At 64.7% G+C, this 114,294-nt stretch carries 108 protein-coding genes and 1 tRNA gene (2 of these 109 cut by a window edge); 31 read left to right on the top strand and 78 right to left on the bottom strand.

From position 1 onward, the window contains the following. The 5 genes in view from QYR03_RS02460 to gndA are tightly spaced (at most 60 nt apart) and all read right to left on the bottom strand, a layout consistent with a single transcriptional unit that may run on beyond the window. A protein-coding gene (locus QYR03_RS02460; RefSeq protein ID WP_301712955.1) for a 3-methyladenine DNA glycosylase crosses the window boundary here: on the bottom strand, positions 1-127 show its 5' end (the start). 737 nt of this gene lie to the left of the window's left edge; only the first 127 of its 864 coding nucleotides appear in the window; the start codon lies at positions 125-127; its stop codon lies beyond the left edge, outside the window. A 7-nt stretch (positions 128-134) separates the two neighbouring features. Then, positions 135-1,187, bottom strand: coding sequence for a hemolysin family protein (locus tag QYR03_RS02455; RefSeq protein WP_259851461.1), 1,053 nt, complete (start codon positions 1,185-1,187; stop codon positions 135-137). After that, positions 1,184-2,566 carry a hemolysin family protein gene (locus QYR03_RS02450; RefSeq protein ID WP_259851462.1) on the bottom strand — a complete coding sequence of 461 codons (1,383 nt, stop codon included), beginning with the start codon at positions 2,564-2,566 and terminating at the stop codon, positions 1,184-1,186. Before QYR03_RS02450 ends, QYR03_RS02455 begins: the two co-directional genes overlap by 4 nt. A gap of 6 nt (positions 2,567-2,572) precedes the next feature. Further along, a complete protein-coding gene (locus QYR03_RS02445) occupies positions 2,573-3,892 on the bottom strand; it encodes a DEAD/DEAH box helicase (RefSeq protein WP_301712956.1) in 1,320 nt (439 codons plus the stop codon). Between the two features lie 60 nt (positions 3,893-3,952). Further along, a complete protein-coding gene (gene gndA, locus QYR03_RS02440; RefSeq protein ID WP_301978978.1) occupies positions 3,953-5,371 on the bottom strand; it encodes an NADP-dependent phosphogluconate dehydrogenase in 1,419 nt (472 codons plus the stop codon). A 200-nt stretch (positions 5,372-5,571) separates the two neighbouring features. Between gndA and QYR03_RS02435 the strand changes: the two genes are divergently transcribed. Then, positions 5,572-6,006: a PaaI family thioesterase gene (locus QYR03_RS02435; protein ID WP_301712958.1), complete on the top strand. Its 435-nt coding sequence runs from the start codon at positions 5,572-5,574 to the stop codon at positions 6,004-6,006. A 34-nt stretch (positions 6,007-6,040) separates the two neighbouring features. Here QYR03_RS02435 and QYR03_RS02430 read toward each other — a convergent pair whose 3' ends face one another. Beyond that, positions 6,041-7,114, bottom strand: a complete 1,074-nt coding sequence (locus QYR03_RS02430) for a magnesium and cobalt transport protein CorA (RefSeq protein WP_259851466.1) — start codon at positions 7,112-7,114, stop codon at positions 6,041-6,043. 161 nt (positions 7,115-7,275) lie between these two features. Beyond that, on the bottom strand, positions 7,276-8,676 hold the full coding sequence (locus QYR03_RS02425; RefSeq protein WP_259851467.1) for an NAD(P)/FAD-dependent oxidoreductase: 1,401 nt from the start codon (positions 8,674-8,676) through the stop codon (positions 7,276-7,278). Positions 8,677-8,795: 119 nt separating this feature from the next. Here QYR03_RS02425 and QYR03_RS02420 point away from each other — a divergent pair, with 119 nt between their 5' ends. Then, positions 8,796-10,112, top strand: coding sequence for a cyclopropane-fatty-acyl-phospholipid synthase family protein (locus QYR03_RS02420; protein WP_259851468.1), 1,317 nt, complete (start codon positions 8,796-8,798; stop codon positions 10,110-10,112). Between the two features lie 174 nt (positions 10,113-10,286). On the opposite strand, the gene QYR03_RS02415 is transcribed toward QYR03_RS02420, so the two are convergent. Next, positions 10,287-10,985: a YceI family protein gene (locus tag QYR03_RS02415; RefSeq protein ID WP_259851469.1), complete on the bottom strand. Its 699-nt coding sequence runs from the start codon at positions 10,983-10,985 to the stop codon at positions 10,287-10,289. 59 nt (positions 10,986-11,044) lie between these two features. Continuing rightward, a complete protein-coding gene (locus QYR03_RS02410; RefSeq protein WP_301712959.1) occupies positions 11,045-11,365 on the bottom strand; it encodes a hypothetical protein in 321 nt (106 codons plus the stop codon). 129 nt (positions 11,366-11,494) lie between these two features. Here QYR03_RS02410 and QYR03_RS02405 point away from each other — a divergent pair, with 129 nt between their 5' ends. Continuing rightward, complete coding sequence (locus QYR03_RS02405) at positions 11,495-11,878, top strand: RNA polymerase-binding protein RbpA (protein WP_259851471.1); 384 nt, start codon at positions 11,495-11,497, stop codon at positions 11,876-11,878. 126 nt (positions 11,879-12,004) lie between these two features. Here the strand turns inward: QYR03_RS02405 and QYR03_RS02400 are convergent, their stop codons facing one another. The 5 genes from QYR03_RS02400 to QYR03_RS02380 are packed head-to-tail and all read right to left on the bottom strand — an operon-like array spanning position 12,005 to position 16,979. Continuing rightward, a complete protein-coding gene (locus tag QYR03_RS02400) occupies positions 12,005-12,910 on the bottom strand; it encodes a polyprenol monophosphomannose synthase (protein WP_259851472.1) in 906 nt (301 codons plus the stop codon). A 37-nt stretch (positions 12,911-12,947) separates the two neighbouring features. Further along, on the bottom strand, positions 12,948-14,546 hold the full coding sequence (gene lnt, locus QYR03_RS02395; protein WP_259851473.1) for an apolipoprotein N-acyltransferase: 1,599 nt from the start codon (positions 14,544-14,546) through the stop codon (positions 12,948-12,950). A 26-nt stretch (positions 14,547-14,572) separates the two neighbouring features. Then, complete coding sequence (locus tag QYR03_RS02390; protein ID WP_259851474.1) at positions 14,573-15,091, bottom strand: FxsA family protein; 519 nt, start codon at positions 15,089-15,091, stop codon at positions 14,573-14,575. Positions 15,092-15,118: 27 nt separating this feature from the next. After that, complete coding sequence (locus QYR03_RS02385) at positions 15,119-15,853, bottom strand: SDR family oxidoreductase (protein WP_301712960.1); 735 nt, start codon at positions 15,851-15,853, stop codon at positions 15,119-15,121. Positions 15,854-15,872: 19 nt separating this feature from the next. Further along, positions 15,873-16,979, bottom strand: coding sequence for a Xaa-Pro peptidase family protein (locus tag QYR03_RS02380; protein ID WP_259851476.1), 1,107 nt, complete (start codon positions 16,977-16,979; stop codon positions 15,873-15,875). 37 nt (positions 16,980-17,016) lie between these two features. On the opposite strand from QYR03_RS02380, the gene QYR03_RS02375 reads away from it, so the two are divergent. Beyond that, on the top strand, positions 17,017-17,586 hold the full coding sequence (locus tag QYR03_RS02375) for a trypsin-like peptidase domain-containing protein (protein ID WP_301712961.1): 570 nt from the start codon (positions 17,017-17,019) through the stop codon (positions 17,584-17,586). Here QYR03_RS02375 and QYR03_RS02370 read toward each other — a convergent pair. The 11 genes from QYR03_RS02370 to pdxS all read right to left on the bottom strand — a co-directional run bounded on the left by QYR03_RS02370 (position 17,583) and on the right by pdxS (position 29,822). Then, positions 17,583-20,363: an RNA helicase gene (locus QYR03_RS02370; RefSeq protein ID WP_301712962.1), complete on the bottom strand. Its 2,781-nt coding sequence runs from the start codon at positions 20,361-20,363 to the stop codon at positions 17,583-17,585. The genes QYR03_RS02375 and QYR03_RS02370 overlap by 4 nt on opposite strands. A 13-nt stretch (positions 20,364-20,376) precedes the next feature. Beyond that, complete coding sequence (gene tatC / locus QYR03_RS02365) at positions 20,377-21,351, bottom strand: twin-arginine translocase subunit TatC (RefSeq protein WP_259851505.1); 975 nt, start codon at positions 21,349-21,351, stop codon at positions 20,377-20,379. A gap of 72 nt (positions 21,352-21,423) precedes the next feature. Further along, positions 21,424-21,714, bottom strand: a complete 291-nt coding sequence (gene tatA, locus QYR03_RS02360; protein ID WP_259851479.1) for a Sec-independent protein translocase subunit TatA — start codon at positions 21,712-21,714, stop codon at positions 21,424-21,426. A gap of 51 nt (positions 21,715-21,765) precedes the next feature. Beyond that, on the bottom strand, positions 21,766-22,725 hold the full coding sequence (locus QYR03_RS02355; RefSeq protein ID WP_259851480.1) for a YafY family protein: 960 nt from the start codon (positions 22,723-22,725) through the stop codon (positions 21,766-21,768). Further along, a complete protein-coding gene (locus tag QYR03_RS02350; protein ID WP_301712963.1) occupies positions 22,718-23,671 on the bottom strand; it encodes a YafY family protein in 954 nt (317 codons plus the stop codon). The genes QYR03_RS02355 and QYR03_RS02350 overlap by 8 nt, the downstream gene beginning before the upstream one ends. Beyond that, a complete protein-coding gene (gene pafA / locus QYR03_RS02345) occupies positions 23,664-25,058 on the bottom strand; it encodes a Pup--protein ligase (protein WP_301712978.1) in 1,395 nt (464 codons plus the stop codon). Before pafA ends, QYR03_RS02350 begins: the two co-directional genes overlap by 8 nt. A 56-nt stretch (positions 25,059-25,114) precedes the next feature. Then, a complete protein-coding gene (locus tag QYR03_RS02340; RefSeq protein ID WP_301712964.1) occupies positions 25,115-25,306 on the bottom strand; it encodes a ubiquitin-like protein Pup in 192 nt (63 codons plus the stop codon). A gap of 19 nt (positions 25,307-25,325) precedes the next feature. After that, complete coding sequence (gene dop / locus QYR03_RS02335) at positions 25,326-26,825, bottom strand: depupylase/deamidase Dop (RefSeq protein WP_301712965.1); 1,500 nt, start codon at positions 26,823-26,825, stop codon at positions 25,326-25,328. Positions 26,826-26,836: 11 nt separating this feature from the next. Beyond that, a complete protein-coding gene (locus tag QYR03_RS02330) occupies positions 26,837-27,484 on the bottom strand; it encodes a TrkA family potassium uptake protein (RefSeq protein WP_301712966.1) in 648 nt (215 codons plus the stop codon). Between the two features lie 34 nt (positions 27,485-27,518). Continuing rightward, a complete protein-coding gene (locus QYR03_RS02325; RefSeq protein ID WP_301712967.1) occupies positions 27,519-28,871 on the bottom strand; it encodes a TrkH family potassium uptake protein in 1,353 nt (450 codons plus the stop codon). Positions 28,872-28,931: 60 nt separating this feature from the next. Beyond that, complete coding sequence (gene pdxS, locus QYR03_RS02320; RefSeq protein ID WP_301712968.1) at positions 28,932-29,822, bottom strand: pyridoxal 5'-phosphate synthase lyase subunit PdxS; 891 nt, start codon at positions 29,820-29,822, stop codon at positions 28,932-28,934. Between the two features lie 72 nt (positions 29,823-29,894). Between pdxS and QYR03_RS02315 the strand changes: the two genes are divergently transcribed. Continuing rightward, positions 29,895-31,298, top strand: a complete 1,404-nt coding sequence (locus QYR03_RS02315) for a PLP-dependent aminotransferase family protein (RefSeq protein ID WP_301712969.1) — start codon at positions 29,895-29,897, stop codon at positions 31,296-31,298. Positions 31,299-31,586: 288 nt separating this feature from the next. Here the strand turns inward: QYR03_RS02315 and arc are convergent, their stop codons facing one another. Genes arc through QYR03_RS02300 form a run of 3 tightly spaced genes read right to left on the bottom strand, consistent with a single transcriptional unit; the run spans position 31,587 to position 35,212 of the window. Beyond that, a complete protein-coding gene (gene arc, locus QYR03_RS02310; RefSeq protein WP_301712970.1) occupies positions 31,587-33,086 on the bottom strand; it encodes a proteasome ATPase in 1,500 nt (499 codons plus the stop codon). Between the two features lie 22 nt (positions 33,087-33,108). Beyond that, the gene (locus QYR03_RS02305) at positions 33,109-33,942 is read right to left on the bottom strand and encodes a tRNA (adenine-N1)-methyltransferase (RefSeq protein WP_259851489.1); all 834 of its coding nucleotides are present in this window, start codon (positions 33,940-33,942) and stop codon (positions 33,109-33,111) included. Between the two features lie 37 nt (positions 33,943-33,979). Continuing rightward, positions 33,980-35,212 (bottom strand): M18 family aminopeptidase, encoded by a 1,233-nt coding sequence (locus QYR03_RS02300; RefSeq protein WP_301712971.1) that lies wholly within the window; start codon positions 35,210-35,212, stop codon positions 33,980-33,982. 27 nt (positions 35,213-35,239) lie between these two features. Between QYR03_RS02300 and QYR03_RS02295 the strand changes: the two genes are divergently transcribed. Next, positions 35,240-36,073 carry a RecB family exonuclease gene (locus QYR03_RS02295; protein WP_259851491.1) on the top strand — a complete coding sequence of 278 codons (834 nt, stop codon included), beginning with the start codon at positions 35,240-35,242 and terminating at the stop codon, positions 36,071-36,073. Here the strand turns inward: QYR03_RS02295 and QYR03_RS02290 are convergent. The 10 genes from QYR03_RS02290 to QYR03_RS02245 form a co-directional block, all read right to left on the bottom strand. Then, positions 36,070-37,734 (bottom strand): formate--tetrahydrofolate ligase, encoded by a 1,665-nt coding sequence (locus tag QYR03_RS02290; RefSeq protein WP_259851492.1) that lies wholly within the window; start codon positions 37,732-37,734, stop codon positions 36,070-36,072. The genes QYR03_RS02295 and QYR03_RS02290 overlap by 4 nt on opposite strands. Before the next feature lie 25 nt (positions 37,735-37,759). Continuing rightward, a complete protein-coding gene (locus QYR03_RS02285; protein ID WP_301712972.1) occupies positions 37,760-39,070 on the bottom strand; it encodes an anaerobic C4-dicarboxylate transporter in 1,311 nt (436 codons plus the stop codon). Between the two features lie 186 nt (positions 39,071-39,256). Further along, positions 39,257-40,675 carry an aspartate ammonia-lyase gene (gene aspA, locus QYR03_RS02280; protein WP_259851493.1) on the bottom strand — a complete coding sequence of 473 codons (1,419 nt, stop codon included), beginning with the start codon at positions 40,673-40,675 and terminating at the stop codon, positions 39,257-39,259. Between the two features lie 21 nt (positions 40,676-40,696). Continuing rightward, a complete protein-coding gene (hisG, locus tag QYR03_RS02275; protein WP_301712973.1) occupies positions 40,697-41,542 on the bottom strand; it encodes an ATP phosphoribosyltransferase in 846 nt (281 codons plus the stop codon). Between the two features lie 17 nt (positions 41,543-41,559). Next, positions 41,560-41,823, bottom strand: coding sequence for a phosphoribosyl-ATP diphosphatase (locus QYR03_RS02270; RefSeq protein ID WP_259851495.1), 264 nt, complete (start codon positions 41,821-41,823; stop codon positions 41,560-41,562). 80 nt (positions 41,824-41,903) lie between these two features. Next, positions 41,904-42,566 carry an HAD family phosphatase gene (locus tag QYR03_RS02265; protein ID WP_301978779.1) on the bottom strand — a complete coding sequence of 221 codons (663 nt, stop codon included), beginning with the start codon at positions 42,564-42,566 and terminating at the stop codon, positions 41,904-41,906. A 28-nt stretch (positions 42,567-42,594) separates the two neighbouring features. Then, positions 42,595-42,975: a hypothetical protein gene (locus QYR03_RS02260; protein ID WP_259851497.1), complete on the bottom strand. Its 381-nt coding sequence runs from the start codon at positions 42,973-42,975 to the stop codon at positions 42,595-42,597. Positions 42,976-42,996: 21 nt separating this feature from the next. Next, positions 42,997-44,217: a cysteine--1-D-myo-inosityl 2-amino-2-deoxy-alpha-D-glucopyranoside ligase gene (gene mshC, locus QYR03_RS02255; protein WP_259851498.1), complete on the bottom strand. Its 1,221-nt coding sequence runs from the start codon at positions 44,215-44,217 to the stop codon at positions 42,997-42,999. 256 nt (positions 44,218-44,473) lie between these two features. Further along, positions 44,474-45,607, bottom strand: coding sequence for an HNH endonuclease signature motif containing protein (locus QYR03_RS02250; RefSeq protein ID WP_301978776.1), 1,134 nt, complete (start codon positions 45,605-45,607; stop codon positions 44,474-44,476). A 296-nt stretch (positions 45,608-45,903) separates the two neighbouring features. Further along, a complete protein-coding gene (locus QYR03_RS02245; RefSeq protein ID WP_259850866.1) occupies positions 45,904-46,743 on the bottom strand; it encodes an undecaprenyl-diphosphate phosphatase in 840 nt (279 codons plus the stop codon). Between the two features lie 122 nt (positions 46,744-46,865). Between QYR03_RS02245 and QYR03_RS02240 the strand changes: the two genes are divergently transcribed. Together QYR03_RS02240 and QYR03_RS02235 are read left to right on the top strand one after the other, a co-directional pair. Next, positions 46,866-47,894, top strand: coding sequence for a YncE family protein (locus QYR03_RS02240; RefSeq protein ID WP_301712429.1), 1,029 nt, complete (start codon positions 46,866-46,868; stop codon positions 47,892-47,894). Positions 47,895-47,905: 11 nt separating this feature from the next. Continuing rightward, positions 47,906-48,982, top strand: a complete 1,077-nt coding sequence (locus tag QYR03_RS02235; protein ID WP_301712428.1) for a quinone-dependent dihydroorotate dehydrogenase — start codon at positions 47,906-47,908, stop codon at positions 48,980-48,982. Between the two features lie 45 nt (positions 48,983-49,027). Here the strand turns inward: QYR03_RS02235 and QYR03_RS02230 are convergent, their stop codons facing one another. Next, the gene (locus QYR03_RS02230) at positions 49,028-49,558 is read right to left on the bottom strand and encodes a YbhB/YbcL family Raf kinase inhibitor-like protein (RefSeq protein ID WP_301712427.1); all 531 of its coding nucleotides are present in this window, start codon (positions 49,556-49,558) and stop codon (positions 49,028-49,030) included. A 107-nt stretch (positions 49,559-49,665) separates the two neighbouring features. Between QYR03_RS02230 and QYR03_RS02225 the strand changes: the two genes are divergently transcribed. Then, positions 49,666-49,751: transfer RNA gene (locus QYR03_RS02225), tRNA-Leu, on the top strand. Here the strand turns inward: QYR03_RS02225 and QYR03_RS02220 are convergent. After that, positions 49,716-50,192, bottom strand: coding sequence for a hypothetical protein (locus QYR03_RS02220; protein WP_301712426.1), 477 nt, complete (start codon positions 50,190-50,192; stop codon positions 49,716-49,718). The genes QYR03_RS02225 and QYR03_RS02220 overlap by 36 nt on opposite strands. An 86-nt stretch (positions 50,193-50,278) precedes the next feature. On the opposite strand from QYR03_RS02220, the gene QYR03_RS02215 reads away from it, so the two are divergent. Together QYR03_RS02215 and QYR03_RS02210 are read left to right on the top strand one after the other, a co-directional pair. Beyond that, positions 50,279-50,926 (top strand): TVP38/TMEM64 family protein, encoded by a 648-nt coding sequence (locus QYR03_RS02215; protein ID WP_259850865.1) that lies wholly within the window; start codon positions 50,279-50,281, stop codon positions 50,924-50,926. A gap of 9 nt (positions 50,927-50,935) precedes the next feature. Next, positions 50,936-51,493: a MarR family transcriptional regulator gene (locus tag QYR03_RS02210; protein ID WP_259850832.1), complete on the top strand. Its 558-nt coding sequence runs from the start codon at positions 50,936-50,938 to the stop codon at positions 51,491-51,493. Here QYR03_RS02210 and QYR03_RS02205 read toward each other — a convergent pair. Genes QYR03_RS02205 through QYR03_RS02195 form a run of 3 tightly spaced genes read right to left on the bottom strand, consistent with a single transcriptional unit; the run spans position 51,468 to position 54,132 of the window. Next, positions 51,468-52,814 (bottom strand): SPFH domain-containing protein, encoded by a 1,347-nt coding sequence (locus QYR03_RS02205; RefSeq protein WP_301712425.1) that lies wholly within the window; start codon positions 52,812-52,814, stop codon positions 51,468-51,470. The two genes, QYR03_RS02210 and QYR03_RS02205, sit on opposite strands and share 26 nt — an antisense overlap. A gap of 2 nt (positions 52,815-52,816) precedes the next feature. Next, on the bottom strand, positions 52,817-53,242 hold the full coding sequence (locus QYR03_RS02200) for an NfeD family protein (RefSeq protein WP_301712424.1): 426 nt from the start codon (positions 53,240-53,242) through the stop codon (positions 52,817-52,819). A 38-nt stretch (positions 53,243-53,280) separates the two neighbouring features. After that, positions 53,281-54,132, bottom strand: a complete 852-nt coding sequence (locus QYR03_RS02195) for a DUF3097 domain-containing protein (protein ID WP_301712423.1) — start codon at positions 54,130-54,132, stop codon at positions 53,281-53,283. Positions 54,133-54,168: 36 nt separating this feature from the next. Between QYR03_RS02195 and QYR03_RS02190 the strand changes: the two genes are divergently transcribed. Continuing rightward, entirely contained in the window at positions 54,169-54,921 is a 753-nt protein-coding gene (locus QYR03_RS02190; RefSeq protein ID WP_301712422.1) for a hypothetical protein, read from the top strand. A 21-nt stretch (positions 54,922-54,942) separates the two neighbouring features. Here the strand turns inward: QYR03_RS02190 and QYR03_RS02185 are convergent, their stop codons facing one another. The 3 genes from QYR03_RS02185 to QYR03_RS02175 form a co-directional block, all read right to left on the bottom strand. Continuing rightward, positions 54,943-56,007, bottom strand: a complete 1,065-nt coding sequence (locus QYR03_RS02185; protein ID WP_301712421.1) for a ferrochelatase — start codon at positions 56,005-56,007, stop codon at positions 54,943-54,945. Positions 56,008-56,067: 60 nt separating this feature from the next. Next, entirely contained in the window at positions 56,068-57,906 is a 1,839-nt protein-coding gene (locus QYR03_RS02180; RefSeq protein ID WP_301712420.1) for a DIP1281 family NlpC/P60 protein, read from the bottom strand. 529 nt (positions 57,907-58,435) lie between these two features. After that, positions 58,436-58,918, bottom strand: a complete 483-nt coding sequence (locus tag QYR03_RS02175; RefSeq protein WP_301712419.1) for a DUF6676 family protein — start codon at positions 58,916-58,918, stop codon at positions 58,436-58,438. A gap of 200 nt (positions 58,919-59,118) precedes the next feature. Between QYR03_RS02175 and acnA the strand changes: the two genes are divergently transcribed. Then, complete coding sequence (acnA, locus tag QYR03_RS02170) at positions 59,119-61,899, top strand: aconitate hydratase AcnA (protein WP_301712418.1); 2,781 nt, start codon at positions 59,119-59,121, stop codon at positions 61,897-61,899. Positions 61,900-62,000: 101 nt separating this feature from the next. Further along, positions 62,001-62,726: a glutamine amidotransferase gene (locus tag QYR03_RS02165; protein WP_301712417.1), complete on the top strand. Its 726-nt coding sequence runs from the start codon at positions 62,001-62,003 to the stop codon at positions 62,724-62,726. A gap of 3 nt (positions 62,727-62,729) precedes the next feature. On the opposite strand, the gene QYR03_RS02160 is transcribed toward QYR03_RS02165, so the two are convergent. Beyond that, complete coding sequence (locus QYR03_RS02160; protein WP_259850809.1) at positions 62,730-63,416, bottom strand: SDR family oxidoreductase; 687 nt, start codon at positions 63,414-63,416, stop codon at positions 62,730-62,732. A 55-nt stretch (positions 63,417-63,471) separates the two neighbouring features. Between QYR03_RS02160 and QYR03_RS02155 the strand changes: the two genes are divergently transcribed. Beyond that, positions 63,472-63,741: an ACT domain-containing protein gene (locus tag QYR03_RS02155; protein ID WP_259850808.1), complete on the top strand. Its 270-nt coding sequence runs from the start codon at positions 63,472-63,474 to the stop codon at positions 63,739-63,741. Between the two features lie 54 nt (positions 63,742-63,795). Then, complete coding sequence (locus QYR03_RS02150; protein WP_301978975.1) at positions 63,796-65,115, top strand: PFL family protein; 1,320 nt, start codon at positions 63,796-63,798, stop codon at positions 65,113-65,115. Between the two features lie 22 nt (positions 65,116-65,137). Here the strand turns inward: QYR03_RS02150 and QYR03_RS02145 are convergent, their stop codons facing one another. The 9 genes from QYR03_RS02145 to QYR03_RS02105 all read right to left on the bottom strand — a co-directional run bounded on the left by QYR03_RS02145 (position 65,138) and on the right by QYR03_RS02105 (position 73,677). After that, a complete protein-coding gene (locus QYR03_RS02145; RefSeq protein WP_259850804.1) occupies positions 65,138-65,386 on the bottom strand; it encodes a hypothetical protein in 249 nt (82 codons plus the stop codon). 164 nt (positions 65,387-65,550) lie between these two features. Then, positions 65,551-67,179, bottom strand: a complete 1,629-nt coding sequence (locus QYR03_RS02140) for an ABC-F family ATP-binding cassette domain-containing protein (RefSeq protein ID WP_259850802.1) — start codon at positions 67,177-67,179, stop codon at positions 65,551-65,553. Positions 67,180-67,216: 37 nt separating this feature from the next. Beyond that, positions 67,217-67,630 carry a metal-sulfur cluster assembly factor gene (locus tag QYR03_RS02135; protein ID WP_301712415.1) on the bottom strand — a complete coding sequence of 138 codons (414 nt, stop codon included), beginning with the start codon at positions 67,628-67,630 and terminating at the stop codon, positions 67,217-67,219. A gap of 4 nt (positions 67,631-67,634) precedes the next feature. Further along, positions 67,635-68,102, bottom strand: coding sequence for a Fe-S cluster assembly sulfur transfer protein SufU (gene sufU / locus QYR03_RS02130; protein ID WP_301712414.1), 468 nt, complete (start codon positions 68,100-68,102; stop codon positions 67,635-67,637). A 68-nt stretch (positions 68,103-68,170) separates the two neighbouring features. Beyond that, positions 68,171-69,433 (bottom strand): cysteine desulfurase, encoded by a 1,263-nt coding sequence (locus tag QYR03_RS02125; protein ID WP_301712413.1) that lies wholly within the window; start codon positions 69,431-69,433, stop codon positions 68,171-68,173. Between the two features lie 83 nt (positions 69,434-69,516). Then, positions 69,517-70,272, bottom strand: a complete 756-nt coding sequence (gene sufC, locus QYR03_RS02120) for a Fe-S cluster assembly ATPase SufC (protein ID WP_259850795.1) — start codon at positions 70,270-70,272, stop codon at positions 69,517-69,519. A 51-nt stretch (positions 70,273-70,323) separates the two neighbouring features. Further along, positions 70,324-71,505 (bottom strand): Fe-S cluster assembly protein SufD, encoded by a 1,182-nt coding sequence (sufD, locus tag QYR03_RS02115; protein ID WP_259850793.1) that lies wholly within the window; start codon positions 71,503-71,505, stop codon positions 70,324-70,326. 1 nt (position 71,506) lies between these two features. After that, the gene (gene sufB, locus QYR03_RS02110) at positions 71,507-72,952 is read right to left on the bottom strand and encodes a Fe-S cluster assembly protein SufB (RefSeq protein ID WP_259850791.1); all 1,446 of its coding nucleotides are present in this window, start codon (positions 72,950-72,952) and stop codon (positions 71,507-71,509) included. Continuing rightward, positions 72,949-73,677, bottom strand: coding sequence for a metalloregulator ArsR/SmtB family transcription factor (locus tag QYR03_RS02105; protein ID WP_259850790.1), 729 nt, complete (start codon positions 73,675-73,677; stop codon positions 72,949-72,951). Before QYR03_RS02105 ends, sufB begins: the two co-directional genes overlap by 4 nt. Before the next feature lie 229 nt (positions 73,678-73,906). Here QYR03_RS02105 and mptB point away from each other — a divergent pair, with 229 nt between their 5' ends. From mptB to QYR03_RS02080, 5 genes are all read left to right on the top strand, one after another. Further along, complete coding sequence (gene mptB / locus QYR03_RS02100; protein ID WP_259850788.1) at positions 73,907-75,541, top strand: polyprenol phosphomannose-dependent alpha 1,6 mannosyltransferase MptB; 1,635 nt, start codon at positions 73,907-73,909, stop codon at positions 75,539-75,541. A gap of 5 nt (positions 75,542-75,546) precedes the next feature. Further along, a complete protein-coding gene (locus QYR03_RS02095; RefSeq protein ID WP_259850786.1) occupies positions 75,547-76,512 on the top strand; it encodes an ABC transporter ATP-binding protein in 966 nt (321 codons plus the stop codon). 104 nt (positions 76,513-76,616) lie between these two features. After that, positions 76,617-77,321 (top strand): ABC transporter permease, encoded by a 705-nt coding sequence (locus tag QYR03_RS02090; protein WP_301712412.1) that lies wholly within the window; start codon positions 76,617-76,619, stop codon positions 77,319-77,321. Positions 77,322-77,387: 66 nt separating this feature from the next. Beyond that, entirely contained in the window at positions 77,388-78,365 is a 978-nt protein-coding gene (locus tag QYR03_RS02085) for a heme A synthase (protein ID WP_301712411.1), read from the top strand. A gap of 30 nt (positions 78,366-78,395) precedes the next feature. After that, a complete protein-coding gene (locus tag QYR03_RS02080; protein ID WP_301712410.1) occupies positions 78,396-79,388 on the top strand; it encodes a quinone oxidoreductase in 993 nt (330 codons plus the stop codon). Positions 79,389-79,406: 18 nt separating this feature from the next. Here QYR03_RS02080 and QYR03_RS02075 read toward each other — a convergent pair whose 3' ends face one another. Further along, the gene (locus QYR03_RS02075; protein ID WP_301712409.1) at positions 79,407-80,333 is read right to left on the bottom strand and encodes a heme o synthase; all 927 of its coding nucleotides are present in this window, start codon (positions 80,331-80,333) and stop codon (positions 79,407-79,409) included. 177 nt (positions 80,334-80,510) lie between these two features. Between QYR03_RS02075 and QYR03_RS02070 the strand changes: the two genes are divergently transcribed. From QYR03_RS02070 to QYR03_RS02040, 7 genes are all read left to right on the top strand, one after another. Then, entirely contained in the window at positions 80,511-81,719 is a 1,209-nt protein-coding gene (locus QYR03_RS02070; RefSeq protein ID WP_301712408.1) for a CapA family protein, read from the top strand. Positions 81,720-81,882: 163 nt separating this feature from the next. Beyond that, positions 81,883-84,012: a transketolase gene (gene tkt, locus QYR03_RS02065; RefSeq protein ID WP_301712446.1), complete on the top strand. Its 2,130-nt coding sequence runs from the start codon at positions 81,883-81,885 to the stop codon at positions 84,010-84,012. A 47-nt stretch (positions 84,013-84,059) separates the two neighbouring features. Next, positions 84,060-85,136 (top strand): transaldolase, encoded by a 1,077-nt coding sequence (gene tal, locus QYR03_RS02060; protein WP_301712407.1) that lies wholly within the window; start codon positions 84,060-84,062, stop codon positions 85,134-85,136. 116 nt (positions 85,137-85,252) lie between these two features. Beyond that, positions 85,253-86,794: a glucose-6-phosphate dehydrogenase gene (gene zwf / locus QYR03_RS02055; RefSeq protein WP_259850771.1), complete on the top strand. Its 1,542-nt coding sequence runs from the start codon at positions 85,253-85,255 to the stop codon at positions 86,792-86,794. 24 nt (positions 86,795-86,818) lie between these two features. Next, positions 86,819-87,754 (top strand): glucose-6-phosphate dehydrogenase assembly protein OpcA, encoded by a 936-nt coding sequence (locus QYR03_RS02050; protein ID WP_301712406.1) that lies wholly within the window; start codon positions 86,819-86,821, stop codon positions 87,752-87,754. Positions 87,755-87,791: 37 nt separating this feature from the next. Then, positions 87,792-88,520, top strand: a complete 729-nt coding sequence (gene pgl / locus QYR03_RS02045; RefSeq protein WP_301712405.1) for a 6-phosphogluconolactonase — start codon at positions 87,792-87,794, stop codon at positions 88,518-88,520. Positions 88,521-88,656: 136 nt separating this feature from the next. Further along, positions 88,657-89,793, top strand: coding sequence for a glycerophosphodiester phosphodiesterase family protein (locus tag QYR03_RS02040; protein ID WP_259850767.1), 1,137 nt, complete (start codon positions 88,657-88,659; stop codon positions 89,791-89,793). 164 nt (positions 89,794-89,957) lie between these two features. Here QYR03_RS02040 and QYR03_RS02035 read toward each other — a convergent pair whose 3' ends face one another. The 19 genes from QYR03_RS02035 to QYR03_RS01945 form a co-directional block, all read right to left on the bottom strand. After that, entirely contained in the window at positions 89,958-91,049 is a 1,092-nt protein-coding gene (locus tag QYR03_RS02035) for an HNH endonuclease signature motif containing protein (RefSeq protein WP_301712404.1), read from the bottom strand. 182 nt (positions 91,050-91,231) lie between these two features. Then, positions 91,232-91,468 (bottom strand): preprotein translocase subunit SecG, encoded by a 237-nt coding sequence (gene secG, locus QYR03_RS02030; RefSeq protein WP_259850761.1) that lies wholly within the window; start codon positions 91,466-91,468, stop codon positions 91,232-91,234. A 106-nt stretch (positions 91,469-91,574) separates the two neighbouring features. Then, positions 91,575-92,360 carry a triose-phosphate isomerase gene (gene tpiA / locus QYR03_RS02025; protein WP_301712403.1) on the bottom strand — a complete coding sequence of 262 codons (786 nt, stop codon included), beginning with the start codon at positions 92,358-92,360 and terminating at the stop codon, positions 91,575-91,577. 20 nt (positions 92,361-92,380) lie between these two features. Then, positions 92,381-93,601 carry a phosphoglycerate kinase gene (pgk, locus tag QYR03_RS02020; RefSeq protein ID WP_301712402.1) on the bottom strand — a complete coding sequence of 407 codons (1,221 nt, stop codon included), beginning with the start codon at positions 93,599-93,601 and terminating at the stop codon, positions 92,381-92,383. A 99-nt stretch (positions 93,602-93,700) separates the two neighbouring features. Then, positions 93,701-94,711 carry a type I glyceraldehyde-3-phosphate dehydrogenase gene (gap, locus tag QYR03_RS02015; protein WP_259850748.1) on the bottom strand — a complete coding sequence of 337 codons (1,011 nt, stop codon included), beginning with the start codon at positions 94,709-94,711 and terminating at the stop codon, positions 93,701-93,703. Between the two features lie 214 nt (positions 94,712-94,925). After that, positions 94,926-95,894: a DNA-binding protein WhiA gene (gene whiA, locus QYR03_RS02010; RefSeq protein ID WP_301712401.1), complete on the bottom strand. Its 969-nt coding sequence runs from the start codon at positions 95,892-95,894 to the stop codon at positions 94,926-94,928. Between the two features lie 48 nt (positions 95,895-95,942). Beyond that, entirely contained in the window at positions 95,943-96,941 is a 999-nt protein-coding gene (yvcK, locus tag QYR03_RS02005; protein ID WP_301712400.1) for a uridine diphosphate-N-acetylglucosamine-binding protein YvcK, read from the bottom strand. Positions 96,942-96,955: 14 nt separating this feature from the next. Beyond that, positions 96,956-97,831 (bottom strand): RNase adapter RapZ, encoded by an 876-nt coding sequence (gene rapZ, locus QYR03_RS02000; protein WP_259850742.1) that lies wholly within the window; start codon positions 97,829-97,831, stop codon positions 96,956-96,958. 35 nt (positions 97,832-97,866) lie between these two features. Further along, positions 97,867-99,954 (bottom strand): excinuclease ABC subunit UvrC, encoded by a 2,088-nt coding sequence (uvrC, locus tag QYR03_RS01995; protein ID WP_259850740.1) that lies wholly within the window; start codon positions 99,952-99,954, stop codon positions 97,867-97,869. A 12-nt stretch (positions 99,955-99,966) separates the two neighbouring features. Next, entirely contained in the window at positions 99,967-100,548 is a 582-nt protein-coding gene (locus tag QYR03_RS01990) for a PH domain-containing protein (protein ID WP_259915599.1), read from the bottom strand. Between the two features lie 11 nt (positions 100,549-100,559). Continuing rightward, a complete protein-coding gene (ribH, locus tag QYR03_RS01985; protein WP_259850737.1) occupies positions 100,560-101,078 on the bottom strand; it encodes a 6,7-dimethyl-8-ribityllumazine synthase in 519 nt (172 codons plus the stop codon). A 74-nt stretch (positions 101,079-101,152) separates the two neighbouring features. Then, entirely contained in the window at positions 101,153-102,400 is a 1,248-nt protein-coding gene (locus QYR03_RS01980) for a bifunctional 3,4-dihydroxy-2-butanone-4-phosphate synthase/GTP cyclohydrolase II (RefSeq protein WP_301712399.1), read from the bottom strand. 5 nt (positions 102,401-102,405) lie between these two features. Further along, positions 102,406-102,999, bottom strand: a complete 594-nt coding sequence (locus QYR03_RS01975) for a riboflavin synthase (protein ID WP_301712398.1) — start codon at positions 102,997-102,999, stop codon at positions 102,406-102,408. Continuing rightward, positions 102,999-104,045, bottom strand: a complete 1,047-nt coding sequence (ribD, locus tag QYR03_RS01970) for a bifunctional diaminohydroxyphosphoribosylaminopyrimidine deaminase/5-amino-6-(5-phosphoribosylamino)uracil reductase RibD (protein WP_301712397.1) — start codon at positions 104,043-104,045, stop codon at positions 102,999-103,001. The genes QYR03_RS01975 and ribD overlap by 1 nt, the downstream gene beginning before the upstream one ends. 1 nt (position 104,046) lies before the next feature. Beyond that, a complete protein-coding gene (gene rpe, locus QYR03_RS01965; RefSeq protein WP_301712396.1) occupies positions 104,047-104,709 on the bottom strand; it encodes a ribulose-phosphate 3-epimerase in 663 nt (220 codons plus the stop codon). Positions 104,710-104,718: 9 nt separating this feature from the next. Further along, the gene (locus tag QYR03_RS01960) at positions 104,719-106,176 is read right to left on the bottom strand and encodes an RsmB/NOP family class I SAM-dependent RNA methyltransferase (protein WP_301712395.1); all 1,458 of its coding nucleotides are present in this window, start codon (positions 106,174-106,176) and stop codon (positions 104,719-104,721) included. Then, positions 106,173-107,099 carry a methionyl-tRNA formyltransferase gene (gene fmt / locus QYR03_RS01955; protein ID WP_301712394.1) on the bottom strand — a complete coding sequence of 309 codons (927 nt, stop codon included), beginning with the start codon at positions 107,097-107,099 and terminating at the stop codon, positions 106,173-106,175. Before fmt ends, QYR03_RS01960 begins: the two co-directional genes overlap by 4 nt. 26 nt (positions 107,100-107,125) lie before the next feature. Further along, positions 107,126-107,626: a peptide deformylase gene (gene def / locus QYR03_RS01950; RefSeq protein WP_259850724.1), complete on the bottom strand. Its 501-nt coding sequence runs from the start codon at positions 107,624-107,626 to the stop codon at positions 107,126-107,128. A gap of 40 nt (positions 107,627-107,666) precedes the next feature. After that, entirely contained in the window at positions 107,667-109,694 is a 2,028-nt protein-coding gene (locus QYR03_RS01945; protein ID WP_301712393.1) for a primosomal protein N', read from the bottom strand. A 161-nt stretch (positions 109,695-109,855) separates the two neighbouring features. Here QYR03_RS01945 and QYR03_RS01940 point away from each other — a divergent pair, with 161 nt between their 5' ends. From QYR03_RS01940 to QYR03_RS01930, 3 genes are all read left to right on the top strand, one after another. Further along, positions 109,856-110,794 (top strand): polysaccharide deacetylase family protein, encoded by a 939-nt coding sequence (locus QYR03_RS01940; protein WP_301712392.1) that lies wholly within the window; start codon positions 109,856-109,858, stop codon positions 110,792-110,794. A gap of 98 nt (positions 110,795-110,892) precedes the next feature. Next, positions 110,893-111,282 (top strand): hypothetical protein, encoded by a 390-nt coding sequence (locus QYR03_RS01935; RefSeq protein ID WP_301712391.1) that lies wholly within the window; start codon positions 110,893-110,895, stop codon positions 111,280-111,282. Next, positions 111,283-112,242 carry a hypothetical protein gene (locus QYR03_RS01930; protein WP_301712390.1) on the top strand — a complete coding sequence of 320 codons (960 nt, stop codon included), beginning with the start codon at positions 111,283-111,285 and terminating at the stop codon, positions 112,240-112,242. Here QYR03_RS01930 and metK read toward each other — a convergent pair. Together metK and coaBC are read right to left on the bottom strand one after the other, a co-directional pair. Then, the gene (gene metK, locus QYR03_RS01925) at positions 112,239-113,453 is read right to left on the bottom strand and encodes a methionine adenosyltransferase (protein WP_301712389.1); all 1,215 of its coding nucleotides are present in this window, start codon (positions 113,451-113,453) and stop codon (positions 112,239-112,241) included. The two genes, QYR03_RS01930 and metK, sit on opposite strands and share 4 nt — an antisense overlap. A 99-nt stretch (positions 113,454-113,552) precedes the next feature. Beyond that, on the bottom strand, positions 113,553-114,294 hold the 3' portion of the coding sequence (gene coaBC / locus QYR03_RS01920; RefSeq protein ID WP_301712388.1) for a bifunctional phosphopantothenoylcysteine decarboxylase/phosphopantothenate--cysteine ligase CoaBC. 512 nt of this gene lie beyond the right edge of the window; the window shows 742 of its 1,254 coding nt (coding positions 513-1,254); the start codon falls outside the window, past its right edge — the gene reads right to left on this strand; it ends in the stop codon at positions 113,553-113,555.

Here is a 114,294-nt window from a genome sequence, read left to right as displayed (position 1 = left end):
AATCCCAGATAGGGTGCTTCTCGCCGCGCGAACGCCGCTCGAGGTGCGGGTCGACCCACACCCGTGCCCGTTCCTCGTGCGCGCGCAACAGTTCCTCCCATTCGGCGCGCGGAAGTGCCGTCGGCATCGCCGGTCTACTCGTCCTCGTGGGTCCAGTCGGAGACCGTGCCCACGTATTCCTCGATCAAATCCTCCAGCGCGAGAACACCGACAAGCTCGCCGTGATCGCGCACCTGCGCCATGTGGGCCGAACGGCGGTGCATGGATGTCAACGCGTCGTCGAGGCTTCCGGAGCCGTCCACAATGCTCAAGCGACGGATGCGGTTCTGCGGAATGATCGGGTTCGCCGCATCCGACTGCAGCAGATCCAGCACGTCCTTGACGTGGATATACCCCACGAGAGCGCCCGCAGACCCCTCCACGGGGTAGCGCGAGTAACCCGTCTCCCTGACGGCCTTCTCCAAAGCCGAAAGCGTGATGCCGCCGCGGGAATAGGGGATGGTCACCACGTCGTCGATCGGAATCATGACCTCTTTGAAGCTGCGGTTCTCCGACGACAGGGCGTTGGCGAGACGCACGGTCTCTTCCGCATCAAGTAGGCCCTCCTGGCGCGACTCCTCGATCATATTCGCGAGCTGCTCCTGGTCTACCGTCGAGTCCAACTCGTCGCGCTGCTCCACACCCATAAGGTGCAGCGTCCAACGCGCGAGCTCGTTGAGGGCGTAGATGAACGGCCGGGTCAGCTTCACCCACATATCCATCGCGGGGGTGAGCCACACCGCCAGCGTCTCGGGCCCGGCGATCGAGATATTCTTCGGGATCATCTCGCCGAAGATGATGTGCAGCACAGTGATGAGCAGCAGCGCAATCACGAACGACAGCGGGTGCAGCAGGTCTTCGGGTACGCCGAGACCGGTGAAGGGGACCTCGAGGAAGTGGGCGATCGCCGGCTCGGCGACCTTGCCCAGGATCAGTGAGGCAATCGTGATGCCGAACTGGGCGCCCGCGAGGTACAACGAGAGGTGCTCCGTGGCATTCATAGCTCGGCGGGCACCTGTCCTGCCTTGGGCCAGCATCGACTCGAGGCGGTCTTTGCGCGACGACACCAGCGCGAACTCCGCGGCCACGAAGAACGCGTTGGCCAGCAGAAGCGCGATGATGAGGATACTCGCTACCCAAATGCTCACTGTTCCCACTTCCTTGCGTCTTCGTCGGAGACAGGGGTGAGAATCGCTTTGTCCAGGCGGCGGCCCTCCATGACGGAGACACGCGCCAGCCAGCGGCCGGCGTTGCCGGACTCGAAATCATCCTGCGCCTCATTGTCCGACACTGGCAGAAGCACGGTGTCGCCGACTTGCGGGACGCGGCCGAGAGCCGACATGATCAGCCCGCCGAGGGTCTCGTACGGGCCGTCGGGGGACAGGTAGCTGGTGCGCTCGGCAAGTTCGTCGAGACGTACCAGGCCGGAGACCTCCCAGGAGGAGCCGAAACGGTGGAAGTCGCGCTCGGATTCGCGGTCGTCGTGCTCGTCGTAAACCTCGCCGAGAATCTCTTCGACGACATCCTCGATGGTCACCAAACCCTGGGTGCCGCCGTATTCGTCAGCGACGAGCACCATCTGCGAGCCGGCCGAACGCACTTGGTTGAGCACCGCATCGCCGTCGAGGGTCCCCGGAACGAAGGACACCGGCTTGGCCAGCGGACCGAGCAGCGTCGTCGCGCGCTCGTCGCTGGGGACAGAGAAGGCATCCTTGATGTGCACGATCCCGACGGTGTCGTCGAGGTCCCCGCGGCGGACGGGGAAGCGGGAGTGGCCAGTCTCAATAGCCAAGGCGATGAGGTCGCTGACCGTGTCCTCGACATCGAGGGAGTTGACTGTCGAACGCGGCGACATCACTTCTTCTGCCGTGGTCTCGCCGAACTGCAGGGACCTGTCGAGCATCCGCGCGGTGGCCGCATCCAAACCGCCGGCCTCCGCGGAGCTGCGCACCATCGCGCCGAGCTCCGGGCCGGAGCGTGCTGACGCAAGCTCATCCGCCGGCTCGATCCCGAGCTTGCGCACGAACCAGTTCGCCGACGCATTGAGTCCCTTGATGAACCAGGCGAAGACAGTGTTGAAAGCGTTGACGGGCGGAACAACGAAACGCGCTGCCGCGAGGGGATTGGCGATAGCCAGATTCTTCGGCACAAGTTCGCCGAAAACCATCGACAGCGTCGTGGCCACGATGAGAGCCAGCACCAAGGCCACGGGCCGGGAAGCTGACTCGCTCAGGCCGACAAGCTCAAGCAGCGGACCAAAGAAGCGCGCCAGCACCGGTTCGGCGAGGAAGCCGGTGGCCAGTGTCGTGATCGTGATGCCAAGCTGCGCGCCGGAGAGAACGAAAGAGAGATTGGCGTGGTCGCGCTGCACGGCGCGGGCGGTCTTATCGCCCTTTTCCTGCACGTGCGACTCGATCGTGGAGCGTTCGAGGCCGGTCATGGCGAATTCAATGGCCACGAAGAGACCGGTAGAAGCTGTGAGCAGCACGAAGCCGATCAAGGCGAGAATGGAGATCAGTATGTCCATGGGTGGTTAGAGCTCTTTGCGCCTGGGACTCCTTTTTCGGCGGCGCCCACCGTTGGGGTTGGAATGAGCTTTATTCGGTTGCCGTCCGCGCCGCGAACCCTGCGGACGTTGGTTGCGCGTCTTGGAGGGGGCCGCGGTCTGACCTGGCGGGGGCAGCGGATTGCCGTTTGGCTTCCGCGCTCCCGTGATTTTAGCAAGCTCGGCAGATTCGGCGCTAACCTCGACTTTCTTGGCGTCCACGCCGGCTTTGCGGAGGAGCTGGTCGACGTCTTTGCGCTGCTCGTCCATCACGAGCGTGACCACGGTTCCGGAAGTGCCCGCACGTGCGGTGCGGCCGGCGCGGTGGAGGTATGCCTTGTGCTCGGCGGGCGGGTCGATGTGGACGACGAGGGAGACATCGCTGATGTCGATTCCGCGGGCCGCGATGTCGGTAGCCACGAGCACGGGCAGGGAGCCGCCGGCGAAGCCCTCGATGGCGCGGGTGCGCGCACCTTGGCCCTTGTCGCCGTGGATGCCTTGCGCGTTGATGCCGACGCGGCGCAGCTTCTTCACCTGCCGGTCCACACCGCGCTTGGTGCGCATGAACATGATGGTCTTGCCGTCGCGCGCGGCGATCAGCGGAACAATGTCGTTGCGCGCTTCACGGTCGCCGACGAGCAGCTGGTAGTGCTCCATTGAATCGACGGCCGCGGCGGCGGGCGCCGTCGAGTGCGTCACGGGGTTGTCGAGGTATCGCTGAACAAGCTTGTCGACGTCACCGTCCAGCGTCGCCGAGAACAACAGGCGCTGGCCGGTGGAGGGGGTGGCGTCGAGAAGCTTGCGCACCTGGGGGAGGAAGCCCATGTCCGCCATCTGGTCGGCTTCGTCGATAGCTGTGATCTCAACGGCGTCGAAGCTGAGCTTGCCCTGGTTAATGAGGTCCTGCGCGCGTCCCGGTGTTGCCACGAGCACATCCACCGGTGCTGCGAGTGCGCGGATGTGGTTGTTGATGTTGACGCCGCCGACGACCTCGATGATGCGGAGGTTCACCGCCGCGGCGGGGTCGTCGAGACGCTGGCGGATCTGAGCGGCGAGCTCGCGGGTGGGGGCGAGAATGAGTCCGCGTGGATGGCCAGGGCGCGACGGCTTACCAGCGAGCAGAGCGAGCATCGGGAGACCGAACGTGAATGTCTTGCCGGACCCGGTAGGGCCGCGGCCGAGAACATCGCGGCCGTCGAGTACTCCCGGGATCGCCGCTTGCTGGATCGGGAAAGGCTGACGAATGCCCTGGGTGTCCAGGACGTCGACGATGGGGCGGGGAAGCCCTAAATCAAGAAAAGAAGGCACCGTGGGAAGTCTACCGACGCCCCCGCGGTGCCTGGGTGAGCGCAACGCGCCCAGCTAGTACTAGTAGCTGATCTCCTCGCGCTCGCCGGACCACGTCGTGTGGTACGTGCCCTCCATGTCGACACGCTTGTACGTGTGGGCACCGAAGAAGTCGCGCTGGCCCTGAATCAATGCGGCCGGCAGGCGGTCGGAACGCAGCGAATCATAGTAAGACAGGCTGGAGGCGAACACCGGGATCGGCAGCCCCAGCTGGGTCGCCGTGACGACAACGCGGCGCCAGGAGTCGATGAGACCGTTCTCGAGCTCCCCGCGGAAATACGGGTCGAGCAGCAGCGACGGCAGTTCCGGGTCGTTGTTGTACGCCTCGGTGATGCGGTTGAGGAACTTCGCGCGGATGATGCAACCACCGCGCCAAATCGTGGCGAGATCCTGCGGCTTAAGGCCCCAGCCGTATTCCTGGGAGCCGGCGTTGATCTCGTCGAAGCCCTGCGCGTACGCGACGAGCTTCGACGCGTACAGGGCGCGCCGGACGTCCTCGACGAACTGCTCCTTGTCCACGCCGAGTGACTCCAAAGTGGCGGTTTCACCGGACGGCAAGCCAGTCTCCTTGACTGCCTCGCGCTGGGCGAGTGCCGACGACAGCGCACGCGCGAACACAGCCTCGCCGATGCCGGTGGTGGGCACACCCAGATCGAGCGCTTCCTTCACAGTCCAGCGGCCCGTGCCCTTCTGTCCCGCGGCATCGACAATGACGTCAATGAACGGTTTGCCCGTCTTCGCGTCCACCTGGCGCAAAACCTCAGCGGTGATCTCGATCAGGTACGAATCCAGGTCGCCCTGATTCCACTCGGAGAAAGTATCCGCCAGTTCGGCTGGCTCGATTCCCGCCGCGTAGCGCAGGAGGTGGTAAGCCTCGCCGATGACCTGCATGTCGGCGTATTCGATGCCGTTGTGGACCATCTTGACGAAGTGGCCGGCGCCGTCCGGGCCGATGTGCGTCACGCACGGTGTGCCGTCAACCTTGGCGGAGATGTCCTCCAGCAGCGGACCGAGCGTCTCCCAGGACTCCTTCGGGCCGCCGGGCATGATCGACGGTCCGCGCAGTGCACCTTCCTCACCGCCGGAAATGCCAGCACCGACGAAGTGGCACCCCTTCGCAGCGACCTCTTTTTCGCGGCGGATCGTGTCGGTGAAAAGGGAGTTTCCGCCGTCGATGATGATGTCGCCTTCATCCATCGCCTCGACAAGCTGATCGATCACCGCGTCAGTAGCCTTGCCCGCCTGCACCATAATCACGGCCTTGCGGGGGCGCTCCAAGGAAGCGACGAAGTCCTCGATAGTCTCCGAGGGGATGAACGACCCCTCGCCGCCGTACTGTTCCATCACCGCGCGGGTCTTCTCCGGCGAACGGTTGAAGATAGCCACGGTGTGGCCGCGGGAGGCGAAGTTACGGGCCAAATTGGAGCCCATCACGGCCATGCCCACGACACCGATCTGAGCCTTGCCGGCAGTGTCTGCACCGTTGGGGGCAGCGTTAGAGGAAGATGCGTCATTCGAAGTCATGCCCTCGAGCATACGCACGCGGTAAACGCCTGGGAGGCAACCTCCGCAAGGAATTTCCTGCCGCTGTTTCCAGAGTCCGGCAATTTGGTCTAGTTTCGTTGCTAAAGTCAGTTTCTATGGATATCAACGACCTCAAGCACCTGCAGAACCGCCAACTCAACGATGAGGAACTCGCCGCGCTCAACGCCGCCAGCACCGAATTCGATTCATTTATCGGCCTGAAATTCACGGCGTTCGGCCCCGAGAAGATCGTCGCGGAGGTCGAGGCACAACCGAAGCACCACCAGCCCGCCGGCGTGGTCAACGGGGGAGTTTTCTGCTCCATCGGTGAGACCATGGGGTCGTTCGCCGGCTACCTCGCCGCCGGTGCCCCGGTCGTCGGAATGAACAACAGCACCGATCTCCTGCGCAGCGTCACCGACGGTGTCATCGAGGCGGACGTCACTCCAGTGCATGTCGGACGGCGCACCCAGCTGTGGCGCACGGAGATGCGGCAGGAAGGCAAGCTCGTCGCCGTCAGCACGCTGCGGACGATGGTTCTGGACTCCTAAAAGAAGGGACCGCGGCTCTAGACCCGACGTGTCTCTAGAGCCAATGGTTCTTCCGGAACCACCAGTACATGCCCAGGATCGACGCGAACATCACCACCAGCACGACTGGGTAGCCGTACCGCCACCCGAGTTCGGGCATGTTCTCGAAGTTCATGCCGTACACGCCGGCGATCATCGTCGGGAGCGCGGCCATGCCGACGACAGCGGAGATGGTGCGCATGTCGGAGTTCTGCTGCATGGAGACCTTGGCCACGGAGGCGTCGAGAAGCGATGAAAGCCGCTCATCGAAAGCGGACACGTTGTCGCTGACAATCATGGCGTTGTCCTGCACGTCGCGCAGGTACGAGCGAATCGGCTTGCTCAGCAGATCCTTGTGCAGGGTGAGGCCGGAACGCAGCGCGGGCCCCAGCGGGTCGGTGGCGTGGCGCATCTCCAGAACCTCACGCTTGTACATGTAGATCTTGTCGATGTTGATCAGCTGCCGCGGTGTGAATACTTCGTTCTCGAGTTCGTCGACATCGCTGGAGAGGAACGTCGTGACCTTCATATAGTTCTCGACGATGTGGTCCGCGACCTTCCACGCCACGGCCGCCGGGCCGAGCGAGGAGATTTCCGGGTCCTCGATAAGCTCCTGCGTCAGGTTCGGCAGTTGAGCGTCGTGGCGGATGGTGATCACGAAATCCTCGCCGACGAGCATTTGCACCTCACCGGTCGAAATGATTTCGCGGAGGTCCGAGACTTCCTCGTCGTCACGGTAGACGACGGTGCGGATGACGATGAAGAGCTGCTCGCCGTAGCGCTCCACCTTGGGGCGCTGGTGCGCCGTCACGGCATCTTCGACAATGAGGTCGTGGATGCCGAATTCCGCCGCCACGCGCTCCATCTGCTCAGCGCTCGGCTCGTGCAGAGAGAGCCACACATAGCCGTTTTCAGCCTGCTTCACGCGCTCCATGGCGCTGGTGTAGTGCATGGACCCGGGCAGGGCGTTGCCTTCGACGAAGACGCGGCAGAAGTCGACGGACCGCTCGACGGGCACTGGGACGGGCCGCTGGTCTTGCTTCGCCTGCGATTTAGCCTTGTTACGGGGCAGAGGTAGTTTCGGCGGCATAGCGACCCCCTTTTTCACAGACTCGGCAGGAAGCTGGGCTCGCGCATTCGCATATCGACGAATCACGCCAGCCCAGCGGTGAACTTAATAGATCATACGCCTAGCCCGCCGCGAAGCGTGCACCGAGAGCCCGAGCGGGCGGTGGAGGGGGAGGAGAAGGTTTAGTTCTCCCCGTTGGTGTCGCGCAGCTCGGAGTATTTCTCGGTGTTGTTGCCGGACTCCTTGCCTAGGTTCAGCAGGGCAGTGCGGGCGTGCATCTGCTGGAGGGTGGTCGGCAGGTTGTAGCGCTTCGGGGTGAGCGCGTTGAGCGTCCAGGTGAACATGGACACGACGCGGTTGCGCTTGGAGACGAGGAAGGACACGTGGACGAGCAGCCACATGATCCAGCCGAGGAAGCCGGCGATTTCGACTTTGCCCATCTTCACGACAGCGTGGAAGCGGGAGACGATCGCCATGGAGCCCTTGTCGAAGTAGGAGAAGTCCTCGCGCTGGTCCGGCTGCTGGTCCTCTTCAACGCCGGCCTTGATGGCCTTCGCGGCATACTCACCGGTCTGGATAGCTACCTGTGCCAAGCCCGGAAGGCGGTCGAGGCTCATCATGTCGCCGACGACGAAGACGTTGCGGTGCTCGCCGACGGAGAGGTCCTTGTTCACCGGGACCTTGCCTGCGCGGTCGACCTCGAGGCCTGCCTGCTCGGCGATCGTCTTGCCCAGCGGGGAAGCGGCGACACCGGCGGACCAGATCTTGGTGTAGGAGTCGATCGTGGTCTCTTCCTCGGTCTTCATGTCCTTGTAGGTGACCGAGTTCTCGTCGATGTTGGTGACCATCGCGTTGAGCCGGACGGTCACGCCGAGGCGCTCCAGCTCGCGCTGCGCCTTGCGGCCGAGGCGCTTGCCGAAGGGCGGAAGGACCTGGGGTGCGCCGTCGAGAAGAATGATCTTGGCGCTGGACGGGCGGAAATTGGAGTATTCGTCGCGGAAGCTGCGGTGCGCCATCTCGGCGACCTGGCCGGCGAGCTCCACACCGGTCGGGCCTGCGCCGACGATGACGAAGGTGAGCAGGCGCTCGCGCTCTTCCGGATCCTCGACAACCTCGGCTCGCTCGAAGGCGGTGACGAGACGGGAGCGGATCTCGAGGGCGTTGTCCAGCGTCTTCAAACCCGGAGCGAACTCAGCGAAGTGGTCGTTGCCGAAGTAGGACTGGCCGGCGCCGGCGGCGACGATGAGGGAGTCGTACTCGTAGGTGCGGGTGAACTCGCCCTCTTCAAAGGTGACGGTCTGGCCGTCGAGGTTGATGTCGGTGACGTCGCCGCGCACTATGTCCGTGTTGCTCTGCTTGCCCAGAATCTGGCGGGTCGAGGTCGCGATCTCGCCGGTGGACAGAAGACCCGTTGCCACCTGGTACAGCAGCGGCGGGAAGAGGTGGAAGTTGGTGCGGCTAATCAACGTGACATCCACGTCGGCGCCGTCAAGCTCGCGAGCCGCGAAAAGCCCGCCGAAGCCGGAACCGATGATGACGACGTGGTGGCGGTTGCCCGCTGGACGGTAAGGCTTATCGGACATTTATCTGTACTCCTTGTAGCAATTGCACGCTTATCCGCCATGAGATCATACGCCGGTTTCGAAACTCGGCGCGCCGTGGCTCCCATGAGGCGGGCTGCCGTCGGTCTATGGTAGACGGCGTGTCCGACAACCCCGCGATCCCCATGCACTTACGTACGGTCGACGCTGACCAGTGGCCGAATATCGTGGCGTTGCCGTCGGTCCGCTTGTTGGGACTCCGGGCCCGGCACGCGGAGGCGCAGTTCGCGGCCGCGTGCGCCAAGGCGGGCCTCGAGCTCGACCCGGATAGTTCCCCGGATCTCACTGTCGACCACGCGGAGCTGTTCGACCGCATCGCCGCGAACGGGTGGATCGGTCTCGCTGAAGGGTATATGGCGGGAGAGTGGCGCACGGAGACTCCCGAGGATCTGGTCAAAGTGCTCGGCGCGTTGCTCCGTGTGGAGTACAACCCGAAGACGAAGCTCGCGAGTCACGGGAGATACAGCGGCGGCGAGGTGCCGCCGGAGCTCGTCGCGAGGTTCTCGGGCGACGGGATGAGCGCGTTCGCGGGCCATTTCGCCACGGGAGTTCCGACGATGGAGCGCGTGAGCGTGAAATCGCATTCGCCGGGTGCGGGCCGCGGGCGAGAACCGAAGAACTATTTCGTTTCGGAGACAAATTTCAGCGCGCCGCTCGAGACGGAGAAGCTGGATCTCGCGGATGCGCAAGCGAGGAGCGTGGACATGCTTCTCAACGCCGCCGCCGTCCGCCCCGGCACCCACCTCGCCGAGCTGCCGTCATCGGGCGGGGCTGTGGCGATCGCGGCGGCCGCACGCCGCGCCACCGTGGATTCCGTGATCACTGATCCGGGAATGCTGCGCGCCGTGCGCGAACGTCTCACACTCGGCGGGGCAGAAGACGCAGTGCACCTCAATGTGGTGGAGGGGTTGCTGCGGGGCATGGAGCGTCGAAAAGCGCGCTACGACGCTGTTGTCTCGGCGGAGCACCTGGAAACGATGCCGACGGACCTGCAAGCACGCTATTTCGCGCTTATCGACGACCTCTTGGCCCGCTCCGGCCGCGCCGCCCTCCAAACCGTCGTGTCGACGGGGAAGCTGACCCCGCCCGCTGAATCGGCGCTGGAATCGCTGCGCGCTTATATTTGGCCAACTCTGAATTACCGGACGGTCGACGAACTTCGCAAAAGCGTCGATACGCGCAGCGGACTCCGCATTGTCGCGCAGACCCACGCGCCAGACCACCTTGAATTGTCGCTGCGGCATGAGCGCACCGTCTTCCAAAGCCAGCTGCGTGAGGCGGCCGCCGACGGATTCGACGCAGTGTACCGACGTCTGTGGATGTGGCAGCTCGCGCTGCGGGAGGCAATGGCGCACGCCAGCATGCTCGATGTTGTGCAGGTGACGTTGATGCACCGGCACCGACATGGTGTCAGGTAGCGGCAGAGCCGCAGCCCGGGGAGCGAGCGGGCCGGCAGAAAACTAGGGCGCGTCTCCCGCGAACATTACTTGACATAATGTACATTATCGGACAGTAATGGATAATGGGCTATGGGTGGATGCGGCGAACACGGGCGCAATGGCCCGCACATGCGCCGCTAGCCCGTGGCCCGCCTAGTCCTTCTTTTCCAGTTTCAGGCGGATATTCACTTCGCCGTTCTCGTCGATCTTGGCGGCAACGAACTCCGGCGTCTCCACTCCGTAGTCCGCGCGGCTGATCGGAATGTCGGCGTGGACGATCACTGTCTCTCCGGTACGCAACGCGGTGAAATCCTGGGTGATGCTGTTGGTCTGTCCGTGGATAGTCAGGTCGCCGGTGAGCGTCACGGTGCCGACGGTGCCGTCATCCGGGAGCTGCGACACGTCCGCGGGTTCAGTGAGGGTGAATGTGGCTTCCGGGTACTCCTCCGTGTGAAGGATCTTCCTTCGCACATTTTCGTCACGCACATCTTTATCCGTGACGATATTAGTCATGTCCACGGTCACCTCACCGGCGGTCAACCTGCCGCCTTCGATGGTCATTTCGCCGTCGACATCCTGGGTCGAGCCCGATGTGGTTCTCGCATCACCAGGCAGCAACTCGTTGAACGTGAACCCGGCGGACGTGACGTTCTTGCCGGGCTTGGCGGACACCACCCACGTTCCGTCCACATCCGTCGCTGCCGGCTTGGCGCCGTCCGCGTCAATGCCCTCCGTTTTCACGCCTGGGTGCGAGAACAACGAAATGGCCAGCGGAACCAACGCGAAAAGCGCAAGCACGGCAATGACCGCAGCGCCGCCGAAGACAATGAGTTTCTGGTTGCGGTTGCGCATGAGTATCCCTCTCTGCCTTGAATGCCGGCCCGTGTGTGCGTCCGGCGCGCGTTATTGCGTTATTGGAGCCTCTCGAGCTTCTTAGCCATCGTAACCAGCTCATCGCACAGAGACTGAATCTCGTCGGCATCCGCGCCCTCACTGGACGCAATCGCGATGTCTTCGGCGGCGCACCGGATCTCGAACAGCTTGTCCTTCAGTGTGTCTCCCTGCAGCTTGCGCGTGGTCCGGGCACCTTTCGGCGCTGCGTGCCGCAGTTCGTAGGCGCGCTGCTTGCATGAGTCGCCGCAGTACTTCCGCGGCCGCCCACGCCCAGGTGTGAGCTGAATCTCCTTGCCGCAGTACTGGAAGGTCGGCGCCGTGTCGGTTGCTTGGTTCATGGTCGCGGTTCATCTTATCCGCCCCGCGGCGGATTCCACGGAACAATCGATGCAGTCGGCGCGTTAGAACTGTTGGCCGTTATACTTTAGGCTCGCGACGATTATTCACAACGAAGGGAAAGATGCAGCATGGCTGATCGGGTGCTACGTGGTAGCCGCATGGGCGCAGTGAGCTACGAGACGGATCGCGACCACGATCTCGCGCCGCGCAGGATGGCGAAATACCGCACCCCGAACGGCGAGATTTACGAGATTCCATTCGCCGACGACGCCGAAATTCCCGAGGAATGGCCGTGCAAGAACGGCCAGGTGGGCACCCTCATGGAGGGTGAAGGTGTTGAGTCGAAGCCGGTGAAACCGCCACGCACCCACTGGGACATGCTCCGTGAGCGCCGCAGCTTAGAAGAGCTCGATGAGCTTCTCGAGGAGCGTTTGGAGCAGCTCCGCAAGCGCCGCCGCGCCGCTGCCCGCATTGCGAAGGAGCAGAAGGAAGCGCAGGAGAACGGTAGCTAGTCGCTTATCGCCGTCCCCTCTCCTACTTCCCCGCACCAAAAAAGCCGGCACGGAAACAAATTCCTGCCGGCTTTTGGCGTGCCTTTAGTGGCTGATGTCCAGCGGCTAGCGGCCAGTGGCTAGCGGTTAGTGGCGGTTGTCGCGGAAGCGCTTCAACTCGTACTTGGCCAGCTTGAGGCCCTCTTCGACAAGGTCGCCAGCGAGTTGCGTTGCGCGGGTGACTTGGCCCGGGATCTTGTACACGCCGAGCTCGTCGAGCTGGTAACGGCCCAGTCGGCTCAGTTCCGTGGCCATTTCGGAGGCCTGGGTGGAGCGGCGCTTCCACCCCCACTTGGTCACCTCGGCGAGCGATTCGCCAGCGAAGCTGGCGTCGAGCTTGGACTCGCCGAGCTCACGGTCGACGAAGGTAATCGGTACCTCGCGGACATCGAAGCCCTCCTGTACAGCGCGGTCGGCGAGATCGACCTGGAAAATATAGCCCTTACGCGACAGGGTGCTGAGGTCGATGGTCTCGAGCACCTCGCGTCGAAAAGCGCGGTAACCGGCCGTCATGTCGGCAACGTCATCGCCGAGGGCAACGGAGATGTACAGGTTGCCCAGCTTGGACAGCAGGTAGCGGTTGCGGGGCCAGTTGACGGCCTCGCCTCCGTCGACGTAGCGGGAACCGATGACTAGGTCCGCTCCTTCGTCAATAGCCGACAGCAGGCGCGGCAGCTGTTCCGGTGCGTGGGAGCCGTCTGCGTCCATCTGGCAGAGCACGGCGTAGTCGCGCTCGAGACCCCAGTCGAATCCAGCTGTGTACGCGCCGAGCAGACCGGTCTTCTCCTCGCGGTGGATGACGTTGACATGGCTGTCCTCAGCGGCCATCTCGTCGGCCTTCTCGCCGGTGCCGTCCGGGGAGTTATCGTCGACGACCAGAATGTCCACGTCCGGGTTCGACTCGCGGACGCGCCCGACGATCAACGGGAGGTTCTCCACCTCGTTGTATGTCGGGATGATCACCAGAGTCGAGTCGGTCGGTTTCTCAGCCACAGTGTCTCCGTTTCTTTCGCTTTGTTCGGGCTATACGTCAGTCTTCGTCTTCAGGGTGCCGCGCCGGCTGCGGTGCCGCCGACGTGTCCTGACTCTTTCTAGAAGCATACCCCCGCCGGGTGGTCGCGACTGCCGCGAGCATCACCGCGATACCGCCTGCCACGATAAGCCACTGGATGAATCTGCCGTAACGCACAGCGAACGTCACGGAATCGCGCAGCGGCAGCTTGTCGACGAGATACGCCGGCGTGAAGATCTCCGTTTCCTGCGCCACGGTGCCGTCAGGACGCACGATGGCGGAAGCTCCCGAGGTCGCCGCGACCACCACTGCCCTGTCGGTCTCCATCGCGCGGATCCGGCTCATGGCGAGCTGCTGGTACGTCATGTCGGTGAAACCGAAGGTGGCGTTGTTCGTCGGGGTAGTGAGAATCTGGGCCCCAGCCTTGACTGCGTCACGGTAGGCGGCGTCGAACGCCACTTCGTAGCAGGTGGCCACCCCCACAACATGCCCGCCCATGCGCACAGTTCCATTGCCGTCGCCGGGCTTGAAATCTCCCGCCATGTCCACGTACGGCGAGAACCTGCGGAAGAAGTCCCGCATCGGCATCCACTCACCGAAAGGTTGCAGGAACCGCTTGTGGTGGAAGTCGCCGGCACCGGTGTCCGGATCGAAGACAACGGCGGTGTTGCGGTCCCCTACCTCGTCTTCGGTCAGGGTGCCCACCAAGACCGGTGCGTCGACGGCTTTGACTGCCTCAGTGATGAGGTCGCGTGCTTGCCGGTCCCGGAATGGATTCACATCGGAGGAGTTTTCCGGCCAGAACACCAGGTCCGGGTGTTCACCGCTGGCGGCCAGCTCCTTAGTCACGTTGACGTGGTTGGCCAAGACAGCGCGGCGCTGCGCATTGAAGTCGAGACCCATGCGGGGCACGTTGCCCTGGACAGCGGCGGCGGTCACGGTTTCCGTCGTCGGTCCGGGGCGGTCGACGCCGAGACCTGCGAGTATCCCGAAATTGATGGTCAAGCCTGCCGCGATCAGGGCGGTGATGGAACGGCGAATTGTGGTGCGGGGGCCGTCGATAAGCGATATCGCGGCGGCGCTCAGCGCTGCAGCCAGCAGCACGGTGGCAAATGTGATTAGGGCGGGTCCGCCCCACGGCGCGAAATTCGCCAGCGGACCGTTGATCTGCCCCCATGCAAGGCGTACCCACGAGAAGCCGCCGAACGGGAATGACGACAGGAAGAATTCCACGGCCGAATAGACGAAGGCGAAAGCGATGAAACCGAACTGCCACCGGGCGACCAAAACCCCGAAAACACCGGTCAGAATCGTCCACAATGCAAGTGTGACGGACAGCGCGATCCACGGCAGGGCACCCACGAATTCGCCCACCCACGGCAACAGCAGAACATAGGCGCTGAAGCCGTGGATGAACCCCAACAGCGCGCCCCACCTCGCAGTCGGTCCAGCAGCCGCGCCGACGGGCTGGCGCGGCCACGGAGCGAGCGCGGCGTAGAACAGCGAGACGCCCACAACTCCAGCCGCCGCGTAACCGTGGGGCTCGTAGGAGAAATACACCAGCACGCCCCCAAGCCCCGCGAGGAGGACCCGGGCAATTCTTGCGAGCCGCGTCATGCGCGTGTCAGGGAAAACAGCAGCTGTCACTTCCGGTCATCTCCGAAATCTTCGGGGCGGGCGTTGCGGGACCAGTTCTCGATCTCTTCGTCGCTGGGAGCCGGCGCAGTATCTGGTTCTGCGTCAATGACATCGCCCGGGGCGAAGGTGCCGTAGGAGGCGCTGCGGCGCTTCATGGGGGAAACATCGTAGACCTGCACGCCGAAGTCCTCCACACGCTTGCGCAGGGAATTCGCCATGGATTTACGCACGAGCTCACGCGTGGGGCGCACAAGCAGGAGCAGCCCGATCACCGAGGAGACGTAGCCCGGGATGATCGCCAACGCCCAGCCCGCAGCGACGAGGGCGGTCCCGCCGGCGAACTGCCCGACGGAACCGGCTCCGGAGGAGGCGCGCTCGAGTTCGGAGCGCAGCGCGGGCGAGGCGGCCAGCGCACCGACGACCATCAGGATGAAAATACCCAGCAGCGCCCAGCCGACGCCGATGAGCTGGCTCACTCCCCAGAAGGCGAGGGCTTCGATCAGGAAATAAGCGAGAATCAGCATGCGCACAGACTACCTGCCGGCGCGCGCTTACCGGGGCATGCGGCGCCAAACGGGGCGCGGGACGCACCGCATCACCCAGGCCAGCAGCTGCAGTGTGCGTGGGATCCAAACCGTCCGGCTGCCTTTGCCCATCGCCCCCACGACAGCGTCGGCAACCACGTCCGGGGTGACGGACAGCGGCGCGGGCCTCATGCCCTCAGTCATGGATCCGATGACGAAACCGGGGCGCGCGGTGATCAGTGCCACGTCGGTGCCGTGGAGGCGGTCGGCGAGTCCTTGGCAAAAGGCGTCGAGACCAGCCTTGGTGGAGCCGTAGACATAATTCGCCCGCCGTGGGCGCCAGCCGGCGATGGATGAGAAGGCGAAGATGTGGCCGTGGGACATGACGTCGGCAAGCACTGTGAGCATGCTGACTTGCGCCGTGTAATCGACGACGGCGATGTGCGCGGCGTGCTCTTCGTCGTGTTCGGCGCGGGCCTGGTCGCCGAGGATGCCGAACGCCACGATCGCCGTGGTCACGTTGCCGGCCGCCTCGACGACGGCGCGGTGCGAGGCTAGGTCGGCCGCGTCGAACTCGACCGTGCGCACGCTCGCCGCGCCCGCCTCACGCATTCGCTTCTCGACGCCTCCCAGTGCCCCCGGGTTCCTCCCCGCCAGCACGACGTGGCGTCCGGCGCAGATGCGCACCGCCACTTCCCCACCGATGTCGCTGGTGCCGCCGAGCAGCAGGATCGTGCCATCGTCTTTCGCCGTAGAAATCATGCCGCAAGATTATCGTGCGTCACGCGATCGCTGCCGTGTTCAGGCGGCGCGCACCGTCGTCTTCGAGCACGACGATATCTTCGATCCGCATGCCCCATGCGCCCGGAACGTAGATCCCCGGCTCGATGGAGAAGGTCATCCCCGGTTGCAGCACGGTGTCGTTGCGGGCGATGATGAACGGCTCCTCGTGCAGTCCGAGCCCGATTCCGTGGCCGAGGCGGTGGCTGAAGTAGGTGCCGTACCCTGCCTCGTTGATGCGTCCGCGCGCTACAGCATCGAGGTCGCCCGCAGTCATCCCGGGCCGCGCCGCGGCCACCGCGTCGTCCTGGGCGCGGCGTAAGGTGCCGTAGGCGCGCGTGAAGTCGTCGGTGGCTGTCTCCACGCCCCCGACAACGTAGGTGCGTGTGCAGTCCGAGTGGTAACCGGCGCCGACCGTACCGCCCAGATCCACGACCACGGGATCTCCGTCTTCCAGCACGCGATCGGAATAGTCGTGGTGCGGGTCCGCGCCGTTCGGTCCTGAGCCAACGATGATGAAGTCGACCCGGGAGTGCTCCCGGCGGATAAGAGCGTTGAGCTCTTGCGCGATCTCACGCTCCGTGCGGCCAGGGCGCAGCAGCTCCGGTACGGCGGCGTGGACACGGTCGATGGCAGCCGCGGCGAAAGCGAGCTGCTCGACTTCTTCGGGGCCTTTGATCATGAATGCGTCGGCGAGCAGATCAGTGGCGAGGTGGAGCTCCCCGCACGCGTCCTGCAGCCGCAGCACATGGTCGGCGGTCAGCGATGTCCCCACCGCCACCGTGCCGCCGCCGCAGGCGCGTTCCACGAGGGCATAAGGGTTCTCGCCGTCGCGCCACGTGACCAGTTGGATCCCGCGCAGTTTACCGACGCCGCGCAGCGCCGCCGCGTCGGTGGCCGGGGCGAACAGGCGCGCGTCCCCCTTCGGTGGGACGACCAGCGCGGTCAGCCGCTCGTGGGAGGCCGTCCATGACCCGGTCAGGTACGCCAACTCCGGACCAGCGCCGATCACGGCGGCACCGAGACCTTTAGCACGGATGTGACGCTGCACCCGCGACAACCGGGCGGCGTAGACATCTTGAGGAAATGTCTGGGGAAGATCAGTCATGGCCTCATGCTAGAACTTCTCCCCTACGATCGGGTTCATGTTCCCAGACGCGCTCGTCCGCCTTAGCTCCGGCAGCGCCTACTGCAGCGGCGCTCTCCTCGCGCCGGACACGGTGCTAACCTGCAACCACTTCTTCCGCAACCACCCTGACGGGGTGACGGTGCGCCAAGGGACGAAGATCCGCACGATCCGCACGGTCGCACCCGTCGCCGGGACCGACATTGCTGTGGTGCGCATCCGGCCGTTCAGGCACCTCGAAGGTGCAGATTTCCCTGAACTCGGAGAGACGCCCAGCGTGGGCGATCCGACGGTCACGCTCGGGTACGGCGGACGCGCCAAGCGGCTGCAATCGCGCGACGGATTTTGGGTGATGTCCCTGCCCGTGGCGGTCTCCCGCACGGGCTCGCTCGTTCGCCCCGCTGGAATCGTGTTCAACCGCACTCCGGCGCTCAAGGGAGACTCAGGCGGTCCGGTCCTCGCCGGCGGCAAGGTGGCGGGGGTCCAGTCGCTCATTGTCGACCCGTTCGGCCTCAATTCGCACTTCGCGGTGGTCAATCTCCTGCCGGAGGCGCTCCGCCGCGAACTGGCGGAGCGCCTCCGGACCTAGTTGCCGATAGCCACCACGCCTCGGCGGATAGCCTCCACCGCACGGCGGGCGTTGTGCTTGATGTCGTCGGAGTAGCCGGTCTGCACGATCTGCTCGAGCAGGTCGATGACTTGGCGGCACGAGCGGACGAAATCACCGGGGGTCAGCTCCGCGCCGGACTCGGCGGCCGCGGCGAGAGCGTAGCCCAAGGGCGCTCCGGCGGCCCACTGGTGCAGCGAAAGCGCGAATCCGGGATCCGGCATCGCCGTCGGCGGAAGACGGTGGCGCTGCTCGTCGCTGGCCAGCTCACTGTAAATGCGCTGGGTATCGTTCATTGCGTCGGCCATGCGGTCGGTGGCGGCTTCCGGATACCCGCCGGTCGCCTTGCGGTTCTCGAAGACGCACATGGATGCCACACCGGCGAGCTCCGCCGGGTCGAGCTCGTCCCAGATTCCGCGCTTCAAACACTGCGCGACGAGCAAGTCGGACACATTGTGGATGCGGGCGAGACGTTCGCCTTCTTCGGTGACGGTGGGTTCGCCGTCGACAAGCTCGACGTAGTCCATCTCAGTCAGTAGCCCGATGATGCGCTCGAACATCCGGCCCAGCGTGTCAGTCTGCGTGTCGACGCTGGCCTGCGCACGCCCGAGCGCGCGTTCCTCCCGCACGAGGTCCTCGCCGAGGCGGGCGAGCCGTTCGCGTTCCGCCGGGGGCCAGGAGTGGACGGGGTGGGCGCGGATGGCGTCGCGAAGTTGCAGCACGCTTTTCGACGTCCGCGTCCTCGCCTTTTCCTTCAAGTTCTTCGGCGCGCGGAACTGTCCGCGGCTGAGCTGCTGCACAACTCGGCGCGTGTGCCGGCGCGGCTTGTGCGAGACATCCCGCGGGACCTTGATCCGGCCAACGACGACGGGAACGTTGCCGAAGGAGGCGGCGTCGATACGCCCCGACCAGCCGCGTTCTGTGGTGATCCACGGCCTCGGGTCGTCCTTACGGCCGGCAGGCGCCACCACAGCGGCGAGCTCCGGGCGGCGCTTCGACGGCAACGCAATGACTTCGCCCACCTGCAGGCGGCCGAGCACCTTCTGGATCTCCTTGTGGCGCTCCTCAATGGAGTTCTTCTTCGCCTTCTTCTCCTCGTCGGCGAGGTCGCGGCGAAGACGGGTGTAGTCGACGAGTTGCTCGGCGATGTCACCGTCTGGGGCACCGTCAGTGTCAACGTTCATGTCCCCGAAACCGAGTTCCGTCACCGCGGCATCCAGCTCGGCGCGCAGCTTGTCGACGCTCGCCTTCTGCCTCTCGATCTTCCTCACCTCCCCGACGACGCTGCGGTCGGTCTGGAACTGGGCGAAGGACTTCTCGATGAGGCGGATCGAGTCCTCGAAGCCGTTCATCTGCAGCATGTTGATCGCCATGTTGTACCCGGGGGTGAACAGGGAGATCAACGGGTACGTGCGGGTGGAGGCGAGACCGGCGACCTGGCGCGGATCCATCGCCGGCGCCCACTGCACGACGGCGTTGCCGATCGAGTCGATGCCACGGCGCCCCGCACGGCCGGTGAGCTGCGTGTACTGGCCGGGAGTGAGATCGACGTGCGCGTCACCGTTGAACTTGACCATCTTCTCCAGCACGACGGTGCGCGCCGGCATGTTGATGCCCAGCGCCAGTGTCTCTGTGGCGAAGACGACACGCACGAGTCCCTCCACAAAGAGCTGCTCGACGATGTGCTTGAACGCCGGCAGCATGCCCGCATGGTGTGCCGCGAAGCCGCGGGACCACGCGGTGCGCAGTTGGCGGTAGTTGAGCACTTCGAGGTCTTCCTCCGGAATGCCCTCCACACCCGCATCGGCGATCTCTTTGATGCGTTCGGCTTCGTCGCGGGTGGTCAGTTCTTTGCGCGAGCGAAGGCACTGGAACAGGGCACCGTCGCAGCCCGCGCGGGAGAAGATGAAGACGATCGCCGGCAGCATGTCGCGGCCCCTCAGAGCTTCCACCACTTCCGGTCGCCCGACGGGACGCACACGGTCCTGGGGGCGGCGCTCGCCGCTGCGGCGTCCGCTTGCGCGGGAACGAAAACCGCGGCCCTCCTCGAAATCGCGGCGTCCCTCATCGGCACCGGATTCGAGGCGCTCGATGGTGCGCTCCAAGTCGCGGTTGACCCGGTCGGTGCCGGGCTCGAACAGTGGCATGATTGTGCGCTGCACCATCATGAACTGGTTCAGCGGGACCGGACGCTTCTCGGAGACGATGACATCGGTGTCGCCGCGGACCTCGTCGAGCCATTCGCCGAACTCCTCGGAGTTGGACACCGTGGCCGACAGGCCGATGATGCGCGCCGACTCGTCCAGATTCAGGATGATTTCCTCCCACACCGCACCGCGGTCGCGGTCCGCGAGGTAGTGGATCTCGTCCATCACGACGTGCGACAACCGGTCGAGGGCCGGCGACTCCGCGTAGATCATGTTGCGCAGGACCTCGGTGGTCATGACCACGATCTCGGCGTTGCCGTTGATACTGGTGTCACCGGTGAGCAGCCCCACAGCGTCCTCGCCGTGCTCGTCGACGAGGTCGTGGTACTTCTGGTTGCTCAACGCCTTGATTGGCGTGGTGTAGAAGCATTTCGTACCGCGCGACAGGGCGAGCGACACGGCGAATTCCCCGACGACGGTCTTGCCGGATCCTGTGGGTGCGCAGACAAGCACGCCCCGGTCAGCCTCGACGGCCTCGCACGCTTCGATCTGGAAATCGTCGAGCGGGAAAGGTTTGCGCGCGCGGAACTCATCGAGGTGCATGCCCACCACCCTAACTTAAGCGTCAGAGCACGTCGTCGAAGTAGTTCGGGGCATCAGCACGCCCGCTTATCGACGCATCCCCCACACCGGTTCCACTTTCCACACCGGTGGGGTTCCCGATCGACGCGGGAGGGGCAATTCTGCTCGCGGTGCCCAGGTCCGAGGCGGCGCCGATCGGGGCGGGGGCGTCGATGGGGCCGGAGGCTTGGTCGTCGTCAAGCGACGCCCATTCGCTGGTGCGCTTTCCTGCGCGCTTGTCGTGGATCCGGCAGAACTGGAACGCGAGCTCCACCAAAAGGGTCAGCGACAACGCGAGCACGATCATCGAGAACGGGTCCTGACCCGGAGTGATCACGGCGGCAAAGATGAACAGCGCCACAATAATGATCCTGCGCTTGTCCTTCACCTGGTCGTAGCGCAGCAACCCCGCCAGGTTGAGCATGATGATCACCAGCGGGACCTCGAAACTGACGCCGAAGATCACGATGAGCGCCAAAACGAAGCTGTAGTACTGCTGACCCGACAACGCCGCGATCTGGTACTCCTGGCCGATGGACATCAGGATGTACAGGCCCTGGTCGACGATGAAATATGCGATCACTGCTCCGGCCACGAACAGTGTGACAGCCGCGCTGACGAAGCTGAGCGTCCACCGCCGCTCGTTCTTGTGCAAGCCCGGCGTGATGAACGCCCAAATCTGGTACAGCCACACAGGCGAAGAAAACACCAGACCTGCGAGGAAACCGACCTTAATGCGCAGCATGAACATCTCGAACGGGGTCGTCGCGATAAGACGGCACGACCCGTCAGAGGTCAAGTCAGCGCGGAGTTCCGCGGGAAGCGAACAGTACGGGCGACGGATGATCTCGCCGAGCGGCATAACGGGGCCAGGCGCCCACTGATACCACATGAAGCCGATGATGGTGCCGGCCAAAATCGACAGCAACGAAATGATCACACGCCGCCGGAGCTCCTGGAGATGCTCCGTGAGGGACATGATGCCCTCCGAGTCGCGCTTCCCCCGCAGCTTCGGCCGCTTGGTTGAAACTGGTTGTCCCACGGGGTGCGGCTAGGCGTTCGGGTTCGTGCCCGGCTGGTTCGGCTGCTGGTTCTGCGGCTGGTTCCAGAAACCCTGCTCGACACTCTGCTGAGCCTGGTTCGCCGGCCCCTGGGTGATCTCGCGCTGCGGGGCGTCGGCCGAAGCCTGCTGCTTGCCGTCGTTCTGCATCTCGTTGACCTCGGACTTGAAGATGCGGGCCGAACGGCCCACGGACCGCGCCAGCTCCGGCAGCTTCGAAGCGCCGAACAGGAGCAGAATGACCAGCAAGACGAGGAGGATTTCCCATGGTCCGACAGACATTGGACGTCCTTTCAGAAGTGTGTGGAAGCTCTGATGAGCTTACAGCGTCATTCAAGCATAACGCCCGAGGCCCGCGGAACCACGAGCGGCAATCTCGGCGGCGATGTGCGGGGGTGAGAGCACCTTCACGCGGTCGGCTTGGCTGAGGCAGAAACGGATCAGCCAATCGTCGCTGCCGTACGGCATAGTCGCGTGCACCCAGCCGTCGCCCTCTTCCCTGTCTTCCCCGTCTTTCCCGTCGGCAAGGTCGATCTGCCAATAGTCGGCGAGCCAGGTCGCCTCGGTGGCGATGCTCAGTTCCGCGATATTGGCCTGGCGGAAACCGAAGGGGTCATCGGCGTTATAGGTGACGTGGGGTGAGGGGGTCGAGGGGGCGTCAAGAAGCGATGCCTCGCTGATCCTATCCAGGCGGAACGTCTTGGGCGCGCCGTCCTCGAACGCGGACAGGTAGGTGTTGCCGTCGCGGTGAAACAATCCCATCGGCGCCACCGTGCGCGTGCGGACCGTGTCCGATGTCGCTGAGTAGTAAGTCAGCTCGAGCATGCGGCGCTGCTTGAGGGCCTGCGAAACGATCTCCGCCGAACCCGCCGGCTGCGGCTGCTCCGAATCGGGCACTCCCACCGACCGCATCACGTCGCGGAGCTTCTGGGCCGCGGAGGTCACGGCGTGCTGGTCGACGAGCCCCGGCATGGTCTCCAGCGATTCGAGGGTGAGCAGCAAGGCATTCGCCTCTGTCGGCGTGAGGCGCAACGGGGTGTTCAGGCCCTGGTCGTCGATCACGGTGACGCCAGTCCACTCGGCGGCGAGGTCGATGAGTTCCCCGGGTCCGCTGCCCACCCCCGACAATTGCAGCCGACGCAGATCCTCCATCACCTCAGCCGGCGAGTGCCCGAGGTCGCGGGCGATCTCCATCGGCGTTGAATGCGGGTGCTGGTGCAGGTACGGGATCAGATTCAAAGCGCGCACGAGGGCGGAAAGCTTCTCCGGGCTGTCTTTACGCGCGTCAACCATGGCTGGCCTCCTTCTCTCCTGCCCCGTTTCCCGACGCGGCGCGCAGCAAAGCGGCCACATCCTCCCGGACATCGGCTGGTTCCTGCACCACGGCGTGAGGGGCGAAACTAGCGGCCGTGCGCACGAGCCAATCGCGTTCGACGCCGCTCAGGGTCACTGTGGTGCCGTCGTCACGCACAGTGCCTGCCGCCACGAGTTCGTGCGCAGTGCCCGGGTCGACGGTGACAACCGCGTCGACGACGGGCCCGCGCAAGGAATCCTCGACGACCTGCTGCAGCGGGCGGTCGGGATGGTGGAAATCATGGGCCTTGACCTTGCGCACATTGCTCACGCGGACAGCGCGGAAACTGCGCTCGGCGGCGCGCTCGACGTCGTAACCGACCACGTAAGCGCGGTTGTTCAGGGCGATGATCCCCCACGGGTCCATGGTGCGGGTCTGCGGCTCCGCTGTCGGCGAAGGACGGTATGTGAAGCTCATGCGCGTGTTCGAGCGCACGCAGGCGGTGACGCCCGTGACGGTTTCGGCGTCGAGGCGCGAAATATCGTTGTCCAGCGCCGCGATCGGCGGAGCGTCGAAGGTGCGGGTGGCGCCGCCCGCGGCGATCTTCGTCCACCCGGACCGTGCGAATGCGCCCAGGCTGCCCGCCGTGCCCAGGTCCCCTGCGAGCCCCAGCACGAAAGCTTCCTCGTCTGTGAATGAGATCGGCGGAAGCTCGTAGACATCCTTGTCCACCCAGATCAGACCGTTCTCCATGCGCGCCGGGACGCCCGCCCGGCGCAGGGAGCGCACGTCGCGGCTCAGGATGCGCGACAAGGCGATGTCGGTGCGGTCGCGGTAGCCATCGACGTGAGTGCGTACCCATTCGTATTCGCGCGGTTTCGACGACCCGAGCAGGGCGAAGGTGAGGTTCGTCAATCTCTCCACAACGCCTGTCTGCTCAGCCACGGATCCCTCCCTGCGCGTCGTTCAAGTGCTCGCGGTTGTTCTCCATATAGCTAAGCAGATCATCCACGCGCGCGTCGGACGTGGCGAAGGGATCTTGCAGGTCTACGGTCTGCGGTTCCGGCCGGTCGACTTTCAGGTGCACCCAATCGACGGTGTAGCGGGCTCCCAGCTCGCGTGCGTGCGCGAGGAAATCGGCGCGCAGCGCCGCGCGAGTGGTCCGCGGGGCGGTGTGCACGGCGTTTGCGATCGCGTCGTCGGTGGTCCAGCGTTCGACGAGGCCTTTGCGCTGGAGCAGGTAGAACAAGCCCCGGTTGCGGTTGATGTCGTGGTACGCGAGGTCGATCTGCGCGAGCTTCGGGTGCCCCCAGTCGCCGTCGAGACGTGCACGGTAGCGTTCGAGCACATCGCGCTTGATCACCCAGTCGATCTCGCGGGAAACAGCGGCGAAATCCTGCTTATCGACGCACCCCAGCACCCGGCCCCACAGCTCCACCACCCGGGAGAGCTCGCTGTTGGGCGTGCCCTCGTCCGGGCGCTGGCCCAGCCAGGCGACGGCTGCGGTATGGACCGCCTGCTGCACTTCAAGCGCCGTGACCGTGGATCCGTCTTTGAGCTCCAGCGGTGTCCGGCCGCTCGGGTCGAGCGAGATCTCCTTGATGTGCTTGATCGGGTCGGCAATGTCGAACGCCGGGATGTCCCACTCCGCCTCGAGCATCTCAATGACCAGCTGCGTCGACCCGATCTTGAGCGCGAAGGTCGGCTCCGCCATATTCGAATCGCCCACGATGACATGCATGCGGCGGAAGCGGCTGGAATCGCCGTGGGGCTCGTCGCGGGTGTTGATGATCGGCCGGGTCCTCGTCGTTGCCGACGAGACTCCCTCCCACACCTGGTCTGCGCGCTGGGACAGCACGAACTGCCCGTCCTTGTTGATCATCCCGGCGCCGCACAGCAGTTGGCGCGTGATCAGGAATGGCAGTAGCCGCTTGCCGAAGTGCTTCAAAGACAATTCGCGGCTGATCAAGTAATTCTCGTGTGTACCGTACGAGTTCCCGGCGGAGTCGACGTTGTTCTTGAACAGGTAGACGTCCCCGCCGATGCCTTCGGCCGCGAGTGCCTTCTGCGCTTCGACCGCGAGATCGTTAAAGAGTAGCTCACCGGCTTTGTCATGGTTGAGCAGCTGCGTCAAGGAGTCGCATTCCGCGGTGGCGTACTCTGGGTGTGCGCCGACATCGAGGTAGAGTCGCGCGGCGTTGTCCGTGAAAATATTCGTGCTTTTGTACTGCGCGACCACCGGGCGGAACAGGTAGCGAGCGATTTCTTCCGGCCGAAGGACGGCGGCACCGTCACGGATGGCGGTGAGCCCGAATTCGGTCTCCACCCCCATGATCCGGCGCGGATAGACCGTGGGAGTCCTCGGGTCTGCCGCGGCATCTCCCGGCACTACTGGCCGCCCTTTTGCACGTAGGAGCGGACGAACTCCTCGGCGTTGGTGTCCAGCAGCGAGTCGATTTCGTCGAGAAGGTCGTCGGTTCCTGTGGTGTTCACATTCACCTGGCCGGCCTTCTGGGCACCATCCGACGTGTTGTCGGGTTCGTCGCCGCCGCCTGTGATGTTGATCTGATTCGAAGCCATACTTCTACCCTACTTTCCCCTATTTTCCGTCCACCAGGGCCGCGACGAGCTCGTCGACGCCGGACACCGTGTCAAGCAGCTCGCCGACGGCGTCCTTGGTGAACCCATCTACGGCGTTCAGCGGCACCGTGCGCGGCCCGTCCGACGTGTCGAACTGGATGGACTGCCAGCTCGACGCGATCACGTCCTCGCCGAACTCGGAGGCCACGCGTCCGCGAAAATACGCGCGCGATGTCTCCGGCGGGGCCGCCGCCGCGCGAGCGATCTCCTCCTCTGTGGCCAGCGTGCGCATCCGCCCCGCCCGAACGAGGGCGTGGTACAGGGACTTCTCCGGGTCGATATCCGCGTACTGCAGGTCCACCGCTTTCAGCTTCGCGTCGCCCCACGGCACGCCGCGGTCCACGTACCCCTTGATCAGGGCGTATTTCGCTGTCCAGTCCAAACGGTCCGACGTCGACAGCGGGTCGCGTTCCAGGTCGTCCAGCACCTCACGCCACAGTTCGAGCGCACGCTTATCGACGTCCCCCTTTACCCTCACCCGCTCCAGGTACTCCCGCTGGAGGGAGATGGGGGTGATGGGGCGGCCGTCGATAAGCGAAAGCTCGTGGGTGAGCGTGAGGTCGCGTGATGTCGCCTTCAGCTCCTCGACCGGATTCTTCAGGCGCAAGTCGCTGAAGTCGACGCCGGCCTCGATCGCGTCGAGAACGAGCTTCGTTGTTCCGAGCTTCAGGAAATTCGCGAACTGGGACATGTTCGCGTCCCCGACAATGACGTGCAAGCGACCGAACTGCGCCGCGTCGGCGTGGGGCTCGTCGCGGGTGTTGATGATGCCGCGGTTCAGCGTCGTCTCCAGCGAAACCTCCTGGAAGAAATAGTCTGCGCGCTGAGAGATCTGGAAGCCGTCCTGCTCGCCCGCTTCCCCGATGCCCACGCGGCCGGCGCCCGCGAAGATCTGGCGGGTGACGAAGAACGGGATGAGCCCCGCCGCGATGTCCTCGAACGGTGTGCTGCGGGAGTACTGGTAATTCTCGTGCGAACCGTAGGAGGCGCCTTTGCCGTCGACGTTGTTCTTGTAGATTTTCAGCGACGGGCACGGCTCATGCCCCTGCAGGACGGACACTCCCTCGCCGTAGAGCTGCGCGACACGATCCGCCGCTTGGCGGAGCACCACGTCGCCCGCCGCGTCGTAGACCATCGCACTGTACGCGTCCGGAACCTCCGGCGAGGAATACTCCGGGTGAGCGTGATCGACGTAGAAGCGCGCACCGTTGGAGGTGACCACATTGGCCACCCCGATCGCGTTCGGAGCGACCACCGGGACGGTTTGGTAGCGCTTCAAGTCGAAGCCGCGGCTGTCCTTGAGCGGATGCTCATCCTGGTAGTCCCAGCGCGCCCGCGCCGCGGTGTTCATCGCCGCGTAAGCCACCACCGCGTGCGTCGAGCTGACGATCGGACTGAGAGCCAGGTCGTCCGGGGTGGTGATGCCGTATTCCGTCTCGGTGCCCATGAAACGCGTCATGGGAGGCAAGCCTAGCGGTTCAGTGCCTCAAGTGCGTTGGGGCTGCCGCCGGCGATGATGATGTCCGAAGGCGCAAGAACTGTCTGCGGCGCAACCGGGTGGAAATCGCCGTCCGCTCCGCGCAGAGCGATGATCTGCACTCCCCGTTCGCGGCACAGGGTGTCGACGTCCAGGGGGTGACCGACCAGCGCGGAGGGAGCGCTCATGCTCGTCACCGAATAGCCCGGTGCGATTTCCGCGAACTCGCGGAACTTGCCGCCCAGCAGGTGCGCGACGCGGCGACCCGTGTCTCGCTCCGGGTGCACGACGTGGTGGACGCCGAGCTGCTTCAGGATGCGTCCGTGCGACTCCGAGTCCGCCTTCGCCCACACATCCGGCACTCCCGCTTCGATCAAGTTCGACGCGGTGAGGATCGACGACTCAAGATTGGTTCCCACAGCGAGTACCACGTGCTTGATGTCCTCCAAGCCCAGTTGCGCCAGAGCCTCCGGATCGGTCGCGTCCGCGACAACGGCTTCGGTGAGTTGGGCGGCATGCTCCTTGACGAGCTTCGCGTCAACATCGATGCCGAGTACCTCGACGCCGTTGGCTGTCAGCTCAGACGCCAGGGACACACCGAAACGTCCGAGGCCGATGACCATGACCGGAGTGATGTTCATGTGGGACCACTTCGGCTTGGATCCACGAAATGGCTTAACCAATGAAAGGCCTTTCTTCTGGGTAACTGAAACGGCGGTTCACCGAATTCGACGCCAACGCAGCTACGAGAGTAACCGAACCGATGCGCCCCAAGTACATGAGCAGGCACAAAACCACCTGCGACGGCGGCGACAACGACGCCGTGATTCCTGTTGAGAGGCCCGCCGTACCGAAAGCCGAGAACACCTCGAACGCGATTTGGTCGCCGGTGAGTGCTGGGTCGAAAATCCGCAAGGCGGCCACGCCTGACGTCACCAGAACTGCTCCCGCGAAGGTCAACGCCAGAGCTTGCCTGCCGACGCTATCCGGGATACTCCGTTTGCCCGCAGTAGTCTCCTCACGGCCCTGGAACTCCGACGCCATCGCGGCGATGAGAACCGCCGCCGTTGTCACCTTGATGCCGCCGGCTGTGCCGGCGGAACCACCGCCGACGAACATCAGCAAGTCAGTGCCCATGAGGGTGATCGGGTGCGCGTCGCCGTAATCGACCGAGTTGAAACCGGCAGTACGCGGTGTCGCACCCGAGAAGAACGCGTTGAGGAGCTTCTGCCACACCGGCATGGACCCGAGCAAACCGTTCCACTCCGCGAAGGCGATGAAGACCATGCCGCCGGCGAGGAACACCGCCGTCATGACGAATGTCATCCGAGCCGTCAACGACAACTTCCGTGCGCGCGACGTCCGGTGCCGCACCCGGGAAGCCACCTCGGCCCACACTGGGTAGCCAATACCGCCGCCGATCAACGCCGCGGCGATAGGCAGCAGGATCCACCCGTCCGCCGCGAAAGGCACCAAGTTGGCGCTCTCAGTGCTGAAACCGGCGTTGTTGAACGCCGAAACCGCGTGGAACACCCCTTCCCACACAGAGCGGCCGAAGGAATGGTGATAGCCGAAGAAGAACCGTAGCGTCAGCACCACCGCGATCGCTGTTTCCGCTGTCACAGTGAAAAGCAGCGTGAAAATGAGGGTCCGGCGCACACCGCCGGCGGCCATCGGGCGCCCTTCGGCCGCGCCCGTGCGGCGTGCGCGCAGACTCACCTTGCCGGTGATGATCATCCCCGACAACGACGCCAGCGACATGATGCCCATACCGCCGAGCTGGATGAGGAGCAGGATCACTGCCTGGCCGAACGGCTTCCAGTAGGTGCCGGTGTCTTCGACAACCAGGCCGGTCAACGACACCGCCGACGTGGCAGTGAAAAAGGCTGGGAGGAACGGGGTCCATTCGTCGCCGACAGCAGAGATCGGCAACATGAGCGCACCGGTTCCGAGAAGAATGAGCAGGAGAAAACCAGCGACGGTGAGTCGTGCTGGGCTGAAAAGCCCGTTGAGGGGCGCTTGATTCACGGGTGCCAAGAATACACAGTGCAGCGCCCATCGCCGGTTTTTCCGGGCACGGAGAAAGATTTACCAGCCGCGCTCTGCCAGACGGTGCGGGGCAGGCAGGTCAGCCACATTGATTCCGACCATCGCCTCCCCCAATCCGCGGGAGGCTTCCGTGACAGCGGCGACGTCGTCGTAATGCTTCGTCGCAGCGACGACTGCCGCGGCGCGCTCGGCGGGCTTGCCCGACTTGAAGATGCCCGACCCCACGAACACCCCGTCCGCACCGAGCTGCATCATCAGCGCGGCGTCCGCTGGGGTGGCCACACCACCGGCCACAAACAGCGGCACAGGCAGCCGCCCGTGCTCCGCAACGGACACGACCAGCTCGTAGGGTGCCCGCAGTTCCTTCGCCGCCACGTAGAGCTCGTCGCGGTTGCCGTTCCACAGCGCCTGCAGCCCGGCGATCTCGGAGGTGATGGTGCGCAGGTGCTTGGTTGCTTCGGAGACATCGCCTGTGCCGGCCTCGCCCTTGGAGCGGATCATGGCGGCGCCTTCGTTGATGCGCCGCAAGGCTTCGCCCAGATTCGTCGCGCCGCACACAAACGGCACGTCGAAGGCGCGCTTGTCGATGTGGTTGACGTAGTCCGCGGGACTCAGCACCTCCGACTCGTCGACGTAGTGCACACCTAAGTGCTGCAACACCTGTGCCTCGACGGTGTGCCCGATACGCGCCTTCGCCATCACGGGCACGTCCACCGCGCCGAGGATCCCCTCGATCAGGTCCGGGTCGGACATGCGCGCCACACCGCCCTGTGCGCGGATATCGGCGGGAACGCGCTCCAACGCCATCACCGCGACCGCGCCGGCTTCTGCCGCGATGGCCGCCTGCTCCGCGGTGACCACATCCATGATCACCCCGCCCTTGAACGTCTCTGTCAGTTCTGCTTTGGACAAATTGGTTGTGAAAGTCATGCTCCCCAGCCTCGGCCCCGTACTGGTAGATTCCAAGAGCCAGTACAACACTAATTCTTTGGACCAGTTGCATTGCTTATTGATGTCTCCCGCTCCATCCCCATCCCCCTCACCGCACAGGTCGCTTCATCCCTCCGGTCCGCGATCTCCACCGGCACGCTGCGCCCCGGCGACGAGGTCCCCTCCACCCGCGAGCTCGCGCGCCGAGCAGGAGTCTCCCGTGGCACTGTCGTCACCGCGTACGACCAGCTGATCAGCGAGGGTTACCTCACCGCTAGCCAAGGCGCGCCCACCCGAGTCAACCCCGCACTGGCGGGCACTGCCCCCGATCCACGCGCCCCAAAACCGGACCGGCACCCCCAAAAAGCACGTCCGACTTCCGGCGCCCGCCAGCGCCCCGCTGCCAGGCCGACGATTTCCTTGAAACCGTCTTCGGGACATGCTGGGGCGATTCGACCCGCTGCGTGGCGGCAGGCCTGGCGCGAGGCGGCGTCGGAGCCAGGAATCGTCACCGAGGCATCAGGCCAAACGGAACTGAGGGACGCTATCGCGGAGCACTTGAGGATGGGGCGGGGGCTGGGCGTCGATAAGCATGATGTCGTCGTGACAGGCGGGACACGCGAGGGCTTGCTGCTGGTCCTGATGGCGGTGGCGCAAGGGCGCACGCTCCGCGTCGGCGTGGAAGACCCCGGCCACCCGGGCCTGCGCAACGTCATTCCCCTCACGGGCCACAAGATGGTTCCGTGCGCCGTCGATGACGCGGGCGTAGATGTCCATGCCTTACCGGAGGATCTGGACGCCCTTCTGGTCACCCCGTCCTACCAGTACCCGCTCGGCGCCTCCATGCCTGCTTCCCGGCGGAGCACGCTACTTGAATGGGCCAGCACGAACGGAACCGTCATCATCGAGGACGACTTCAACGCCGAGCTCCGCTACCGCACCACCCCGCTTCCGCCACTCGCTGCTCTGGGCACCGGCGCGCAGGTGGTCACGCTGGGCACGTTTACGACTCTGCTGAACAGAGCAGTCGCAGCGGGTTATGTGGCGACGTCCTCGCCGCTCGCCGAAAATATCCGGCAGACCCGCGCAGTGCTCGGCATGCCCGTGGCCGCTGTCACCCAGCTCGCCATCGCCCACCTGCTGCGCAATGGGCATGTACGCCGCAACACAAAGGCCGTGCACAACCGGCTGGCTAAACGACGCAGCATCGTCGCCGCCAAGATCGTCCCGGCCCTCACCGCACGAGGTGCGGTAGTCACTGAGATGGAGGGCTCAAATGGAGTCGACCTCGCCGTCGCCTTCGACTCCCCCGCAGACCGCGACCGCTACGCCCGCGCACTAGCTGCCCACGGTATAGAAAGCGGCCGCCTCGACACCCTGTGGTCAGGGCGCGACGACGGCCTCATCGTGAGTTTCGCCCACCTCTCCGAACCTGACTTCAACCAGGTCCTAGAGATCATGAGCAGCGGCATCTAGCCGTATCCTGAGCGGATGCGTGCGGCGCAACGGCGAGGGACGCGGTCAGCAGACCTGCGACGAGACCGGTGGAAATCTTCTTGGCGTTCATGACTACCTCCTTTTCGTGCTCCGGACGAGGTGCCCGGGCGGGTAGACGAATTCAGCTGCTACCGTCCTCAGCCGGCTCGGCTTTAGACTTGCTCCACAACACCAGGGATACCATTTTGTTTTGTCTACGAATTCGATATTAGGTTTTGGTGGGACCTTTCTGGCACCGAACTGGGTCCTGACTCGGCGCGATCTCGGCTACAACACCTCAGCAGCGACGACACGCTTGCCGGTCCGGCCCGTGATCCGTGCCCACTCATCGGGGTTGGAGACGTTGGGCATATCCTCGCTCTCGTCCTGCTCGGCACGCACAGCCGCACGCAAATGCTCGGCGCTCACACCAGCTCCAACGCCTTTGATCTCGTCCTTGATGGCCAATTTCTTCGCCCGGTCGACGATATTCGCGATCATCGCACCCGACACGAAGTCGGCGTAGTGCAGGGTCTCCGAAGAGCCGTCCACCAGAGTGAGCTTCACGAAGGGGCGGGGAGCGAAGAGCTTGTCGACGGCGGCGTCGATAAGCGTGCCCGTGCTCTCCGCGCGCGGGACCTCGTCGGTGAGGTAGCGCGCGAAGATCTCCCCCGCCTCGGCGCGGTCCGGACGGTCGATGCGAATCTTGATGTCCAAACGGCCCGGGCGCAGAATCGCCGGGTCGATGAGTTCCTCCCGGTTAGTGGCTCCGATGACGATGACATTGGCGATGTCCTCCACCCCATCGATTTCCGTGAGCAACTGCGGAACGACGGTGGTCTCCATGTCGGAGGAGACGCCCGATCCGCGGGTGCGGAATATGGACTCCATCTCGTCGAAGAAGATGATCACCGGGCGCCCCTCGCCGGCCAGTTCGCGAGCCCGCTCGAAGATGAGACGGATGCGGCGTTCGGTCTCGCCGACGTACTTGTTCAGCAGCTCGGGGCCTTTGACATTGAGGAAGTGGGCCGAACCGCCGTCGCCGATGCGCGTGGACAGCGAATTCGCCACTGCCTTCGCGATGAGCGTCTTACCACAACCCGGCGGGCCGTAGAGGAGCACGCCTTTCGGGGGCCGCAGGTCGTACGCCTTGTACAGCTCCGGCTGCGTGAACGGAAGTTCGACGGAATCCCGGATGGTCTCGATCTGGGTGCTCAGGCCACCAATATCGTCGTATGTGACGTCGGGGACTTCCTCGAGGGAGAGCTGGTTGACCTCGGTCTTCGGGATGCGTTCGAACGCATAGCCCGCTTTCGCGTCGATGAGGAGGGTGTCGCCAGCCCGGGCCTTGTCCTGCAACGGTTGCGTCAGGTGCACGACCTGCTCGGCACCCTGCATGTCCGCGACGATCGCACGGTCGTGCCCGATCCGCTCGGACAACGTGGCAATCTGCCCCGTCTTGGCATACCCGCAGGCCTCAACGACGACGGAACCCTCACCTAGCCTGACGACGCCGCCCGGCACCAGCGTTCCCGGTTCCACAGCCGGAGACACGCACAGCCGCATGCGGCGCCCAGAAGTGAACACTTCTGCCTCCTGCCCACGGCGCGCCGGGCCGAGGTAGATCCCGTACGTCGACGCTGGCTCCCCCAGCGCCTCAACTTGGGCGTGCAGATCCTTCAGTTTGTCGCGCGACACCTTCAGCAGCTCCGCGAGCTGCTTGTTGCGCGCTGACAGAGCACGGTTCTGCGCTTTCAGTTCAGCAGGGTCCGGTTGGATCTGGGTCATAGCTTTCCAGCTTATCCCCCGCCTACCGACGGGCGCGCCGCTGCGGGCGGGGCGGCGTCACCCCGTCAGCGAGCCTGCGCGTCCAGACGAGGAACGCGGTGTGCGCGTTCATGCGGTGCTCCGGGCGGGTGGCCAGGCCCTCGACCTTCCATTCGCGCAGCAAAGTCTCCCATGAGCGCGGCTCGGTGAAGCACTTCGCCTCGCGGATCGTCTCTACGATATTCATCAGCTGCGGCACCGTGGCCACGTACGTCATGAACACCCCACCTGGAATGAGCACGTCTTTGACAGTGTCGATGAAGTGCCAAGGCTCCACCATGTCCAGGATGACGCGGTCGACGGGACCGCCGAGCTCCTCGGTGGTGATCGCGCCGAAATCGCCGAGCTTCGGTGTCCACCAGTCGGGTTCGCCGCCGAAATATTCGGAGACGTTGTCGCGCGCGTACGCCAAGTGGTCGTCGCGGATCTCGTAGGAGAAGACATGGCCGGTCGGGCCGACGGCACGCAGCAGCGACATCGTCAGCGCCCCCGACCCGGCACCGGCCTCCAGCACCCGGGCCCCCATGAAGATGTCTCCCTCGACGAGGATTTGTCCCGCATCTTTCGGGTAGATCACCGCTGCGCCGCGGGGCATCGACAGCACATGGTCCACGAGGAGGTGGCGGAAGCAGAGAAAGTCCGCACCCAGCGTCGACTTGACCACGCTGCCCTCATCCGCCCCAATGATCGCGTCGTGGTCGACGATCCCCTTGTGCGTGTGGAATTGCCCGCCAGGGGTGAGCTCGATGGTGAAATGACGGCGCTTCGCGTCCGTCAGCTGGACTTTGTCGCCGGGTTGGAAAGGGCCTGAATACATCGCTCTCCTGAGTGGTGGAAGTTCGTGGAACTGGCTGCTACGAGCCAACAAAGTATGCCGTAAGAGCATCGGTGAACCATAGTTGGTCCTGGATACCGACGAGCTCGCGCGCCGAGTGCATCGATAGCAGCGGAACACCGACGTCGACAGTGGGGATACCCAGGCGCGTCGCCGAAATCGGCCCGATCGTCGACCCGCACGGCACCGCGTTGTGCCCCACGAAAGTCTGCACCGGCACGTCGGCCGCGCGGCACGCACGGATCCACGCCGCCTCGGTCACAGCGTCGGAGGCGTAGCGCTGGTTCGCGTTGATCTTCAGCACCGGCCCCCGGTTCATCAGCGGACGGTGCGTCGGGTCGTGCTTGCCTGGGTAGTTCGGGTGCACGGCGTGAGCCGCGTCCGCGGAAACAAGCAGCGAGTTCGCGTACACGTCGAGAGGCTCGGTGCCGAGAGGTTGCGCAATAGCTTCCGCGATCTTCTGCAGAATGCGCTCGAGCAACGGTCCGCCGGCGCCCGTCGTGGACGCAGAACCAACCTCCTCGTGGTTGAAGGCGGCGAGCACGAGCACGTCGCGGACATCGCCGCTATCCGCAGCCGCCACCATCGCTTTCAGCGACGCGTGCACACTGCTCAGGTTGTCCATGCGGCCGGCCGCGAGCGTGTCGCCGAGAATCTCGGGGCGCTGCGCATCCACCGAAAACAGCTCGTGGGCGACGATGTCTGAGGCGCTGGCCGACACCCCGTCGGCACGCAGCTGCTCCGCCACGATTTCCAGCGGGGGCCGGTCCACGCCCATCACCGGCTGCATGTGCACTTGCCGGTCGATCTCGGGGGTGTCGCCGCGGTAGAGGTGAATCGCCAGATTGGGCACCCGGGCGATGGGAGGGGTGGCGAGGGTGTGGGTGGAGCCGTCGATAAGCGCTGCTCTGCCCGCGAACCGCAACTCGCGGTCGAACCAGGAACTCAGGATCGGCCCGCCGTACACTTCTACCGCGAGCTGGCGGAAACCTTCGCGCACAACATCGGGGTCGGGTTTCAGCATGAGCCCCGGCGAATCGGTGTGCGAGCCGATGATGCGCATCGCGGGGCGCGGCGACCGCGGAATCCACCACGCGACGACCGCGCCGCCCTGCACCATCACATGGCCGCCGGGCTCGGTACCAGTGTCCTCGCTGAAACCTGCCGCGACAAGCTCGTCGCGCACGTTCTCCGCGGCGTGAAACGCACTTGGACTCGCGGCGAGAAAGTCTGCGAAATCGCTGATCTGCATGGCTCCTACTCTAGGATGTAGCTCGCTATGACTCCACGACCGCTCGCCCTGTCCCCCTCCCGCGCCAACGACTACCAGCAATGCCCGCTGAAGTACCGGTTCCGCGCGATCGACCGCCTCCCCGAACCGAAAACGGAGGCGCAGGTCAAGGGCACGCTTGTCCACGCTGTACTCGAAACGATGCACGGTTGGCCACGCGAGGAGCGCACGTTTCCCGCCGCAGTCAAGCAACTCAAACCAGCATGGGCATCGCTTATCGACGACGACCCCTCCCTCGCCGACCCCGTCACCGACGACTACCAGCTGCTTGTCGACGCCCGCGACCTCCTCCGCGGCTATTTCCTCATGGAAAACCCCTTGGGTTTCGACTCCCACGAGCAGGAGATGTACGTCGACGCAGTCCTGCCTAACGGGGTGCCGGTGCGCGGATTCATCGACCGCGTCGATATCGCCCCCACCGGCGAGGTGCGTGTGGTCGACTACAAGACCGGGAAGAAGCCGCTCCCCCGCTATTCCGCCGAAGCGCAGTTCCAGATGCGGTTTTACGCCCTGGTGTACTGGCGGTTGTTCGGCACCATTCCGCACCAGCTGCGCCTGATGTACCTGAAGGTGATGGACTCGATGTTCCTCAGCCCCTCTCGGGAGGAGCTCGAGTATTTCGAGCGTGACCTCGGCGACCTGTGGGCCAAAATCGAGGCCGACGGGCGCAGCGGCAATTTCCGGCCCAAGACTTCGAAGCTGTGCAACTGGTGCAGCTTCCAGGAGCTCTGCCCCGCTTTCGACGGCACCCCGCCGCCCTATCCGGGGTGGCCGGGCTCCACAGCGGACAGCGCTGGCCCCTCCGACGAGCCGCGGGACTAGAACAGGCCGCTCATGGTGCCGTCCGCGTCGACATCGATGTTGTTGGCGGCGGGAACCTTGGGCAGTCCCGGCATCGTCATGACATCGCCCGTCAGCACCACAACGAACCCGGCACCGGTGCGCGGCAACAGGCGCTGCACATGGAGGGTGTGCCCCTCCGGTGCGCCCAGCGCGGACGGGTCGTCCGAGAAGGAATACTGGGTCTTGGAGATGCACACCGGCAGGGTGTCCCATCCGTTGTCTTTCAGAGTCTGCAGGTCGCGGAGTGCTGCGGCGGAGTACTGGACGTCGTCGGCGCGGTAGATCTCCCGGGCGATGGTCTCGATGGACGCTTCAGTGCCCTCCGCCGGATCGTAGAGAGGCTTCGACGTCCCCGAGCCGAGGGTGCCCAAAAGCTTCTCCGCTAGCGCGACGGCACCGTCGCCGCCCTTGGCCCACACCTCTGCCTCCTCGAGCGCCACACCGAAGTCGTCGGCCCAGCCGCGCATGAACTCGCGCTCCGCGTCGGTGTCGGAGGTGAACAAGTTCAAGGCGACGACAGGCTCGATGCCGAACTTGCGGACATTTTCCACGTGGCGCTCCAGATTAGCGGCGCCGCCACGGAGCGCATCGAGGTTTTCGTCAGTCAGCTCCTGCTTAGCCGCACCCCCGTTGTACTTCAAGGAGCGGATCGTGGCGACGATGACCGCTCCCGCGATGTCGAGGTCACCGTAACGGGCCTTGATGTCGAAGAATTTCTCGGCGCCCAGATCGGAGCCGAAGCCCGCCTCCGTGAGCACGATGTCGGCGGACTGCTGGGCCGTCCGCGTGGCGATCAAAGTGTTGCAACCGTGCGCGATATTGGCGAAGGGGCCACCGTGAATGAACGCGGGTGTGCCGCCGAGTGTCTGGACCAAGTTCGGGTTGACGGCGTCTTTCAAAAGCGCCGCCATGGCGCCCTCCGCATGCAGGTCGCCCGCGGTGACCGGCTCCTTGTCGAATGTGAAGCCCACCGTGATCGCCGCCAGGCGCCGCTTCAGGTCCTCGATGTCGGTGGCTAGGCCGAGAATCGCCATGATCTCGCTCGCCGCGGTGATGGTGAAGCCGGTCTCGGCGGGCAATCCACTGCCCGGCCCACCCAGGCCCGTCACCACATTGCGCAAGCTGCGGTCGTTGACGTCGAGGCAGCGCTGCCAGGTGATGCGGCGGGCATCGATACGCAATGCGTTGCCGTGCTGGATGTGGTTGTCGATCATCGCGGCGAGCGTGTTGTTCGCGCTCGTGATCGCGTGGAAATCGCCAGTGAAGTGCAGATTGATGTTCTCCATCGGGACAACCTGCGCGTACCCGCCGCCCGCGGCACCACCCTTGATGCCCATCACCGGGCCGAGCGACGGTTCCCGCAACGCGACAGCGGCCTTATGGCCGAGTTGTGCCAGGGCATCAGTGAGCCCGATGAGCACCGTCGACTTGCCCTCCCCCGCCGGCGTGGGAGAAACACCCGTGACGAGCACGAGCTTGCCGTCGGCGGGGGCGTCGAGGCGTGTCACGTCCACCTTGGCCATCGACCGGCCGTACGGGATCAGCGCGTCGTCGGGAACCCCCGCCTTGGCCGCAATGTCCGCGACCGGCTCGAGGGTGTGCGCCTGGGCGATTTCAACATCAGTTTTCGGGTGTGCCATACCTCCCAGCCTAGGCGAAGCTCGGCTAGAGAATGACCGCTCCGAACGCGTAGCCGAGCACCACCGAAATCGTGATGCACAACACGCCGGGGACGATGAACGGGTGATCGAAAACAAACTTGCCGATGCGGGTCGAACCAGTGTCGTCCATCTCCACCGCGGCGAGCAGCGTCGGGTACGTCGGAAGCACGAACAGCGCCGACACAGCAGGGAACGCGGCGACGGCGGTCAGCGGGCTGACACCGATCGCGAGCGCTGCCGGCATGAGCGCCTTCGCCGTTGCGGCCTGCGAGTACAGCAGCGACGCCGCGAAGAACAGCACAACAGCGAGCAGCCACGGCTGCGACTGCAGGATGGAGCCGGAGATCTCCTGGATGTCCTCGATGTAGTGGTTGATGAAGGTGGTACCCAACCACGCGACGCCGAGCACGCACACGCACGCGGACATGCCGGAGCGGAACACCTGGGTGCCGAGGATCTCGGCGGACGGAATCTTGGTCACGATCACGATGACCGTGGCGGCGGCGAGCATGATCGCCATGATCGCCTCATTGCGCGGGATCGTCGGATCGGCAATGAGACCGACCTGCTCGGAAATCAGCGTCGCGTACAGCATGACCACGACGATCGCGATCAAGAAGATGCTCACCGACGTCTTCGCAGCCCGTGTCGGCTCATATCCGCTTTCCGACGCCGGCGGCCGCACCAAACCGTCCGCGACCCGCTTCTGGTAGTACGGGTCGTCTTCGAGGTCCTTGCCCATCCGGTTCGCGACCCACGCCGTCGGGAAGATGGCGAGGAACGTCGCCGGAATCATGACGCCGAGCAGCTGGAGATAGCCGACGCCGACCGGCTCCAGAATGCTGGCGAGGAAGACCACGGCCGCCGAGATCGGCGAAGCCACGATAGCCATCTGGGAGGCGATAACCGCGACCGACAGCGGCCGCGACGGCCGGACCTTGCCTTCCTTGGCGACTTCGACGATCACGGGCAGCGTGGAGAAAGCGGTGTGACCAGTTCCGGCGAGCACAGTCATCAGCCAAGTGACGATCGGCGCGTAGAGCGTGATCCGCTTCGGGTCGCGGCGGAGAAACTTCTCGGCCAGGTAAACGAGATAATCCATTCCCCCGGCGAGCTGCATCGCCGAAATTGCGGCGATGACGCACATGATGATACCGATGACGTCGAACGGAATATCGTCGGCCGTCACCGTCATTCCGGTGGCACCGAGAAGGAGGACACCGAGACCGCCGGCGAAACCGATGGCGATCGAACCGTAGCGCGCGCCCAAGACGATCGCGCCGAACAAAATAACGAGCTGGATAGCGAGCAACATGGTGTGTGCCTTTCAGTCACGTCTCGGTCTCCCGCCAGGGTGGCGCGGCCGAGTCTGTGTTCCAGTATGAAACGGAAAATCCGCCCCACCAAGCAGGCGGGGCGGATTATGCCCGATTGTGTCCGGTTTAACAGTCCTCGGTTATCAGCATGAGTGGGTTACTCACTAATGCGGAGTAATGCCGGACTAATCCAGGTACAGTTTGCCGCGGTACTCCGGGTGCATCAGGTTTTCCTTGCTGAGGACTTGGTTGAGGGTTTCTTCGTCGAGAAGCTCCTTTTCGAGGACGAGCTCTCGCACGCTGCGCCCCGTCGCCGCCGCCTCCTTGCCGATCAAGTCGCCGTTGTGGTGGCCAATGAACGGGTTGAGGTAGGTAATGATGCCGATGGAATTGTCCACGTAGCCCTGGCAGACCTCGTCGTTGGCGGTGATGCCCTCAACGCACTTCTCGCGCAGGGTGCGTGCGGCGTTGCGCATTAAGTCGATCGACTCGAACAGGCACTGGGCGATCACTGGCTCCATGACGTTGAGCTGCAGCTGGCCAGCCTCGGCTGCCATGCCAACCGTCGCGTCGTTGCCGTAGACCTTGAAGCACACCTGGTTGACCACCTCGGGGATCACCGGGTTGACCTTCGCCGGCATGATCGACGAACCGGCCTGGCGCTCCGGAAGGTTGATCTCGTTCAGGCCCGCGCGCGGACCCGAGGACAGCAGGCGCAAGTCATTGCAGATCTTCGACAGCTTCAGTGCCGCGCGCTTCACAGCGGAGTGTGCCATGACGTAGCCGCCGGTGTCGGACGTCGCCTCGATGAGGTCCGGGGAGGTCGAAATCGGCAGGCCGGTGACCTCGCGCAGCGCCGCCACGACTTGGTCGCGGTAGCCGCCCGGGGTGTTCACGCCGGTGCCGATCGCCGTTGCGCCAAGGTTGACCTCGAGCAAAGCCTCAGCGGCGCTCTCCAGAGTGCGCTGCTCCTCGGCCAGGTTGGAGCCGAACGCGGTGAACTCTCCGCCGAGAGTCATCGGAACGGCGTCCTGGAGCTGGGTGCGGCCCATCTTCAGGATGTCGACGAATTCGTCGCCTTTCGCGCGGAACGCCTTCTGCAGCTCGTCGAACTCCTCCAGCAAACCCTGGAATGCGTGGTAGAGGCCGAGGCGGAAGCCGGTCGGGTACGCGTCGTTGGTCGACTGGGACATGTTGACATCGTCGTTCGGGTTGATGACGTCGTAGCGGCCCTTTTCCAGGCCGATCTGCTCGAGCGCGAGGTTGGCGACGACCTCGTTGGTGTTCATGTTGACCGACGTGCCCGCACCGCCTTGGAAGGCGTCGGACGGGAACTGGTCGAGGCACGCTCCCTCGTCGATGATCTTGTCGCAGGCCGCGATGATCGCGTCGGCCTTGTCCTTGGGCAGTGTGTGGAGGCGGCGGTTCGCCATCGCAGCTGCCTTCTTCACCATCACCATTCCGCGCACGAAATCGGGGAAATCCTGGATTTTCGTGGGGGAAATCTGGAAGTTGTCGATGGCGCGCATCGTGTGCACGCCGTAGTACTTGTCGTTGGGGACCTCGACTGTGCCGAGCAGGTCTTCTTCTGTTCTATAACCCATAGGTTCCAGTGTAGAGAAGAATTAGATTCGCGCGATCTGCAAATCCGTGGCGAGGATCGCTTCTGCCCCCGCGGCGGCGAGACGGTCCATGAGCTGGTTGGCGTCCTTGCGCGGAACCATCGCGCGCACTGCGACCCAGTTCTCACGTTGCAGCGGCGAGACAGTCGGCCCAGTCAGGCCCGGGGTGATGGAGACAGTCGCGTCGAGGTTGTCGCGGGAGACGTTGTAGTCGAGCATCACGAAATTGTGCGCGGTGAGGATCCCCCGGATGCGGGTGAGCAGCACCTCGTCGTCAGGTGTGAGCTTACGGCCTTTCCGCTTGACGACGACAGCCTCACTCTCCACAATCGCCTCCCCGAAAGGCTTCAGCCCCTGCTGACGCAGCGTGGCTCCCGTGGAGACCACATCGGCGATCGCGTCTGCCACACCGAGCTTGATGGAGATCTCCACTGCCCCGTCCAAGCGGATCACCTCGGTGTTGATGCCGCGGGCGGAGAGGAAGTCGGAGGCGAGGTGGGGGTAACTCGTCGCTAAGCGCTTGCCCTCCAAGTCCTCGACCGTCCACTCCTCGTCTGCGGGCGCCGCGAAGCGGAAGGTCGAGCCACCGAAGCCGAGCTCGAGTACCTCCTCGACGTCCGCGCGGGAGTCGAGTGCGAGGTCCCGGCCCGTGATGCCCAAATCCAGGTGTCCCGCCGCCACATAGATGGCGATGTCTTTCGGGCGGAGGAAGAAGAACTCGACGTCGTTGGCCTCGTCGACGATGTTGAGGGCTTTGCTGTAGCCCCGCCCCTTGTAGCCGGCCTCTTTGAGAATTCCGGTGGCCGCTTCCGACAACGAGCCCTTGTTGGGCACAGCGATCTTGATCATGGTGGCTGGTTACTCCTCTAGAGGTACTTGTAGATGTCGTCGGGGGTGAGACCGCGCTGAAGCATCATCACCTGCGTCCAGTACATGAGCTGGCTCATTTCCTCCGCCAGCTCCGCGTCGGACTGGTACTCCGCGGCGATCCAGACCTCGCCGGCTTCCTCGATGATCTTCTTGCCGATGAAATGCGCCCCCTTGTCCAGCGCCTCCACCGTTCCTGAGCCCTCCGGTCGCTCAGTGGCCTTTGTGGACAGTTCCGCATAGAGATCATCGAAATTCTTCACGCAAATCACTCTACCCAGAAGCGCACCAGCCAAGCGCCGGTTTCAACGAAGAAGCCCCGCACGGTGCTCAGCGGCCGCGCTCAGCGGTCTCGCGCGTCGGCCGCTCCGCGGAACCATTCGGTCACGCAGGCGGCGGCATCGGGCTTCCGCCCTGCTTCGGCGAAGAGCGCCGGATTAAAACGGGTCACGCCCTCCGGAACCGTCCGAGCAAGCCCGAGCACCACGCAACCCGCGCCAGCTGCCGCGGACATGCCCGCCCAGGAATCTTCGAACACGAGACACTCGGCAGGATCCTCCCCCACGGTGCGCGCTGCTTTGAGGTACATCTCCGGTGCGGGCTTCGGACGCGCCACCTCGTCCCCTGTGACTGAGCCGACGAAGAACTCCCTGCCCACGGCGTCGATGCAGCGGTCGGCGAGCTCACGTTCGGTGTTCGTTGTCACCATCATCGGCACACCGGCCGCGTGGAGGGCAGCGAGCACCTCCCGGACACCGGGATTGGGCTCCAACGAGCCTTCGAACAGCTCAGCCATCCGGCGGTACATCCAGGTGCGGTGGGTGGCGTAGTCGGCGTCGTCAAGCGAAATGCCCGCCCACTCCGCGCACACGCGCAACGTGTTCGCGAAGCTGCCGCCCACTGTCTCCTCGCGCTTTTCTTCGCTCAGGCGGCGGCCGAGGCGTTCGGACAGTTCGTAGGTGGCCACTCCCCACAATGGCTCGGTGTCCACCATCGTGCCGTCCATGTCCCAAAAGACGGCGCGTGGACCTGGCCTAGTCAAGCTCGGGAAGAGAGTTGAGCGCCTCGTCGTCCGCACCCGTCGCCGCAGCGGCACGGTACGCGAGTTCCTGGAGGTCAGCCTTCTCCTCCGGCTCGAGCACGGCATCGGCGTGCTTCGCGTTGAAGTCGTGCAGGCTTCCGAAGAACGGCTCCACGACGGACAGCAACTTATCGCCGTCCGGGTCATCCCCGATGAGCTCCAGCGCGTCGAGGTAGCCCTCGACCAGCTTCTTCAAGTCAGGCAGGACCGCAGGGTCGAAGGGCTCCTCCCATAGCTCTTTGTCGTCCTCTTTGAGGTACGAGCCGGTAGCGAAGGTGGTCAGGTCATCAATGAACTCGTCGACGTCGGACTGGAACTGATCGCGAATGGTCATGCCAGCCATCATTCCCCAAGATCAGCGGAGCTGCACGCCAAGCAGCCCGTCGAGCGCGCGGGCGATGATTCCGTCGTGGTCGCCGGCGGCATCGTCGACGGCTTGTAGAGCCGTCACGGTATCGAGGTCGTTCGCGAGGGCGGCGCGGAGCTTATCGACGACCCCCACCGCCTCTTCCTCACTAACCTCCCCCGCGAGGGATTCCCGCCAGCGCGCCAACCGCGCTTCCGCCTCGTCGAGAATGCCGTAGGAAAAGTCGCGGTCATTGCGGTAATGACCGGAGAAAACGGCGAGGCGGATCGCGCCTGCTTCGTGCCCCTGCTCGGTGAGCTTATGCACGAAAACGAGGTTTCCCAGCGACTTGGACATCTTCACCCCGTCGAGGGCGATCATGCCTGTGTGCACGTAGTGGCCCGCCATGCGCTCGACGTCGTAGGCGGCCTCGGCGTGCGCCGCGGAAAACTCGTGGTGCGGGAACGCCAGGTCGCTTCCGCCGCCCTGAATGGAAAACGTCTGCCCCAGGCGGTTCGTCGCGATCGCCGAACATTCGATGTGCCAACCCGGCCGCCCCGACCCGAACGGCGCATCCCACGCCGGTTCCCCGTCGCGGTGCCCACGCCACAACAGCGCGTCGAGCGGGTCGCGCTTACCTTCCCTGTCCGGGTCGCCGCCGCGTTCAGCGAAATATTTCTCCATCGTCGCGCGGTCGAGGTTGGACTCGTAGCCGAATTGCTCGGTGGCGGAAATGGGAGCGTAGATGTCGCGTGCGCCGGAGGCGTCGACAAGCGGATAGGCGATGCCTTTGTCGAGGAGCACCTGGACCATCTCGACGACCTCGCCGACAGCCTCCATCGCGCCGATGTAGTCGCGCGGCGGAATGACCGACAGTATCTCCATGTCGCTGCGGAAAAGGTCGATCTGGCTCGTGCCCAGCTCGCGCCAATCGACGCCGTCTCGTTCCGCGCGCTCGAACAGCGGGTCGTCCACGTCCGTGATGTTCTGCACGTAGTGGACCTTGTGCCCGTTTGCGAGGAGCTGGCGGTACACGAGGTCGAATGTCAGGTACGTCGCCGCGTGGCCGAGGTGCGTTGAGTCGTACGGAGTGATTCCGCAGACGTAGAGGCCGACTTCGTCGCCCCGCGTATCGACGTCCCTCACTACCCCATCCGCCGTGTCATACAACGCGAGCGGCACCGGCGTGCCAGCGACTTCAGGGACAGAAGGAATAGGCCAAGAATGCATGCAGCCCACAGTACAACGCGGTCCTGCCCGGGGCCCGAACCGTGCCCAACGTCCAGCCCTTTCAATGCACAGCCCCGGATTCCCATCTTTGTGGCGTGCTTGATCGGCGGTCCTGCGTGGTGTTTCGCGGGATCGCCGTGTCAGCAGTCAAGTAGTTAGTGTGAGCGCTCTTTGAAAAGTAGTCCATCCGAAAAAGATTGGATGGATGATTCCTTTGGATCAATAGACACAGATCCGATACCTGAGTGGGCAGGTTCTATGTTCCGAAGAGCTGTTTCATTGCCCCGTAGGGGTGGCGGTTATTCGCCACTGGTGTGCCCCGAGGCGATACCCAGGTCGGTGTTCCGGCCCTGATCTCAATCCGGCCCCTGTTCTGCTTGGCCGGGTCATCATCGTTGGTGCGGTTGTGGTACCTGCACAGGATCGACAGGTTATCCATATTCGTCAACCCACCCCGCGACCAGGCAGTGACATGGTGGACCTCGCAGTTATCTGCCGCGTGCCGGCAGCCTGGTACCGGGCAGGTCGTGAGCACCATCCGGGCTAGATCCCGCTGCTTGGCATTGGCCAAGCGCTTGGTGTCATACAGGTTCACTGCACCTGCCTGCGGGTGGAACACCGCCACTTCCAAGGTGGAACCGTGAAACCACGCTAAATACTGCGCCCCGGTCATCGTGGTGCCATCGGATAACCCCAGCACCACATCATCACCATCACCGGCCAGAATCCTGGTGTAGTCATCGAGCGGGATGAGTACTACCGGGCGCGGCACCGCCGCGGCCACACCACCAGCACCAGCACCATCGCCGTTGTTGGTGGTGGTGGTGCGGATCAGGTCGACGAACGCGTCATACATCTGGCCTGCCACCGGCCTATCCGGGCGCAGGTCACGCCGCAAGGCGAACTCCACCGCTGCTATAACGTGCTCGTCCCCGGTCACCGTCATCGTGCGGGTGTTCCTATAGGACCCGGTGAACCGCACACCCAGTGCAGGGGCACCACGCCCACCATCACCGCCTCCGTCCCCGTCACTGTTGCCGTGGTTGGGGAGGATGTCGGCGGCGTGACGTTTCAGCGTGTCGTAGGTGCCACGCACCGACAACAACGCCAGGCGCAACCCCCACTTCCCGGCATCATCAGACACGCCACGCACACAGGATTCGATGAAGACTAACTGGTCCAACGACTTCGATGTCTCACGTGCCAGGCGCACCGCGTGGCGCTGCTTGCGGGTAAACCGTGTCGGGCCGAAATACACCTTCGCCAAACCGGACCACTTGCGTACCGTGACCGGGTTGATGCCGGCACGCACCGCCACCTGACGGTCGAACCCCGCCAGGATCCCCATCGGGGAGGATACGGAAGCGATGAAAGCGTCGAAATCGTTCATGACCCAAACCATAAATCCCCACCCCACCCACCAACAGATCCCCAACCCACACCTGTGGATAACTCCCTCTTATCCAGATGCCTCGGCACCATCACCACCCACATCAGGGCGATGACATGCGAAAAGAACCGGTTCCCTCAAAGCGATCGAGGGACCCGGCCACCGGCTGGATTGAAGAAGAGCCCGAAGGAATCCTGCCTGCAGCAACAAACTACTTGACAGAGCTCTCTTGACAGCGCGCTCAGGAGCTAAGGACACGAGAGTGCACTCAGGAGCGCAAACCCAAACGCATGCGGCTAGTAGGCGCCGCCCCCGGCATTCATGACGCCGGCGCCGAGCAGCACCATGACAATAAGACCCAACGGGATGCGGTACGCGGCGAACCAAGCGAAGGAGTGGTTGGAGACGAATTTCAGCAGCCAGGCGATGGAGGCATAGCCGAGCGCGAACGCTATGACGGTGCCGACCAGCAGCTGCGCACCGGTGGCAGACTGTCCGGCTTGGGGGGCGAAGGCGTCGGGAAGCGAGAAAATACCGGACGCGAGGACTGCCGGAATGGCGAGGAAGAAGCTGAAGCGCGTGGCCACCTCACGGTCGAGGCCGCGCAGGAGGCCGCCGGAAATGGTGCCGCCCGAACGCGATACACCCGGGATGAGCGCGAGGCACTGCCACAGGCCCATGATGATGGCGTCCTTCATGGTCAACTCCTCGTAACCGCGTTTCTTGGTGCCGAATCGCTCCGCGAAAATGAACACGAAGGAAAACAGGATCAGCACGGTGGCGGTGATCCAGAGGTTGCGAAAATTCTCGCGGATGAGGTCCTTGAGCAGGACACCGGCAAGGGCGACGGGAATGGTGCCGACGATGACCATCCAGCCCATGCGGTAGTTGAACCCGCGCTTATCCCGGTTGAACAGGCCGGCGAACCAACCGGACAGAATCTGCCAGATTTCTTTGGCGAAGAAGACAAGCACCGCCAGCTCCGTGCCCAGCTGGATGACGGCGGTAAAGCTCGCACCGGCGTCCTGGCTGAAGAACAACGAGGACACGATGTTCAGGTGGCCGGAGGAGGACACCGGCAAAAATTCCGTGAGTCCCTGGACGATGGACAGGACGACAACCTGGAGCCACGACATGGTTTCGGGGGTTGATTCAATCACGGACGACACACTACCGCTGCGGCCCCTGCGCGCTGAAGTGTGACGCGGCGGAACAATTCGACGCGGCGGCACAATTCACTGTTGATAAGCTTGGGTCCGTGAAATTTCGCCGTTCGTTGACAGTATTCGCCGTTTCCTGCGCTGCTTCTACCTTGCTGCTCACAGCGTGCTCGCAGACACCGGGGGTGCCGATCGAGTCCCCCGAGATGGGCAACGCGGAGCCAGCGCAGTCGCCGCCGACGGCTGATGCCGACGGTGAGACGGTCGACTTCCCGGCGGTGGACGACATCGAGATCACGAACGGCACTATCGGTGTCAGGGCGGATGGAACGCTGCGGTTGGGTACGCTCGACGAGGTCAGGGCGGGCGGCGGTTCCACGCACGAGCTCGACGAAACATGCGGCGATGTCACGGCGAACGAGGGGGTCTTCGCGACGGTGTGCGGCGGTACGGTTCGCCTCTTCACGGGCGACCAGGAGGAGTCGTTCACGCCTGATGAGGAGGTCACTGTTGCAGCGCCGCTTGCCGACGGCACCGTCATCGCAGGTTCCGACGAGACCGCCACACTCTGGGTTTTCGGCAGGGACGGCGGGAAGCAGGACCGCATCACGGTGGCCCGCCCGTCGGATTTTGTGCTGGCTCAGAAGGACAGGGTCGTGCGCCTGAACCGCTTCGACACAACGATCCAGGATGTGCAGCTAGCCAAGAGTCGTCAGGGTGGCACGCTGCGCGTGGGACTGGGCGTCGGGCAGGCCGCGTTTGGCGAGGACGGCATGGTGCTCGCGTCGGATGCGACGGGCGGCCAGCTTCTCGTGTACACCACGGACGAGGTCGTGCGCCTGCACCAGTCGGTCCCGACAGATGCGTCCCCGTGGGCGGTATCGTGGGATCCGGCGCACAAGCTCGCGTGGGTCACCTCGACGGCAGAGAACACCGCCACGGCGTACGACATTTCTAAGGGCGTGCCGCGCGAGCAGCGGAAGGTGCGCACAGTCGCGGACGCGCAGAACATGGTTTCGCTTGACGACGGCACCCTGCTCATCGGTTCTGCTTCCGGTGCCGGCCTGCAAATCATTCCGCCGGAATCCACCGGCACAGACGCTGACAACCCCGCAACCGACAATTAGGAGTTCTTCTCATGGGTGCTTACGACGCTCTGCTCAAAGTCATGTTCCTGCTCCCCCCGGAGCGAATCCACGGCATTATCAGCGGGGCGCTGAGGGCTCTCAACGCGATCGCACCGGCAAACCGGGCGATGGAGAAGGTTGTGCGGGTACACGACAAGCGCCTGGAGCAGGAATTGTTCGGTGTGACATTCCCGGCACCGCTGGGGCTTGCGGCAGGATTCGATAAGAACGCCACGGCTATCGACGCCTGGGGCGCCGTTGGTTTCGGTTACGCGGAGCTCGGCACCGTCACTCCCCGCCCCCAGCCCGGCAACCCGGCGCCGCGCCTGTACCGGCTGCCGGCCGATAAGGCGATTCTCAACCGCATGGGCTTCAACAACGAGGGTGCGCTGGCGGTCGCGAAGAACCTGGAGAAGCGGAAGTCGGGCAATGTCGTCGGCATCAACATCGGCAAGAACAAGACCTCTGAGGACGCAGTCCGCGACTACCGCACTGGTGCGAGTCTACTTGGCCGGCTGGCGGACTACATCGTGGTCAATGTCTCCTCCCCCAACACTCCGGGTCTGCGAGATCTGCAGGCGATCGAGGAGCTCCGCCCGATTCTCGGCGCGGTACAGGATGCCACGGACACACCGGTCCTGGTGAAGATTGCCCCGGATCTCAGCGACGCGGACATCGACGCAGTCGCCGATCTGGCTGTGGAGCTGGGGCTCGCCGGCATCGTGGCCACGAACACCACGATCAGCCGCAACGGCTTGAGCACTGATGCGGCGGAGGTTGAAGCGATGGGTGCCGGCGGCATCTCGGGAGCCCCCTTGAACGACCGGTCGCTCGAGGTGCTGAAGCGTTTGAACGGGCGTGTGGGCGGAAAGCTCGTGCTGGTGAGCGTTGGGGGTATCTCCACCCCGCAGCAGGCGTGGGAGCGTATCACTGCCGGTGCCCACCTGTTGCAGGGTTACACACCGTTCATTTACGGCGGCCTGGGATGGATCCGCGCGGTTCACCACGGTCTCGCCCGCCAGGTGGAGGCGCATGGCCTCGACAACATCGGCCAAGCGGTCGGCTCGAGTCTCGCCTGGAAAGACTAGAACGCGACCGCCCGGCGATGAACGCCATGACGCGCACGCACGGCCTTAGTTCTCGTCCCAACCCCAGATGATGGCGCGTCCCAGGGAGTGGAAGTTGAGGTTGAAGCCGAGCTGTGTGGGGTTAGCGATCCCGTCGGCCGGCAGCTCGGTGTCCACAGCGTGGACAGCGAAGAGGTACCGGTGCGGGCCGTGGCCTTCGGGTGGGTTGGAGCCGTAGTAGCCCTTGACACCGGAATCACCGGTGAGAACGACTGCGCCGACACCGAGGCCATCCTCCGAGCCGGCGCCGGTGGGCAGCTCGGTCACGTCCACCGGGATGTTGAACGCGGCCCAGTGCCAGAAACCGGATGCCGTCGGTGCATCCGGGTCGAAGCACGTCACGGCAATGGTCTTCGTGCCCTCTGGAAGTTCGGACCAGGCCAGCTGCGGGGAGATGCCGTCGTCGCCGGTCTGGGTGTCAGGAAGCTTCTCGCCGTCGACCAGGTCGGTGGAGGTGACGGGAAACGACGGGACGTCGACAAGCGGCGCGTACGGGTCGGGGCCGGGGAAACGGTCGGAAACATACGAAACAGTCATGTCTCCTTTGTACCGTCCTATCGCGTTTGACGTGGCGATTTGCCGGACTCATGTGCCACGTCCTATAGTTCTACGAGTGCCCAGCCGCAAGGCTGACAACACCCAAAGCCCGGGTGGCGGAATGGCAGACGCGCTAGCTTGAGGTGCTAGTGTCCTATTAACGGACGTGGGGGTTCAAGTCCCCCCTCGGGCACAGACCCGCACCCCTCCGGATGACCGGCGGGGTGCTTTTCGTTTCACTAGAAGCCGCTGCGCACAGGGCGAGGAAGATCTTCCGCAGCTGCATCCCCGCCGCGACGACGCATGCGGTGTACACGGCGAACATGGGAATCGCGGTCACTAGCGCCGAGAGGAGGAACCCGTCGAATGGCCAGCCGCTGGAGGCGTCAGAGCGTATCCCGAGGATGACTGCCGGAGCGACAAGGCCAGCAACGAGAACAATGCTGGCCACGATGCCGCGGAAGGCGCGCGTACGGGCGGTGAACAGACACGCCGGAATCCCGAACAGCACGCCCGCGGCGGTGAAAGCGATGGCCAGCGCGGGGAATTCCTTGAGGTCCAGCACCGGGGCTGCCGCCGCGAGGCAGGCCATGAAGAGCAGAGTCGGGAGGAGTTTCGGGTCATCGTGAATCATTCGCGCACCACTTCGAGTTTGGCTCCAGCGTACCCGCAGGGGAAAATTGTGCCGTGCAACTTCGAAAAGTGGGCCCGCGCGGCAAGATTGTTCTCGTGCTCGTCGCGGGGGCGCTCTTCATCGCGGCGTGGACGCTTATCGACGTCCCGTCGCTTGCCCAACTCCGCTCCTGGTCCGAGCGCACCGGCCCCTGGTTCCCGGCCGTCTTCTGGGTGGCCTACGTGGTGATCACGCAGTTCCCTATCCCCCGCACTCTGCTCACGGTGTCGGCGGGCGTGCTGTTCGGCGCTGTGCGGGGCATTGCGCTGGCGCTCACCGCGACGACGGTGTCGGCCGTCATCTCGTTGCTGCTGGTGCGCTTCCTACTGCGTGACTGGGTGGAGCCGCGCCTCACGCACCCGGCTGTGCGGCGGATCAACCAGCGGCTAGAGGAGCGGGGCTGGCTGGCGGTCACGAGCCTCCGCATGATCGCGGGCGTGCCGTTTTCCATCATGAATTACGCCGCTGCACTCACCCGCGTGCCGGTCCTACCGTTCGCCGCCGCCACGCTCGTGGGGTCCGCACCGGGAACAATTCTGGTGACGATGTTCGGGCAGACGCTGACGGATGATCCGGACCCGGTTTTCGTGGCGGTCATGGTGGTGCTCGCCGTCGTGGGGCTCTCGGGCTTGCTTTTCGACGCCACCACGCCCACTCGTCAAGCCTCCACCGTGGACCGGGGGTCGCGGGGTTAGACTAACGCCATGATTGCCGTCCATGCCCGCTACCGTGGCCGCGATTCCCGTCGCGCCGACCTTGTGAAGCGCTCCGCTGAAGCCTTGTCCACCCTCGACGGGGTCGGCCACTTCGATGTCGTAGGGGTGGAGGACATCCGAGCGCACGTGGACAACGCGGAGGCCGCCTGCATGCTCGTGATGGCCTTGCTTTCCGACGGCGACTGGGCCATCGGCATCGGCATCACCGAGAACGGCCCCGCCGTCTACGCCGCGACGGATGCGGTGGGAAGGAAGGCGGGGCTGGTGAGGGTTGTCGTCGATAAGCGGGAGCCCGGGACGGACGCCGCTGATATCGCCTCAGCGTTCGCGCTGCTCGGCCATGTGCTGGCAAAGCGCACCGTCGAGGGCCGGGAGGCCACGTCGCTGGTGCGCTCGGGGCTGAACCAGAATGAGGCCGCGGCTCAGCTCGGGATTTCGAAACAGGCCATGAGCCAGCGCCTGCAGGCCGCCGGGTGGCAGGCCGAGCAGGCGGGCTGGCAGCTGGCCGTCAACTTGATGTCTAGGGCTGCTGGGGACGCTGGTTAGGCATCTGGGGCGGGAAACCCGGCTGCTCGAATTGCGGCCGCGGCTGGGGCGGCTGCGCGTACTGGCCCGGTTGGACGGGCTCTGCCGGCTGCTCATGGCGCGGGGCCTCGGAGGCGGGGGTGGTCGGCTCAGGGTCACCGGAGGTCACCCGGCTGGAAATGCCGCCGCTGGCCGGGGTACCCGGAGCTGCGTTTCCAGTACCCGTCGTCGCTTCGTCGAGTGAGGAGCCCACCGGCTTGTTCGCCACTGCGCGGGCTTCGGCGACGGCCTTGGCGATCTCGGGGTCTGTGTTGGTCTCGAACCACGCGTCGGTGTCTTCCTGCGTGGCAATCTCGCGGGCTTCCTGGTCGATCTGGCCCGGCTCGTAGCGGAACACACCGTCATCGTCCTTCTTGGCGAAGGCCTTGGCGAATTCCTCCAGCGAATCGCCGAACTGCGACGGGATCATCCACATCGTGGAGCCGTTGCCCTCGGCGATCTTCGGCAGCTTCTCCATGTACTGGAACGCCAGCAGCTCGGGAGTGACCCCGGAGGACTTGATGGCGGCGTTGACCTTCTGGATCGCGCGCGCCTCACCCTGCGCCTCGAGGAATTTCGCCGCGCGCTCACCCTCTGCGCGCAGAATAGTCGCCTGGCGCTCTGCTTCCGCGGCGAGGATCGCCGCGTGCTTCTCGCCCTCAGCCGACAGGATGCGCGCCTGCTTCTCGCCCTCGGCGGTCTTGATGTCGGACTCGCGGCGGCCCTCGGCGGTGAGAATCATGGCGCGCTTCTCGCGATCCGCCTTCATCTGCATCTCCATGGACTGCTGAATGGACGGTGGCGGATCGATCGCCTTGAGTTCAACTCGGCTGATGCGCAGGCCCCACTTGGCGGTGGCGGCATCCAGCTCGCCGCGCAGACGGCGGTTGATGGTTTCTCGGGAGGTCAGGGTTTCCTCGAGGGTCATGCCGCCGACGACGTCGCGGAGCGTCGCCGTGGAGATCTGCTCCACGCCCACGATGTAGTTATCCACACCGTAAATGGCGCGGGCCGGGTCGTTGATCTGGAACGTCACCACCGTGTCGATGGCCACGGTCAAATTGTCCTGCGTGATCACGGCCTGCGGCGGGAACGACACCACGCGCTCGCGTGTGTCCACACGCTCACGGACCCTGTCCACGAACGGGATGAGAAGCGTGATGCCGCCGGAAACCGTGCGGGTGTAGCGGCCGAGGCGCTCGATCACAGCTGCCTCACCCTGCGGGATCAGGGCGATGGCGCGGAAAACGACGACGACGATGAAGAGGAATAAGACGAGCAGTAGAACAAGCGTTGGGGTCATGGTCACTCCTTCCAGACGACGGCGGTCGGGCCGTCGATATCAGCGACGGTGACGTGCTCACCGGCGGGGATGGTCAAAGCGGGGTTGATGGCGCGGGCCGACCAGATCGAACCGTCGAGGCGAACTTGGCCGCCGGACTGCGTAATGTCCTCCAGCACCTCCGCCGAGGCGCCGACCAGCGCCTTCGGGGAGGTGTCCAGTGCCGACGATTTCTTGTACCGGCGATGCAACCACGGGCGGAGAAACAGGATGAGGGCACCGGACGCGAGCCCGAATGTCACGATCTCCGCCCACAGCGGAATGCCGAACAGACTTGCGCCAGCGGTGGTCAACGCACCCCCGGCGAGCATGAGGAAGGTGAACTCGCCCGCCGCTAACTCAAGGCCGGCGAGAACGAGCGTGACAATGAGCCAAATAACTGTTCCCACGTAGTCAGATTAACGCATTCGGGGCGTCGATAAGCGGGTCAAAAGCTTTCTTTGGGCAACTCCGGTGTGGTGACGAAGTCGACGAGCCGCTCGACCGCGCCGATGAGCGTGTGGTCGAGGTCGCGGAACGTCTCAACTGCGTTGTACACACGGTTCCACCCCTCCCGCGGATCGGACCAGCCCACGCGGCGGCAGATACCTGTCTTCCAATCCTCGCCCTTGGGCACGTCGGGCCACGCGCGCAGGCCGAGGCGCTCCGGCTTCACCGCCGCCCAAATATCCACGTACGGGTGACCTGTGACCAGCACGTGCGGCCCAACATCCGCGACGAGGCGCGACTCCTTCGACCCGTCGATGAGGTGATCGGCGAGCACTCCGATACGGCGCCCCGGCCCCGGCTCGAATTCAGCGAGACGCTCGGGCAGGTTGTCTAGCCCCTCGAGGAACTCCACGACAACGCCTTCAACGCGCAGGTCGTGGCCCCACACCTTCTCCACGATCGCCGCGTCGTGCACGCCCTCGACCCAGATGCGCGAGGGCATTGCGACCTTCGCCTGAACGTTCTCCACACGCCGCGACCCCGAATTCGAACGGCGCGCTTCCTGCTTGACTGCGGGCCGCGTCAGCGTCACCCTCTCCCCCTCCACGAGGAACGCGCCGGGGAGCATCTTGAACAGCCTCTGTGTCCCGCGCCGGTCCTCCAGGCGAACGAAATCGCCGTCGTACGTGCGCTCCAGCCCCACGACGAGTCCCACGAAGTCGTCGCCGAAAACCTCCGCGACGATGTCGCCCGTCGCTTCCACCTGCGGGTACACCTTCGGCTTTTTGCGGGGGTGACCGGCGAAAATATCTCCACCGTACGGGTCTGCGTTCCTGTTGAATCCGCTCATAGTGGGCTATGAGTGTATCCGTTACACTTCGGATCCGTGAGTACGCGCGCCGAAGTCTATTCGCCCCTCCAGAACACAGCAGTCTGGCTCGCAGCATGGCTTTGCGGGCACGAACCGTCCGACGCCCTCGTCGGCGCACTGACAGAGCTCTTCGGCCGCAACACCTACCAAGGTGAACCTCTCGCGCAGTTGCTTCACGACGTCCGCGCCTCAGCCGACCTCGACTCCCCCGGCCCCGCAGTGCGCCTGATCCTGTCCGGGCCCGGGCAGCCCCCAGAGCTGCCGGCGGGATCGCCCGCTGCCGCGGCTGCCAACGCGATGAGCGGGGGAAGCGCGATCGTTCTGCGGGGGCACGCTGGAGTCTCCCATATCCTCGTCCCCGAAAGCACGGATGCCGGCGCCGAGTGGCACTGGTTTGAAGAGCACGGCCCCCTCCCCGAACCGGCCTGGCTCAGCCCCGGCGAAGCCGATGCCCTGTTGGCCCGCGCAACGGAGCAGGCGACGGTCCTCATCGAGGCGACCGGCGGCACTCGCGCGGAGCTCCCCGACCCCCGGTTGACCGTGGGCACCCTCGCCGATTTCTACGACACCCCCGGACTCCCCCTGCGCACACCCGGTCGCGCAGCGAAACTGTTCGCGCGCGCCGATGCCGTCGCCGCCGTCATCGAGACGGTGGTCGACCGGCTCAACGACCATTCCTTCGACCCGCAGCTGTTCAGCCTGTGGCGACATATCCGCACCGCGCGGATGGCCGGGGTCGCTGACGCGGTGCTGGACTACCAGCGGTGAGCGGCGCTCGGGCGAGAAGGCCTACGATGCCGGCGCAGCCGCTGCCGGCTTCGGTCGCTGAGGAGCGCAGCAGCCTTCCTTGCACGGTGCCCCGTTGAGGGTGCAGCCCTGGACAGTGATCGTCGACAAGCTCTCGGGCTCCGTGCCTGCGGCCGTGTTATCGAGCAGATCGAGAATGAGCTGCGCGAATACCGGGTCCAAGCCCACCGTCGGCGTTCGGGTGAGGGTGATGCCACGTTCCTCGCACGCTTCCTTGAGCTCGGTGTCGAGGTCCCAAATGACCTCCATGTGGTCGGTGATGAAACCGACCGGCACGCAAATGATGTGCTTGACACCCTCGCCCGCATCATCGATTTCCTCGGTTCGGTCCACTACGTCCGGCTCGAGCCATGGGGTGCGCGGGTCGCCGGAACGGGACTGCCACACGACCTCGTAGTCCGGCACGCCCGCCTCGAGCGCGATTAGGCGGGAGGCCTCGGCGACCTGACGGGAATAGAGGTTCTGGTCGGTGGGGCCGCCCGAAGCGTCATCGGCCGCGTTCGGCACCGAGTGGGCGGCGAAGAGCACACGGGTGGACTTCTGGTCCGCGGACTCCCAGGCGGCGCGAACCTGGTCGGCCATGAGCTTGATGAAGGTCGGGTGGCCGTAGAACTGCCACAGCTTCGTGAACTCGATCTCCGGGTGCACCTCGCGCAGCTTCACGATGTCCTCGTCGTACTGGCGGCACGCCGAGTACCCGCCCCACGCCGAGGTGGCGAACACGGCGACGTGCTTGTGACCGTCCGCCGCGATCTGGTCCACTGCATCCGCCGCGAACGGGTGCCAGTTACGGTTGCCGAAATACACCGGAAGTTCGTCGCCCCGATCGGCGATGGCCGCCTCGAGATTCGCGATGATTTCGCGGTTCTGCCCGTTGATCGGGCTCACACCACCGAAGTTGAAATAGTGCTCGCCCACTTCGGCGAGACGCTCGCGCGGGATGCCGCGTCCGCGGGTGACATTCTCCAAAAAAGGAATGACCTCGTCTTCTCCCTCGGGGCCGCCGAAGGAAAGGACGAGGAGTGCATCGAATTGGCTATCAGACATGGTTGCCAGTCTAGATCAGCCGGACCTACCTAGGTGCCAGTTGCCATGCCTGTTGCCGCGCTAGATCAAACGGACTGCCATCGGTGCGAGACCGTTTCGGCGCACCGCGGTCTTCTGCACGTTCATTCCGGTCTGGGGTGCCTCCAGCATCATGCCGTCACCGAGGTAGATAGCCACGTGCTGGCTGCCCTGGTTGCCCCAGAACAGGAGGTCACCGCGCTCAACTTGGTCGACCGGAATCTGGGTTCCGCGCTGGTACTGGTAGCCGGTGTAGTGCGGCAGCGAGATGCCCGCACCGGAGTAGGCGTAGAGCACCAGACCCGAGCAGTCGAATCCGGCTTGGCCGTTGTAGCCCTGACCGTCGAGACCCATCGTGGCGCCGTTGGCGTCGCCGCCGCCCCACACGTACGGTATGCCGATCTGGGATTCGGCCCGGGCAATGACCGCTTCGATCTGCTGCCCACGTGAGCCGTCTGATGCGGACTCGGTGCCGCGCAACTTCTCGGAGACCTTCTCCGCGTCGTCGACCTCAGGCAGCACACCGGCGACGTCGGTTCCCTCTTCCTCGTCGGATTTCGCGACCTCTTGATCAGCGCTCTCGCTTGACGACGGAGACGCGATATCCCCCGACACCGCCTCCCCCGAGGCAGAATCCTGGTACGGGTCCTCGAAGCTGGCGTGCTCCGCCTGGGACTGGTTCACCGCCTTGGAGAAGGCGTCGAGCGCAGTCTGCACAGTCTCCGGATTGGCGAAGTCCTCCAGGGACGGAGCCTGGGACGACTGCGGAGCCGAAGAGTTCTCCTCAGCAGAAGACGCAGAAGACTCGGCTTCCGCGGCCGTTGCCGCCTCAGCGGGCTCCGACTCAGAGGTGTCAGCCTCGCTGGACTGCACAGTGGGTTGCTCTTCAGTGGAGGTGGTCTGAGTGTCAGTCCCAGTCTCAGCCGTAGTCTCGGTCTCGGTCCCGGTCCCGGTCTCAGTCTCGACAGCGGGAGATTCCGTCGCCGAAGATGATCCAGGCTGTGCAGCCTCAGAAGGCTCCACAGTCTCGTCCGCTTGAGCGCTCTGCTCCGACGAGGAGTGTTCCGCTTCCGGCTCCGTCTCGGAAGCGGATTGTGCCGCTGGCGCTTGTGCCGGATCTTCCGTTCCGATGCCCATCGCCGCGGCGGCCTCGGGGCGCTGCTCGGCCAGCTCTGTCTGAGCCTGCTCCAGCTCGGAGGAAGCAATGTCGCGTTCCGACAGCTGGGATTCCAGAGCGCTCAGGGACGAGTCGAGCGTGTCCCGGGCGTTAGTCTCGGCATCTTCGGCGGCGGCAGCGCGCTCGTCGGCAAGCCTGCTAGCTTGACGTAGAGTGGACTCGTCGTTAGCGGCCTCCGTGCGGGAACGCTGGAGATCCTCGAGCGCACGCTGCTTATCCTCTGATTCCTTGCGCAGATAAGTCTGCCGGTCGAGGGAATCCTTTCGCGCATCAGCATCGGCGTGGACGGGAGTGCCGTTAGCGCCGCTCGAACGGTAGGAAGAGCGGGAAATCTCATCCAGCTCCTCCTGGGCGCGCTCGACATCGGCCTGGGTCTCGTCGAGACGCTTCCGCGCCTCGGTGGCGCCGCGCCGAGCCTGCTCCGCCAGCGACTGAGCGTCATGAAGATCAACGAGTGCCTGGTTGACAGCCTCGCGCAAATTGCCGATCTCTAGGTTAATGCGGTTGACATCCGCCTCGTGCCGGGAGATCTCGGAGATGATCGCGGTCAGCGGCGATTCTTGAGCAGAGACCTCGACAGATGGGCTCGCGATAGACAGCGTCGCAACGCAAGCAGCCGCTGGCACGATCGACCGAAAAGTGAGCTTGGTGCGTTTAACGAACGTGCGGGGCCGCGCGGACGCGGAACGGACGGTGAAATCCACGGAGGTTTTCCTCTCACCGCACACTTCATAAACGGCTCGCATCCAGTTCCCTTTGCGGGCGCGAGCCGTGAATGAGCCAAACAGTCAAGTCTGGCGTGCGGACGATTGAACGATCACGGTTGTGAACCCGCGAGCCGGCGCACTGCGACCGTCCGCCCGGCGCAATCCGCATTCCTTGGCGTGCTTCCCCACATGCCCGAAATAATCGCGTGTTGCGACTGCGGCCTATGTTGCAGTTACCGACTCACGAGCCGACATGGAAACCATAGGTCACGTAACCAGTCTGTTGCACAAGCTTTACCAATTTTCACACCCGTCAAGCTAAATAACATGACTGTGAGAATTGCCCTGGCTGCGGTTTTGTGAACCACGGCCGAAAATGTGACTTCCGTCACATTCATCTGTTGCGCTAGCAGACAAAGTAGAGGCTGCTAGGACGACACGCCGGAAAGCACGTATCGACGTTCACTTTGGCGCCTGGCCCATCAAGGCTTATTACTTGACGTCAATCCTCTGGCCCGCCGAGGATTCACCGCCGACCGGTGCGGACAGTACGAAGGGTGACCGCCACAGCGACGGCCGCAACGATGACGACAGCGCAGATCACGGCAAGCCACGGAACGGTGAAGCCCGCGGCTTCCTCCCCGAAGGCGCGGACACCGGCCGCGTAATCAGGCTCGGAGATCAACGCATACTGCCCCTGCTCCACCTGCGCCCGGGTGAGACTGCCACTGACGGCAGCGGTCGAGGCAGGCGTCCGGACGATGACGGTGTCGAGGCCCGTTGCGTCCTTTAGATCCTGGGCCAGGTCGCGCAGCTGGCCAGCAGGTTGGCCGGTGGTCTCGAGGACTACCATTCCTGCAGAGCCATTCGTGCGCCCCTCCAGGTCGGAAAGTGCCCCCAGCAAGTTCTCCTGCAAGACGGCATTGACGGGGTTGTCGGTGCCGAAGGCGACAGCGTCGTCGTTAAGCTGCGAGGCCAAGCTCTCGAAGTCGGGGGCGCTGGGATCCATGATGATCAGCGTAACGGCGCTCTCCCCCGGCGCACGGTGGGCGCGCCGCTCCCCCGCGGGGTATCTGAAAGTCTGAACCGGGGAAATGTGCGGGACCAAATGCCCCCTAAATAACGTGTGTGGCTTAACATTGACCGTTAGGGGCCCGTACGGGTCACACACCTAGATTTTCAGTTGTTACAACGAGAAACGGAGCTCACGTGTCTGAAAGCAAGAACTCCTTCAACGCCAAGAAGACGCTCGAGGTAGGCGGCAAGTCTTACGACTACTACGCCCTTGACGCGGTCGAAGGCATGGAGAAACTCCCTTACTCCCTCAAGGTGCTGGGCGAAAACCTCCTGCGCACCGAGGACGGCAAGAACGTCACCGAAGAGCACATCAAGGCTATCGCCAACTGGGACCCGTCGGCAGAGCCGTCCGTGGAAATCCAGTTCACCCCGGCCCGCGTCCTCATGCAGGACTTCACCGGTGTGCCCTGTGTCGTCGACCTTGCCACCATGCGTGAGGCCGTTTCCTCCCTCGGCGGCAACCCGGACCAGGTCAACCCGCTGAACCCGGCCGAGATGGTCATCGACCACTCCGTCATCATCGAGGCGTTCGGCTCCGAGAGCGCTCTGGACAAGAACGTCGAGATCGAGTACGAGCGCAACGAGGAGCGCTACCAGTTCCTGCGTTGGGGTGCGGAGAACTTCTCCAACTTCCGCGTTGTCCCGCCGGGAACCGGCATCGTCCACCAGGTCAACATTGAGTACCTGTCCCGCGTCGTCTTCGACAACGACGGCGTCGCATACCCGGACACCTGCATCGGCACCGACTCCCACACCACCATGGAGAACGGCCTGGGCATTCTGGGCTGGGGTGTCGGCGGCATCGAGGCTGAGGCAGCAATGCTCGGCCAGCCGGTGTCCATGCTCATCCCGCGCGTGGTCGGCTTCAAGCTGACCGGCGAGATCCCGGTCGGCGTCACCGCTACCGACGTCGTCCTGACCGTCACCGAGATGCTCCGCGAGCACGGTGTGGTCCAGAAGTTCGTCGAGTTCTACGGCGACGGCGTCAAGGAGATCCCTCTGGCCAACCGCGCGACCATCGGCAACATGTCGCCGGAGTTCGGCTCCACCTGCGCGATCTTCCCGATCGACGAGGAGACCATCAACTACCTGCACCTCACCGGCCGCGACCAGGAGACCATCGACCGCGTCGAGGCTTACGCCAAGGCTCAGGGCATGTGGCTCGAGCAGGGTGCGGAGGAAGCCGAGTACTCCGAGTACCTCGAGCTCGACCTGTCCACCGTCAAGCCGTCCATCGCAGGCCCGAAGCGCCCGCAGGACCGCATTCTGCTCGAGGAGTCCAAGGACACCTTCCGCAAGCAGCTGCCGGACTACAACACCGCTGGCGAAGGCCAGGCAGAGCCGGTCCGCGCCGAGAAGGTCGAGGTCGTCTCCTACAACGAGTCCTGGCCGGCGAACGGCGAGTCCGCCGCCGAGGGCGCTGAAGGCCGCGCCTCCAAGCCGGTCATCGTCGAATCCCCGCAGGGCGGCGAGTACACCCTCGACCACGGCATGGTCGCCATTGCTGCCATCACCTCCTGCACCAACACCTCCAACCCGTCCGTCATGGTCGGTGCGGCGCTGCTGGCGCGCAAGGCTGCGGAGAAGGGCCTGAAGGCCAAGCCGTGGGTCAAGACCATCATGGCTCCGGGTTCGCAGGTCGTCGACGGCTACTACAACCGTGCCGACCTCTGGAAGGACCTCGAGGCTGTCGGCTTCTACCTCTCCGGCTTCGGCTGCGCGTCCTGCATCGGTAACTCCGGCCCGCTGCCGAACGAGGTGTCCGACGCGATCAACGAGTACGACCTGACCGCCACCGCTGTGCTGTCCGGCAACCGTAACTTCGAGGGCCGCATCTCCCCGGACGTGAAGATGAACTACCTCGCGTCCCCGCTGCTCGTCATCGCATACGCGATCGCCGGCACCATGGACTTCGATTTCGAGTCTCAGCCACTCGGCCAGGACGCAGAGGGCAACGATGTCTTCCTGAAGGATGTCTGGCCGTCCCCGGAGGAGATCGAGGGCGTCATCGCCGAGACGATCTCCCGCGAGATGTACGAGAAGGACTACGCGGACGTCTTCAAGGGCGACCAGCAGTGGCAGGCACTCGACGTTCCGGAGGGCAAGACCTTCTCCTGGAACGAGGACTCCACCTACATCCGCAAGGCTCCGTACTTCGACGGTATGCCGGACCAGCCGGAGGCTGTCGAGGACATCAGCGGTGCCCGCGTTCTGGCGAAGCTGGGCGACTCGGTCACCACCGACCACATCTCCCCTGCTTCCTCCATCAAGCCGGGCACTCCGGCGGCGAACTACCTGGACGACAACGGCGTCGCCCGCCATGACTACAACTCCTTCGGTTCCCGCCGCGGTAACCACGAGGTCATGGTCCGCGGTACCTTCGCCAACATCCGTCTCCGCAACCAGCTCGTCGAGGATGCCGGCGGTTACACCCTGGACTTCACCCAGGAGGGCAACCCGCAGGCGTTCATCTACGATGCCGCCCAGAACTACGCCGAGAAGAACATCCCGCTGGTCGTCCTGGCCGGTAAGGAGTACGGCACCGGTTCTTCCCGCGACTGGGCTGCGAAGGGCACCAACCTGCTCGGCGTGCGCGCAGTCATCACCGAGTCCTTCGAGCGTATCCACCGCTCGAACCTGATCGGTATGGGCGTTCTGCCGCTGCAGTTCCCCGAGGGTGAGTCGCACGAGTCCCTGGGTCTGGACGGTACCGAGACGTTCGACATCTCCGGCGTCACCGCCTTCAACGAGGGCGACACCATCCCGGAGACCGTCCACGTCACCGCGACGAAGGACGGCGGCGAGACTGTCGAGTTCGACGCCAAGGTCCGCGTTGACACACCTGGTGAGGCCGAGTACTACCGCCACGGCGGCATTCTGCAGTACGTGCTGCGCCAGATGGTCAAGAGCTAACTCTTAGCCACATAAGGCCGGGTCCCAGCCGGGGCCCGGCTTTTCGCTTTTCGACGCCCCGAATTCACGCAAACTAGACCAAGCGGTATAGAATCGCCGTTATGTCTCGTCTGCTCTTCCTGTCACTCCGCGACGGCGCGATCGGCCCCGACGTGTCAAAGGCCGAATACAACGACGTCCTGAACGCCACCGGACTTTCTCCCGAACAGGTCGAGCGCCTAATGATTCCCGACGAGCACACCCCCCTAGGCAGCCTCGACGGTTTTTCCGGGATCATCGTCGGCGGCAGCTCCCTCAACATCACCAACGCCGAGTGGTCCCCCTGGCAGCGCCACGTGGACGCGATCCTCAGCGAAGTCGCCGAAGGCCCGCTGCCTGTCTTCTTCGTCTGTTTCGGATTGAGTTGGCTGACCCACCACACCGGCGGAACTGTGGCGCACACCCACCCGGAGGCCGCAGGTCCGACAGCTGTGGAGCTGCTCCCCGCCGCCGAGAACGACCCGATCGTGGCCGGATTGCCGGAGGAATTCACGGCACTGACCGGGCACACTGAAAACGCCGAGCCCCATCCGGCGGCCCTGGAACTTCTCGCCGCCGGCCCGACCTGTCCGGTGCAGATTGTCCGTTACCGCGACCACGTCTGGGCCACGCAATTCCACGCCGAAATGGACCATGCGGCCATGAAGGCCCGGATGGATTTCTTCTACGACTACGGCTATTTCCCCGCCGCTGAGTACGACACCATTGTCGCCTCACTGCCCGGCGTGGACACCGAGTACGCGCACGAGCTGATGCGGCGCTTCGTGGCGTACTGCGGCGTGAACTAGGTCCTAGATCTCGGACGCTGGGGTGTCGCCGTCCTCGAATTCGAAGGGGTTCGGCTCGAGCCCGCCCCGGTCGACAGCTTCGACAATCACTTGGGCGACAAGCTCGCGCGATGTCGTCGACTCCGCGTTGCGCAGCTCCGTCAGCACGTGCAGGCCCCTCGACGGCTCATCGGTCAGACGCGTCGGCCCCAGAATCGTGTACGGCAGTTCCGAGGCCAGAAGACGCTTATCGACGTCCTTCTTCGCCTCCACGTACGCGTACCACGATCCCCCGTCGTCCTCTGCCGTGGCCTCCGACGCACCCGCATAAGACACCATGACGAAGTGCGGGGCGAACTCCCCCAGTTCCTCTAGTGCGTCGACCGCTTTCAGCGCCGCATCGCGGTCCACCGCGTAGGTGCGCTCTGCGCTGCCGCCTCCTGCGCCAGCGGACCACACCACCGCATCGAACGGAGTGATCAGGCGGGCCCAGCCCTCCTCATCGAGGGTGGTGAGGTCCTGGATGATCGGGGTTGCTCCGGCGTCGATAAGCGGCTGCGCGTGGTCCGGATTGCGCACGAGCGCCGCGACCTTGTGCCCCGACTCGATGAGCAGCGGCACCGTGTGCTTGGAAACGTTGCCGCCCGCCCCGAGGACGAGGACGAACTTGGACGTTTTTTGCAGATTTTCCAGATTTTCCTTAGTAGCCATGCTCCCCACGCTAGTCATGTCTGGCGCGGCGTGTCTGGGCCGTAGGATAGGTACCATGTACGCGATCATCACCACCACGGGACCCGACCGTGTCGGCATCATCGCCGGCGTGTCCAAGGCGGTCGCCGACCACGGTCTCAACATCGTCGATGTCTCCCAGACGATCATGGACGACTTCTTCACCATGGTCCTCCGCGCAGAACTCCCCTCCGAGGGCTTCGACCTCGCCGGTATGCAGGACGACATGATTGAACTCGGCAAGGGGCTGGGTGTGGACATCCGCGTCCAGTCGGAAGCCCTGTTCACCGCCATGAACGAGGTGTAGCCGGTGGCCAACGAGCTCAACTTCAAGGCAGCCAGCATCGTCGACGTCATCTCGATGATCGAGGACTACCGCCTCGACATCCGCACCGTCACCATGGGCATCTCGCTCATCGGGTGCACGCGCGCCACGATGGAAGCGACTGCGGAGACCGTCTACGACCGTGTCACCGCCCGCGCCGCCCGTCTCGTCGAAGTCTGCGAGGGCATTGAGCGCGAACTCGGCATCCCGATCGTGAATAAGCGCGTGTCCGTCTCCCCCATTGCGCTCGTCGCAGCGGGTGTGGACGGCAACCCCGCCGACATCGCCCGCGCCCTCGACCGCGCGGCGACCGAGCTGGGTGTGAACTTCATCGGCGGCTACTCCGCCCTCGTGGAAAAGGGCGCGACCGAGGCCGATTCGCGCCTCATCCGGTCCATCCCCGAGGCATTGTCTGAGACCAGCTTCGTCTGCGGTTCCGTCAACGTCGCATCGTCGCGCGCAGGCATCAATATGGATGCCGTGAAGACTATGGGCGAAGTGATCAAGGATGCCGCTGCCCGCACAGCCGACGACTCCTCCATCGCATGCGCCAAGCTCGTTGTCTTCGCCAACGCCGTCGGCGACAACCCGTTCATGGCGGGCGCATTCCACGGTATCGAGGAACCGGACGCCGTCGTGTCCGTTGGCGTCTCGGGCCCTGGCGTGGTGGACCGCGCCATCACGCCCCTTGCCGGGAAGAGCCTCAACGAGGTCGCCGAAGAAATCAAGAAGGCCGCGTTCAAGATCACCCGCGCCGGTCAGCTCGTCGGCAACCTCGCTGCGGAACGGCTCGGCGTGCCCTTCGGCATTGTGGATCTCTCCCTCGCCCCCACCGCGGAGGTCGGCGATTCCGTCGCCCACATCCTCGAGCACATGGGCCTCAACCAAGTGGGCACGCACGGCACGACAGCCGCGCTCGCATTGCTTAACGACGCCGTCAAGAAAGGCGGCATGATGGCCTGCTCCCGCGTCGGCGGTCTCTCCGGTTCTTTCATCCCCGTCTCCGAAGACCAGGGCATGATCGATGCGGTCCGTTCCGGTGCCATTTCACTGGACAAGCTCGAAGCGATGACATCGATCTGCTCCGTGGGCTTCGACATGATCGCCATCCCCGGCGACACCTCTGCTGCGTCCATCGCGGGCATGATCGCCGACGAAGCCGCTATCGGTGTGATGAACCATAAGACCACCGCCGCCCGCCTCATTCCTGTGCCGGGCACAAAGCCCGGCGATGAGGTGAACTTCGGTGGTCTTCTCGGATACGCCCCGGTCATTCCGGTTAGCGAAGTGTCCAACGCGCCATTCATCGAGCGCGGCGGGTTCATTCCCGCGCCGGTGCACGGGTTCCGCAATTAGCGCGGCGCGGGGCAGGACCTGACTAGTTCTTCTTGCCGTCGCGCTTCTTGCCCACGGTGAAGTAGCTCGCCCAGCCGATCGTGTTGGCCACACCGATGAAAGTGGTCCAGAACCACTTCGGGCCGCGCAGACGCTCCGCATCGGTACGGGCGAGATCCCACAGGGCGATGCCCTTCGCGGCGGTGTCGACCGCGCCGAGAATTCCGGCGGCAGTCTTCTCTTCCTTGCTCAGGGACTTCCAGGCTTCCAAGACAGAGTCAATCGGATTCATGCGTCCAATCATATTCGGCTCTTTCGTGGGCTGCCGTTCCACCCCGAGTACGCAGCTTTTGACCGCCGTGGATTTAGATTGCATTTTCAGCGGTTCTCCTGCGCATTTCCCCAGGCGGGGATGGAGGCGGTGTGATCGAGATCCACGCGTCGACAAGCAAACTCTTAGGCGAGTTCGACGATCTCCATGTATTCGTCGCTCCAGATGTCCTCGTCGCCTTCCGGCATGATGATCACGCGTTCCGGTTCGAGGGCGCGCACCGCGCCTGGATCGTGGGTGACCAGAACAACGGCGCCGGTGTAGGTCTTCAGCGCGTCAAGGACCTGCTCGCGGGATTGGGGGTCGAGGTTGTTGGTGGGCTCGTCGAGAAGCAGCACATTGGCGCGGGAGGAGACGAGCGTGGCCAGGGCGAGTCGCGTCTTCTCACCGCCGGAGAGCGTGCCGGCAGGCTGCTCGAGCTTGTCGCCGGAGAACATGAATGCGCCGAGCAGGCCGCGCAGGTCCTGCTGGCCAGCGTCGGGGCACGCTTCGATGGTGTTCTCCCAAACAGTCTTGTCGCCGTCGATGGTGTCGTGCTCCTGGGCGAAATAACCGATCTTCAGGCCGTGGCCGGTGACAAGGCCGCCCTCGCCGTCGGTGCGCTCAACGCCCGCGAGGAGCTTGAGCAGCGTCGTCTTTCCGGCACCGTTGGTGCCCAGAACGACCACGCGGGACCCCTTGTCGATCGCCAAGTCCACCCCCGCGAAGACCTCCAGCGACCCGTACATTTTGGTCAGGCCCTTGCCGAATAGCGGAGTCTTTCCGCACGGCGCGGGCTCAGGAAAGCTGATCGACGCCACCTTGTCCGCCACTCGGACCTCGTCGAGCTCGTTCATCATGCGGTCGGCGCGGGCGAGCATCTGCTTCGCGGCCGCTGCCTTTGTGGCTTTCGCACCGAGCTTGGCAGCTTGCTTCTGCAGGGCGGACGCCTTCTTCTCTGCGTTGGCGCGTTCACGGCGGCGGCGCGCCTCGTCCTCGGCGCGGGCGTCCTTGTACTTGGCGAAGCCCATGTTGTAAACATCTGCTTCGCCGCGGACGGCATCGAGGAACCAGACCTTGTTGCAGACGGCATCGAGAAGCTCGACGTCGTGGGAGATCATGATGAGACCGCCCTCGTGCTTGGAGAGGAACTCGCGCAGCCAAGTGATCGAGTCGGCGTCGAGGTGGTTTGTGGGCTCGTCGAGAAGCAAGGTAGTCGTGGACTTGCCCGCGCCGTCGTTGGCGGCGAAAAGGATCTGGGCGAGTTCCACGCGTCGGCGCTGGCCGCCCGACAGCGTTTTGAGCTGCTGGTCCAGAATACGGTCCGGCAAGCCGAGGTTGTCGCAAATCTGTGCCGCCTCAGCGTCGGCTTCGTATCCGCCGAGCGAGTGGAAACGCTCCTCGAGACGTGAGTACTTGGAGATCGCGGCGTCGCGCTTCGCCCCGTCCTCGACCTCCATGATCTCCTGCTGCCGTTCCATAGAGGAACGGATCTGGTCGAGCCCGCGGGCGGACAGAACACGGTCGCGGGCGGTCTGCTCGATATTGCCCTCTCGTGAGTCCTGCGGCAGGTAGCCGATCTCGCCGGAGCGGGTCACCGACCCGCCATACGGCTCGGTCTCCCCCGCCAGGATGCGCATTGTCGTGGTCTTGCCAGCACCGTTGCGGCCGACAAGTCCGATGCGGTCGCCCGGCTGCACGCGCAGGTGCTGGCCGGGTGCGTTGAGCAGAGTGCGTGCGCCGACGCGGACTTCGAGGTCGTTCGTGACAATCACAACGGGTCAGTGTACCGCTGTGGTCAAACCAGAATCACTAGACCGCAAAGCCGAGTGCGCGGAGCTGCTCGCGGCCCTCCTCGGTAATCATGTGCGGGCCCCACGGTGGCATCCAGACCCAGTTGAGGGTGATCGCGTCGACGGTACCGGAACCGACGGCGGCCTGCTCGGCCTGCTCCTCGATCACGTCGGTGAGCGGGCACGCCGGGGAAGTCAGCGTCATGTTGATCACGGCGCGCTTCTTGTCGGCTTCCTCCTCGATCCAGATGTCATAGACGAGGCCCAAGTCGACGACGTTGATGCCCAGCTCGGGGTCGATCACGTCGTGGAGGTACTCGGCGACGTCGGCGGCGAGCTGGATCTGCTCTTCCGTCTGCTCGGGGCGCTCGCCCGGGCCGTCGAAGCTGGAGGCCGACTCGCGTGTCGCGTCGGATTCGTTCGGTGTGGTCATGATGTCACTCCTTGGTCTGGTTGTTTTCAAGCTCGGTGATGGCATCGCTGGTGGCGGCCTGGAACGCTTTCCAGCCGAGCAGCGCGCACTTCACGCGAGCCGGGAATTTAGCCACGCCGGCGAAAGCGATGCCGTCGCCGATCATCTCCGCGTCGCCTTCCTTCTCGCCCTTGCAGGTGATCATCTCTTCGAAGGCGTCGAGCTTCTTCATCGCCTCAGCGACCGGCAGGCCGATCACTTCCTCGGTGAGCACGCTTGTCGACGCCTGCGAGATCGAGCATCCCTCCGCGTCATACGAGATGTCCTCGACCGTCTTGCCGTCCTCGGACAAGTGCACCCGGAGCGTCAGCTCGTCGCCGCAGGACGGGTTGACGTGGTGGACCTCTGCCTCGTAAGGATCGCGCAGGCCGGCATTTTGCGGGTTCTTGTAGTGGTCGAGGATGACCTCTTGGTACATCGACTCCAGGTTCATGCTCTTATCTTCCTACCTTGGCTTTCTACCTTTGAAATATTCCGGTGCTTCCCCAGGCTGCAACGGTGCTAGGCACCGAAGAATTCCTGTGCGGAACGGATACCGCTGACAAGTGCGTCGATCTCCTGCTTCGTGTTGTACAGGTAGAAGCTTGCGCGGGCGGTGGACTGCGCGTCAAGGCCGCGGTGCGCGGGCCACGCGCAGTGGTGGCCGACGCGGATGCACACGCCCTTGGAGTCCAGGACCTGTCCGAGGTCGTGGGGATGGATGCCGTCGACGACGAAAGATATAGCGCCGCCGCGGGACTCGGCTTCGGTCGGCCCGGCAATACGCAGTCCTTCGATCTCCTGCATGCGCTCGAGGGCGTAGGCGGTGAGCTCGTGCTCGTGAGCCTGGATATTGTCCATCCCGATTTCGTTGAGGAAGTCGACCGCGGCGCCGAGACCGACGACCTGGCTGGTCATCTGGGTTCCGGCTTCGAAGCGCTGCGGCGCCGGGGCGTACGTGGATCCCTCCATGCGCACGACTTCGATCATGGAGCCGCCGGTGAGGAAAGGCGGGAGTGCGTCCAGCAGCGAGCCCTTGCCGTAAACGACACCGACACCGGACGGGCCGCACATCTTGTGGCCGGAGAACGCAGCGAAATCGACGTCGAGGGCGTGGAGGTCGACCGGCTGGTGCGGCACCGACTGGCAGGCGTCCAGCACCGTCAGCGCCCCGACGGCCTTGGCGCGGCGGACGATCTCCGCCACATCGGGGATCGCTCCCGTCACGTTGGACTGGTGGGTGAACGCGACAACCTTGACCGTGTCGTCGAGTTCAAGCGAGTCGAGGTCGATGCGCCCGTCATCGGTCATGCCGTACCACTTCAGGGTCACACCGGTGCGGCGGGCGAGCTCCTGCCACGGAACGAGGTTGGCGTGGTGCTCCAACTCGGTGATCACGATGGTGTCGCCTTCGCTAACGCGGTACTCGGCTGCGCGGTCGTCGCCAAGCGTGTACGCAACGAGGTTGAGCGCCTCCGTCGCGTTCTTCGTGAAGGCGATCTCGTGGCCCTCCGCCCCGACGAACTGGGCGATATTCTCGCGCGCCGACTCGTAGGCGTCCGTGGCTTCCTCCGCGAGCTGGTAGGCACCGCGGTGGACGGGAGCGAAGGTGTTCAGCACGAACTCCTCCTCGGCACGCCACACGCGCTCGGGTCGTTGCGATGTCGCGCCCGAGTCGAGGTACACCAAAGGCGTGTCCCCGCGCACGGTGCGCTGCAGGATCGGAAACTCCGCGCGGATCGCGTCGGTGTTCAAAGTTCCGTCGGTGTTCACGTACTGGTTCATGTGCTCGGTTCTGTGTGGAATTTAGGTGTTTGGTGGGAAAGAAAAACGGCCGGCTCAAGGTGCGGCCGGCCGTCGGGTGGAGTTTAGACGAAAGCGTCGTAGCCCTCGGCCTCGAGCTTCTCAGCGAGCTCGAAACCACCGGTGTGCTTGATCACGCCGTCAGCGAAGATGTGCACGTGGTCCGGCTTCACGTAGTTCAGGATGCGCTGGTAGTGGGTGATCATGAGGATGCCGCCGTTGGTCTCCTCCTGGTAGCGGTTAATGCCCTCGGAGACGATGCGCAGTGCGTCGACGTCCAGGCCGGAGTCGGTCTCGTCCATGACGGCGAACTTCGGCTTCATCAGGGACAGCTGCATGACCTCGTGGCGCTTCTTCTCGCCGCCGGAGAAGCCTTCGTTGACAGCACGCTCGCTGAACGACGGGTCGATCTTCAGGTCGTCACGGGCCTGGTTGAGCTCCTGCACCCACTCGCGCAGCTTCGGTGCCTCGCCGCGGACGGCGGTGACAGCGGAGCGCATGAAGTTCGAGGAGGAGACACCCGGGACCTCGACCGGGTACTGCATGGCCAAGAAGAGACCGGCGCGTGCGCGCTCGTCGACTTCCATCTCGAGGATGTTCTCGCCGTCGAGTAGCACCTCGCCCTCGGTCACCTCGTAGGACGGGTGGCCGGAGAGGGTGTACGCCAGCGTGGACTTGCCGGAGCCGTTCGGGCCCATGATGGCGTGGGTCTCGCCGGAGTTGATGGTCAGATTGACGCCCTTGAGGATCGGGGTGGGATCCTGGCCTTCCTCGAGCGGGAGGACCGAGGCGTGGAGGTTCTTGATTTCCAGGGTAGACATAGAACTCTTTTCTCTTTCGTTTTAAAAGGGTGTTGCCTTAAGCCAAGGGCCTTAGAGGTTGACCTGCTCGAGCTCTCCGGACACGCGGTTGATCAGCTCTTCGCGCACGGACTCGACCGGGATGCGGTTAAGCACCTCGTTGAAGAAGCCGCGGACGATGAGACGGCGGGCTTCCCCGTCGGGGATGCCGCGGGACTTGAGGTAGAACAGCTGCTCTTCGTCGAAGCGGCCGACGGTGGCGGCGTGGCCGGCACCGGGGATGTCGCCGGTCTCGATCTCCAGGTTCGGGATCGCGTCGGCGCGGGCACCGTCGGTGAGCACGATATTGCGGTTCGCCTCGTAGGTCTCCGTGCCGGATGCGTTGGAGCGGATGAGCACGTCGCCGACCCAGCAGGTGCGTGCGTCGGGGAGCTTGGAGTCCTTGTCGCCCTGGAGCGCACCCTTGTACAGCACGTTGGAGCGGCAGTACGGGTGGTTGTGGTCCACGAGGAGGCGGTTCTCGATGTACTGGCCGTCGTCGGCGTAGTACACACCGATCAGCTCGACGTCGCCGCCGGAGCCTGCGTACTTCACGCGCGGGGTGTTGCGGACGACTTCGCCGCCAAAGGTGGCCACGGTGTGGCGCAGCACGGCATCGCGGCCGACGACGATGCTCTGAGCACCGACGTGGACGGCATCGTTGTTCCACTCCTCGTCGACGATGACGTTGACGTGGGCGTTGTCGCCGATGACAAAGTTGACGTTGTCGGCGTGGGTGCCGGAGCCGGTGTACTGCACGATGATGGTCGCGGTGGCAGACTCCCCGACCTCGACGTGGATGCCGGCGAAGCTGGTGGCGTCGTCGCCCGCACCGGTTGTGGTAATGACGATCGGCTCGCTCAGCTCAGCCTTCGCGGGAACCGTCACGACAGTCGCGTTCGGCATGGACGTCCACGCCTGGGCGGCGATGCGGTCGGTCGGGGCGGCGACGGCCTTGAGGCGTTCGTCGTCACGCTGCGCCTCTTCGACGGTGACCTCGCTCGGAGCGTTGACCTCGATCTGGGCGTCGGTCTGCTCGGCGAACTTGCCGTTGTGCAGCCCGCGCAGACGGCGCAGGGAGACAAAGCGCCAGACTTCGTCGCGGCCCTGAGGCACCTCGAAGTCGTTGACGTCGTAGGAGGCGAACAGGTCGCCCTTGTTGTCGTGGAAGGTCGCGTTGCCCACGCGCTCCTTCTTCACAGCGGTGTCGGTCAATTTAGCCCACCGATCCTTCCATCTGCAGTTCAATGAGTCGGTTGAGCTCCAGCGCGTATTCCATCGGGAGCTCCTTCGCGATTGGCTCGATGAAGCCGCGGACGATCATCGCCATCGCGTCTTCCTCGGAAATGCCGCGCGACATGAGGTAGAACAGCTGCTCCTCGCTCACCTTCGACACCTTCGCCTCGTGGCCCAGGGTCACGTGGTCGTTGCGGATGTCGTTATACGGGTAGGTGTCCGTGCGCGAGATGTTGTCCACGAGCAGAGCATCGCACTCGATGTTCGAGGTGGAGTTCTTCGCGTTGGCGTTGATCTGCACCAAGCCGCGGTAGGCGGCGCGGCCGCCGTTGCGGGACACGGACTTGGACACGATGTTGGAGGAGGTGTTCGGCGCCATGTGGACGACCTTCGCACCGGTGTCCTGGGTCTGGCCTTCGCCGCAGAACTGTGCGGACAGGACCTCGCCGCGGGCGTTCGGGCCCGTCATCCAGACAGCCGGGTACTTCATGTTCACCTTGGAACCGATGTTGCCGTCGACCCACTCCATGGTGGCGCCTTCCTCGGCGCGGGCACGCTGGGTGACCAGGTTGTACACGTTGTTGGACCAGTTCTGGATCGTGGTGTAGCGGCAGCGCGCGTTCTTCTTCACAATGATCTCCACGACTGCTGCGTGCAGCGAGTCGGACTGGTAGATCGGCGCGGTGCAGCCCTCGACGTAGTGGACGTAAGCGTCCTCGTCGACAACGATGAGGGTGCGCTCGAACTGGCCCATGTTCTCGGTGTTGATGCGGAAGTAGGCCTGCAGCGGGATCTCCACATGGACGCCCTTGGGCACGTAGATGAAGGAGCCGCCGGACCACACAGCCGCGTTCAGCGCGGAGAACTTGTTGTCGCCAGCCGGGACGACAGAACCGAAGTACTCCTCGAACAGCTCCGGGTACTCGCGCAGGCCGGTGTCGGTGTCGACGAAGATGACACCCTGTTCTTCGAGATCCTCGCGGATCTTGTGGTAGACGACCTCGGACTCGTACTGGGCGGCGACACCAGCGACGAGGCGCTGCTTCTCGGCTTCCGGGATGCCCAGCTTGTCGTAGGTGTTCTTGATGTCTTCCGGCAGATCTTCCCAGCTTGTCGCCTGCTGCTCGGTGGAGCGGACGAAGTACTTGATCTGGTCGAAGTCGATGCCGGACAGGTCCGGACCCCAGTTCGGCAGAGGCTTCTTGTTGTAGATGTCCAGCGCCTTCAGGCGCTGCTCGAGCATCCACTCCGGCTCATTCTTGGCCGCAGAGATCTCGCGCACAACATCTTCGTCGAGACCGCGGCGGGCGACGGAACCAGCCTCGTCGGAGTCGTGCCACCCGTAGTTGTACGGGCCCATGGACTCAATAATCTCATCGTCGTTCATCGGCTTTTCCAGGCCGGGTGCGGGAGTCGTGCTAGTCATCGTCTCCGCTCCTTTCGCATTGTGTTTCCTCCAGCTTGGGTGCTCGTTGCGAGACTGATGTGCGCCGTGCACACGCCGTCCCCATTGGCGATGAGGGCCAGCGGCGCGACGGTGGAGCCCACCAGTTCCGCAATTAACTCGTGCTCTGCCTCACAGATTTCCGGGTACTCGGCGGCGACCGCGTGAACCGGGCAGTGATGCTGGCACAGTTGCAGACCCGAGCCTACGTGGTTCGTTTCGGCGGCGTAGCCATGGGCTGCGAAAGCGTCCGCGACGTGGGTTGCGGCTTCCTCGACAGCGTCGGAACCACCGTTTTCACGCGCATTTCGCTTATCGACGTCCCCCGCCGCCCCCAGCAGCCTCTCCGCCCTCTTGCGCGCCAGGCGTTTGACGGCTTCGCGGCCGCCGATTTCCTCCACTTCGGCGAAGGCGGCGAGAGCGAGCTCGTCGTAACCGTTACCGAAGTGGTCGCGCCCCGAGGCGGTGAGTCTGTAGTGCTGCGCCGGGCGCCCCCTGGAGGGCTTTCCCGACGGGGACTGTGCGGGGGCGTCGCAGGCCTCCACGAGCTCGGACTCGAGCAGCTTGTCTATGTGCCGGCGTACGCCGGCAGGTGAGAGACCAACTTGGTCCGCGAGGCTGGCTGCAGTAGTCGAGCCGGAGCGGAGCATGCACGACATGATGCGCTGGCGGGTCTGACCGTCGGTCGACCGTTGTGCACCTGTCATTTCGTGCTTCACCTTTCTCTTGGCCTGTTGCCAGTGCCATGTTCCGTGTGCAATGTGCCCTCTGCCCCTGACCGGTGTACCGCGGCGGCAGCGACGGGCGGACCCTGTGACGGGCCTCTCAACCATTAGACAACACTAGTGTGCGCTAAATTCGGCCATTCTTCAAGGGTGGGTGTGGCACACCGTTTTGTACACTACGTCTGTGAAATCGGAGCCTCGGACGACCCGGATGACTAAACCTGGTGGGCAGCTCCGCGCCGTGCTGCGCGAGCTGCCCCGCCTCGGCCGTCCCGGCACCCGTTCCGCCGAGCTGCACTTCGATCCCCTCGGGGTTCCCCCGGCGGCGCCGGCGTCCCCGTCGATATGGGAGCGCAACCGCTTCGAAATTCTCCGTGTCATCGGGCTGGTGGGCACGCTCCTGATCGGTCTCGGCGGTGTGGGCGGCGGCGCGCTGCCGGTGGTGGATGCGTCGGCTACCTCCTTCAGTTCGCTGCCGTTGGGGGCGTTGATGGGGAGGATGATGCTGGCGTCGTCAAGCGTTGTACTCGTCGGCGTTGCCTTCCTTGTTTTCGCCTGGCTGCTGATGGGCGCGTTCGTCGGCGCGAACGGCGGTGCGGCGCGCGTCGAAGTGCCCGTGCTGCTGCGCACGTTCGGCGCCTGGATTGTGCCCCTCATTTTCACTGCTCCGCTGTTCACGCAGGATATTTACTCGTATCTGGCCCAAGGCGCGATCGTGGCGCGGGGGATGGACCCGTATTCCGCGGGGCCGGTGGAGCTGCTCGGGCACGAAGATCCGCTGGCGCGCAGCGTGCCGTTCATCTGGGCGGAATCGCCGTCGCCGTACGGGCCCGTGGCGCTGGGAATCTCCTCACTCGTGTCGCAAGTGACCGGCACATCGATCTTCTGGGGCGTAGTCTGCCACCGCGTACTTTCCCTGTTCGGTGTCGCCGCCGCGGCATGGGCGATCGTGGCGCTGGCGCGGCGCTGCGGGGTCAACCGCTCGGCTGCCGTGTGGCTTGGCGTGCTCAACCCGCTTGTCGTCCTGCACCTCATCGGGGGGATCCATAACGAGGCGATCATGATGGGCATCCTTCTCGTCGGCCTCGAGCTCGGCCTGCGCGGTGTCGAACGCCTGGATGACGCCTCCGGTTGGATCCAGCTTTTCGCGTCCGGCGTGCTCATCAGCTGCGCCGGGATGGTGAAGGTGACCGGCTTCCTCGCGCTCGGTTTCGTGGGCATGGCGCTCGCGCGGCGCTGGGGCGGGTGCTCCGGAATCTTGCGTGCCGCTCTGCTGCAGCTCGTCGTCATGGTCGTCACCATCGCCGGCGCCACCGCGGTGACAGACATCGGGCTCGGCTGGGTCAGCGGACAGGGCGGTGCCGCATCCATCCGCAGTTGGCTGTCCATGACCACGGACATCGGTGTTATCGCCGCGTTCGTCGGCCAACTGCTGGGGCTGGGCGACCACTCCGAGGCGATGCTCGTGATCACCCGCACCGCCGGCCTCCTCGTCGCCGTGAGTTTCGTCGTCCGCATGCTGTGGGCGACGTACAAGGGAACGGTCCACCCCGTTGGGGGGCTGGGCGTGGCCACCCTCGTGCTCGTGCTTCTGTTCCCCGTCGTGCACCCCTGGTATCCGCTGTGGGGTATCATGCCGCTCGCCGGGTGGGCAAACCGGACCTTCTTCCGCGCAGGTACCGCCGCATACTGCGCCCTGTTCAGCTTCGTGGTGCTCCCCCGCGGACTCGCACTTCCGCCGGGCGCGGTGGCCACGATCTACCTCAACGCTCTCCTCGCCGTCGCTGTGATCGCCGCCGGCGCGTGGGCGTGGTTAAGGGTCCGTGGACAAAAAGTTCTACACTAAGCCCGATGAAACCTGCACAATCCTCCGGCCACGACGCGCCCGCCACCGCGCGCACGGCGGATTCCGAGGTGGCGCTCGAAGTCCGCGACGTCGTCAAGACATTCGGCACCGACACAGCCGTCGACCACTTGAGCTTCGCCGCCCGCCGCGGTGAGGTCCTGGCGCTGCTCGGCCCCAACGGCGCGGGAAAGACCACCACGATCGAGATGTGCGAGGGGTTCACTTCCCCCACCAGCGGCTCCATCTCCGTGCTGGGCATGGACCCGCAGCGCGAAGGCGGGAAGGTGCGGGAGCGCATCGGCATCATGCTCCAGGGAGGCGGCTCTTATTCGGGCATCCGTGTCAAGGAGTTGCTCGATCTCACGGCCTCCTACAACGCGGACCCGCTCGACCCAGCCTGGCTCATGGACACGCTCGGCCTGAACAAGGTCGCCAACACCACCTACCGCCGTTTATCCGGCGGCCAGCAGCAGCGCCTGTCACTCGCGTTGGCGCTGATCGGCCGGCCTGAGCTCGTTTTCCTCGACGAGCCGACCGCGGGCATGGATGCCCAGTCGCGCCGCGCAGTGTGGGAGCTTGTCCGCGCCCTCCGCCGCGACGGCGTCACCGTCATCCTGACGACCCACCTGATGGACGAGGCGGAGCACCTCGCTGACAACGTCGTCATCATCGACCGCGGCTCGGTCGTCGCCTCGGGCACGCCGCAGGAGCTCATCGACGCCGGCGACAACCCCGCGCTGCACATTCGCACCGGGGAGCCGCTGGATCTGTCGTCGATAAGCGCGGAAGCAACGCTTATCGACGACAACTCCCACACCTACCGCCTCCACTCCGCCGGCGACCCGCAAATTATCGCTGCCGTCGCTTCCGAAGCCGCGCGCCAGAACGTCCTGATCAAGGAACTCGGCGTGCGCCACCGCACTCTCGAGGACGTCTTCCTGGACCTCACCGGACGGGAACTAAGGGCTTGATCGCTATGAGCACTGACACTTCACGTACTTCACACACTTCACCTGCTTCACGGTTCGCCCCCGGCACTTTCACCCCAGCCCCGAAACGGGCCGGAGCCGCCAGCATGATCGCATCGCAGGGGCGCATCGAGGCTGTCCTCCTGCTGCGCCACGGCGAGCAGATCCTGGTGAACCTGCTCATCCCCGCCGCCATCCTGGTCGGCGCGGCCTTTGTCCCGGTGCTAGGCGACCAGACAAGCCTGGATCAGATAGTCACCATGGTGTTCTCCATCGCGGCTGCTTCGGCCGGGTTCACGGGACAGGCGATCTCGCTGGCTTTCGACCGCCGGTACGGAGCGTTGAAACGCACTGGCGCGTCGGGGGTTCCCGCGTGGACGATCATCGCGGGCAAGGTGTTGGGTGTTCTGGCCACCGTGCTTGTGCAGATCCTCGTGCTCGGCGGCATTGCCCTGGCCCTCGGCTGGCGTATTTCTCCCGGTGGCGCGGTACTGGGATTCTTGACGCTTTTGGCAGGCGTCACCGCCTTCACCTCCCTGGGTCTCCTGCTCGGCGGAACGCAGTCCTCTGAGGTAGTGCTGGCGGTGGCCAACTTCATCTGGCTGCTCATGCTGGCTGTCCTCGGCTGGGTCGTCTACTCCGACAATCTCGCTACGCCTGGTGTGTGGGACCTCGTTCCGTCGGTTGCGCTCGCCAGCGCCATGGACGGTGCACTCCACGCCGTCATCCACCCGTGGGCCTGGCTGGCCCTGATCGGGTGGGCCGTTTTCGCCGTCGCGGGAACTATCCGGTGGTTCAGATTCGACGGATAGCATGAGTGAATTTTTTCCATCCCCGACCCGCTCCACCACTATTCACGTGAAAGGCACGAACTGACCGTGAGCACCACCACTTCCGCACAGTCCCGCTCCTTCTGGCAGCGTCTCAAGGACACACCGACGCTCAAGACCCAGCGCATTTTCACCCTGATCGTGCTGGTCGCACAGGCAGGCATCACTTTCACGGGGTCCCTGGTGCGCGTCACAGGATCGGGCCTGGGCTGCGACACATGGCCGCTGTGCCACGAGGGGTCCCTGTTCCCGGTCCCGGGCGCCAACCCGTGGGTGCACCAACTCATTGAGTTCGGCAACCGCACGCTGACCTTCGTCGTGGCGGCCGCGACGATCGTCCTGTTCATCGGGGTGCTACGTGCGAACCGCCGGAATGAGATCATCGTGTTGTCGCTGATCTCCGGCCTCGGTGTGGTGGTGCAGGCCGTGATCGGCGGTATCTCCGTGCTCCTGGACTTGCGCTGGTGGTCCGTCGCCATCCACTTCCTGCCGTCGATGCTGCTCGTGTTCGTCGCGGCGGTGCTCTACATGCGCATCGCGGAACCCGACGATATCGCCCCGGAGCGCCGCTACTCCCCGACCGCGCAGTGGCTCGTCGTCGCGGCCGCCGTCGCCCTCTGCCTCGTTCTGGTCACCGGCACGATGGTCACCGGTTCCGGCCCGCATGCGGGCGACGCCGCCGCCGGCATGGAAGGCCGCTTGCAGCTTCCCACGCGCACCCTGGCGTATGTCCACGCCGCGTTCATGTACCTCTACCTGGCGTTCACGCTCATGTCCGTCTACATCCTGCGCCGTGAAAACGCGCCGCAGGATGCGTACCGGACGTCCCTGGTGCTCGTCGGCATGATCGTGGTGCAGTGGGCCATCGGCGTCGGCCAGTTCTACCTCGGTGTGCCGCGCTGGACGGTGCCGATGCACATCCTCATGTCAGGTATCGTCGTCATGTTCACTGCATTCGTGTTCGCGCACGGTAACCGCCGTCTACCGCTGCTCGCGCCGCACCAATACAACACTTCTGCGTCCTAGGTGGCGCTCCCCCGCGTAGCCTGGGGACGTATGAAGGCTATCCAGATCACCGCTCACGGGGGACCCGAGGCACTCTCGCTTGCCGACGTCCCCACTCCCACCCCCTCCAGCAACCAGGTTGCTGGCCAAGACCAGGTTCTTGTCAGGGTCTCCTATGCGGGTGTCAATTACATCGACACCTACTACCGCGAAGGGATATACCACTCGGAGCTCCCGTTCATCCCCGGCCTGGAAGGCTGCGGCGAGGTCGTGGAGGACCCCGCCGGGAACATCGCCCCGGGCACGGTCGTCGCCTGGGATTCCACGCCCGGCTCCTACGCAGAGTACGTCTGCGTCGACCGCAACAGGCTCGTCGCCGTGCCGGACACGATCCCGGCGAATGTCGCCGCGACGATGCTGCTGCAAGGCATTACCGCCCACTATCTGCTCTACGGTGTGCGCGACACCCAGCAGGGCGACACGATCCTCCTCACGGCGGGAGCCGGCGGCGTCGGTCTCCTGCTGACGCAGCTCGCCGCCGCGCAGGGGGCCACGGTGTATTCGGTGGTCTCCACCGACGAGAAGGAGCAGCTTGCTTACGACGCCGGTGCCACTGAGGTGTTCCGCTACAGCGACGACCTCGCGGAGATGGTGCGGCGCCGCAACGGTGGACGGGGGGTCGATGTGGTCTACGACGGCGTCGGCAGAGACACCTTCAACGAGTCTCTGGAGGCCGTCCGGCCCCGAGGTCTCGTGTGCCTGTTCGGCGCCGCTTCCGGCCCTGTGGACCCCATTGATCCGCAGCTGCTGAACACCCACGGGTCGATCTTCCTCACCCGCCCGTCCATCGGTGCCTACACCGCAACGGACGACGAGTTCCGCATGCGCGCCCAAGCCGTGGTGCGCGCCATCGACGACGGGACGCTCAACATCCGCGTCCAGGAGCCCTATGCGCTTGCCGATGCCGCCCAGGCCCACGCCGATCTCCAGTCCCGCAAGACGACCGGTTCGATCGTGTTGCGCGTGCACGGCGAGCGCGACTAACGGCTCACCGGGGACCAGTTAGCCGAGTCCGCCGCCGACAAGATCCCCGAGGGTTTGCAGCCCGAAGACCGCGTCGACGGACAGGCCGAGGAACAGCGCCGCCAGGTAGTTGTTCGACAGGATGAACAGCTTCAGGGGCTTCACGTTGCCGCCCGCCTTCACACCGGAGTGGAGGCGTGTGGCCATGACCAAGAACGCCCCGCCGGACAGCAGCGCGGCGGCGAAATACACCCAGGACGCAGCCGGAACCAGCAGCAGCGACGTGATCACGGTCAGCCAGGAGTAGATGACGATCTGGCGGGTGGTGGCCTCCGGCGTCGCCACAACAGGGAGCATCGGCACTTCGGCGCGCTCGTAGTCGTCGCGGTACTTCATGGCCAAGGCCCAAGTGTGCGGCGGAGTCCAGAAGAAAATGATCATGAACAGCACGACCGCCTGCCACCACTGGTCGGGGCTACCGTCGGTGACGTGGCCCCGGATGACAGCCCAGCCGACCAGCACGGGCATGCAACCGGCGGCGCCGCCCCAGATCACGTTCTGCCACGTGCGACGCTTGAGCCACTTCGTGTAGACGAAGATGTAGAACCAGTTCGTCAGCACAATGAAGAACGAAGCCAGCCAGGAGCCGCACACGAGACCGAGCCACAGCACGGACAGCACGAGCAGAACCCACGCGAAGATTCGGGCGCGTTCCTTGGTCACTTTGTGGCGCACGAGCGGGCGGGCGCGGGTGCGCCCCATTTTCTGGTCGATGTCGTAGTCGACGACCATGTTGAACGTGTTCGCGGCAGCGGCACCCATCCAGCCGCCGAACAGCGTGGCCAGGATGAGCCAGACGTGCACTTCGCCGCGGTCGGCCTGCAGCATCGCGGGAATAGCGGCGACCAGCAAAAGCTCGATGACTCGCGGCTTAGTCAGCGCGAAGTACGCTTTGATGGTCTCCAACACAACTCCTCATTCGACGCGGTTTTTGGGCTGGGGACTAGTCGTAACAAGGCGCGCACAAGTTCCCGCGCTTATCGACGTCCCCCGCTTTCCTACGCCCTTGGCATCCTAGTCCCCGCCCGCACCGGCATGAAATTACCGCGCTTTTCACCCAAATATGTTGTTAGATAACTACTTATGAATCCCCGCTTCACCACGACCCTTGCCGCTGCGCTCTGCTCCGGTGCTCTGCTCGCGGGCTGCACCATCGGCGAGGAAGCTGACGCGCCCAATTCAAACTCCGCGACCGAGGCCACCTCGGCAAAATCTTCGAGCGTTACCGACACGCCCAATCCTTCGGAAAACAAAGCTGCACCGGAGCTGGAAGAACCATCGGTGACGTTCCGCTCAGTCGGCGACATCCTCATCCACAACGAGGTCTACTTCGACGCTGCGGCACGAGCGGCGCAGAACGGCGGGCAGGGCTACGACTTCGCCCCCATGCTCGAGCCGGTGAAGAAGTACATGGAAAACGCGGACATCACCACGGCGAATATGGAGGTCCCTGTCGCCGGCCCCGAATTCGAGCTGTCGGGTTACCCGGCTTTCAACTCGCCGCCTGAAATCGTGGACGCGCTGAAAGGTGCGGGGGTGGACATCGTCAACAACGCCACAAACCACTCGATGGATCGGGGGCCGGAGGGAGTTGAGGCGTCGACAAGCAATCTGCGCGAGCGCGGAATGTTGTACATGGGCAGCTTCGCTTCCCCTGAGGACCGGGCGACCCCGCGCGTGATCGAGCGCAACGGGCTAAGGGTGGGCTTCCTCGGCTACACCTACGGCACGAACGGGATCCCGGTGCCGGCCGGACAGGAACACGCCGTGAATCTCATTGATCCGGAGCTGATGAAGCGCGATATCGCTAAGCTGCGTGACGACGTCGACATTCTCGTCGTCAACCTTCACGCCGGCGAAGAATACGAATCACTGCCCGTCCAATCGCAGATCGACGCGGCTGACACCGCACGTAACGCCGGTGCCGACTTCGTTCTCGCGGGACACCCGCACGTTCTCGAGCCGTTCCAGCGGCACCCGGACAACGAGCCGGGTCTGGGCGTCTGGTTCTCGCACGGCAATTTCCTCCACGGCCAGTACAACGAGCAAACTAAGTACGGCGGCATCGGCGAATACACCATCACCCGCCACACCGACGGCACTCTTTCGCTGGACAAGATCCGTTTCATGCCCACCTACACCGTCGGCAAGCCTCAGACCAGCGAGTACAAGGTCGTCCCGCTTGCCGACGCCGCCTCCCTCGGCTGGGTCGACCCCGATGCTGCCAAAGCCGACATCACCGCACTGATGAACACGTACACCGAGGTCGAGGTCGTCGACTACCTCGACTGAACCCACCGCGATCCCCGCCCACCGAATACCACTAGTGTGTAAAGAGTTAGTTAGCTCCGACACACTGCTAAGCGAGGACACTGTGACTACCTCTTCCGAGAACTCTTCCCAGGCGACCGGCGTTTCCGATGCCGCCGCGTCCCTCCCCGTCGAGCTGCAGGCCATGACCGTGGCCCGCTACCCGGAGGACTGGACCGCAGAGGACAGCCGCGCAGTCGACACCGCGCGCGTTCTCGCCGCCGATGCCGTCGAGAACTGCGGCTCCGGTCACCCCGGCACGGCGATGTCCCTGGCACCGCTGGCCTACACCCTCTACCAGCGTGTCATGCGCCATGACCCGGCGGAGCCGCGGTGGATCGGGCGCGACCGTTTCGTGCTGTCCAACGGCCACTCGTCGCTGACGCAGTACATCCAGCTCTACTTGGGCGGCTTCGGCCTCGAGCTCGAGGACCTGAAGTCCCTGCGCACCTGGGGCGCGAAGACTCCGGGCCACCCGGAGTACAACCACACTGACGGCGTGGAGATCACCACGGGCCCGCTCGGCCAGGGTCTGGCCTCTGCTGTCGGTATGGCGATGGCCTCCCGACGCGAGCGCGGCCTGTTCGACCCCGATGCCGCTCCCGGCCAGTCCCCGTTCGACCACTTTATTTACGTCATTGCCGGCGACGGCGACCTCCAGGAGGGCGTGACCAGCGAGGCCAGCTCCCTCGCGGGCACGCAGCAGCTGGGCAACCTGATCGCTTTCTGGGACGACAACCGCATCTCCATCGAGGACGACACCCAGATCGCCTTCAACGAGGACGTGCTCGCACGCTACGAGGCGTACGGCTGGCAGACGCTCACCGTCGAATCCGGTGAGGACGTGACTGCGATTCTGGCGGCCATCGAGAAGGCTCAGGCTGAGACCTCGAAGCCGACCATGATTCGTGTCAAGACAGTCATCGGCTACCCCGCCCCGAACATGATGAACACTGGCTCCGTCCACGGCGCAGCGCTTGGCGCGGACGAGGTCGCGGCGGTCAAGGAGGTCCTCGGTTTCGACACGGATGCCGCGTTCCCCGCCGAGGAGAGCGTCCTCTCGCACACCCGCCAGCTCGTCGAGCGCGGCGCACAGGTCCACGCCGAATGGCAGAAGCTTTTCGACGCCTGGGCCTCCTCCCACTCCGACCACAAGGCCCTCCTGGACCGCCTCTCCGCCCGCGAACTGCCGGAAGGCTGGGCCGACGAGCTGCCGACCTGGGAGCCCGACGAGAAGGGCCTGGCTACCCGCAAGGCCTCCGAGGCCTCCATTCAGGCTCTGGCGAAGACCCTGCCCGAACTGTGGGGCGGTTCCGCCGACCTGGCCGGCTCCAACAACACGCTGATCAAGGGCGAGCCGTCCTTCGGGCCGGAGGCGATCTCCACCGACATGTTCACCGCGCACCCGTACGGACGTAACCTGCACTTCGGCATCCGCGAACACGCCATGGGCGCGATCATGAACGGCATCGCCCTGCACGGCAACACCCGCGTCTACGGCGGCACCTTCCTGATCTTCTCCGAGTATCTCTACCCGTCCATCCGCGTTGCGGCTCTGTCCGGTATCGACGGCTACTACGTCTTCACCCACGACTCCATCGGCCTCGGTGAAGACGGCCCGACCCACCAGCCGGTCGAGACGCTGACGGCACTGCGCGCCATCCCGGACCTTGCCGTGATCCGCCCGGCCGACGCCAACGAGACTGCCGCCGCGTGGAAGGCCGCCCTCGAGGCGGACCCGCAGCCGAAGGCTCTCGCCCTCTCCCGCCAGAACCTGCCGGTGCTCCAAGGCACCAAGGAGAAGGCCATCGACGGTGTCGCCCGCGGTGCCTACGTGCTCGTCGAGGCATCCGGCACCCCCGACGTCATCCTCATGGGCTCCGGCTCCGAGGTGCAGTACGCCGTTGAGGCGGCCAAGGTCCTCGAAGCCGACGGTATCGCCACCCGGGTCGTGTCCATGCCGTCGATGGACTGGTTCCTGCAGCAGGACCGCTCCTACATCGACGAGGTCATCCCGCGCGACGTGCTCGCCCGCGTCTCTGTCGAAGCAGGCGTGGCCATGCCGTGGTTCCGCTTCACCGGCGACCAAGGCCGCAACATCTCCCTCGAGCACTTCGGCGCGTCTGCACCCGGTGCCGAACTCTTCGAGCGCTTCGGCTTCACCACCGATGCCGTCGTCGCCGCCGCCCGCGAATCCCTCGACTCCGTGCGCACCGGCACCGCGGATTCCGCCGCCGACCCGCAGCGCGGCCCGGTGCGCGGGGACGGGGTGTAAGGGAATCAGGGAAACGTCGATAAGCGAAAAGCGAAAAGGAGCTACCCATGACCGCAATTGACCGTCTTGCTGAAGCCGGCACCTCCACCTGGCTCGACGACCTGTCGCGCGAGCGCATCGTGTCGGGCAACCTCGCCGAGATCAAAGCCGCGAAATCGCTGGCCGGCGTGACCACCAACCCGGCGATTTTCGCCAAAGCCATGTCGTCCGGCACCGCCTACGACGAACAGATCGCCGAACTCAAAGCTGGCAAGGTCGGCGTCGACGAAGCCGTCTACGCAATGAGCGTCAAGGACGTCCAGGACGCCTGCGACCTCTTCCGCGACGTCTACGACGCCACCGGCGGACAGGACGGCCGCGTGTCCATCGAGGTCGACCCGCGCCACGCCGACGACGAAGCAGCTACCGTCGCCCACGCGAAAGAACTCTGGGCGCTCGTCGACCGCCCCAATGTGATGATCAAGATCCCCGCCACCGACGCCTCCCTGCCCGCGATCACGCAGGCGCTCGCCGAGGGCATCTCGGTCAACGTGACTCTGATCTTCTCCGTCGAGCGCTACAAGCAGGTCATCGACGCCTACGTCGCCGGCATCGAGCAGGCCGCCGCCAACGGCCACGACGTGTCCGCGATCCACTCCGTCGCTTCCTTCTTCGTCTCCCGCATGGACACCGAGGTGGACAACCGCCTCGACGCCATCGGCACCGACGAAGCCCGCGCGCTCAAGGGCAAAGCCGGCATCGCCAACGCGCGTCTGGCGTACCAGCTCTTCCTCGATTCCCTCGGCGACCTCCCAGAGGGCGCGAACAAGCAGCGCCCCCTGTGGGCGTCGACTGGTGTGAAGAATCCGGACTACCCCGCCGACATGTACGTCATCGAGCTCGCCGGGCCGGACACCGTCAACACCATGCCGGAGCCGACCATCGACGCCGTCCTCAACGGCGACAACGTGCACGGAGACACCCTCACCGGAACCGCCGACGAGGCGCGCACGGTCTTCGAGCAGCTCGCCACAGTCGGCATCGAGCTTGACGACGTCGTCGCCGTCCTCGAACGCGAAGGCGTCGACAAGTTCGTCGACGCCTGGCAAGAACTGCTCGATTCTATGCTCGAGAACCTGAAATAGCCGATTCCTTCATCGCGGCCGTCAATTTAAGGTTTAATCTTCTTAATTGACCATGTAGCCGCGACGGTACCCACTTCGCGGCGCACCACCGCCCACCAGACGAAAGGCCCACGCCTGTGTCGAATCTGGCACCCGAAGAATGGAAGAATCCCCTCCGCGACCACGCTGACCGGCGGCTGCCGCGGATCGCCGGGCCGTCCGGCATGGTCATTTTCGGCGTGACCGGCGACCTGGCCAAACGGAAGCTCCTTCCCGCCATCTACGACCTCGCCTACCGCGGTCTCCTGCCCGCCGGTTTCACGCTCGTTGGCTTCGGCCGACGCCCCTGGTCGAAAGAAGATTTCGAGTCCTACGTCCGCGAGCAGGTCGAGGCCGGTGCTCGCACCGACTTCGACGAGCACGTCTGGTCCCGCCTCGCCGAAGGCATGCACTTCGTCCAAGGCGCCTTCGACGACGACGAAGCCTTCGACAGCATGGCCGACCTGCTCAAGCACATGGACGCCACCCGCGGCACCGCCGGCAATTGGGCCTTCTACTTGTCCGTGCCGCCGGACTACTTCGCCAACGTCATCGACCAGCTCGACCGCACCGGCATGGCGCAAGCGTCCGAGGGGCAGTGGCGGCGCGTAATCATCGAAAAGCCCTTCGGCCACAACCTCGCCACTGCCCGCGAGCTCAACGAGACGATCAACTCCGTCTTCCCCGAGCGCGCCGTGTTCCGCATCGACCACTACCTCGGCAAAGAGACCGTCCAGAACATCCTGGCCATGCGGTTCGCCAACCAGATGTTCGAACCGCTGTGGAACGCCCAATTCGTCGACCACGTCCAGATCACCATGGCCGAAGACATCGGGCTCGGCGGCCGCGCCGGCTACTACGACGGCATCGGCGCTGCCCGCGATGTGATCCAGAACCACCTCCTCCAGCTCCTTGCCCTGGTGGCCATGGATGAGCCTGTCTCCTTCTCGCCCCGCCAGCTGCGCTACGAGAAGCTCAAGATCCTGCGCGCCACCAAGCCCATCGGCCCGTTCGAGGAAACCACCGCCCGCGGCCAGTACACCGCCGGATGGCAGGGCTCGGAACAGGTTGTCGGGCTGCGTGAGGAAGAGGGCTTCGACCCCGAGTCCACCACCGAAACCTACGCCGCGTGCACCCTCGGCGTGAATTCCCGCCGCTGGGCGGGCGTGCCGTTCTACCTGCGCACCGGAAAACGCCTCGGCCGTCGCGTCACCGAGATCGCCCTCGTATTCAAGAAAGCGCCCCACGAGGCATTCGGCCCGGGGTTGACCAGTCAGCTCGGCGCCAACACCCTCGTCATCCGCGTGCAGCCGGACGAGGGAATCCTGCTGCGCTTCGGCTCCAAGGTCCCCGGCTCCACCATGGAAGTCCGCGACGTCAACATGGACTTCTCCTACACCGAGGCCTTCACCGAAGAGTCGCCGGAAGCGTACGAGCGCCTCATCCTCGACGCGCTTCTCGACGAAACCGGCCTCTTCCCCACCGCCTCCGAAGTCGAACGAAGCTGGGAGATCCTCGACCCCATCCTCGATTACTGGGCCGCCAACGGCCGCCCCGACGAATACGCCGCCGGCACCTGGGGCCCGGCAACCGCCGACCAAATGATGGCTGCCCACGGACGCACCTGGCGCCGCCCCTAGTCCTCCGCAGGAGAAGAGTCACACATGATCATCACCATGTCCGACACGTCCACGCGCAAGATCACGAAACTGCTGCTGGACACCCAAGAGAACTACTCCCTGGCCACCGGTCGCGTGCTCACCCTCATCGTCGTCGCCGACATCCACGACGACGTGGAATCCATCCTCGACCACGTCCGCACCGCCTCCCACGAGCACCCCTCACGCGTGCTCATGCTGATCACCGGCAACCCCGAAGGGGAAAACATCCTCGATGCCCAGGCCATCCTCGCAGATGACGCCGGGGCTTCGGAGATCATCGTGATGGACTTGCACGGGGAGTTGGCGAATAACCTCGCATCCGTCGTCACGCCTCTTTTGCTACCGGACACCCCCGTTGTCGCGTGGTGGCCGTCGACCGCTCCCGCGCGCCCAGCCGAGCACCCGCTCGGGCAACTCGCGCATCGCCGCATCACGAACGCCCGGGAGGACGTCGACGGCAACACCCTCATGCGCCTCGCCAACGGCTACTGCCCCGGCGACTCCGACATGCTGTGGTCCCGGATCACGCACTGGCGCGGCGTCGTCGCCTCCGCGCTCGACCGCTACCCTCACGAACCCGTCGCCTCCGTGGAAATCGATGGGCCCGCAGATGACCCGAGTGTCGATATCGCCGCGGCGTGGCTGGCGTCGGCCCTCGACGCGCCGGTCAACCGGATCTGCAGCGAAACGACCAAGTCTGAGCCCTCCCGTCTGTTCCCCGTCCGCCGTCTATCCTTGCAGCGCGCCTCCGGGCCAGTGTGCGTGAGCGTCAAGGACGACAAGACCCTCCGTGTGCAGGCCCCGGGGCTGCCGGACTCGTTCGTCGCCATGAGCACACGCAGCGACGCCGACTGCTTGTCCGAGGAACTCCGCCACCTCGACCCCGACTGGGCGTATTCGCAGGCGCTGCGGTCACTGTCGGAAGTGAATTTTGTCTAGAGTCGTTAGATAGCCAGTTTTTGAAGGAGCGATAGCAATGATTACCGTCGAAAACGTCCCCAATCTCGATGTGCTTATTGACGAAGCCTCCTCCCGCTTCATCGACACCGTCACCGAGATCATCACCTCCGACACCGGCGGTGTTCACGGGGACGGTGTCGCACGCGTAGTCTTCACCGGCGGCGGCGCCGGCATCAAGCTCCTCTCCCGCCTCGTGCGCGCTAAGAACCTCGACTGGTCCCGCATCCACGTCTTCTTCGGCGACGAGCGCAACGTCCCCGTCTACGACCCGGACTCGAATGAGGGGCAGGCACGCTACGCCCTGCTCAACCACGTCAACATCCCCGAGGCGAATATCCACGGCTACCGCCCGGGGAATCTGCCGCTCGACGACACGGCTGCGTACTACTCCAACGCCATCCAGCAGCACGCCCCGCGCGGGTTTGACCTGCACCTGCTCGGCATGGGCCCCGACGGCCACATCAACTCCCTGTTCCCCTCCTCCGCGGCGCTGGACGAAGAGGAGAAGCTCGTCGTCGGCGTCTACGATTCCCCGAAGCCGCCCGCGGAGCGCATCACCTTGACGCTGCCTGCTGTCGCCCGAGCGAAGGAAGTCTGGCTGCTCGTCTCCGGCTCCGAAAAAGCCGAGGCAATCAGCCACCTCGTCGACGGCGAACCGTCCGACGAGTGGCCCGTCACCCGAGTGCCGGCTCTCGCGGAGACCACCCTCTTCGTCGCCGAGGACGCGTTCTCCCCGGCCCAGTAGCCCCCCTCACTAGAGCGTGCCGGTTCGGAACACATCGGCATGTCTGAACACTGCACGGCGCTCCCCCGGCCGGATCTCTACCATCGGGCAGTGCATTTACTTGCACACACAACAGCACCGACTTGGAGAGATACCTATGCGGAACCGTTCTTCCCGCGCCAACACCCGCACTACCGCCGCCCGTGGCGCCCTCGCCCTCCTACTGCCCACCACACTCGCGCTCACGGCCTGCAGCCCATCTGACAACGCCGAACCGGCAAGTGAACAACCCACCGAATCCTCCTCGCAGGCAGCGGGGACGGTGTCTGCGGAGGCGGGGGACGGGGCGTCGATAAGCAATGCGAATCTTCCGCCGAACTTCGACCTCCAGTCGCACCGCGGCGGGCGCGGCGAATGGACCGAGGAATCCCGCACAGCCTTCGAAGAATCCCTCGCGATGGGCGTGACCACCCTCGAGCTCGATATCGTCATGTCGGCCGACGGTGTGCCCGTCGTCTGGCACGACCCGGAGATTCAGACTGATAAATGCCGCGACACCGAGCCGGTCGAGGCGGACGATGAGCAGTTCCCGTACGTTGGAAAGCTGGTTCACGACCTCACGTGGGAGCAACTCCAGACCCTCGAATGCGACGTCAAGCTCGAGGACTTCCCCGACCAAGTACCGGTCGACGGCAATAAGCTCATCGATCTCCCCGAGCTGTTCGAGCTGGCATCGAGTGACGACGACGTCTACTTCAACATCGAGACGAAAATCGAGGCCGAGGAGCGCGACAAGTCCGCCGAACCCCAGGAATTCGTCGACGCGATCCTCGCCGCCGCCGATGAGGCTGGCACGACTGACCGCCTCATGATTCAATCCTTCGACTGGCGCAGCCTCCCGCTCGTGCGCGAGAAGAACCCGGACGTTCCGCTCATCATGCTTTACGACGACACCACCTGGGTCCCCGACTCCCCCTGGACCGGCGATGTTGACTACGACTCTGTCGGCGGCGATATCGTCGAAGCCGCTCGGCACATCGGGGCCGCAGTTCTCTCCCCCGGCTATTCCGTGCCCAGCGACGCCGAAGCCGGCGACGACGACTACAACCCCGTCGCCACCCCCGAATACATCCAAAAAGCTCACGACGCCGGGCTCCGCGTCATCCCGTGGACTGTCAACGACGAAGCCACCATGCGCGGACAGATCGAGGCGGGCGTCGACGGCATCATCACCGACTACCCGACGATGCTGAAGACGATCCTCGACGAGCAGTCCGTGGACTACTCCCGCTAGATTCGGGCTCGCCGAAGCGGCCGGTTGTCATCCGTTAACTGCGTGAACTGCGTCGACGCTGCGCCGTACTTTCGGGCGCACCGAAGCGGCCGGTGGGCGTGCCTGATTGCCGCGTCGTGAAAGTCGCGCACCGAAGTGGCCGTAAACATGCCTGACCCGCGTGGTCAGACTGTGTCTGCGGCCGTTTCGCTATGTCGCGAACTAGCTTCCGAACAACAGGTGCATTGCACCGTATTGGTGTGTGGTGTTCGGTACTGGTGTTCCGCGCGGGGAGACCCATGTTGGGGTTCCTCCGCGCATCCGTGGGGGTCGTCGTCGTTGGTGCGGTTGTGGTACCTACACAAGATGGACAGGTTGTCCATATTCGTCGGCCCGCCGCGGGCCCAGGGTGTGATGTGGTGGACCTCGCAGTTATCGGCCGCGTGCCTACAGTCCGGCACCGGACAGGTCGTGAGTGTCGCACGCGCCAGGTCGCGTTGCTTGGCGTTGGCGAACCGTTTCGTGCTGTACAGGTTCACCGGTCCTGCCTGCGGGTGGAACAAGGCCACCTCCAAGTCCTTCGAGTGATGGTGGGTCAGGTACTCCGCACCGGTCATCGTGGTGCCATCTGACAGACCCAGGACGGTCTCATCGCCTTGGCCGCCGAGGATTGACACATAGTCGGGAAGCGGGATCTGGATTAGGGGGCGTGGGACAGATGCGGCGACACCACCGCCGTTTTTGAGCAACGCATCAAACGCCTCGTACATCTGCGGGCCCTCAGGACGATTATCATCCAGATCCTTCCGCAGAGCGTGCTCCAACGCAGCAATATCGCCCTCGTCGCCGGTCGCGCTGAAGGTGCGCTTGCCTTTCCGCGTCCGGCCGAACCGGACAGACGACTCCGGGGCGGGTGTGTCAGCATCCGGGTCAGGGACGATGTCTTTCGCGCGGCGCTGCAAGGTCTTGTAGTCGCCGCGCACCGAGAGCAGGGCGAGGCGAAGCTTCCACTTGTCCTTCTCCGAGCCGGCGGCTTTGACGTGCTGCTCGATGAACAGAATCTGATCCAACGACTTCGACGTCTGCCGGGCAATGCGCACGGCATTGGCTTGTTGGCGCTTGTAGCGGGTTACACCGAAGTAGACCTTGCGCGCCTTCTCGCCCTCGATGGCCACCGAGGACTTGATTCCGGCATCGACAACGGCCTGGCGGTCGAAACCAGCCAGGATATCCATCGGGCTGCCAAGTGATCCAAGAAACGCGTCAAAATCGCTCATGACCCACACGCTAAACAGAACAGCAACCCCGAAAAAGCGCGCGTGAAAATTCTGTGGATAACCCACCCAAGAAAAGACTTATCCACAGAATTGCAAGGGAGGGGTTGCGGGAGGCGTCGATAAGCATGCAAAACGCCCACCACGCGAAGCTGGTGAGCGTTAGGAAGCCGTGATGCGGAGGTCTACAGGCCGTACGCCTGGATAAGGTTCAGGCCAATGATGCAGACGATCCAGATGATCGCCACAGCCACGGTGTAGCGGTCGAGGTTCTTCTCCACGACGGTGGAACCGGACAGGTTCGCCTGGACGCCGCCGCCGAAGAGGGAGGACAGGCCGCCACCTTTGCCCTTGTGCAGCAGAACGAAGACGGTCATCAGCAGGGATGCGATAACCAGGATGATCTGCAGTGCGATGGCCATGTGAAGATGCCTCCATATCGGGTACGGGCGGTTAACCGTTCACATGTTACATGAACGGCGAAGCTTCCCCAGCATCGACGTGCCGGGGAGGCTTTCACGGAAGGGGCTAGGCGCGGACGGCGTCGCCTGCGGCGGCGGCGAGCTTGGCGAAGTCGTTACCGTCGAGGGATGCGCCGCCGACGAGGCCGCCGTCGACATCGGGCTGGCCGATGATGTCGGCGATAGTGTCGGCCTTCACGGACCCGCCGTAGAGGATGCGGATGGAGGAGGCGACGGTGTCGTCGGCAAGCTCGGCGATGAGGCCGCGGATGGCGGCGCAGATCTCCTGCGCGTCCTCTGCGGAGGCGCTTTTGCCGGTGCCGATGGCCCACACGGGCTCGTAGGCGATCACGGTCTTCGAGAGTTTCTCGGTGGACAGGCCAGCGAGAGATTCGCGCGTTTGCTTGACGACGAAATCCACCTGCTCCCCTGCCTCCCGCACCTCCAAGGGCTCACCGACGCACACGATCGGGCTGATACCGTTGTCGAGTGCTGCCTTGGCCTTAGCGGCGACGAGCTCGTTCGACTCATTGTGGTAGTCGCGGCGCTCGGAGTGGCCGACGACGACCCAGGTGCAATCGAGCTTCGCCAGCATCGCGGCGGAGACTTCACCGGTGTAGGCGCCCGACTCGTGGGCGGAGACGTCCTGGGCACCGTAGGTGATCTTCAGCTTGTCCCCCTGGACCAGGGTCTGCAGGGAGCGCAGGTCGGTGAAGGGGACGGTGAGCGCCACGTCGACGTCCTCGTAGTAGTCGCCCGGCAGGGCGAATGCGAGGCGCTGCGCCTGGGAGATGGCCTCGAGGTGGTCGTGGTTCATCTTCCAGTTACCGGCAATGAGTGGTGTGCGTGCCATGGTTGGTGGCTCCTTTCGCTTTAGTTCTGTTCCAGGACTGCAACGCCCGGAAGTTCCTTACCTTCGACGAGCTCGAGGGAAGCGCCGCCGCCGGTGGAGATGTGGGAGAAGCCGTCATCGTTAAGGCCGAGAGTGCGCACGGATGCGGCAGAGTCGCCGCCGCCGACCACGGTGAAGGAACCGTTGTTCGCGGTGGCGTCGATCATGGCCTGGGCGACCGCGCGGGTTCCGTCGGCGAAGTTGGACTTCTCGAACACGCCCATCGGGCCGTTCCAGAACACGGTCTTGGAGTCGGCGATGATCTCGGCGTACTTCTTTGCGGTCTCCGGGCCGATGTCGAGGGACATCCAGCCCTCCGGGGTGCCGTCGAGGTCGACGACCTTGCGGTCAGCGTCGTTGTCGAACTCGGAGGCCGCGACGAGGTCGACCGGCAAAACAATCTTGTCGCCGTACTTCTCGATCAGCTCCTTGCAGGTGTCCACCATCTCCTCCTGCAGCAGGGAGGCCTGGGTGTTGTGGCCCTGTGCGGTGAGGAACGTGTAGCACATGCCGCCGCCGATGATGACCTTGTCAGCCTTCTCGGCCAGCGCCTCGATGACGCCCAGCTTGTCGGATACCTTGGAGCCGCCGAGAACGACGACGTACGGGGAGGTCGGGTTTTCCTTGACGGAGGCGAGCTTTTCCACCTCGTCCTGGACCAGGTAACCGGCGTAGGCGGGCAGACGCTTAGCAACGTCGTAGACGGATGCCTGCGCGCGGTGGACGACACCGAATCCGTCGGAGACGAAGGCGCCGTTATCTGCGGCGAGGGCAGCGAGCTCGTCGGCGAAGGTGCCGCGCTCGGACTCGTCCTTAGAGGTCTCGCGGGCGTCGAAACGCACATTCTCGACGAGGAGCACATCGCCTTCGGACAGGCCGTTGGCACGCTCGTGAGCGTCCTCGCCGGTGACGTCAGATGCCAGGGCGACGTACTGGCCGAGCTTCTCGGACAGGGCCTCTGCGACAGGCTTGAGGGAATACTTCGGGTTCACTTCACCTTTGGGGCGGCCGAGGTGGGCGGTGAGGATGACCTTTGCGCCACCGTCGATAAGCGCCTTGATGGTGCGCAGCGACGCGTCGATGCGGCCCGCGTCCGTGATGTTGCCGTCGTCGTCGAGCGGGACGTTGAAGTCGGAGCGGACGAGCACGTGGCGCCCGTCGACGCCTTCTTTGAGCAGCTCGTCGATGGAACGTACAGCCATGGTGGATTGAACTCCTTGTGAATGTTTGCTGAACGAGCGAAGCCCGGACAGGGTGCGTGCTGCACTCTCCCCGGGCGGCTCGCGTGGAAGAACTGGTGTTTAGAGGTTGTCGGCGACGTGCTTGGTCATGCGGATGTACTGGGACGTGTACGAGAACTCGTTGTCGTACCAGGAGATGATCTTGACCAGGTTGCCGTCGATGACGCGGGTCATGCCAGCGTCAAAGATCGCACCGTGGGAGTTGCCGATGATGTCGGAGGAGACGATCGGGTCCTCGGTGTACTCGAGGGCACGGCCGAACTCAGCGTCCTGGACGGCGTTCTTTACGGCCTCGTTGACCTGGTCGACGGTGACGTCCTTGCCCACGGTGACGGTGAGGTCGGTAGCGGAACCGGTAATGGTCGGCACACGCATTGCGAAACCGTCGAGCTTGCCTTCGAGCTCCGGCAGGACGAGTGCGACGGCCTTTGCGGCACCGGTCGTCGTCGGGACGATGTTCTGCGCGGCGGCGCGGGCGCGGCGCAGGTCCTTGTGCGGTGCGTCCTGGATGCGCTGGTCACCGGTGTAGGCGTGGATGGTGGTCATCAGGCCGCGCTCGATGCCGAATGCGTCGTTGAGCACCTTGGCGACGGGAGCCAGGGAGTTGGTGGTGCAGGACGCGGCCGAGATGATGTTGGCGTCGTTGGTGTAGTCGGTGTGGTTGACGCCCCACACGTAGGTGCCGTCGACGTTCTTGCCCGGGGCAGAGATGATGACCTTTTTGGCGCCCGCGTCGAGGTGCGCCTTGGCTTTCTGACCGTCGGTGAAGATGCCGGTGCACTCGAGCACGATGTCGACATCAGCGTCGGCCCATGCGAGGTTAGCCGGGTCCTTCTCCGCGGAGACCTGGATGCGCTTGCCGTCAACGGTGATCGACTCGTCGTCGAAAGTGACCTCGCGGCCGATCTGCCCGTACGCGGTGTCGTACTTGGTCAGGTGTGCGAGCGTCTTGTTGTCGGTCAGATCGTTGATCTTCACGACCTCCAAGTCATCCGCGTACTGGTCGAGGATGATGCGGAACGCGGAGCGGCCGATGCGGCCGAAGCCGTTGATGCCAATGCGGGTGGTCATATTGATGCTCCTTCGGGGAATATGGGTTCCTTTTGCTAGACCGTCTTACGAGATGTTGTCAACTCGCGGCCTTCAAAACCCAGTGTAGAGAAATGCTCTCTCCCCTGCAGACGCTTTTCGACGCTCCCCGGGCCCCGCTCTTCCCCGCCCAGCCAGCGTCGTTACGGCAGATAGGGGTGCCGCAGCCGTAGCTGCTAGAGGGGGTTCCGCGCGTCTAATCCTCGTGGACGGCGGCGTGGGTATCCGGGATGCCGAGCTCTTCTGCGCGCTTATCGGCGAGTGAGAGGAGGCGGCGGATGCGGCCGGCGACGGCATCTTTGGTCATCTGCGGGTCGGCGAGACGACCGAGTTCCTCGAGGGACGCGTGCCGGTGCTTGACGCGCAGGTAGCCAGCGTCGGCGAGGTGCTCGGGCACATCGTCGCCGAGAATCTGCATGGCGCGGTCGACGCGGGCCGCTGCGGCCGCTGCAGCCTGTGCGGAGCGCCGCTGATTCGCGTCGTCGAAATTCGCGTGGTGGCTGGCGCTGGTGCGCTCATTGCGGGTCTTGCGCTTCTCGTCCCACTCGAGACGGGTGCGGGGAGCGCCCATGCGGGACAGCAGAATGCCGATTCCGTCTCCGTCGCGGACGAAGACGCGCTCGGTGCCGCGGGTTTCTTTGGTCTTCGCGGATACCGAGAGACGCCGCGCCAACCCAACAAGAGCGAGAGCCGCCTCCTGGCGCGGGCACACGACCTCGAGGTTGGCGGTGCGGCCCGGTTCGGTGAGTGCCCCACGGGCCAGGAAGGCACCGCGCCATGCGGCTTCGACCTCCGAAATCGTGCCGGAGATGATGGTGCGCGGCAGACCCACCACCGGGTGGCCGGAAGCGGTGACGAGCTTGAAGCGGCGGATCACATCGCGGGCCCCGTCAGAGACCGTGACCTCGTAGCGGGCTTCCCGGGAATTGCTGCCCGGCGAGATGGATGTGACTTGAACACCGACCTCGCAGACATCCCGGATGATGGCGGCCAGATGCTCTGCGACGGTGAGCTCGGCGAAATCGGCGCGCACCTCAATCCCGTGCAGTCTCTGAGTGAATTCGCCGGCAATGCGGAGCATCGCGGTGGCTTCGGCAATACGGGCATCCACACCCGCTGGCGTCACCGCCAACAGTTCGTCTTTGACCTTCGCAGTCAACGCCACGAGAGAATTCTCCCTTTCTGTGCTCCGGAGTCCCAGCTGCTGGATAGTTTAGTTTGTGTCCATTACCGCGGTGATGGCAGCTGCCAGTTTCTCTGGGGCGTGCCTGTTTGTGCGCCCGCCCGAGGCATCGGTCTCGCGGACATCAGCGAAGACCAGGCGCGCGCCATTCTGCTCGGCCGACCGTTCGAGGTACGCCCTCTCCCCTTCCGAAAAATCAATGGCCTCATCGACGAGGAACATGTCGACTTTCAACTTCGGTGCGTGCTGGTTGAAAACTTGGATGTGGCGCTCGGTGGTGAAGCCGGGTGTCTCCCCCGCTTCGGGAGAGAGGTTCAAGATGACTACAACGGCAGCCTCGGTCTCGTTCAGCGCCGTCACGATTTCGGGGACGAGCAGGTGCGGGATCACAGAGGAGAACCACGATCCGGGGCCGATGGTGACCACATCGGCATTCATGATGGCGTCCACTGCGGCTGGGTTGGCTGCCGGAGAACCAGGATGCAAGCGAACGCGCCGGACCGAGCCGGGTGTCGTGGCGACGGCGACCTGGCCGCGGACGGAACGGAGGACACGAGGATCGTCGTCGAGCCCGCTGACTTCCGCCTCAATTTCGAGCGGTTCGAGCGCGACGGGCAGCACACGGCCCGAGGCGTCAACCCAGTTCCCCACGCTGTCGAGGGCGCCTTGGATGCTGCCGGTCATCTCTGTGAGGCCGGCGATGATGAGGTTGCCGACTGCGTGGCCGGCCATGGCGCCGTTGCCACCGAAGCGGTGCTGGAGCGCGTCGCGCAGCAGGCGGCCCTCATCGGTGTCGGGGGTCAACGCTGCCATCGCCATGCGGAGATCGCCCGGTGGAACTACGGCGAGCTCGCGCCGCAGTCGGCCGGAGGAACCGCCGTCGTCGGCGACTGTCACGATTGCGTTGACGGCGTAGTTCTCCGGGTCCTGCACGTCCTCGGGAGAAATACCAGCGACGATCTTGGCGGCGAGAAGAGTCTGGTGCAGGCCGTGGCCGCCGCCGAGACTGGTGATGCGCAGTTGAGTCATTTTCGCGGTCTCCTTTAATTGCGCTGCAGATCGCGGTGCATGACGGAGACGTCGAGGCCTGCGCGTTGCGCGAGTCTGCGCCCGACTTCTTCGGCAACGGCGACGGAACGGTGGTGTCCACCGGTGCAGCCGATGCCGACGGTGACGAAGTCCTTCCCTTCGTGCTTGTACCCATCCATCATCGACGACAGGAGCCCGACAATGTTGTCGATGAATTCATTCGCCCCCGGCTGGGAGAGCACGTAGTCGCTGACCGGGCGGTCCACGCCGCGGAAATGCCGCAGTTCCTCGATCCAGTACGGGTTGGGCAAGAAGCGGACATCGAAAATGAGATCGGCGTCCCGTGGTGAAGCGTGCTTGAAACCGAAAGACTGGATGGTGACGTGCTGCTTCATCGACCCGAGGTCGCCGATAGACGCTTCGATCGCCCGGCGGAGGTCGTGAACGGACAGGCTCGACGAGTCGATAATGACATCGGCGGTGTCGCGCACCCGGGCGAGTTCGGCGCGTTCGCGTGCGATGCCGACGCTGAGCGGGTTGTCCCCCTGCAGCGGGTGCGTGCGGCGGACGCTGTCGAAGCGCTTGATCAAGACGTCGTCACGCGCCTCGAGGTAGAGGATGAACGGGTTGAAGCCTCGTTCGCGCGCACCGTCGATCATCTCCATCAGCGAGCCCTTGAAGATGCGGGCACGCACGTCTGTGACCACGGCGAGCTTGTCCACGGGCGAACCCTTAGTGGCAGCGAGATCCATCAGTTCCAGGATGAGCTGGGGCGGCAGGTTTTGGGACACGAAATAGCCCTTGTCCTCGAAGACCTTCGCGGCCGAGGACAGTCCACCGCCGGATAGTCCTGTGATGATGACGGGTCGCAGCTCAGTTGGGGTCGGCATGTGCCCCATCGTATCCAATCACGCGCTTGCCGACGTCAGCTTTCCCGCAGATGGTCGTACACCGTCTGCGCGAGTTTCGGGCCGATTCCGTTGACCTCCGTTATGTCCTCGACGCTGGCGGCCTTGAGCTTCTTCACACTGCCGAAGTGCTTGACGAGGTCGCTGCGGCGGGCGGGGCCGAGACCTGGAATGCCGTCGAGGGCCGAGGCGCGCATGCGCTTGGACCGTTGCTGGCGGTGGTAGGTGATGGCGAAGCGGTGGGCCTCGTCACGGATCTGCTGGAGTAGGTACATGCCCTCGGAGTTGCGGGGCAGGATGAGCGGCTCATCGTCGTAGGGCACCCAGATCTCCTCGAGGCGCTTGGCGAGGCCGATGAGGGTGACATCGACGACGCTGAGTTCGTCGAAGACCTTCTGGGCGGCTGTGACTTGGGGCTTGCCGCCGTCGACGATGAACAGCTGGGGCGGGTAGGCGAAGCGTTTGTTGCCGGTGCTCTCGACGGTGGTTCCGTCGGTGAGCTCTTCCTCGTCCTCGAAGGCCGTCCCGTCGACATCCGGGTCTTCCGGGTTTGCCAGCTTATCTTCGGTGTGGCGCTTGAAACGGCGGCGGGTGACCTCCGCGATGGAGCCGACGTCGTCGCTGCGTCCATCGCCTGCCGCTTCCTTGATGCGGTAGCGCCGGTAATCGGATTTCTTGGGCAGTCCGTCCTCGAAGACGACGAGCGACGCCACGACATCGGTGCCCTGGATATGGGAGATGTCGGTGCACTCGATGCGCAGCGGAGCCTCGTCCGTGCCCAGCGCGTCCTGGATGTCCTGGAGTGCCTGTGAACGCGCGGTCAGGTCGCCGACGCGCTTGAGTTTGTGCTGGCGCAGGGATTCCTTGGCATTGCGCTGCACGGTCTCCATGAGGGCCTTCTTGTCGCCGCGCTGGGGAACACGGAAATCGACGGGGCCGCCGCGCAGTTTCTCCAGGAGCTCTCGGGTCTCTTCGGGTTCGTCGGGCATGACCTGGACGAGAATCTCGCGGGGGATGGGCATGGCGGGGCGGACCTTTTCGTGCGACTCCTGGTCCACGCCGCGGCGGCGGACCTTCTGGGCGGCCAGCCGCTCGTCCTCCGCTCTCTCCTGCCGCATGCGCTCGACCGCGTCGGAATAGTGCTGGATGAGGAAGTTCTGCATGAGGGCGGGCAACGCGGGATCGGCTTGGCCTTCCTCCAACCTCTCCATTGATCCGGGCTCGTCGCCGGTCTTTTCCACGACCCACCCGCGCTGGGAGCGGATGCGTCCCTCCCGGACGGCGAAGATCTGCACTGCCGCCTCGAGTTCGTCGGTGTCGAAGGCGATGATGTCCGCGTCAGTGTCGACGCTGAGCACGACCGTCTGGCGCTCCATGACCTTGTTGACAGCGCCGAGATCGTCGCGGAGCCGCGCCGCCTTCTCGAATTCGAGGTTCTCGCTGGCCTCCATCATCTGGGCGGTGAGATCCTTCACCACGGCGTCAGTGCGGCCGGACATGAAGGCCATGAAGCCAGCGACGGTCTCGTCGTAGGAGGCCTCGTCGATACGCTTAACGCAGGGTGCCGAGCATTTGTCGATGTACCCCAGCAGGCACGGACGCCCGAGTTGCTCATGGCGGTTGAACACGCCGTTCGAGCAGGTGCGCACCGGGAAAACGCGGGTGAGCAGGTCGAGCGTCTCCCGCACCGCCCACGCGTGGGAAAACGGACCGAAATAACGCACGCCTTTTCGGCGGGGCCCCCGGTAGAAGAATGCGCGCGGGTACTTCTCCCCCACGCTGACCGCGAGCATCGGATACGTCTTGTCGTCGCGGTACATGACGTTGAACCACGGGTCGTAGCGTTTGATCCACGTGTACTCGAGCTGCAGCGCTTCCACTTCGCTGGCTACGACGGTCCACTCCACCTTGGAGGCGGTGAACACCATCTGGCGTGTGCGGGGGTGCAGCTGTGCAGGCGGCTGAAAATAGTTGTTCAGGCGCGCGCGGAGGTTCTTTGCTTTGCCGACGTAGACGACGCGGCCGGCGCCGTCGCGGAATTTGTACACCCCGGGCTCGGTCGGAATCGTGCCGGGCGCGGGGCGGTAAGTTGCCGGGTTGACCACAGCGTCTCCGCCCTAGTCTTCCGGCATATAGCGGGCTTCGAGCCGGCGGAATGCCTTGACGGATTCGATCGCGCGTTCCTTGTCCCCCGACTGGATCGCCCAGAGCGGAACGTACTCGAATTCGGGGAGCTCGAGTCGCGCCATGCGGGATTCGCGTGGGAAAGACAGCCCATAGATGACGACCCACGGGTAGAAGCGGGTGCCGATGATGTTGCGCACTTCCACGCCGTCTTCGTTGGCGCGCACACGCGGGCGGGAAAGCGCCAACCACACGCAGACCGACAAAATCAGGCCGATCGCCGGGAAAGCGAACTTATCGACGGTCGTGATCGCCGCCCCGGTGAACTCATCGTCCACCACCACACCGGCGAAGATGTGGGCCGCCATGATCACGACGACGGCGACGACGGCGACACGCCGCAGGAAATGCGAGACGATCTCGATCTCCCACGGCTTCGACGAGGTGACGGCGTGGGGGTCGAGCGCGTTGAAAAAAGCGACATCGCGGTCGTTGGCGGTTGCGCCAACGGGGCCGTGTGCCCGTGCGTCCTCTGCGCCTTGCGTGCCTTGCGCGCTTGTACCCAAACCGTCCATGTCCCGCTTCTCTACCAAGCGTCGTGAGCGTCGCCGTGGGTGAGCTTCATCAGCGGGAACTGCTCAATGTCGCGCATGACATTGGCTGCACCGATGGCAGCTGCAATGGCCTCAGCACCCTTGTCCTCGCGGGCGTTCGGGCCACCGGTGCGGGCCACAGCCTGATCGTAGGTGTCCACGGTGAGAACGCCGTTGCCGACGGGGACGGAAGAGTCGAGGGTGACGCGTGTCAGGCCATCGGTGACGGCGCGGCACACATAGTCGAAGTGCGGGGTCTCGCCGCGGATGACGCAGCCGAGGGCGACCACAGCGTCGAAGCGCTTCGCGGCTGCCTGGGCCATCAGTGGAAGCTCCATCGCGCCGGACACCGTGAAGATCTGGACCTCTGCGCCAGCGGCCTCGGCCGTTTCGACTGCGCGCTTGGTCAGCATGTCCACGACCTCCGCGTTCCACTCGGTGCCGACGACGGCGACACGCATGCCTTCCGCATCGAGATGGTCAGGGGAAGAGTCGGGTGCTCCGAAAATCATGGTTGCTCCTTATGGAAGATGTTTGCGCCAGTTTTCAATCCTACGCGACGGCCGTGCGACTCTGAGAGTCGATCCTAGTTGCCATACGTCACATCCCACTCATCGACTGAAGGGAGATCGTGCCCCATCCGGTCGCGCTTGGTGCGGAGGTAGGCGATGTTCTCGTGCGAGGGCACGATCTCGACGCGGGTCCGGCCTGACACAACCGGGCCGTAGCCGCTCAGCGCCTCCACCTTGTCCGGGTTGTTGGACAGCAAGTTCATGGAGGCCACGCCGAGATCCGCGAGAATCTGGCCGGCGACGGAATATTCCCTCGCATCCACCGGCAACCCCTGCTCGACGTTGGCGTCCACGGTGTCCAACCCCTCCTCTTGGAGGCGGTAAGCCTGAAGTTTCGCCGCCAGCCCGATGCCGCGCCCTTCGTGGCCGCGGACGTAGACGATCACGCCGCGACCGGCCTCCTGGATGAGGCGCATGGACTCGTGCAGCTGCGGCCCGCAGTCGCACCGCAGGGAGCCGAAGACATCGCCGGTCAGACATTCAGAGTGCACGCGCACCAATACTTCGTCTCCGCCGGCGACATCGCCGGTGACGAGGGCGATGTGCTCGGAGGCGTCGATAAGCGATTTGTAGCCGTACGCCGTGAAGGGGCCGTACGTGGTCGGCAGCGATGTCTCCACGACACGCTCGACAATGCGTTCGGTGCGGCGGCGGTACGCGATGAGCTGGGCGATGGAAATCATCTTCAGCCGATGCTCGTCGGCGAAACGGCGGAGTTCTTCCCCGCGCGCCATGTCCGTCGGGTCGTCCTCGGAGACGATCTCGCACAATGCGCCGGCTGGCTGACACCCGGCCAGGCGGGCCAAGTCGACCGATGCTTCGGTGTGCCCGTCGCGCACGAGAACTCCGCCGCGGCGGGCGCGCAGCGGAACAACGTGGCCCGGGCGGGTGAAATCAGCGGCGGTGCGCGCCGGGTCGGCGAGACGCTGAATTGTCTCCGCACGGGAACGCGCTGAAATACCGGTGGTGCCGGTGGCCGCGTCGACAGTGACGGCGTAGGCGGTGCTGCGCGCGTCTTCGTTGACAGCCACCATAGGAGGCAGCTCCAGGCGGGTGGCCGCCTCGTCCTCCATTGCCACGCAGATGTAGCCGGAGGAATACCTCACCATGAACGCGACGAGTTCGGGGGTGGCGTGCTCGGCGGCGAAGATCAGGTCGCCTTCGTTCTCGCGGTCTTCGTCGTCCACCACCACGACCGCTTCACCGCGGCCGACCGCCGCAACAGCGTCTTCAACTGAATCGAGTCGCAGGGTGTCCGTCATGGGAGCTAATGGTAGCCCCCCACCATTTTCTCGACGTATTTGGCTACGACATCGACCTCGAAATTGACCCGGTCGCCCACGGAGAGCTCGCCGAAGGTTGTCTCGTGCAACGTCGTCGGGATGAGCGAGACTTCCACGAACCTCTCCCCCACGGCGGACACGGTCAGCGACGTGCCGTTGATGGCGATGGATCCCTTCTCCACCACGTACTTCTCCAGCTGGGCGGGCAGGGTGAAGCGAAGAACGTCCCAATGCTCGGAGGACTCGCGGGACTCGAGCGCGCCCACTCCATCGACGTGCCCCTGCACGATGTGGCCGCCGATCCGGGCACCGGCAGCCAGCGCGCGCTCGAGGTTGACACGGCTTCCAGTCTCGTAGCTGCCCAGACGCGAACGGTCGAGAGTCTCGCGCATCACGTCGGCGGTGAAAGCACCGCCATCGTTGTCGACGACGGTCAGGCACACGCCGTCGACGGCGATCGAGTCGCCCGCAACCGCGTCCGCGGTGACGGCGGGACCGCGGACTGTCAGGCGCACGGCGTCGTCGAGGCGCTCGAGCTTCTCCACCGTGCCGATTTCTTCCACCAGGCCTGTGAACATCAGTTGTCCTTCCGTTGAGTGTGCGGGCGGCGCAGCTCGATGACTGCGTCCCCGCCGAGCGTGAACGCGTCATGCATGTCGAAACGTAGGGCGGCTTCGAGGGTCTCCGCCACCGGCCCGTCGAGCAGCCCGCGGCCGCCGCCGAGCAGCACCGGTGCGACGTACGCGGTGATGCGGTCGACGATATCGAGCTCGAAAACGCTGCGCATGAGCGTCGGTCCGCCCTCGACGAGCACGTCGCGCGCACCCGTGGCGTACAGGGCGTCGAACGCTTCCTGCGGGGTGCCGTACTGCTCGAAGCCGAGACGCGTCAAATTTCCTTCCGGCACTTTCCGCTTGCCCACGACCACCCGCCGCGGCTGGTTCCCCAACAGCGTCCCGTCTCGGTCGCGGGCAGTCAGCGACGGGTTGTCCGCGATCGCGGTGCCCGTTCCGATGACGATCGCGTCGCGCATTGCCCGGTCGTAGTGCGCGTACTGGCGGGTTTCGGGGCCGGTGATCCACTGGCTCGTCCCGTCGGGCGCGGCGGTGAACCCGTCGAGGGTGCCAGCGAATTTCGCGGTGACAGAGACACGCCCATGAACGACGGAATCGAGCCACGGCAGCAACCCGTCGACGGGGTACGAAACCTGAGTCACGCGGACGCCGTGGGCGCGCAGGTAACCGGCACCGCCGCGCGCCTCCGGGTTCGGATCCTGGTGGACGTAGTAGACGTGCTCGACCCCGGCGTTCACGATCGCTTCGGTGCACGGCCCCGTGCGGCCGGTATGGTTGCACGGCTCCAGGGTCACGGCCAGGGACGCGCCACGGATGCGGTCTGCGTCGGCGTCGGCGGCCTTTGCTGCATCGAGGGCGACGCGTTCGGCGTGACGTCCGCCGGCGGGCTCGGTGGCGCCGGTGGCGATGATGCCGGCGGCGTCGAAAAGCGCGCAACCGACGGGCGGGTTCGGGCTGGTCGTCCCGCGAACGGACTGGCCGGCGTTCACAGCCGCGACCACCGCTGCTTCAACGGCGGGCGGTATCTCCAGAATACGTTCGACGGGCATGCTAGCGCTGTGCGGCGGCCTGGGCGAGGTCGCGCAGCGTCTCGACGGCTTCAGCCGGGTCCTCGGCGCCGAAGACGGCGGAACCCGCTACGAACGCGTCCACGCCCGCTTCGGCGGCGAGCGCGATGGTGGACGAGGCGATGCCGCCGTCGATGCCGATGATCGTCGACAACCCAGCTTCCTCGATTCGTTCACGGGCAGCGGCGACTTTGCCGAGCACCTCCGGCATGAATTTCTGGCCGCCGAAACCGGGCTCGACGCTCATGATCATGACCTGCTCGAAATGCTCGAGATCGTCGAGGTACGGCTCGATCGGGGTGCCGGGCTTGATTGCGAAACCGGCCTGGACCCCGAGATTGTGCAGCTGCTTCGCCGCCGCGATGTGGTCGCCGGCGGCCTCGATGTGGAAGACCAGCCGGTCGCCGCCGGCCTTGATGTAGATCTCGAACCAGCGTTCCGGTTCTTCGATCATCATGTGGATGTCGAGGAACTGGTCCGTGACCCCGTCGACGGCCTTGGTCACATCGGGACCGAAGGAGAGGTTAGGCACGAAATGGCCGTCCATGATGTCGACATGGAGGAGGTCGGCGGACGGCACTTTGCGCACGTCCGCGCCGAGGTTCGCGTAGTCGGCGGCGAGGATCGACGGGGCAATGTAGATCATGGCCCCAGACTATCGCTTCCGTAGGGCAGCAAGGAACATCGCGTCGGTGCCGTGGCGGTGCGGCCACATCTGCGCGCTCAGATGCGGCCCGAGGTCGCCCATCTGCGGCAGGACCCCGCGCACGTCGATCTCCTCGACATCGCCTTGGGCGAGCTGCTTATCGACGATTCTCCTCGTCTCCCTCTCATCCGGCGAGCACGTCGAGTAGACAATGACCCCGCCCGGCTTGGCGAGCTTCACAGCCGATGCGAGGAGTTCGGACTGCAGCCCGGTGAGCTCGGCAATGTCCGCTTCACTCTTGCGCCAGCGGGCCTCGGGGCGGCGGCGGAGGGCACCAAGACCGGAGCATGGGGCGTCGACGAGCACGCGGTCGTACCCCGGCTCAAGGCCCGAGTCGCGGCCGTCAGCGACGTGGACTGTGACCGGCAGGCCCTCGGTGGATTTGCGGATGAGGTCGGCGCGTGTCGGGGTGATCTCCACCGCGTCGACGGCCGCACCGTCAATGGAAGCGAGCGAGCCCATGAGCGCCGCCTTACCGCCCGGGCCCGCGCACAGGTCCAGCCATCGACCGGCATCGTCAGTGACAGCGAGTTCCGCGACGGCCCGGGCGATGAGCTGCGATCCCTCGTCCTGCACCGCGGCCATTTTCTCGCGCACGGGCTCCAGCGATCCGGGGTCGCCGCCCTCGGCAAGGTAGACGGCGTACGGGCTGTAGCGGCCTTCCTCCCCACCTGTGACCAGTGCAAGCTCTTCTGCGGACATCTCACCCGGACGTGCGACGAGATGCACGATCGGGCGTTGCGAATCTGCTTCCAGCGCCGCTTCGAGCTCATCCTCCCCGACGACTGCGGCGAAAGACCGCGCGATCCATTCCGGGTGCGCTGTGCGGAACGCCGTGGCCGCGATCTCCCCTTCCGGGGCGAGCATTTCCATCCACTCCCGGGGAGTCGTGCGCGTGATGGTGCGCAGAATCCCGTTGACGAAGCCCTTGGCTTTCCCCGCACCAGCAGCCTCGGCGAGACGGACTGAGGTATCGACGGCGGCGTGGTCGTCGACACGCGTGAACAACACCTGGTACGCACCCAGCCGCAATGCTGTGAGCACCGCCGGGTCGAGATCGGCGAGCGGACGCGAAGAGCACTCCGCGACCACCGTGTCGAGCACACCCATGGTGCGCAGCGTGCCGTAGGCGATCTCAGTGGCGAACGCCGCGTCGCGGCCCGTGATGCGCCGCTCGCGCAGAATCTGCGGCAGGACAAGGTTGCCGAACGCGTCTTCGGTCTCCACCCTCAGCACTGCATCGAAAGCGGCCTGGCGGGCGACATCTCCGATGTCGGGCGACGAGGACGACGGCTGGTGGCGTGTGGCGCCGTCACGCTGCGGCGCCCGTTTCTTCGGGCCGTGCAGCGCTTCTTGCTCAGCCTGCTCTTTCGCGCGCTTGGTGCGCGACCGGAATCCTCCGCTCACTCGAATACCACTCCATCGTTGTCCTGCAGCCCGCGTGCCCAGTCGGCCGCGACCATCATCTTCTTGCCCGGAGGCTGAATGCGGTCCAGCCTGACCGCGGCCGTGCCGGTGCCCACGTGCACTGAGTCCTTGCTCACCGCGACCTGGCCCGGAGCGAGCGCACCTGCTTCCGGGTCCACGGTGACGGGGCCGACCTTCACGCGGTCGCCTCCCAGCGTGGTCCACGCCCCGGGGCCCGGGGTGTAGGCGCGGATGGCGCGGTCGATGCGCTCGGCGGGTGCCGTCCAATCAATGCGGGCATCGTCCTTGCTGATCTTCGGCGCGTACGTCGCCTCCCCCTCCTGCGGCGTGAAGGTGGCGTGGCCGGTAGCCAGGTCGTCCATGGTGCGCACGAGCAGGTCCGCGCCCGAATAGGCCAGCCGGGTCAGCAGGTCGTCGGCCGTGTCGGACGGCTGGATGAGCTCCGGTTCCTGCTGGAGGATATCTCCCGTGTCCAGGCCGGCGTCGATGCGGAACGTCGTCGCACCGCTGTACTCGTCGCCGTGGAGAATCCCTGCCTGAACCGGCGCGGCACCGCGCCACCGCGGCAACAGCGAGAAGTGCAGGTTCACCCACCCGTGGGTGGGAATGCCGAGAAAATCCTCCGGGATGAGGTTGCCGTAGGCCACGACCGGGATCGCGTCCGGGGCGAGGCAGTTGAGCGCTTCCTTCGCTTCCTCGTTTCCCTTGAGCTTCTCCGGGGTGAGCACCTCAATACCGTGCTCCATGGCCAAGGCCTTCACCGGCGACGGGTGCAGCGTGCGTCCGCGCCCCTTCTTGGCATCCGGGCGAGTCAGCACCGCCACCACTTCATGCTCGGACGCGATGAGCTTCTCCAGCGCCACAACCGCCGGCTCCGGCGTGCCCGCGAAAACCAAACGCATGTCTCTACCTCTCTCCTACTCGCTGCCTACTCGCCCGCGTACCAATCCATGCCGCGGATCATCTGCATCGCTTCCTTGCGCACCTCCGGCTCCAGACGGCGCAGGAACAACACCCCGTCCAAGTGGTCGGTCTCGTGCTGGATGCACCGGGCGAGCAATCCGTTGGCGCGCAACGTGACCGGACGGCCGAACTCATCGCAACCGCGGGCCACGACCGTTTCGTGGCGCGCCACCTCCGCCTGTAAATCCGGGATGGACAAGCACCCTTCGACGTCGATCTGCACGACATCGTCGATGGCTTTCCACTCCGGGTTGATGAGAGCGCCACGCATGCCGTCGCAGTCGTAGACGAACACGCGCTTGGCCAATCCGATCTGGTTGGCGGCTAGGCCGACACCACCGGCGTCGTCCATGGTCTCGAGCATGTCTGCCGCAAGAGAGACGACGGAGTCGTCGAAACGCTCGACGGGAGTGGCCTGCGTGTTCAGAATCGGATCACCGAAGATCCTGATGGGGCGGATGGTCATGGCGCCCAAGTCTACTTAGCTCACTCCGCAACGCTGCGGGCTATCCGATGTGCATCGGGTTCACCTGGATGCGCAGCGGAAGATCCTGCTTACGGGTCGCACGGTTCACAGCCGCGGCGCGCAACGCTTTGCCCAGCGCAGTGCGGCTGGACAGCGGAGTGCGGATGAGCACGCGCTGCGCGTGTCCATGAGCGCGGGTATCCCACTCCCCGGGCAGTTCCACACCCGCGGGAAGGTCGACGGGGCCGAGAATGTCCACTTCCTGCGGCAGGTCGATGTGCTCGAGAAAATCGGTGAGGGACTCGCGCGGGCTGTCGACTGCGGCCATGTGCACCGCCGGAGGGAAACGCACCTCGCGGCGCTGGGCTAGCTCCGCCGCCGCGTGCCCGGCCGCGTCCCAGCGGATGAGGTGCTGCACCGCCGGAAGCGCCGCGTCGGCCACCACGACGACTTCCCCGCCTTTGCCGTGCGGGGCGGCGAGCGTGGCGGCGGCCATCCACTTCGCCATCGTTTCCTCCGCCGCGCGCAGGTCCGGCCTGCCGAGCAGTGCCCAGGTATCCAACAAAATCACCGCGCCATACGTGCCGCCGTCAGCGACGTGCGGCTCCGCCCCCGGCGTGGCAACGACAATCGCGGGGGCGTCGGGCACCTCTGTGCGTATCCGCTCGCCCCAGGACGCGACCACTTTCTGAGGGGCAAAGGCCCGTCCCAGTTCTTCCGCCGTGCGCTGGGTGCCCACCACCACCGCTCGAAGACGGTGGGACCCGCAGTTCGGACACACGAAAGCGCTATCCATGCGCCCGCACCAGCGGCACGTCGGCGCCGCTGTCTCATTGCCCGACGGGAGTCCGAGCGGCCCGTTGCAGGCTCGGCAACGCGCCGGCGTGCGACACACGCCGCAGGCCAACGACTGCACGTAGCCGGCGCGGGGAACCTGAAAAAGCACCGGCTTATCTGCGCTGAGCGCACGCCGGGCCGCTTCAAAAGCCACCGACGGCAGTCGTGCGGCACCGGCGCGGGGGTCGCGCTCGAGCTCGAAATCGCTGTCGCCGGCGGCGTGAATACGGGGCGAGCGGGTGCGCAACGTCGAGCGCAGGGCGAGCAGGTCATGCGCCCAACCCGACTCGACAAGCAGCTGGGTCTCCGCCGTGCGCGCATGGCCTCCGACGATCAGGGAACACTTCTCCACCGCCGACCGCGTAGTCAACACCTCCCGGGCGTGGGTGTACGGGGCGCGGGGGTCGACGAGAGAATCGTCGCCATCGAACATGACCACCGCCAGCTCCAGGTTCTCCACAGGCGCGAAAGCGGCTGATCGGGTGCCCACAACAAGGCGCCCCTGGCCGTGGAGGATCGACAGGAACCGACTGTAGCGCGCCTGGGGTCCCAGCGACGCCGTCAACGTGGTGATCTGGCGGGGGCCGACGATCCGGCGCAGCGCAAAGTCCATTCTGTCCAGTTCCGTCTGGTCGGGCACCACGATGAGGACTCCCCCGCCACCTATGGCGACTCTCGCGGCTAACGACGCCAGCGCGTCCGCCCAGTCATCACCGGGAGCGATCTGCCAGGCGGCACGCGCCACAGTTCCGCCGACGACAGCATCGACGAAAGATTCCCCGTGAGTGTATGCGCTCCACCCTGACAGATCCGGCTCCTCGGTTGTCCCTAGTTCGTCCCAGGGCGTCGACGTGTCGGTGGCTTCGGCCTTGACGTGGCGGGCGGGAATCGCGGAGCGGATGATGTCGGAGCGGGTGCCGGCGTAGCGGTCGGCCAATGCGTCGACAAGCTCGCGCATCCGCTCCGGGTAGACCACCTCGGGCGAGACAACGCGCTCGATGAAGCGGAGCTTACCGTCGTGCTCGGACTCAGCTGAGCGTGCGAGTACCAACGCATCCACGAGACGGCCGGCGAAACGAATCCGGACACGCACCCCCGGAACCGCCTCAGCGGACTGCTTCTCGGAGACCAAGTAGTCGAAAGCCCGGTCCAGGTGCGCCAATCCCAACAGCGGCAGCACACGTACGACGGGGTCGACGGACGCGACGGCGCTGCGGGATGACTCGGACATGCACCAGAGTCTAATGACCCCGTCCACCACCGGATCGCGGCCGAGCGCAATGCTGAATTTTTCCACCGAATAGGGTGTGTGAATCCTTGCGAAAATGCGCCCCACGTCGCATAATCAACTCGCTTCAAACTATTCTCCGTCGTCCGAAAGTGCGCCCTGCTGTGAAACGCTCCCTCGTTGCTTCTTCATTAGCTCTGTTCACCTCCGCTCTTATCGCCGGCCCTGCGGCTGCGGCACCGATCTCGTCGAATCCGGGGCCGTCCCTGGCACCCGAACCGGCGGCGCTGAGTTCCCAGGCCGCCCAGAGCATCGACTCGGGCATCCAGAACGGCATGAGCCAGGCCTACAACGCCCTGCCCGCCGACGTGAAGAAAGCGATCCCCAACGAACTCCGCCCCGTGCAGCGCACCCCACTGCCGCGTACGCAGCCGCTGCCCCAGGCGGCCCCGATGTGCTTCGACACGAACGGCCGCAAGAAGCGCCCGCCGGAAGCACCGCCCGCATGCACCAACACCGTGGCCATCACCTACGACGACGGCCCGTCGCCGGAAACGACTAACCGCCTGCTCGACATCCTCAAGAGCAAGGATGTCAAGGCCACATTCTTCACCATCGGCAGCAACGCTGACGCGTTCCCGGACATCCTGCGCCGTGAGCGCGACGAGGGCCATGTGGTTGCGAACCACTCCTACAACCACCCGCAGCTCAACGCGATCTCCGAAGACCGCGTCGGCCGCGAACTCGATGAGAGCAACCGCGCCGTCGAGTCCGCTTTGGGTTCCAAGCCGCACTGGGTGCGGCCGCCCTACGGTGCGACCAACGACCGCGTCGCGGCCATCGCCGGCGAGCGCGGACTCAGCCTCGCACTGTGGGATGTGGACACTGCCGACTGGCAGAACCGCAACGCGGACATCACCTGCCGCAACGCCGTGGACAACGCACAGGCCGGCTCCATCATCCTCATGCACGACATTCACCCGAGCACTGTCGATGCCGCGGCGTGCATTATCGACGGACTCCGGGCGAAGGGTCTGCGCCCGGTGACTCTCGACGAGATGATCCAGCCGGTGCCGGGCCACACCTACACCCGGGCCGATTAACGCAGTCGCCCCACCCCCAAAAACCAGGGTGTGGCCGTGTGCGCAAGAACACGGCCACACCCGTTGTACCTACATCACCGCTCACATACATTCGGGGCATGAGTGAATCGGTAGCGGTAGACGTCGATAGGCAACAAGCCCATAAAGGGGGACGTAAAGGCTGGCGGAAAGCCACTCCCTACGTCATGATCGCGGTGTATCTGCTCGCACCACTCGTCCTGATCCCCGCGGTTGGCGAGGACAACGCGGCCATCCCGTCCATCGGCTTGATCTTCGGCACCGCAGCACTGTTCGGCTTCATCGACGGCTGGACATTCCGCCCCACTTGGTCGCTGCCGATTCTCGCGGGCGTGGGCTTCCTGCTCGCGAAATTGCTGTATTTCAACGACGGAACAGTGATCTATTTCATCGGTGCTGTGATCGTCGCCGCGGCCTTCGATTACCTTGCTGGACTCCTCGCCGGTACTGCTGGGGATGGGGCGGAATAAGTGCTAGAGACCTGGGTACTCGACCACCCCGATTACGGCCGCATTGAGGTACGCTCCGGCTTCGACAAAGACTTCCGCGCGGAAGATCCCGACTGGCCCGGCGAGCTTCCGGAGCGCTTCGCGGAGAACCCGGACGCCGGCGAGCGCGCTCCCGTCGACGCGAAGCCGTGGCAGCGTCTCGGTGAGCTCCGCTCCAACCCGCCGTTGCGCCTGCAGGTGCTTGTCGACGGCGAAGTGCAGCACCAATACGACTCCCTTGAACAGGGCTCGAACCGGATCCCGTTGCGTGGTCCGGGTAAGAAAGAAAAGCTGCAAACCTTCCTCAACGTGGGAACCGACCGTTCAAAGCCACACCTGCGCTTGCAAGTCAACACCTTCAAGGACATCCTGCAGATCGAATTCCGGGAAGGCTCAACTGTGGTCGAATTCGACCCACCCGCCGGTTCCCGCGGCGAGCGGCGCCGGGAGATGATGCAGTCCAGTCCGGTCAAGCGCACGGCCATTCCGATTTTGGAAGGCGTGGGCAAAGCGGGGTGGGCAATCGCGGTGATCGTGCTCGGACCGTTGGTCGGCCGCATCCTGAGCTGGTTGTCCCAATTCCTGCCGGACTGGGACCTGCCGGATATCACTCTCCCCCACGTCGATCTGCCCGTCCCCGACCTTCCTCAGGCCACGTTGCCCACCCCGAATCTCGACCTGCCCCGCCTACCGCCGCTGCCGGAGTGGGTGGGCGTTGTGATGGAGTACTCGAAGATCTGGATGCCGATCCTCGTCGGCATCGTCGTCGGAGTGCTCGCGCTGCGCAATTACCGCAAGTCCGAGGCAGAAAAGGAGCAATGGCGCGCAAAGCGCAAGGCCGCTCCCGCGCCGGAGGGAAAGACCGGGTCCGAGACTGGGCCCCAGGCAGAGACAGAATCTGCCCTGCCGACAGACTCTGCCCCGCCCCGCCTTTCGGACTAGATGCCAGCGGCTGCCTTCAGCTCATCGGCCTTGTTGACTTCCTCCCACGGGAAGTCAACGTCAGTGCGGCCGAAGTGGCCGTAGGCTGCGGTGGCGGAGTAGATCGGGCGCAGCAGGTCCAGCTCACGGATGATCGCGGACGGGCGCAGGTCGAAGACCTTCTCCACTGCCTGCTGAATCGTCTCGTTGGTCTGGCCGTCAGCTGCGGTGCCGAAGGTCTCCACGTACAGGCCCACCGGGGTCGCACGACCGATGGCGTAGGCCACCTGGACCTCAACGCGCTTCGCCAGACCGGCGGCGACGATATTCTTGGCCACCCAGCGCATGGCGTAGGCGGCGGAGCGGTCCACCTTCGACGGGTCCTTGCCGGAGAATGCGCCGCCGCCGTGACGGGCCATGCCGCCGTAAGTGTCCACGATGATCTTGCGGCCGGTGAGTCCCGCGTCACCCATCGGCCCACCGAGCACGAAGGAACCGGACGGGTTGACCAACAGTTTGGTGTCGGGGGTGAGGAAGTGGCGCAGCCCGGCATCGTCAAGCACCCATTCCAGAACGTGCTCGCGCAAGGCAGCTTCGAGCGCCTCCCCGGTGAAGTCCGGGTCATGCTGGGTGGAGATGACCACGGTGTCCAGGTACACCGGTGTGTCGCCGTCGTAGGCGAAGGTGACCTGGGTCTTGCCGTCCGGGCGCAGCCCCTCCACGATGCCCTCCTTGCGCACCTGGGTGAGGCGGCGGGATAGGCGGTGAGCGGTGGAGATGGGAAGCGGCATGAATTCCGGTGTCTCATCTGTGGCGTAGCCGAACATGAGGCCTTGGTCGCCGGCGCCGGACTGATCTTCTTCACCGGTGGAGGTGTTGGAGCGCACCTCGAGCGAGTCGGTCACACCGTCGGAGATCTCCACCGACTGGTCGCCGATGGAGATGTTCACGCCGCAGGTGCGGCCGTCGAATCCGACCTCTGAGGAAATGAAGCCGATTTCGACGAGCTTGTCACGGACGAGCTTCGCGATGTTGGAGTATGCCTTCGTGGTCACTTCTCCCACCACATGCACCTGGCCGGTGGTCACCACCGTCTCCACGGCGACACGCGACAGGGGGTCCTGCGCGAGCATGTCATCCAGGATTGTGTCGGAGATGGCATCGCAGATCTTGTCCGGGTGCCCTTCGGTTACGGATTCGCTGGTGAAAAGGCGGTAGAAGGGGTCAATCATTGTGAAGTCGGTCCTTTGTCTTAGACGGCTGTCTGTGCTTCTGAGACGCGTCATACGCGGCGCGCACCCAACAATAGACCAAGCTGTCTAAAGACGCCACTATTTCCGTGTGTTTACAGTCATCGCCTCAATCGCATCCCAGATCCGCGCGGCGACCACGTGCTTCGGCCCGTCGGCGATCTCCTCCACATCCCCGTCGCGGTTGATCAGCCAACCGCTGTTGCGCATTTCCCCGAATACCGCGCCGCCCGCGACGGAGTTGACCATGAGCATGTCCGCGCCCTTGCGCTCCAGCTTCGCCTTGCCGTATTCGAGGGGGTTGTCGGTCTCCGCCGCGAAGCCGACGATGGTCGCGTTTGTCTCCCCCGCAGCGCGCTTATCGACGAGCTCCTTCAAAATGTCCGGGTTCTCCACCATCCTCAGGTTGGATAGTGCATCGTCGGACTGGCCCTTCTTCAGTTTCGACGTCGCTTCATTTTCCGGGCGGTAGTCGGAGACCGCCGCCGCCATGATGACGATGTCGGCGTCCGCCGCAGCCGCATCCACGGCTTTTTGCATGTCGCGGGTGGAGCGGACGTGCACGACTTCCGCCCCCGGTGGAGTGTCCAGCGATTCGGTATCGCCGGCGACGACAGTGACGTGCGCGCCGCGATGCGCGGCAATGTCGGCGAGGGCGAAGCCTTGGCGTCCTGAGGAGCGGTTGCCAATGAAGCGCACAGGGTCGATATTCTCCTGCGTTCCGCCCGCGCTGATGACGACCTTCTTGCCCTCCAGTGTCCGGGTGAACAGCCCAACCTCAAGCACCGTCCTGGCCATCTCCGCGATCTGTACCGCCTCGAGC

Origin of the sequence: Corynebacterium sp. P4-C1 (genome assembly GCF_030503595.1) — a bacterium.
GTDB lineage: Bacteria > Actinomycetota > Actinomycetes > Mycobacteriales > Mycobacteriaceae > Corynebacterium.
This window is presented reverse-complemented; position numbering and strand designations above follow the sequence as displayed.

Excerpts from the sequence above, each read along its gene's own strand:
- QYR03_RS01990 (WP_259915599.1), bottom strand. The coding sequence starts at position 100,548 with ATGGACGGTTTGGGTACAAGCGCGCAAGGCACGCAAGGCGCAGAGGAC.
- QYR03_RS02235 (WP_301712428.1), top strand. The coding sequence starts at position 47,906 with ATGGGTGCTTACGACGCTCTGCTCAAAGTCATGTTCCTGCTCCCCCCG.
- QYR03_RS02135 (WP_301712415.1), bottom strand. The coding sequence starts at position 67,630 with ATGACCACACCGAACGAATCCGACGCGACACGCGAGTCGGCCTCCAGC.
- QYR03_RS02040 (WP_259850767.1), top strand. The coding sequence starts at position 88,657 with ATGCGGAACCGTTCTTCCCGCGCCAACACCCGCACTACCGCCGCCCGT.
- fmt (WP_301712394.1), bottom strand. The coding sequence starts at position 107,099 with ATGCGTTTGGTTTTCGCGGGCACGCCGGAGCCGGCGGTTGTGGCGCTG.
- secG (WP_259850761.1), bottom strand. The coding sequence starts at position 91,468 with ATGGCCATCGCACTGCAGATCATCCTGGTTATCGCATCCCTGCTGATG.
- gap (WP_259850748.1), bottom strand. The coding sequence starts at position 94,711 with ATGACCACCCGCATTGGCATCAACGGCTTCGGCCGCATCGGCCGCTCC.
- mptB (WP_259850788.1), top strand. The coding sequence starts at position 73,907 with ATGACTAAACCTGGTGGGCAGCTCCGCGCCGTGCTGCGCGAGCTGCCC.
- QYR03_RS02285 (WP_301712972.1), bottom strand. The coding sequence starts at position 39,070 with ATGTTGCTCGCTATCCAGCTCGTTATTTTGTTCGGCGCGATCGTCTTG.
- QYR03_RS02210 (WP_259850832.1), top strand. The coding sequence starts at position 50,936 with ATGATTGCCGTCCATGCCCGCTACCGTGGCCGCGATTCCCGTCGCGCC.
- tatC (WP_259851505.1), bottom strand. The coding sequence starts at position 21,351 with ATGTCCCTCACGGAGCATCTCCAGGAGCTCCGGCGGCGTGTGATCATT.
- QYR03_RS02105 (WP_259850790.1), bottom strand. The coding sequence starts at position 73,677 with ATGACAGGTGCACAACGGTCGACCGACGGTCAGACCCGCCAGCGCATC.
- QYR03_RS02155 (WP_259850808.1), top strand. The coding sequence starts at position 63,472 with ATGTACGCGATCATCACCACCACGGGACCCGACCGTGTCGGCATCATC.
- tal (WP_301712407.1), top strand. The coding sequence starts at position 84,060 with ATGACCGCAATTGACCGTCTTGCTGAAGCCGGCACCTCCACCTGGCTC.
- QYR03_RS02385 (WP_301712960.1), bottom strand. The coding sequence starts at position 15,853 with ATGATTTCTACGGCGAAAGACGATGGCACGATCCTGCTGCTCGGCGGC.
- gndA (WP_301978978.1), bottom strand. The coding sequence starts at position 5,371 with ATGGCCGTGATGGGCTCCAATTTGGCCCGTAACTTCGCCTCCCGCGGC.
- pgk (WP_301712402.1), bottom strand. The coding sequence starts at position 93,601 with ATGGCTGTACGTTCCATCGACGAGCTGCTCAAAGAAGGCGTCGACGGG.
- QYR03_RS02305 (WP_259851489.1), bottom strand. The coding sequence starts at position 33,942 with ATGTATTCAGGCCCTTTCCAACCCGGCGACAAAGTCCAGCTGACGGAC.
- QYR03_RS02095 (WP_259850786.1), top strand. The coding sequence starts at position 75,547 with ATGAAACCTGCACAATCCTCCGGCCACGACGCGCCCGCCACCGCGCGC.
- QYR03_RS01980 (WP_301712399.1), bottom strand. The coding sequence starts at position 102,400 with ATGACGGACACCCTGCGACTCGATTCAGTTGAAGACGCTGTTGCGGCG.
- tatA (WP_259851479.1), bottom strand. The coding sequence starts at position 21,714 with ATGTCTGTCGGACCATGGGAAATCCTCCTCGTCTTGCTGGTCATTCTG.
- QYR03_RS01935 (WP_301712391.1), top strand. The coding sequence starts at position 110,893 with ATGAGTGAATCGGTAGCGGTAGACGTCGATAGGCAACAAGCCCATAAA.
- QYR03_RS02430 (WP_259851466.1), bottom strand. The coding sequence starts at position 7,114 with ATGCCGCCGAAACTACCTCTGCCCCGTAACAAGGCTAAATCGCAGGCG.
- QYR03_RS02150 (WP_301978975.1), top strand. The coding sequence starts at position 63,796 with ATGATCGAGGACTACCGCCTCGACATCCGCACCGTCACCATGGGCATC.
- pgl (WP_301712405.1), top strand. The coding sequence starts at position 87,792 with ATGATTACCGTCGAAAACGTCCCCAATCTCGATGTGCTTATTGACGAA.
- QYR03_RS02175 (WP_301712419.1), bottom strand. The coding sequence starts at position 58,918 with ATGGATCCCAGCGCCCCCGACTTCGAGAGCTTGGCCTCGCAGCTTAAC.
- aspA (WP_259851493.1), bottom strand. The coding sequence starts at position 40,675 with ATGGGTTATAGAACAGAAGAAGACCTGCTCGGCACAGTCGAGGTCCCC.
- QYR03_RS02160 (WP_259850809.1), bottom strand. The coding sequence starts at position 63,416 with ATGGCTACTAAGGAAAATCTGGAAAATCTGCAAAAAACGTCCAAGTTC.
- tpiA (WP_301712403.1), bottom strand. The coding sequence starts at position 92,360 with ATGGCACGCACACCACTCATTGCCGGTAACTGGAAGATGAACCACGAC.
- QYR03_RS02405 (WP_259851471.1), top strand. The coding sequence starts at position 11,495 with ATGGCTGATCGGGTGCTACGTGGTAGCCGCATGGGCGCAGTGAGCTAC.
- QYR03_RS02250 (WP_301978776.1), bottom strand. The coding sequence starts at position 45,607 with ATGAACGATTTCGACGCTTTCATCGCTTCCGTATCCTCCCCGATGGGG.
- QYR03_RS02330 (WP_301712966.1), bottom strand. The coding sequence starts at position 27,484 with ATGAACATCACTCCGGTCATGGTCATCGGCCTCGGACGTTTCGGTGTG.
- QYR03_RS02050 (WP_301712406.1), top strand. The coding sequence starts at position 86,819 with ATGATCATCACCATGTCCGACACGTCCACGCGCAAGATCACGAAACTG.
- QYR03_RS02245 (WP_259850866.1), bottom strand. The coding sequence starts at position 46,743 with ATGTCGTGGCTCCAGGTTGTCGTCCTGTCCATCGTCCAGGGACTCACG.
- QYR03_RS02080 (WP_301712410.1), top strand. The coding sequence starts at position 78,396 with ATGAAGGCTATCCAGATCACCGCTCACGGGGGACCCGAGGCACTCTCG.
- QYR03_RS01945 (WP_301712393.1), bottom strand. The coding sequence starts at position 109,694 with ATGTCCGAGTCATCCCGCAGCGCCGTCGCGTCCGTCGACCCCGTCGTA.
- QYR03_RS02355 (WP_259851480.1), bottom strand. The coding sequence starts at position 22,725 with ATGGTTGACGCGCGTAAAGACAGCCCGGAGAAGCTTTCCGCCCTCGTG.
- QYR03_RS02435 (WP_301712958.1), top strand. The coding sequence starts at position 5,572 with ATGGATATCAACGACCTCAAGCACCTGCAGAACCGCCAACTCAACGAT.
- metK (WP_301712389.1), bottom strand. The coding sequence starts at position 113,453 with ATGATTGACCCCTTCTACCGCCTTTTCACCAGCGAATCCGTAACCGAA.
- QYR03_RS02390 (WP_259851474.1), bottom strand. The coding sequence starts at position 15,091 with ATGCTGATTCTCGCTTATTTCCTGATCGAAGCCCTCGCCTTCTGGGGA.
- QYR03_RS02290 (WP_259851492.1), bottom strand. The coding sequence starts at position 37,734 with ATGGCACACCCGAAAACTGATGTTGAAATCGCCCAGGCGCACACCCTC.
- rapZ (WP_259850742.1), bottom strand. The coding sequence starts at position 97,831 with ATGCCGACCCCAACTGAGCTGCGACCCGTCATCATCACAGGACTATCC.
- QYR03_RS02185 (WP_301712421.1), bottom strand. The coding sequence starts at position 56,007 with ATGTCTGATAGCCAATTCGATGCACTCCTCGTCCTTTCCTTCGGCGGC.
- QYR03_RS02425 (WP_259851467.1), bottom strand. The coding sequence starts at position 8,676 with ATGTCCGATAAGCCTTACCGTCCAGCGGGCAACCGCCACCACGTCGTC.
- QYR03_RS02230 (WP_301712427.1), bottom strand. The coding sequence starts at position 49,558 with ATGACTGTTTCGTATGTTTCCGACCGTTTCCCCGGCCCCGACCCGTAC.
- QYR03_RS02340 (WP_301712964.1), bottom strand. The coding sequence starts at position 25,306 with ATGGCTTCGAATCAGATCAACATCACAGGCGGCGGCGACGAACCCGAC.
- QYR03_RS02090 (WP_301712412.1), top strand. The coding sequence starts at position 76,617 with ATGATCGCATCGCAGGGGCGCATCGAGGCTGTCCTCCTGCTGCGCCAC.
- QYR03_RS02300 (WP_301712971.1), bottom strand. The coding sequence starts at position 35,212 with ATGCAGATCAGCGATTTCGCAGACTTTCTCGCCGCGAGTCCAAGTGCG.
- QYR03_RS02375 (WP_301712961.1), top strand. The coding sequence starts at position 17,017 with ATGTTCCCAGACGCGCTCGTCCGCCTTAGCTCCGGCAGCGCCTACTGC.
- QYR03_RS02125 (WP_301712413.1), bottom strand. The coding sequence starts at position 69,433 with ATGAACCAGTACGTGAACACCGACGGAACTTTGAACACCGACGCGATC.
- pafA (WP_301712978.1), bottom strand. The coding sequence starts at position 25,058 with ATGGGGGTGGAGACCGAATTCGGGCTCACCGCCATCCGTGACGGTGCC.
- ribH (WP_259850737.1), bottom strand. The coding sequence starts at position 101,078 with ATGATTTTCGGAGCACCCGACTCTTCCCCTGACCATCTCGATGCGGAA.
- dop (WP_301712965.1), bottom strand. The coding sequence starts at position 26,825 with ATGACGCGTTTCATGGGCACCGAGACGGAATACGGCATCACCACCCCG.
- ribD (WP_301712397.1), bottom strand. The coding sequence starts at position 104,045 with ATGCCCGTCGAACGTATTCTGGAGATACCGCCCGCCGTTGAAGCAGCG.
- arc (WP_301712970.1), bottom strand. The coding sequence starts at position 33,086 with ATGACCCAGATCCAACCGGACCCTGCTGAACTGAAAGCGCAGAACCGT.
- QYR03_RS02295 (WP_259851491.1), top strand. The coding sequence starts at position 35,240 with ATGACTCCACGACCGCTCGCCCTGTCCCCCTCCCGCGCCAACGACTAC.
- tkt (WP_301712446.1), top strand. The coding sequence starts at position 81,883 with ATGACCGTGGCCCGCTACCCGGAGGACTGGACCGCAGAGGACAGCCGC.
- QYR03_RS02070 (WP_301712408.1), top strand. The coding sequence starts at position 80,511 with ATGAATCCCCGCTTCACCACGACCCTTGCCGCTGCGCTCTGCTCCGGT.
- sufU (WP_301712414.1), bottom strand. The coding sequence starts at position 68,102 with ATGAACCTGGAGTCGATGTACCAAGAGGTCATCCTCGACCACTACAAG.
- yvcK (WP_301712400.1), bottom strand. The coding sequence starts at position 96,941 with ATGACTCAACTGCGCATCACCAGTCTCGGCGGCGGCCACGGCCTGCAC.
- QYR03_RS02450 (WP_259851462.1), bottom strand. The coding sequence starts at position 2,566 with ATGGACATACTGATCTCCATTCTCGCCTTGATCGGCTTCGTGCTGCTC.
- lnt (WP_259851473.1), bottom strand. The coding sequence starts at position 14,546 with ATGACGCGGCTCGCAAGAATTGCCCGGGTCCTCCTCGCGGGGCTTGGG.
- QYR03_RS02205 (WP_301712425.1), bottom strand. The coding sequence starts at position 52,814 with ATGACCCCAACGCTTGTTCTACTGCTCGTCTTATTCCTCTTCATCGTC.
- hisG (WP_301712973.1), bottom strand. The coding sequence starts at position 41,542 with ATGATCAAGATCGCTGTGCCCAACAAGGGCTCGTTGTCGGAAGCGGCC.
- QYR03_RS02260 (WP_259851497.1), bottom strand. The coding sequence starts at position 42,975 with ATGACCATTCGCGATCAGTTCCAGTCCGACGTCGACGAGTTCATTGAT.
- QYR03_RS01975 (WP_301712398.1), bottom strand. The coding sequence starts at position 102,999 with ATGTTCACAGGCCTGGTGGAAGAAATCGGCACGGTGGAGAAGCTCGAG.
- QYR03_RS02195 (WP_301712423.1), bottom strand. The coding sequence starts at position 54,132 with ATGAGCGGATTCAACAGGAACGCAGACCCGTACGGTGGAGATATTTTC.
- sufB (WP_259850791.1), bottom strand. The coding sequence starts at position 72,952 with ATGACTAGCACGACTCCCGCACCCGGCCTGGAAAAGCCGATGAACGAC.
- QYR03_RS02035 (WP_301712404.1), bottom strand. The coding sequence starts at position 91,049 with ATGAGCGATTTTGACGCGTTTCTTGGATCACTTGGCAGCCCGATGGAT.
- pdxS (WP_301712968.1), bottom strand. The coding sequence starts at position 29,822 with ATGACTTTCACAACCAATTTGTCCAAAGCAGAACTGACAGAGACGTTC.
- QYR03_RS02165 (WP_301712417.1), top strand. The coding sequence starts at position 62,001 with ATGTCTCGTCTGCTCTTCCTGTCACTCCGCGACGGCGCGATCGGCCCC.
- mshC (WP_259851498.1), bottom strand. The coding sequence starts at position 44,217 with ATGCATTCTTGGCCTATTCCTTCTGTCCCTGAAGTCGCTGGCACGCCG.
- QYR03_RS02145 (WP_259850804.1), bottom strand. The coding sequence starts at position 65,386 with ATGAATCCGATTGACTCTGTCTTGGAAGCCTGGAAGTCCCTGAGCAAG.
- QYR03_RS02415 (WP_259851469.1), bottom strand. The coding sequence starts at position 10,985 with ATGCGCAACCGCAACCAGAAACTCATTGTCTTCGGCGGCGCTGCGGTC.
- QYR03_RS02380 (WP_259851476.1), bottom strand. The coding sequence starts at position 16,979 with ATGACTGATCTTCCCCAGACATTTCCTCAAGATGTCTACGCCGCCCGG.
- sufC (WP_259850795.1), bottom strand. The coding sequence starts at position 70,272 with ATGTCTACCCTGGAAATCAAGAACCTCCACGCCTCGGTCCTCCCGCTC.
- QYR03_RS02265 (WP_301978779.1), bottom strand. The coding sequence starts at position 42,566 with ATGGACGGCACGATGGTGGACACCGAGCCATTGTGGGGAGTGGCCACC.
- QYR03_RS02220 (WP_301712426.1), bottom strand. The coding sequence starts at position 50,192 with ATGATTCACGATGACCCGAAACTCCTCCCGACTCTGCTCTTCATGGCC.
- rpe (WP_301712396.1), bottom strand. The coding sequence starts at position 104,709 with ATGATCTACATTGCCCCGTCGATCCTCGCCGCCGACTACGCGAACCTC.
- def (WP_259850724.1), bottom strand. The coding sequence starts at position 107,626 with ATGACCATCCGCCCCATCAGGATCTTCGGTGATCCGATTCTGAACACG.
- QYR03_RS02410 (WP_301712959.1), bottom strand. The coding sequence starts at position 11,365 with ATGAACCAAGCAACCGACACGGCGCCGACCTTCCAGTACTGCGGCAAG.